Below are 115343 nucleotides of genomic sequence, written 5' to 3'. Positions count from 1 at the left end.
GAGGCCCGCCATGGGACCGGTGGTACGCGTGCAGCAGTTCGGGGAGGTCGTCCACCGAGCCGTACAGGCGGCGGATCAGCCGGCGCGTACGGGGCCGGCTGAGGTAACCGGCCCAGTCCGCGACCATCGCCTCGATGTCCGGCCGGCGCGGCGGCGCGGCGTCCACCTCCCGGTACTCCCACTCGATCGCCCGTACCAGCAGCTCGGTGAGGTTCGGGAAGCGCCGGTAGACCGTGGCGCGGGTGACTCCGGCGCGGCGGGCGATCTGCTCGATGCTGGCCCAGCCGATGCCCCGCTCGATCAGCAGGTCGAGGGCGGCCGTGAGGATCGCCTCGTCCGCCTCGCGGCTGCGGGGGCGGCCGGGGGGCCGGGAGGGGTGTGCGGAGGGGGCGTCGGTGCGCCCGTCGTCGTCGCCAAGCTTCACGGTGAAAACAATACAGTGCAGCTCTGTATTGAAACTAGGGAAAGCCCCGGCGAAACCCTTACGCAAGGCAGCGCGCGGCAGGCCCGGCAGCACCGGGCCCGCACTCCGGCGCCCGACTCACGCCCGGACCGGCAGGGACTCCACCAGCCGGGCGGCGGAGGTCCCCAGTCCGCGGGGCGGCCCGATCGGGAGCGTCCCCGAACCAGGACGCGGCCCCTCAAGCCCTGCACGCCCCTCATGCCCTGCGCACCCCGCGCTCCCCGCATGCCCCTCGGGCCCCTCCAGCCGCCCGTAGCGCTCGCGCAGGTTCGGCTCCTTGTAGCGGCCGACCTCCTCGTGCCACTTCTTGATGCCGCTCATCCAGTCCTTGAGGCCGTCCACATACCGCCCCAATTCCCTGCCGACCTCCGGTCCGTAGTCCGCGCACAGCAGCGGGATCTCCTCGGCCGCCAGATGCTCGAACTGCCGCATCCGGGAGTTGATCAGGTCGATCACGACGGCCCTGGCCTGTTCCGTGGCGCAGTCGAAGAACTGCCGGATCACCAGCACCCCGTTGTGCGTCTCGCCCTCGAATTCGATCTCCTTCTGGAACGACGTGCAGTCATTGAGGAGAGCCGCGTAATCCATGGCCGCGGCTTCGAGACTCCTGACCGTGGTGGTCGCGAAGAGCTCCGGCGGGACCGCGCAGCCCCGGCCCAGCTGCGCGAGGAGGACGGTCAGCTCCGACCCGAACGTCTTGCGCCGCATCTCGATGTAGTCCACCGGATCGGGCACCCGGTTCAGCTCCGTGTTGCTGAACTCCCACCACCAGCTGTCGATGAATTCGTCGCACGCCCGGCGGAACCGCTCCCGTTCCTCCTGGCTCATCGACGCGGTCGTACGGGCCCACAGGTCCGTCAGCGCACGGGTCGAGGCGTCCACGGGCGGCGGCGCGGGCGTCCCGTCCACCGGCATGCACCGGCGCGCCTGATCCATGTACCGCCGCAGCCCGGCCGCGTCATGGGCCGCGTTGAACACCGGGGTGCAGTCGTCGGCGTACGTGCCCCAGGCCAGCCACCTGGCGCTGGTGATCAGATCCTCGGCGGAGGCGTCCGGGTCGAGCCCCGCCGAGCACAGGGCCAGGTCGCAGGAGTCCAGCACCTCCTGGGTCCATCGGCCGTCACCGGGCACGCCGGCGGTCGGCACGGTCATCCCGGTCCGCCGCGCCCACTCGGTGAGGTCCCGGCGCGCCAGGTCCAGATGCGGGTTGAGCCGCAGCGCGTACGGCATGCGGACGCTCGGCGCGGCGGTCGGGCCGACCCGCTCGTACGTGGGGAGGCGGAAGGAGCGGGCGCGGGTGCTCGCGCCCTGAGCCGGGGCCCTGAGCACCCGCACGGCGGCAGCCCCCACGCGGGTGGCGCCGATGCCCGAGGGCCCCGGCGGCGACCAGGGCACGGCACCGAGGGTGGCGCCGTCGCCGCCGTTCATGTACCGGCTGGAGCGCAGGTGCCATTCGTGGCCGCCGCTCTGCCAGTCCGTCAGCCCTTGCGCGTACGCCAGCACGCGCGCGCGGGCGGCCGGGTCCAGGCCGTACTCCTCGAAGAGGGGCGGCAGTTCGGTGAGGACCGTGTGCTCGAACTGGTGCAGCCGGGAGGTCAGCAGGTCGTTGACCGTGTCGGCGGCCCGCTGCGGGTCGTACCCGAAGAATCGTTCCATGACGAGTACGCCGTTGCTCAACTCGCCTTCCTCCTCGACCTCGCGCTGGTACGAGAAGAGGTCGTTGCGCAGGTGCACCCCGTCCGAGAAGGCGTCCTTCAGCACCCGCAGCGGCCTGCTGCGGGCCACCGCGTCGGGCACCTCGGCGCCGTTCGCGAACTCCACGAGATCCGCCGACCAGGGCGCGCCGCCCACCTTGCGGCGCATCTCGATGTACTCGACCGGGTTGGCCACCCGGCCCGCGTCGATGTTGTGCAGCTCCCACATCGATTCCTGGAGGAGGTTGAACGTCGACTCGAAGAATCGTTCCCGCCACTCCGGGGACATGCGCGGAGCGGTCCGCTGCCACAGGTCGGCGAGGCCGGCCTCGACCGGATTGACCGGCTCCGGCAGCGGGGAGCCGTCGCGGGGCATGAACAGCGGCAGCCGGTCCAGATACGCCCTGGCGCACGCGATGTCGCCGGTCCGCTTGAACGTCTCCAGGAAGTGGTCGTCGAAGAAGAACACCCACACGTACCAGTCCGTGACGGTGTCCAGCGCCTCGGGAGCGGCGTCCGGGTGGGTGTAGGCGCACAGCAGCGGGTATCCGTGGGCGTCCAGGTCCGCCTCGTCCCACACCCCCGAGCCCTCCAGCATCCCCATGGACCGGGCCCACGGCGCGGCGTGCGCCTGGGCGCGGGGAAGGCTGGGGTTGAGGCGGGCCTGGTACGGCATGTAGAAGTCGGGAAGTTCGAAGGGCTGCACGGTGCCTGGGCCTCCAGTGAGTGGCGCGGTGGGTAGCGACCGTAGAAGCCCCCGCGGAATCGCCGCACCGCCCCGAACGGCAAACCACTCGTACGGGTGTTGTCCGATCAGGCGCTCGCGCGGAGTTCGGCCGACGAGCTACCGGCACCGACACCGGCCCGGCGCTCGCCCGACGCGCTACCGGCACCGGCACCGGCCCGGCGCTCGCCCGACCGCCCTCGGCGGCTCATTCCGGCAGCGGGCTCCGGGGCGCGCCCGCCCTCCGGAGCCCCGCACCGGCGGGCCGTCCGCCAGGGCCCGGCGCGGTCAGCCGCTCCCACCCGAGCACCCCCAGCGTCGCGGCGCTGAACACCGCGCCGACCAGGAATATCCCGCGCACCCCCACGGCGGGCAGCAGCGCTCCGCCCAGCAGCGCGCCGAGCGCCACCCCCGCGTTGTACGCGCCGGAGTTGGCCGCCAGCGCGATCTCCGTACGGCCCGGGGCCGACTGGAGCACCCGCGCCTGCGTCGCCATGAAGACCGGCCCCAGCGACGCCCCGAGCAGCGCCAGCATCGCCACCGCCGCCGCCTTCACGCCGCCCAGCGCGTACAGCCCGGACAGGCCCAGCGTCTGGGTGGCGACCGGGACGGCGAGCGTGGCCCGCGGGAAGCGGTCGAGCAGCGGGCCGGTGGCGGTGACCCCGAGGACGCCCGCCACCCCGGCGACCATCAGCAGCGTGCTCACGGACGTATCGGCGAAGCCGCTGACGTCGCCGAGGAACTTCACGATGTACGTGTAACCGGCGAAGGCGCCGGTCACCGACAGGGCGGTGGTCGCCAGAACGGCCCCGAACCGCCGGGCGTCCGGCTCGGACCCGTAGGCCGCGGCCCCCTCCTCGGGCCGTGACGTGGGCAGCAGCGCCGCGATCACCACCAGCGACACGGCGCCCAGCCCGGCCAGCACCACCAGCGGAAGCTGCCAGCCGTGCCGCTGCCCCAGCCACGTACCGGCCGGGATGCCCAGGACGAGCGCCAGCGACCCGGCGACCGACAGCAGCCCTATCACCCGCCCGCGCACCCGCCGCGGGAACAGCCCGACGGCCACCGGCCCCATCACCGCCCAGAACAGCGCCTGGGCGAGCGCGGTCACCACGCGGGCGGCGAGCAGCAGCCAGTAGGAGGAGCCCGCCGCCGAGGCGAGGCTCGCCACGACCAGCGCGCCCAGCAGGGCGGTGAGCACATGGCGGCGGGGCATGGCACGGGTGGCGTGCGTGATGGGCAGGGAGACCACGGCCACGGTCACGCCGTACCCGGTGACGAGGCAGCCCACGGCCCACAGCGACACCTTGAGGTCGTCCGAGATCAGCTGGAGCACGCCGATCGGGAGGTTCTCGGTGGTGTTGAAGGTGAACGCGGCCAGCATGAGTGCCCCGACCACGGCCGCCCGGCGCCACGCGGCGCGCCGTGAAGCCAACTGTGCCGCCGCCATCGGCCGGACCTCCGTCGCTGTGTGATCACGTCCCGTTCACATTCGCACACGCCCCGGCCCGTGTACATCAATCCTCGTGCACGGCCCGGTCCTCGTCACCGGCCCGGCCCTCTCGTGCACGGCCCGGCCCTCGTCCAGCCAATCCCCGTACATCTCAGTCCTTGTACATCCTGATCGACGACGGCGTGATGCTCGCGTAGCTCTTCTCGAACCGCGCCCCCGAGCCGAACGTCGGCACGACGGCGTCCACGAACGGCAGTACGTCCACCGACTCGATCAGCGCCGACTCGGCGCGGTTCCACGTCGGGCAGCCCTCGGCGCCCGGCATCCGCGAGGCGTCGGCGGCCAGGGCCGCGTATTTCTCGTTGCCGATGTGCGCGAAATTCGTGCCGTGCGGCGGTGTCGGGCCGGAGACGAACGGCCTGAGCTGGGGCGGGATGCCCAGGCCCAGCGGCATGACGGAGACGTCCCAGGACGCGTTGCCGGCGACGACCTGGTTGATGCCCATGTTGTCGACGCCGCGCAGCGCCACCTCGGCGCCGACGGCCCGCCACGCCTTCTGGATCAGCTCCGCCGCGGACGCGGCCGGCTGCCCGATCTGGCTCGGGTAGAGGAGGGTGAGCTTCAGCCGCTCGCCGCCCTTGGCCCGTACGCCGTCGGAGCCCTCCCGCCAGCCCGCCGCGTCCAGCAGGGACTTGGCGGCGTCCACGTCGTGGGGCGGCAGCCGCCGGGCGGCGGTGGCGGCCTTGCAGGCCCTCGGTTCGATGCTGATGAGCCCGCCCGACGGCTTGCCGGTGCCGCTGGACAGCACCTTGCCGATGACCGGCAGATCGACGGCTCGGGCGAGGGCCCGCCGTACCGTCTCGTCCCGCCCGAGGCGGCCCGGCGCCTGGTTGAACCACATCTGTCCCAGTGCGGTCGCCGAGTCGGTGTGGTACTGGCCGCGGCCGAACAGCCGCTGCTGGTCGGGGCCGACGAGGTTCGCGGCGTTCAGCTCGCCGGACAGGAGCAGGTTCGCCGCGGTCGTCTCGTTGGGGACGATCCGTACGCGCACTGTGTCCGGCAGCCCCTTCTGCCCGGCCTTCCAGGCGCCCGGACCCCAGGTGTAGTCCTTGCGGCGGGTGAGGGTGTAGTGGTCGCCCGGCACCGACTCCGTCAGGGTGAACATCCCGGTGCCGTGCCCGCCTGCGGCGAGCGACGCACGGTCGTCGAGCCCCTTGCCGCAGGCGATCGGCACCATGCCGACGTTGCGCAGCAGGAAGGCGTCGGGGACCTTGCTGACGACGGTGACCTCCCGGTTCGCGGCGTCGGCCGTCGCCGTGGCGCCGGGGTTCACATACAGGCCGGTCAGCGGCGACCGGTTCTTCGGGTCGGCCACGTACGCGATGTTCGCGGCCACGTCCCGCGCGGTCAGCGGCGAACCGTCGGCGCAGGTGACGCCCTTTCGCACCGTGAAGCGGGCCGTGGTGGCGTCCCCTTGCCACTTCTCGGCGAGGCCCGCGCGGGCGCGGCCGTCCGCGGTCATCTGGATCAGCGGGTCGTAGAGGAAGCGGTCGACCTGGATGGCGGCCGACAGGACGGTCTTCGCCGGGTCGAGCGTGCCGGGGTCGGCCGCCATCGCCATGGTGAACGTCCGGCCCTCGGCCGGGGTGTCGCCGGGCTGCGGTCGGCTGCCGGCGCCCGAGGGCCCGCCGCAGCCGGTGAGGCCCAGGGCGGCGGCGATGACGATCGCTGCCGTGGTCCGCGCGGTTCTCATCCGTATCTCCCTGGGGGTGGGGTGTGGCGGCGGAGGGCGGGCGCGGGCGGCCGGTTCCCGCCCTCCGGGCCGCGCCCCGCTCAGGCGGCGGGGCGCTCCCGCGGGCGGCGGACAGCCGTGCCCCGCGCGGCGGGCGCGCCGCTCACGGCGCGACCCTGCGGTCGGCGCGCCCCGTGTGCAGGTACAGCGCGTGGCCGTCGCCGTCGTCGCCGACGAAGGAGTGGATCTGGTGCATGCCGTGCCTGCGCTCCACGGCTATCAGGGAGTCCTCGCGCGCCGGCGCCAGCTCGGTCCGCTCCGGTCCGCCGCCGAGCTGGGCGAAGATCCCCTTCGGGGTCCGCTCGGCCCATATGCGGCCGTCGGCGTCCTGGCTGACGACGGTGTCGGCGACGCCCGAGGAGTACGTGCCGACGTACCGCGCGGCGTCGATCCGCGGCGCGTCGGGGTCCGGGGCGGGCAGCGGCGGCACCTCCACGCCGGCGAGTTCGCCGAGGACGCGCTCGACGATCTCCTGGTACACGGCGAGCGATTCGCCGCCGTTGGTCAGCACCGCCACGGCCACGTCCTGCCCCGGTACGGCGCGCAGGTACGCCGACTGGCCGAGGGTGCCGCCGTCGTGGCCGACGACGGTGGCGCCGGGCCAGTCGAAGATCTCCCAGCCGAGGCCCCACCGGTCGCCCATCAGCCCCAGGTACGGGACGTCCGTCTGGCGCTCGCGCATGGCCCGCGTGCTCTGCGCGCCGAGCACGCGCGTACCGTCCGGGCCCACGCCGTCGGCCAGGTGCATCCGGGCGAAGGCCAGCAGGTCGCGGGGGCGCATGGCGAGCATGGAGCCCGCGGCGGAGTTCGAGCGGGGGAGCGCCCACGCCGGGGCCGCCTCGAACGCGGCGTCCGGGCCCGTCGGGATGTGGCCGACCGCGGCCCGGTGCAGGATCGCCTCGTACGGGCCGGTGGCCGCGTGGGTGAGGCCGAGCGGGGCGAAGAGGTGGTCCCGCAGGCAGGCGTCGTAGGTCTTCTCGCGCAGCACCTCGACGATCCGGCCGAGCACGCAGTAGCCGGCGTTGTTGTACGAGAACCGCTCGCCCGGCGGGAACAGCTGCGGCGCGTCGCCGAGCGTGGCGACGAACTTCTCGATGCAGTCGTCGCCCACGCCGGTGTCGGTGAAGAGGTCGCCCTCGAACCCGCTGACGTGGCACATCAGCTGCCGGACGGTGATGGCGGCCGCGGCCGCGTCGTCGGCGAGCGCGAACTCGGGCAGATAGTCGCGTACGGGCGCGTCGAGGGCCAGCTTCCCCTCGTCGGCGAGCTGCATGGCGAGCGTCGTCGTCCAGACCTTGGTGATCGAGCCGATCTGGAACACGGAGTCGGGCGTGGCCTCGACCCCGGTGCGCTTGCTGAGGACTCCCGCGGCGACGTCGATGACCGCGTCGCCGACGCTCACGGCGACGGCGGCCCCCGGCACCTGGTGTTCGTCCAGCAGGGTCGCCAGGCGCCCGTTCAGCCAGGCGTGGAGAGCGTCGAGCCGCGGGTCCGCGCCCGCGCCGGACGGGGACGGCGAGAGCGATTCCGACGGTGCCTGTGACATGCGATTCCTTTGTTCTCGAAGGGGTTGGCTGTGGAGGGGATTGGTCGTGAGGGGGCGGCCGGGGCCGGGCCGGTGACCTGTCAGCGAGGCTAGGCCGCCGCTCCGCGCGGCGATTCGTCCGCGCGGACGAGGCGGGGGGCCGCGATCCATCGCCCCGCACAAGTCCGCCGTGCGCGGGGGCGTGTGGAGTGCGGGCCGACGGCGCGGCCGGGGCCCCGGCTTCGGGCGCTTCGGCTCTCGCGGCCGGGCGGCGGCTTCACGAGCCGCCGCCCGGCACGGTCCGGACGCGCCTGGTGTGCGGCCACAGGCGCAGTTGGAGCATGGCGGCGAAGCGGGCGTCGGCGTCCGCGAGGTCGAGGCCGCCGACTTCCGCCAGCCGGCGCAGCCGGTAGCGGAAGGTGTTCGGGTGCACATGAACGGCGGCGGACGCCGTGGCCACGTCGCCGAAGGCGTCGAGCCACGCCCGCAGCGTCGGGACCAGGCAGGTGTGGTGCGCGGCGTCGTACGCCATGAGCCGGGCCACCGGGCCGGACGGGGGATCGCCGCGTTCGGCGATCACGTCGGTGAGTTCGAGCAGGAGCGACTCGACGAAGACGTCCGCGATCCGGGCCACCGAGCGGGAGCCCGCGCTCGCGCGCAGCACCCGCAGCGCCCGGTCCGCCCCGGCGCGGGAGGCGGGCAGTCCGGCGCAGTCGCGGGCGTACGGGCCGACGCCCACGCGCAGTTCCTGGCGCTCGCCGACGCGTTCCAGGAAGTCGTCCGCGACCCGGACCGCCCGGATCTCGGCGTCCGCGCGGTCGGCGGGCACCGGGACGATGCCGTAGACGACGTCGCCGACGAGCGCGGCGGCCGAGCGCGGGTGGACCGCGGTCAGGTGCATCGCGAACGCGTCGGTCAGGCGCTGCCGTTCGGCGACGTAGCGGGCGTGCCGGGCGGCGGACTGGTCGCCGTCGGGGCGGCCCGCGGCCGCCAGGGCGAGGACGGCGCCCGGCTGTTCGGCCAGCCCCAGCCGGGCGACGGCCTCGGCGGCGCCCGGCCCGCCCTCCAGCGCCGTGGCCACCAGGTCGGACCGGAGCCTGCGCTCCACGTCGGCGCCCGCGCGCAGCCGCAGCAGGTGCAGGGCGACCAGCTTCGCCGCGTCGCACAGGGCCTGTTCGCGTTCGGCGCTGAGCGGTCCGTGCACGGCGGCCCAGATGGAGCCGAGGACCTCGTCCCCGGCGCGTACGGTCAGCGCTGCCCGCGGCAGGCTGAACCCGCCGCCGTCGCCCTCCGCGACGGGAGCCACGTACACGGGCCGGTCGCTGCGGTTCATGGCCTGGAAGACCCCGCGTTCCTCCAGGAGCCGGGTGTAGCGCTCCGGTACCTGGCGGCCGAGGATGGTCTCGACGCGCGAGGAGTCGGCCTCGCCCTGCCGGCCGGAGAAGGCCAGCACCCGCCAGCTGCGGTCCTCGATGGTGACGGGCGCGTCGAGGAGCGCCCCGATCGCGTTGGCCAGCGCGAACAGGTCCCCGGACGACACTCCGCCCAGGGACTCCGGGCCGGGGTCCCCGACGTCGCCCTCGGCGATGACCGAGCGCAGCATCGCGGCGATCTGCGCCCAGGAGGCGCCGCGGGCCAGGCCGAGCAGCGCGACGCCGGAGCGCCGCACCGCCGCGGCGACCTCCTCGTCGACGGCGACCGGCGCGCGGACGACGAGGCCGGCGGCGCCCTGCGCGCCGAGGGTGTCGAGGAGTTCGACGATCCGGGCGGGCTCGTGCACGGCGACGCCGAGCACGAGGGCCCTGGGCGGCGGCACGGGCTCGTCGTACGGGTCGTGGATGACGACGCCGCCGATGTCCCGCGAGCCGGAGCCGGCGCCGGGCCCCGGCCCGGAGGCGGAACCCGCCCCCGCGGCGTCGACGTCGCCGAGGACGAGGTCGAGCAGAGTGGGGCCGAGGTCCTCCAGGACGCGCCGGAGGCCGGCTCGCGGACGGGGGGTCACCGGGGTGAGCACGCTTCCTCCCTCGGGGTGCGGGACCAATCTCTTGTACGCCGTATAGGCGTCGATCCTATGCGGTGCCCGCCGCCCGCGACAGCCCCACCCCGGCCACCGGCCCGCACCGCGGCAGACCCGCCCCGGCCACCGGCCTACACCGCGATCCACTCGGTGGAGACGGTCACCTCCTCCAGCGCGTCCGCCAGCGGCTCCACGCCGATGCCGGGCCCCGTCGGCACCCGCAGATGCCCCTCGTCCAAGGCGAACGGCTCGGTGACATCGGTGCGGTAGTAGCGGTCGGAGGCCGAGGTGTCGCCCGGCACGGTGAAGCCCGGCAGCGCCGCCAGCGCCACGTTCGCCGCCCGGCCGAGCCCGGTCTCCAGCATCCCCCCGCACCACACCGGCACCCCGTGGGCCGCGCACACGTCATGGATGCGGCGGGCCTCCAGATAGCCGCCGACCCGGCCCGGCTTGATGTTGACGATGCTGGTGGCGCCGAGCGCGATCGCGTCCGCCGCCGCGCGGGCCGAGGTGATGGACTCGTCCAGGCAGATCGGCGTGCGCACCCGGCGGGCCAGCTCCGCGTGGCCCAGCAGATCGTCCTCCGGCAGCGGCTGCTCGATGAGCAGCAGGCCGAACGGGTCGAGCCCGGCCAGCAGCCGTGCGTCGGCCCGCGTGTAGGCGGTGTTGGCGTCGACCTGGAGCAGCACGTCGTCGCCGAACCGCTCCCGCACGGCCCGCACCGGCGCGATGTCCCAGCCCGGCTCGATCTTCAGCTTGATGCGTACGTAACCGGCGTCGAGGTATCCGGCGACGGCGTCCAGCAGCTCGGGCACCGAGTCCATGATGCCGACCGAGACCCCGCACGCCACCCGCTCCCGCACCGCCCCCAGTTCGCGCGAGAGCGGCACGCCGCGCTCGCGCAGCTCGGCGTCCAGCACGGCCGTCTCCAGGGCGGCCTTGGCCATCTGATGCCCCTTGAAGGGGCTGAGCGCGGGCGCGACGCCGATCGCGTCCAGCTCCCCGCGGCGCTCGGCGAGCGCGGGCACGAGGAAGCGGGTGAGCACGTCCGCGCAGCCCTCGACGTACTCCGGGGAGTACCGCGGATCGCTCATCGCCACGCACTCGCCCCAGCCCTCGGCCCCGGCCGTCACCGCGCGCAGCAGCAGCGCGTCGCGGACGGTCTGGGTCCCGAAGGACGTACGGAACGGCGCCACCAGCGGCATCCGTACGCGGCGGAGCTCGACTCCGGTCAGTTTCATGACGCTCTCTTCCTTTCGACGATGTACCCACCGGTCCGGTCGAAGCCGGTGACCCGCGCCCCGTCCGCGAGCAGCCCGCCCAGCACGTCGCGCAGGGCCGACCGCCAGGAGGCGGCGCACGCCGGGTCGGCGGCGCGCAGTCGCTCGATGTCCGCGGGCACGGCGACCAGCACGGCCGGGCCGTCGAGCGTGCCGCGTACGGGACGGCCCTCCGGGGAGACGGAGAGGCCGGTGACGGCGCCCGCCGTGCCGGGCGCGGCCGGCCGCCCCGCGCAGGCCGCCACGGTCTCCGGCGCCTCCAGGGGCCAGGTCACCAGGAGCCGGTCGGTGTCGTCGGAGCCGTTGATGCCGTCGTTCATCGGGCCGTAGAAGTCGGGCAGATACTCGGTGGCCCCGGCGGCCAGCTTGCCGAGGTTGAAATAGGCGTTGCGGCGTACGAGCGGGTCGAACGTCCAGGAGATCTCGGTGACGTCGCGCCGTAGCGCCCACGCCCGCTGATGCAGTTTCAGGGCGTACCCGACGTGGCGCCCGCGCGTCTCCTCCGCCACGCCCGCGATATGGCTGTGCAGCGCCCGGTCGGCGGGCGGCGCGAAGAACCCGACGCAGGCGCCGACGAGTTCACCGCCTTCCGGGGCGCCGTCCGAGTCGCCGTCGAAGGCCCCCGCCACATAGCTGCCCGCCTTCGACAGGGCGCGCAGCAGCTCGGCTGTGATCGGCGGGACCTTCCCGTCGGGCCGCCAGATCCGCTCGTAGAGCCGCTGTACGGAATCCAGTTCGGCCAGCGTGGACAGGGTGCGGATCGGGGTGCGGGCCGCGCGGGCCGCCGCCCGCGCCGCGGCGAGGGCCTCGTCCGTGCCGCCGCACGCGCCGGAGGTGCGGCCCGGGTCGCTCGGCAGATCAATCACAGGTGTCATCTTCTTCGTCGTGTCCGTCGCGGGAGCGCGCCAGGATGTCCCGCAGCAGCGCCGTGAGCAGGGCGGTGCGCCGGGGCAGCTCGGCCGTCTCGACGTGTTCGTGATCGGCGTGGGCGCCGCCGCCGACCGCGCCCAGACCGTCCAGGGTGGGCGTGCCGACGCCCGCGGTGAAGTTGCCGTCCGACGCGCCGCCGACGGCGACCGGGGCGAGCGGGCCGATGCCCAGCCCGTCCGCGAGCCGGGCGGCGCGGGCGAACAGCGCACGGGAGGCGGAGCCGGGCAGCGGCGGGCGGTTGGGGCCGCCCGTCACCTCGACGTCCGCGCCGTCGAGGACCGGCCGCAGCGCCCGCATCGCGCGGTCGACCCGGTCCTGCTCGGCGGCGTCGCGCACCCGGACGTCGACCGCGAACCGCCCCTGCGCGGGGACGGTGTTGGACGTGGTGCCCGCGGCCAGCAGCGTCGGCGTGACGGTGGTGCCGGCCGCGGCGTCGCCGAGCGCCGCGACGGCGAGGATCTGGTGCGCCGCCTCGACGCTCGCGTTCACACCGAGGTGCGGTTCGAGCCCGGCGTGCGCCGCCCGGCCCCGCACCGCCACCTCGTACAGTGACACGCCCTTGCGCTCCGTCTTGAGCGCCCCGCCGTCCGCCGACGCCTCCAGGACCAGCGCGGCGGCGCAGCCCCGCGCCTCCTCCTCGATGAGCGCGCGGGACGACGGCGACCCCAGCTCCTCGTCGCCGGTGATCAGCACCGTGACGCCGTCCGCGGCGCCGCCGGAAGCCGGGCCGAGCGCGGCGACGGCGTGGAAGGCCATCACCACACCGGCCTTCATGTCGAAGCAGCCGGGCCCGCGCAGCACCCCGTTCTCGATGCCGAACGGATGGGTGTCCAGCGATCCGACGGGCCATACCGTGTCGTGGTGGCCGAGGACCAGGACGCGGCGCGGGCCGTCGCCGAGCCGCCAGCGCAGATGGACGCGCCCGTCGAGGACGATGCGCTCGGGGGCGGCCCCGAGGTGTCCGGCCCCCATGTCGGCCACCAGGTCGGCGCTGCGCGCCACCGCCGCGAGGTCGGCGGACGGCGACTCGCGGCGCACCAGCGCCTCGATGTCGGCGAGGACGCGCGGCAGCGCCGCTTCGAAGCGGGCGACGGAGACGGCCGGGGGAGCGCCGCCGTACGGAGCGGGCCGGGCGTCGGCGAGGTCCGTGCGGGAGTCGTGAGCAGCCATGTCAGCCGACCTTCGGGGTGGCGCGGGCGCCGTAGTGGACGTATTGCTCGCCGGTCTCCAGCGTGTAGAAGGTGACCGGCGCCCAGGTCTTCGTGCCGGGCATCAGGAAGACGAACTTCCCGTCGTCGACCGGGACGAGCTCGGCCTCCCGCGCGGGCGACGTCTCGTACGCGGCGAGCGGACCCGTCACCGTATGACGGAGCGTCAACTTACCGTGCGAGAAGGTGATATCGGAGCGCGCACCGGCCCGCTCGTACACGCCGGCGTACCGGGCGGCGTCGACGGCGGCCGGCCGGCCGGCGGGGGCGGGCGGAGCGGGCACGGCCACGCCCGCGACATCGGCGAAGATCTCCTGGAACAGCTCCTGGTACAGGTCGCGCGCGTTGCCGCCGTTGGTCAGCAGGGTCACCGCGAGCCCCTGGTCGGGCAGGACGCGCAGGAACGCCGACTGGCCGATGGTGTTGCCGTCGTGCCCGTACAGCCGCTGCCCGTCCCAGCCGAACCGGATCCAGCCCAGCCCCCAGGAGTCGCCCAGCGTGTCCCGGTCCGGGAGATCGGTTTGATGCGCGGCCATCGCCGCGGCGCTCTCCGCGCTCAGCAGACGCTCGCCGTCCGGGCCGAGGCCGCCCGTCAGATGCAGCCGCGCGAAGGCCAGCACGTCCGCGGTCGCGGCGGTGATCAGCCCGGCGGGCCCGGCCGAGCGGGGCAGCCCCCACACCGCGGCGGGCGCGAAGTCCCCGCCGTCCTCGGCGACATGCCCGACCGCGGCCCGCAGCAGCAGCGCCTCCTCCGGGAGCGTCACCGCGCCGGTCAGGCCCAGCGGCATGAACAGCCGCTCGCGCAGCGCCCGGTCCCACGTCAGCCCCGTCAGCTTCTCGACGACCCGCCCGGCCAGGCTGAACCCCGAGTTGCAGTACGAGAACGTGGAGCCGAGCGGATGGTTCTGCGCGGCCTCCTCCAGCAGCTCGGTGTAGCGCTCCAGGCAGTCGTCGCCGCGCCCGGTGTCGGTGAACACGTCGCCGTCGATGCCGCTGGTGTGGGTGAGCAGGTGACGCATCGTCACCTGCTTGGTGACGCCCGGATCCGCGAGCCGCAGCTCCGGCAGTACGTCCATGAGCGGGGCGTCGAGGTCCAGCCTCCCCTCGTCGACGAGCTGCATGACGACCGTCGCCGTCCAGACCTTGGTGATGGACCCGATCTGGAAGACCGAGTCGTCGGTGACATCGACCCCGGTCGCGGTGGACAGGACCCCGTGGTGGGCCCGGACCGTCTCATCGGCCGCGGCGCCGTCGGCCGCCCCGAGCCGCAGAATGCCCAGCGCCGCGCCCGGCACCCGGTGCGCCGTCGCGAGCCGGGCGAGCCGCCGCTGCCAGTGCGCCGCGTCGAGGGGCGTCTTGCGCGGACGGCCCGGCTCCCCGGCGTACTGCTCCACCCAGTCCACGACGCGCTGATTGAAGTCCGCCCGGTGGGAGGGCGGGCCGTCCAGCGGGAACATGTGCGTACCGCCCGGGTACAGCACCAGCTCCGCGGGCACGCGTCGGGAGCGCAGCGCGTTGAACCACTGCTCGGCCTGGCCGACGGGGCAGCGGTCGTCCGCGCCGCCCTGCACGATCAGCGTCGGCGTCCGCACGTCCTCGACCCGGCTCATCGGCGACTGACGCGCGTAGTGCTCGCGCGCTTCCCACGGCGCCCCGCCCAGCTCGGCCCGGCCCAGCAGCCGCGCGGCGTCCGACGTACCGGCCATGCTCGTCAGATCGGTCACCACGCCGCCCCCGACCGCCGCCGCGAACCGGTCGTCGCGGCTGGTCAGATAGCAGGTCATGAACCCGCCGTAGCTGTACCCGGTGACGGCGAGCCGCCGCGGGTCGGCGACGCCCTCGGCGACGAGCTGGTCGATGGGCTCGGTGAGGTCCGCGGAGTCGGAGATCCCCCACCCGCCGAGCACGGCGGTGAAGAACTCCTCGCCGTAGCCGTCGCTGCCGCGCGGGTTGAGCGTCAGCACCGTCCAGCCGCGCTCGGCGAGCACCTGGTGGTAGAGGTGGAAGGGGTCGGCCGCGCCGTACCACCCGTTGTGCGGGCCGCCGTGCACGTCCAGCAGCAGCGGCCCCGGCCCGCTCCGGTCCGGGTCGCGCAGCAGCCAGCCGTGCACCACCGTGCCGTCCGACACGGTGAACTCCCGCTCCTCGCGCGTATACAGGGCGACGTCGGACATGCCGTGCGCCGTGCGGACGCGGGTCGCGCCGGAGGCGGGGTCGACGGTGGCGATCTCGCCGTACGAGTCCGGGGTGGCCAGCACGATCGCGACGGCGCCGCCCGCGGCGGACATGCCGGTCACATGGAGCGCGCCGCCGCCGACCACCCGGCGCGGCGCGCCGCCCTCGAAACCGGCCGCGTACAGATGAGTGGAGCCGCGGTCCCGCAGGCAGAAGAGCACCTTGTCGCCGTCGGCGGTGAGCTGGGGGAGCGCCCCCGCGTAGCCGAGGCCGCCGGGCATCACATTGCGGTCCAGGCAGCCGGTGAGGTCGGCGGGCCCGGCGCTGCCGCCGCCGTCCACCGGCACCCGCAGCAGCCGGGAGTGCCCGACATTCGCCGTCGTCGCCCCGACGACCAGCAGCGCCTCGCCGTCCGCCGTCCAGGTCACGGCCCCCGCCTGCCCGGCGTCCGAACCGGCCAGGACCGGCTCGGCGCGGCGCGGCCCCACCTCGACGACGTACGCCGCGCTGCTCATCGACAGGTCGGCGTCGGCCCCGCGGGCGGCCGTGAAGGCCAGCCGGGTGCTGTCGGGCGACCAGGCGGGCGCGCCGGCGTGCCAGTCGCCGTACGTGATCTGCCGGACCTCGCGGTCGGCGAGGCGGACCGTGTGCAGATGGGTGCGTATCGTGCGCAGCGGCCCCGCGCCGTCCGCCTTGAAGTCCAGGCGCCGCGCGACGATGGGCCGCTTGGCGCGCAGCGCGCGGTCGGCGTCGCTCTCGCCGTCGGCCGCGTCCAGGTCGGCGGGCGCGGCGAACGCGAGCGCGCTGCCGTCCGGACTCCACACCGGGGCGCCGGCGCCGAGCGGCAGCTCCGTGATCCGCTCGGCCTCGCCGCCCGCCGCGGGCAGCAGCCACACCTGCGCCGGCCCGTCGTCCCGCGCGCGCAGGAAGGCGATCCGGGTCCCGTCCGGCGACCAGGCGGGCGCGGTGTCCGCCGGGCCGCGGGTCAGCCGGCGGGGCTCGCCGCCGCCGGCCGGGACCTGCCACAGCGTGGTCGTGTCGCGGTCGGCGGCGCGGTCGGCGGCGCGCAGTACGTACGCGATCTCGGCGCCGTCCGGCGAGAGGGCCGGCTGCTCGGGCACCGCGAGGCGGTACAGGTCGTCGATGCGCAGGCGTGGTGTCACGTGCGGTACCTCCTGGGGGTGGTGGGGCGAGGGGCGGTCAGGCCGCGGGGCGGCCGAGGCGGTCGCGGAAGAGCCGGAGCACATTGCCGCCGAGCACGCGGGCGATGTCGTCGTCGGCCCAGCCGCGCCGCAGCAGCGCCTCGGTGACCAGCGGCAGCCCGGCGGGCCCTTCGAGGCCGGGCAGGTACCGGTCGGTGCGGACGCCCTCCACGAACGGCTCCGCGCAGCAGGGCGGGGTGGTGTCGGCGATCACCTCCTGCACGAAGTCCGGGCCGAGCCCGACATGGCCGACGCCGGCGACGTTCGCGAGGTGCTCGATATGGTCGACGAGCCGGTCGAGGGTGAAGTCGCTCTCGTGCAGGAACGGAGCGAAGAAGTTCACGCACACCACGCCGCCGTTCGCGGCCGTCGCCTTCACCTGGTCGTCGGTGAGGTTGCGGTGGTGGTCGCGGAGCGCACGCGCCGAGGAGTGGGTGGCGATGACCGGCCGGGTCGCCAGCTCCAGCACATGGCCGACGCCGGCGGCCCCCAGGTGGCTGATGTCGAACATCATGCCGACGCGCTCCATCTCGGCGAGCGCCGCGACGCCCGCGCGGGTGAGCCGGCTGCCAGCCGCGTCCTCGCCGCTGCCGTCGGCGAGCGCCGTGCGCCCGAAGTGCGCGAGGGACGCTATCCGCACGCCGAGCCGGTAGAGGGTCTCCAGGAGTTCGACGTCCTCGCCGATGCCCGGCGCGCTCTCCAGGGCGAGTACGAGCGCGATCCTCCCGTCCGCCAGGGCGGCGTCCACCTCGGCGCCGTCGAGGCAGAGCCGGACCGCGTCGGCGTTCTGGGCGGCGAGCCGGTGCGCGGCCTCGATCATGCGCAGGGTCCGCCGCAGCGCCCCCTCGGGCCGGTAGCCGTCGTCGATGAAGACGGGCAGCACCTGTATGTTCACGCCGCCCGCCACGAGTTGGGGCAGCCACCGCTCGCGGAAGAACGACGCCCACTGGTCCACGGGCCGGGACGTCACGGCGCAGAGCAGGTCGTTGTGGGTGTCGGCGACGACGCTGCGCCGGTGCAGGTCGGCGGCGTGATCGGGGGCCGTGGTCATGCTGGGGCTCCTTTCGGAGGGGCGGGGTCCGCCGTCGGGGGTGCGGGGTCGTCGGCGCCCGGCGGGGCGGGTTGTCGGGTGTTCGACGGGGAGGACCTACCCGCTCCGGGACGCTTGTGATCTTCGGCGTCCGGCGCGGAAGGCCCTCCCGCGAAGTGGCAGGCGGCCCGGTGCGGGCGCCGCTCGGCGTCCGGCGAAGGGTCGGCGGTGCGGCAGACGTCGCGGTCCGCCCGTACGAGCGGGCCCAGCGCGCAGCGCGGGTGGTAGCGGCAGCCGGGCGGCGGCCGGTGCGGATCGCTCGGCTCGGCGTCCACGCCCCCCGGTTCCTCCGCGCCCTCGAACAGCGGCGTGTGCCAGGACGGCGCCGCGCTCAACAGCTCGCGGGTGTAGGGGTGCCGGGGGTCGGAGAGGACCTGTTCCGTGGGCCCGGCTTCGACGATCCGTCCCAGGTACATGACGGCGACGATGTCGCTGACGTACCGCACGACGGCGAGGTCGTGCGAGATGAACAGCATCGACAGGCCCAGCCGCCGCCGTACGTCCCGGACGAGGTTGAGCACCGCGCCCTGCACCGACACGTCGAGCGCGGAGGTGATCTCGTCCGCGATCACCACGTCCGGGCGGCCGGCCAGCGCGCGGGCCAGCGCGACGCGTTGGCGCTGACCGCCGGAGAGCCGGCCGGGCAGCATGCCGGCCCGGTCCGGATCGAGGTTGACCAGTTCGAGGAGGCGCGCCACCTCGGCCTTCCGCTCCCCGGAACGCGTTCTCGCGAACCGCCTGCCGCCGCGCGGCATCGCCTCGGCGATCGACGCCCCGACGCTCATGCGCGGATCGAGCGAGGAGTACGGGTCCTGGAACACCATCTGCAGCGGACGCCGCCCCGCCAGGCGCCGTACGTCCGTGCCGTCGAGCAGCACCCGCCCCGCGCTGACCGGCGCGAGGCCGACGGCGCTGCGCGCGAGCGTCGACTTCCCGGAACCCGACTCGCCGACCAGGCCGACCACGTGCCCGGACGGCACGGTGAGGCTGACGCCGTCCACGGCGGTGAGCCCGCCGCGCCGGGTCCCGTACCGCACGCTCACCCGCTCGAAGACCAGTTCGCTCATGCGCTGCCTCCCGTGGTCTCGACGCCGTGTCCATCGTGCGGCTCGGGCTCGGGCCGGGGCCCGGCCGCGTCGCCCCGGCCGTCCACCGGGTGCCAGCAGGCCACGCGGTGCCGCCGCGCGGGCGGCCCGGTCGCGATCTCCACCGGAACCGGGTCCTCCGTCCGGCACCGCTCGTCGGCGAACGCGCAGCGCGCGGCGAACGCGCACCCCGCCCCGGTCCGGCCCGGCTCCGGCGGCCGGCCCGGAATGACCGCCAGCGGCGCGTCCCGGTCGGTGTCGAGCGCGGGGACGGCGGCGAGGAGCGCCCGCGTGTACGGGTGGCGCGCCGCGGTGCGGAGCCCGGCCGTGGGCAGGTCCTCCACGATCCGCCCGGCGTACATGACCAGCACCCGGTGGCAGCTCTGCGCGACGACGGCGATGTCATGGCTGATCAGCAACAGCGCGGCCCGCTCGCCCCGTTGCTCCCCGCCGCCGGTCCCGCCCCCCGGCACCCGGGCGAGCAGCCGCAGCACCTGCCGCTGCACGGTGACGTCCAGGGCGGTGGTCGGCTCGTCGGCGATGACCAGGCGCGGTTCGCCCATCAGCCCCATCGCGATCATCGCCCGCTGCCGCATCCCGCCGGAGAACTCGTGCGGATACTGCCGGGCCCGCCGCTCGGCCGCCGGCACCCGCACCCCGCGCAGCCGCTCCACGGCCCGCGCGAGCGCCGCGCCGCGCGAGAGCCCCTGGTGCTGCTCGGACACCTCGGCGAGCTGCCGGCCGATCCGCCGCGTCGGGTTGAAGGAGGTCATCGGGTCCTGGAACACCAGCGCCAGCGACGTGCCGAGGAGTGCGCGCACCCGCGCGTCGGACGCCCGCAGCAGCGGCGTCCCGAGGAAGTCCAGGCGGGCGGCGGTGACGACGCCCGGCGCCTCGATCAGCCGGGAGACGCCCAGCGCGGTCAGGCTCTTCCCCGACCCGGACTCCCCGACCACGCCGACGGATTCCCCGGCGCCGACGGTGAAGCTGACGCCGCGGACCGGGGCCACGGGCCCGTCGGGGCCGGGGAAGGCGACGCGCAGGTCCTCCACGGCGAGCACGGGCCCGCTGCCGCCGTCCTCCTCGGCGCGAGCCGCGGGCGCCGGGGTCCGCGCGGGCGGGGCCTTGAGCGGCGCGGGCGCCGTCGAACGTCCGCCGACCACGCCCGCCACGGTCTCCCCGAACAGATTGAAGGCGAGCCCGGCGACCACCACCGCGACGCCCGGCGCGAGCGCCGCCGTGGGGTTGACGTAGATCTGGTTGAGGCCCTCCCCGAGCAGCCGCCCCCAGTCGTAGGCCGGGGCCTGCACCCCGATGCCGAGGAACGAGAGCCCGGCGAAGGCGAGCAGCGCCATCCCCGCGCCGATGGTGGCGTTGACGACCAGCGGCTCGGCGATGTTGGGCAGCACATGCCGTACGAGCAGCCGCACGCGGCCCACCCCGGCGACCCGCGCCGCCGCCACGAAGTCCCGCCCCGCCACCGCCGCGGACAGCGTCTGGACCAGCCGGGCGAACGCGGGCGCCATGGCGAACCCGATGGCGAGGACCGCGCCCTCGGCGCCGACGCCGAAGATCATGGCGAAGAAGAGGGCGAGCAGCAGCCCGGGGAAGGCCACGGCGATGTTCACGGCCGAGGTCACGAGCCGCCCCGCCCACCGGGGCAGCACCGCGGGCGCGGTCCCCAGGACCGTGCCGGCCGCCACCCCGATCACGGTGGCCTCCACCGCGAGCCGGAGGGAGAGCCGCGTCGCGACGAGGACGCGGGCGAGGATGTCCCGCCCCAGGCCGTCCGTACCGAGCACATGCGCGCCGGTCGGCCCCTGCTGGAGGGCGTCCGTGTCGATCGCTGCCGCCCGGCCGCCCCACACCACGGGCGCGAGCAGGGTCAGCGCGATCAGCAGGGCGAGCAGGGCCGCGGAGCAGGCGCCCACGGGCGTGCGCACGACGGCCCGCGCCGTCGCGAAAGCGCCCGGCGCCGCGCCGCTGCCGTTTCGACCGTCTCTGCGCACGGCTCAGGCCCCCCGGATCGTCGAGCGCGGATCGAGCACCGCGAGCACCACGTCGACCAGCAGATTCACCGTCAGCACACCGATGCCGTAGACGAGGACGACGGCCTGCACCACGGGGTAGTCCTTCGACTGGATGGACTGCACGATCGTCGACCCGAGCCCCGGCCACGCGAAGACGTTCTCCACCAGCACCGTCCCGGCGACCAGCCCCGTCAGCACCAGGCCGCCCATGGTGAGCGTCGCGGTGAAGGCGTTCGGCAGCGCGTGCCGTGCGTAGACCCGCACCGCGGGCAGCCGCTTGGCGCGCGCCGTGCGGATGAAGTCGTGGCCGAGCACGGCCAGCATCTCGACCCGCACGATCCGCGCGAGGACGGCGGCGGGCTGGGCGGCCAGGGCCAGTACGGGCAGTACGTACGCACTCATATCGCCGCGCCCGGCCACGGGGAACCACCCCAGATGCACCGAGAACACATAGACGAGCCCGACGGCCAGCAGGAACTCGGGGACCGCCGCCAGCAGCACGCTCGTCGAGGCGAACGCCAGCTCGGCGCCCCTGCGCCGGCCGCCGCGGGTCAGGACGGCCATCGCCACGCCCACCGGGACCGCGATCACCACGGCCACGGCGAAGGCGACGAGCGCCAGTTGGGCCGTCGCCGGGAGCCGGTCGGCGATCTGCCGCGACACCGGCAGATCGCTCAGCATGGACGTGCCGAAGTCGCCCACGGACACCGACCGCAGATAGTGCCAGTACTGCGTCAGCAGCCCGTCGTCCAGGCCGAGCGCCTGCCGCCGCGCGTTCACCGCCTCCACCGGCGCCGTCATCCCGAGCGCGGAGCGCACCGGGTCGCCCGGAATCAGATGGATCATCACGAAGGCCGCGGTGACCACCACCCACAGCGACACCACGAACCGCCCGAGCCGCCGCCCCGCGAAGGACAGCCACGGACTTCCCAGCACCCCCGACAGCACACCGCCCGGCGCCGCGGGCCCGGCAACCACAGTGGACATCAGAAACGACCTCCGTCGGACTCCGTACCGGAACCCAGCGAGTGTCGCGCCCACCAGGGCGCCGCCGATTCGTCTCCGCGCACAAGAAGCGCGCGCCGCCTGGTACTACAGCACAACTGACGGCGCGTGCCGCCTATACGCCTGTACGCGGGTGGGGCGGCCGGGGCGGGCGGTGCCCAATCGGCGGGAGAAGGGCGGCACTCAGAGCGCGATCAGCCCGGCGGGCGTCGTCCTGAACCCGCAGGAATCGAAGTAGAACGACTCCAGGCCATCGTCGAAGTCGACGTGCAGCCACTCGCATCCGGCCGCCCGCGCCCCGTCCACCGCCGCCGCGACGAGGGCGGTGCCGATGCCCCGGTTGCGCCCGGCCCCCGCCACGACCGTGTCCAGGACGAACGCGTGCACGCCCCCGTCCCAGGCCACGTTGACGAACCCGACCAGGCGTCCTTCCTCCCGCGCGCAGACCCACCCCAGGCTGTGCCGCCGCAGCTGCGCGACCCAGTCGGTGGCGAGCGGCGGATGGCCGAAGCCCTCGGCGTGCAGCGCCTCTATGGACTCGTTGTCGATGTCGCCGCGCCATTCATAGGTGATCGTCATGGCGGGATCGTAGTGATGGGGAGGGCGCCGCACCCGTGAATTGACCGGGGTGCGGCCGCGGTGAAGACGGCGTTCGGACGCGTCGAGATGTTGATCTCGCGGATGCCGACGGCCGACCGGACGGCGCCGGTCGGCCGGGTGCGGCGGGCGACGGGTGGGCGGCCGAGGGTCAGCCGTCGGCCAGCGTGGCGCGCAGCGACGGCTGGAGGCGGTCCGCGTGGGCGCGGACCATGTCGTCGCAGAGCCGCCAGATCTGGTCCACGGTCAGCGTGGCGGCGGTGGCCGGGTCGGTCATGGCCGCGTGCCTGATGTGCCGCGGCTCGTTCTCGACGGCGGCGCGGACGACCAGGTCGTTCATGCTCAGGTACGTGCGGTTGAGGGCCGCCAGCTGCGGCGGCAGGGAGCCGGCGCGGGTCGGCTGCACGCCCGTGGCGTCGACCAGGCAGGGCACCTCGACCACTCCGTGGGCCGGGAGGTTGTCGATCAGGCCGCGGTTGGGGACGTTCCCGTAGATGGTGCGCGGGGTGCCGGTGACCATGCTGTGGATGACCTGCGGGGCGTACTCCATGGTGCCCTCGACGGTGAGCGCCTCCCCGGCGGCGAGCGCGTCGCGGGTGTGCTCGTACTCGGCGACGTTCTCGTCGACGATGCCGACGTACGCGCCGATCGGCAGGCGCAGCCGGTCGATCTCGCTGTCGTGGTGCAGGTACCACGGCACGTACTCCGAGGAGTGCTCGCTGGTCTCGGTCGGGTAGTAGCCGAGCCGCCGGTACATGTCGACCCGCACCCGGCGCCGCAGCTGCTCGTCCTTGGCGATGAGTTCGTCGAGGCGGGGGTAGAGGTCCTTGCCCTGGTGCTCGAAGCGCAGCACCCACGCCTGGTGGTTGACGCCCGCGGCCCGGTGGGTGATCTCCTCGAAGGGGACGTCCACGAGCTTGGCCAGGTCGTGCATGGTCCAGTACACCGAGTGGCACAGGCCGACCACCTTGGTCAGGCCGGTGGCCTCGGTGAGGTACTGGATGTTCATGGCCATGGGGTTGGTGTAGTTGAGCAGCCACGCGTCGGGGCAGAGCTCGGTGATGTCCTCGCCGAGCTGCTTGAGGAAGGGGAAGGTGCGCAGGGCGCGGAAGATGCCGCCGACGCCGAGGGTGTCGCCGATGGTCTGGCGCACCCCGTATCGGGCGGGTATGTCGAAGTCGGTACGGGTGGACTCGCCCATGCCGATCTGCACGATGTTGATGACGAAGTCGGCGCCGGCCAGGGACTCGCGGCGGTCGGCGTGGGCGGTGACGCGGGCGTCGGCGTCCAGTTCGCGCGCGATGTAGCGGGCCGCGGCCTCGGCGGTGGCCAGCCGCTCGGCGTCGATGTCGTGCAGGGCGATGTGCGCGTTCTTCAGCTCCGGGAAGGCGAAGAGGTCGGCGAGCAGCCCCTGGGTGAAGACGACGCTGCCGGCGCCGATAAAAGCGATCTTGGGCTGGGTCATGACGGGTGAGCTCCGATGGGAGAGAGGTGGGCGAGGGCTTCGTCCCAGGCGGGCTGGGCGGCGGTGCCTCCATGGGCCCTCGTGGACAGGGCTCCGCACCCGGCGGCGAACCGTAGTGCCTGGTGCGGAGGTTGGTGCATCGCGGTCCTCGCAACGGTGTGGGCGGGCGGTCAGCCCTTGAGGCCGCTGGAGGCGACCGAGCGGATGAAGGCCTTCTGTGCGAAGAGGAACGCGACGAGCACCGGGAGGATCGTCAGGACGTTGCCCGCCATGACCGCGGACCACTTGGTGTGGTGCTGCCCCTGGAAGGTGGTCAGGCCCAGTTGCAGCGTGTACTGCGTGTCGTGGTTGATGGCGATCAGCGGCCAGGTGAGGTCGTTCCACGTGGTCAGGAAGGTCAGCACCGCGACGGTGGAGAGCGCGGGCCGCGCGAGGGGCAGGATGATGGAGTAGATGACGCGCAGCCGGGAGCAGCCGTCGATCCAGGCGGCCTCCTCCAGTTCCCGGGGCAGCGACAGGAAGAACTGCCGCAGTAGGAACACCGCGAACGGCGTGACGAGCGCGGGCACGATCAGCGCGCCGAGGGTGTCGATGAGCCCGAGCTTCTTCATGACCAGGAAGGTGGGGATCATCGTGAGCTGGAACGGGATGGCCATCGTCGCCATCATCAGGACGAGCAGGAACCGTGAGCCGAAGAACCGCATCCGGGCGAACGCGTAGCCGCCGAGCACGCCGAACACCAGGTTGGAGGTGACGGCGACCGCGGAGACGATCGCCGAGTTCAGCAGCCAGCGCACGAACTTGGCGTTGCCGAGGACGTAGCCGTACCCGCCGACGTCGATCTTCGAGGGCCAGAGCGCCGGCGGGAAGCGGTTGATCTCGGCGTCGCTCATGAACGAGCTCAGCAGCAGCCAGATCAGCGGCAGCGCGAACAGCAGGCCCAGCGGCGCGAGCACCAGGTGCCAGCCGCTGAACGGGAGCCGGAAGCGGCGCCGGGCGGCCGGCAGCGCTGTCGGGCGGGAGGTGACCCGTGACGACTCGGTCGTGGTCGCGGTCATGAGGCGGCTGCTTTCGTACGACGGGGGGTGCGCTCGCGGCGGACCACGCGCATCACGACGCCCACGATGATCAGCGCCACGGCGAGGACGTAGGCGGCGGCGGCTCCGTACCCGGCGGTGAACTCCTTGAAGGCCTGCTCCCAGATGAAGTAGACGATCACGGTGGTCGATCCGAGGGGCCCGCCCTTGGTGGTCACGTAGACGAGGTCGAAGACCTGGAGGGACTGGATGGTCTGCCACAGCAGCAGGAACACGCTCACCGGCGCCAGCGAGGGCAGCGTCACATGCCGCAGGATCTGCAGCCGGCCCGCGCCGTCCAGGCGCGCGGCCTCGACCAGGGACGGCTGGACGTCCTGCAGCGCCGCCAGGTAGATGACGGTGCACAGGCCCGTACCGCTCCACAGGGTGATGGCGACCAGGACGAGCAGCGCCTGCGAGGGGTCGGTGAGGAAGCCCTGCGGGGAGATGCCCAGGTGGTTGAGGACGGAGTTGGCCGCGCCGAACTGCGGGTCGAGGATGAAGGAGAACAGCACGCCCTGCGCGGTGGCGGAGATGACGAACGGGACGAAGAACAGCGTCCGGTAGAGCCCGACGAAGCGGATGCGCCGGTTGAGGGCGAGGGCCAGGGCGAGCCCGATGGCGATGCTCAGGGGCACGTACAGCACCGTGTAGAGCAGGGTGTTCCGCACGGCCTGGTGGAAGTTCGGGTCCTGGCTGAGCGCGTGGTAGTTCTCCAGGCCCACCCAGCGGCTCGGGGTGACGAGGTCGTCGGCCTGGAAGGAGAGCAGCAGCGACCAGATGACCGGCAGGACGCTCAGACCGAGGATGACGATCACGGAGGGCGTGATGAACGCCCAGGCCGTGGCCGACTCCTTGCGGCGCCGACGGCGCAGGGCGCGCGGCTCCGACGGTTTCCGCGGCAGGGTCAGAGGCGAGGGGAGTTGGGGCATATCGGGTCCTCAGCGCGGTATGAGCAGGGCGGCGTTGGACTCCTCGGCGCAGGAGCGCACCGCGGCCGCGGGGCTCTTGCGGCCGAGCAGCACGGCGATGATGGCCTGCCCCAGGGAGCGCGAGATGCGCGGGTAGGCCGGGTGCACGGGGCGTACCCGCGCTGTGGTGACGGCGTCGGTGAACACGGACATGCCGGGCGTACGGGCGGCGTGCTCGCGCCAGGCGGGGCGGTCCTCGCTGCGGCGGCTCAGCGGCAGGCTGCCCCCCTCGATGTCCCAGCGGCTGTCCTGGGCGGGCTGGGTCAGCCAGGTGGCGAATGCGAACGCGGCCTCCGCGCGGGCGTCGCCGTTGTCGAACAGCACCCAGGTGTCGGGACCGGAGATGGTCACGGGGCGGCGGCTGAAGGTGGGCAGCGGCACGACGTGGTAGTCGAGCTTCGCCTGGACGATGTCCGGAAGGGCCCAGGGAGCGGAGAGCGACATGCCCATCCGGTGGGAGAGGAAGACCTGGTCCAGCTGCTCGCTGCCGGGCTTGGGGTCGATGTAGACGCTCTTGTCCTCCGCCAGTCTCTTGAGGACCTCCAGGGCGCGGGGGCCCGCCTTCTCGAAGCCGATGCTCTTCCCGTCCTCGGCGATGACGTCGCCGCCCAGGTCCCACACCATGGGCCACAGCCGCCACACCGTGTCCTCGTCGCCGGTGCCGGGCCAGCCGGTGCCGAACCGCCCCTTGGCCGGGCTGGTGAGGCGGCGGGCGATGTCGGTGAACTCGTCCCAGGTCCAGCCCGGCTTGGGCAGGTCGACCCCGGCGTCGGCGAACACCTTCTTGTTGCAGATCACGGCCATGGCGTCGAGGAGGGCGGGCAGCGCGCGGACCTTGCCGTTGACGGTGACGGCCTCGCGGGCCGGCGCGTGGAAGTTGCGCCACGGCATCGGGCCCTGACGCACCTTCTCGGTCAGGTCGACCACCTGCGGGCTGCGGGCCACGTTCGCGAGGTCGGAGCCGAAGATGTAGGCGATGTCGGGGTAGGAGCCGGAGGCGAGCGCGGCGGTCACCTTCTGCAGCATGGTGTCGGCCAGCACGCCGCCGCCCATGTCCACCCGGATCTTCGGGTGGGTGCGCTCGAACTCGGTGGCCAGGCCCTTCATGGCCTTGGCGGCGGTGTCGTTCTGGCCGTGCCACATCTGGATCGTGACGCGGCCGTCGGCGCCGACCCCGCTGGCGGTGTCCGCCGCGCAGCCGGCCAGGGCGCCGCCGGCCGCCGCCGCGAGGGCGCCGACGCCGCCGGCGCGCAGTACACCGCGCCGCGACGGCCGGCCGGGCGCTCGGGGGACTGCTGTCATCACTACCTCCAGGGGTTTGGCGCCCTGCGTCGGGCCGGCGCCGCCGCGGGACGGGGCGGTGCCGGCGGGGAACATAGAAGGGGACGGCAAAGGGGGAGCGGAAGGGGGAGGGGACGGTAAAGGCGGGCGGCGGAGCGGCCGGCACGCGGATTGCGCCGGGTTCCGGCCACCCGGAACCCGGCGCTCGGCTCAGCAGGTCTTGCGGACGTACTCGCTGTTGCCCTTGGGGGTGACGTCCTCATCGCGCTGGACGATGCTCAGCTGGTCGCCCCAGGCGGAGCAGGCCTTGCTCATGCCCTTGTCCGTGTACTCGATGACGAAGACCCGGGAGCCGAAGGCCTTCGTGTACTTCTCGCACTCGTTGTACCGGCCGCACTCCTCGGCGACGGCGAAGTCCGCCCCGGTCGCCTTGTGGTCGGCGGCCAGGTCCGGGGAGTTCTTCTGCCCGGCGGCCAGGCCCTTGGCGTGGGCGTGCTGGGACAGGCGCGTCATGAGGTCCTCGGCCTGGTCCTTGTTCAGGAACTTCTTGTAACGGTCGTACGTGTCGTAGTTGTCGGGCTCGACGGCCTGGAAGCCCTTGGCGGCGCAGGTGTCGATCCACCCGTTGACCTTGGCGGCGATCCGCTTGCGCTTGGCCTCGGTGCGGATGTCGAGGATGGCCTCGCCCCACTTGCCGTCGTAGACGACGTCGCCGTTGCCGTCCTTGAGCAACAGGTCGGAGTCCCAGTCGCCCTCCTTCTTCGGCTGGGTCTGGAAGGCGTTGACGTAGCAGATGTTGTACAGACCGGGCGCGGGGTCCGCCGTGTAGTCGCGGCTGACGGCCTTCACACCGGAGGGCGGGGTGTACGCGCCGCCGATCTGGTAGTCGAAGTTGACGTGCGGCGTGGGCAGCGTGATGCCGGCCTGGGCGGCCGACGCGGTGGATGGGGCGATCAGGCAGGTCGCGGCGGCGGCCGAGAAGGCGGCGGCCACCGTCATGCTCCTGCGCACAACACGATTGAGGCTCATCGTCGAGCTCCAGCTGTTGGGGGCACGGCCCCGCCTCGGAACCCTTGAGCGGGCCCTGGCGACTCAGTCCGGGCTCATGGCGTGGCCAACTACCGGCTGGGCGTACCTCTGCGCCGAGTCTCCGAGACCGGCGTTGCCAGGGAGTAAAGCGAGCGTATTCAGCCATGTCAATAGATCGGTTTTGACTGAACAATGGCCTGTCCGCTCATCAGTACGCGCATTCCGTGCACAGGCATGAGCGAACCCGCTTGTCAGGGCTATGCTCGCTGCGTGCTCCGAACAGACCGCCATGCGCGGATACTCGACCACGTAGCAGCGCAGGGCAGCGCCGACGTCACCCAGCTCGCACGGCTGCTCAACGTCTCACCGGCCACGGTGCGGCGCGATCTGCGGCACCTGAGCGAGCAGCGGCTCCTCGACCGCACGCACGGCGGCGCGCTCCCCAGCGGACTGAGCATCGAGCTGCCGCTCCAGCACCGCGCGGACCAGCGCTCCCCGCAGAAGCAGGCCATCGCGAGAGCGGCCGCCGCCCTCGTGCCGGAGGGGGCCGTCGTCGGACTCACCGGCGGCACCACCACCACCGAAGTGGCCCGCATCCTCGCCGACCGGGGGCCGGTCACGATCGTCACCAACGCCGTCAACATCGCGGCGAACCTGGTGCTCCGCCCCACCGTCACCCTCATCGTGATCGGCGGCACCGCCCGCAGCCAGAGCTACGAACTGGTCGGCCCCATCGCCGAGAAGACCCTCGCCGACCACCACACCGACATCGCCTTCCTCGGCGTCGACGGCATCAGCGCCGCCCACGGCTGCACCACCCACGACCAGCTCGAAGCCGCCACCGACCGCGCCTTCGCCGCCCACGGCAGCCGCACCGTCGTCGTCGCCGACCACTCCAAGATCGGCAGAACCACCTTCGCCAAGATCTGCCCGACGGCCGACGTGCACACCCTCATCACCGACTCCGAAGCCCCGACGGGGGAACTGACGGCCATGGGCGAGCTGGGGGTACGGGTCACGGTAGTCGGCTGAAACCGCACCCCTACCGCGCCGCCCGCCCCGTCGACGCCGAGCCCGGCGTCGAGGCCGCCCCCGCGGGGCCCTCGCTCGCGTCGGCCTCCACCTGCCGCGTCCGTTCCACCGCCCGGTGCCGCAGCCGTTCCGCGGTCCATACCGCGACCCCCGCCGCCGACAGCGCCGCGCCCAGGGCGCACACGCCGCCCCAGCCCGCCGCGCCCCATACCGCGCTGGTCAGCGCGGAGCCGACCGCGCCGCCCACGAAATAGCTGGTCATATAGGCGGAGTTGAGGCGGTTGCGGGCCTCGGGGCGGACGGCGTAGACGAGGTTCTGGTTGCTGATGTGCACGGCCTGTACGGCCAGGTCCAGGACGATCACCCCGGCGAGCAGCGCGACCAGGGGCCAGGGCCCGCCGGAGCCGGCCAGGGCCAGCAGGCCCCAGGAGCCCAGCAGCAGCAGCGCCCCGATGCCGGAGACATGCTGGACCAGGCCCCGGTCCGCCAGGCGGCCCGCCGTCGAGGCGGCCAGCGAACCGGCCGCGCCGACCAGCCCCAGCAGCCCGATCTCCGCCTCCGACCAGCCGTAGGACGGGCCGGACAGCAGGAAGACCAGCGCCGTCCACAACACGCTGAACGGCGCGAACGACAGCGCGCCCAGCGCCGCCCGCCACCGCAGCACGGGCTCGTCCGCGAACATCCGCAGCGTGGAGCCGATCAGCGCCGCGTACCCCCGCCCCGCGGGCGTGGGCAGCACCGGCAGCCGCAGCCGCAGCGCCACCGCCATCAGCAGCATCAGCACGGCGTTGACCCAGTAGACCGTGCGCCAGCCGCCGAGGTCCGCGAGCAGCCCGGACGCCGTACGGGCCAGCAGGATGCCCAGCAGCAGCCCCGTCATGACCGTGCCCACGGTCCGGCCGCGCTCGGCGGGCGGCGCCAGGGTCGCCGCGTACGGCACGACCACCTGCGCCGCGACCGAGGCCAGCCCGGTCAGCGCGGTGCCGACCAGCAGCAGCGTCCCGTCGGGCGCGCTCGCGGTCACGGTGAGGAAGACCGCCGTGGCCGCGCACAGCCCCACCGCCAGCCGCCGCCGGTCCACCAGGTCCCCCAGCGGTACGAGCAGCAGCAGCCCCAGCCCGTACCCGACCTGCGCGACGGTCACCACCAGCGCCGCGGTCGACGCGCTCAGCCCCAGGTCGCGGCCTATGACGTCCAGCAGCGGCTGGGCGAAGTAGTTGCCCGCCACGGACAGGCCGGTGGCGACGGACATCAGCAGCAGCAAGCCGCGCCCCAGCCTCCGGCTCCCCTCAGGGCCGTGCTCCGTCGCTCCCATATGTCCTCCCTGGCGCCCCGCATACGAACAGTCACCGGCCCCGCCGTGGTGGCGAGGCCGGTGCGTACGCTCCAGAGTGAGCCGTCCGCCATCGATGAGTCCAACACATCGTTGTCATCCCATCGATCGCGGAACGAGATCGATCGCTAGGATCCCGCCATGGAGCTCCAGCAGATGCGCTACGTCGTCGCGGTCGCCGAGACCGGCGGCTTCACCCGCGCCGCCGAACGCTGCCACGTCGTGCAGTCCGCGCTCAGCCACCAGATCGCCCGCCTGGAGCAGGAGCTCGGCTCCCGGCTCTTCGACCGTACGAGCCGCAGCGTGCGGCTGACGGCCGCGGGGGAGGCGTTCGTCCCCGTCGCCCGGCAGACCCTGGAGGCCGCCGAACGCGCCCGCGCCGAGGTGGAGGCGGCGTCCGGCGAGGTGCGCGGCCGGCTCGCCGTCGGCGCGATCTCCACCGTCGCGGCCGTCGACCTCGTCAAGGAGCTGGGGGAGTTCCGCGCCCAGCACCCCAAGGTGCGCGTCCGTATGCGCGTCGATATGAGCGAGGAGCTCATCGAACAGGTCCGGCAGGGCACCCTGGACGTCGCCTTCGTGGGCGTGGTGCCCAGCGAGCGCATCAAGGGCGTACGGGAAAAGGTCCTGGCGCACGGCGAGCTGGTGGCCGTGGTCCCGCCGGGCCACCCCCTCGCGGGCCAGGAGAGAGTCGGCCTGCGGCGGCTGGCGCGGGAGACCTTCGTGGACTACACGGCCGGCTCGGCCGCCCGCCGCCAGACCGAGGCGGTGTTCCTCTCCGCCGCGCTGCGGACCGACGTGGCCTTCGAGGTGACCACCGTGGAAATGCTCGCCAAACTGGTACGCGCGGGGCTGGCGGTGGGCATGGTGCCCGAGGCCATCGCCTCCGGCCTCACCGGGCTGCACATCCTGCGCGTCCAGGGCGCGCCCACCCGCACCGAGCGGCTCGTATGGAGCCGCCTCGGCCCCTCCCCGCCCGCCGCCGCGTTCCTGCGCGGCCTCGGCGCGGTCCCGGACGGGGAGTGACTCCGGGGGCGCGACGGCGCGCCGCGCCCCCGGTGAGGAGACCCGCCTCCGTCAGCCGGCCGGCCGTACGTCGGCGGCCTCCGGCTCCCGCTCCGTACGGGACTGCGCCACCACCCGCGGCTGCGCGGCCGCCGGCGCCGACTGACCGGCCAGACCGAGGCGTACGTGCAGGATGCGCGACAGGTCGTCGATGGTGCCGTTGCTGCGCAGCAGCTCCATCGGCGGGATGTCGACGCCGTACCGCTGGTGGACATTGACCAGGACCTGCGCGGCCATCAGCGAGTCCATGCCGTAGTCGTCGAGCCTGCGGTAGGGGTCCAGCTGATCGGCCTCCAGGCGCAGCACCTCGGCCAGCAGTCCGGCGAGGGTGGTGCGGAGGTACTCCAGCGCGTCGTCCGCGTTCATGGCGGCGAGCCGCGCCAGCAACTCCTCCCGGCTCAGCGCGTCCCCGGCCCCGGCGGGGGCGAGGTCCCGCAGCCGGGGGGCGGCCATCTGCGGGATCAGCGCGGGCAGCCGGCTCCAGTCGACCCGCAGGACCGGGGCGACGTCGGCCCCGGAGGTGAGCAGCGGCGCCGCCGCCGCGAACGAGTCGGCCGCGGTCGTCGGCTTGATGCCCATCTGCTCCATGCTGCCGCCCAGTGCGTTGCGGGCGACGTAGCCGGAGTCGGAGATGGGTCCCCAGCCGATGGCCAGCGCCGTCTCGCCCCGCTGCCGCCGGCGGCGGGCCAGCGCCTCCAGGTAGAGGTTGGCGCCCACGTACGGGGCCTGCTTGATGTTGCCGATGACGACGGTGCCCGAGGAGTGCAGCAGGAACAGGTCGAGCTCTGCGCCGCGTTCCGCGGCCGCCGACTCCAGGACCCGCGCGCCCGCCATCTTGGGCGCGAGCGCGGCACGGATCCGCTCCTCGCTCAGCTCGCTCAGCGACGCGTCGTCCAGGTGCATCGCCGCGTGCGCGATCCCGCGCAGCGGCCGCCCCGCCGCCTCCAGTTCGGCCAGGACGGCGCGTACGGCCTCGGGGTCGGTGACGTCCGCGGCGTGCACGCTGACCCGCGCGCCCAGTTCGGTCAGGCGCGCGGCGGTGGCCGCCGCCTCCGGGGCCAGTTCCCCGCGGCGGCTCACCAGGGCGAGGTGCCGCGCGCCGAGCTCCGCCAGCCAGCACGCGGTGGCCGCGCCGAACCCGCCCGTGCCGCCGGTGACCAGATAGCTGCCCTCGGGGTCGAGCCGCGGCGGCGCCGGACGTTCCGCGATGTGCAGGGGCTCGTCCAGCGGGTCGTAGGTGATGACGACCTTGCCCAGGTGGCGGGAGTGCTGGAGCAGCGCGAACGCCTCGGCGACGCGCGCGGCGGGGAAGGCCGTGTGCGGCACCTTCACATGCGCGCTGCCGCTGGCCAGCTCCCCCATCTCCGCGCGCATGCGGGGGAAGCAGTGGTCCGGGATCTGCGAGACGTCGGCGCCGAAGAAGGCGATGTTCCTGGTGAACGGGCGCAGCAGCAGCGGCTTGTTCTCGTAGAAGTCGCGCTTGCCCAGCTCCACGAACCGGCCGCCGGGCTTCAGGAGCTCCAGGCTGCGGGCCATGGCCTCCCCGGCGAGGGAGTTGAGGACCACGTCCACGCCCTGCCCGCCGGTGATGCCGCGGACCTGCTCGGCGAAGTCCAGGGTCCGCGAGTCCAGGACGTGTTCGACGCCCAGGCTCCGCAGGAACGTGCGCTTGAGGTCGCTGCCCGCCGTCGCGATCACCCGCGCCCCCTTGTGCGTCGCGTAGCCGACCGCGGCCAGGCCCACCCCACCCGCCGCGCCGTGGATCAGAACGGTCTCCCCGGGCTGGAGCCGCGCGAGGTCCCCCAGGGAGTACTGCACGGTGGTGACCGCGATGGGGGCCGCCGCCGCCTCGGCGAACGACACCTCATCGGCCAGGCGCCACATCTTCACCGACTGCATCACGGCGTGGCTGGCGCACGCGGAGTACGTCATGCCCACGACCCGGTCGCCGGGCGCGAAGCCGGTCACGCCGGGGCCGCAGGCCAGCACCACGCCCGCGCACTCCAGGCCGACGCCCTCCGAGTCCGCGGCGCTCTCGAAGACCTCGGCGGGCAGCAGCCCGACCGCCTTCATCACGTCGCGGTAGTTGAGGGCGCTCGCGCGCACGTCCACCAGCACCTCGCCCGGCCCCGGCGGGGCCGGTACGGGCGTCTCCTCCCACACCAGCTCGTACGAGAGGCCCGGACGGCGGACCCGCAGCGCGAACGGGGTGTCCCCGGCGGGCCGGGACGGCTCGGGGCGGGGCCGCTCGCGGGGGACGAAGCGGTCGGACGCGGTGAGCACGATCTCGTCCTCGTCGCCGGCCGCGAGCATCTCCCGCGCCAGCCGCAGGGCGTCGGCCGCCGCGTCGCCGCGCCGCAGGCTCACGCGGCGGCCCACGAGAGCGGGGTGCTCATTGGCCAGGGTGCGGGCGACGCCCCAGACCGCCGCGTCCTCGGGGTGGGTGATCTCCTCCAGCGCCGGCAGGGCCCCGCAGGGGCGGGTGACCAGCCACAGCTCGGCGCGGACGCCGTCGGGCAGCCCCTCGCCGGCGGTGGCGAGGGCGCCGAGCGCGGACGCGCGGCGCGCGGCCACGGCGACGGCATCGGGCCCGTCCCCGGTCTCGTCCCCGGGCTCGTCTCCCAGCAGAACGGTGACGACGACCGTCTCCACAGGCTTCGCGCCCGTCACCGCCTCGGTGAGCAGCGCCTCCCACTCCTCGGGCCGCCCGGGCAGCGGCACCGTGCGGACCGCTCCCGCGCCGCGCCCCTCCAGCGTCCCGCCGAGCGCCCGCGCCAGGGGCAGTTCGCTCTCCTGCTCGGCGGCGATGAGGTACGTACCGGCGCCGTCCGCCGGGGGCAGCGCCACGTCCGGCGCCTCCGCCTCGGCCGGGGCGGCGGCGAGGAAGACGGACCACCCCTCGCGCAGCGGCGGCTCGTCGCCCCCCGTCCGCGTCACCGCGTCGAAGCCGCTCTCGGCGAGCAGCCGCGGCCACTCGTCGCGGGGCAGCAGGAGGGAGCCGGGCCGCAGTTCGCGGTCGGTGTGCGCGTAGAAGCTGTCCAGGGCGCCGAACACGGGCGCCAGCACCTCCGCGTCGTGCGTCTCGAACGCCAGCAGCTGCCCGCCGGGGGCCAGCAGAGAACGCACCCGGCGCAGCGATTCCCGCAGGTCGGCGGCGGTGTGCAGGGCGTTCGAGGCCACGATCAGATCGAACTCGCCGGCGGCCAGGCCCTGTTCGGCCGGGTCTCGGTCGAGGTCGAGGGCGGCGTATTCGACGAAGTCGTACGCGGCGAAGTGGGTCTCGGCACGGGTGAGGAAGTAGGTGGAGACGTCGGTGAACGTGTAGTGGGTGCGGTCGGCGGGCAGCAGCGGCAGCAGCGCCGCCGTCGTCCCGCCCGTACCCGCGCCGATCTCCAGCACCCGCAGCGCACGGTCCGCCGGCCACGCGTCGGCCATCCGCTCCACCAGCGCCTGCGCCACCCGGTTGTGGAACCGGCACAGCGGCGAGACGTCGTAGTACTGCTCCAGCATGCGGGCCGCGGAGTCGGAGACCGTCGCCTCGGCGGCGTCCGCGCCGTCGCGGCAGGAGTCCGCCAGGGTCTGGAGCTGCCGTGCGGTGAGGGCGGCGGTGGAGGCGAAGGCCGGGTGGCGGGCGACGAACTCGGCCAGCAGCGACGACGCGGGCGCGGCCGGAGCGCACAGCCGCCACCGGTCGTCCTCCGCCCGCCAGACGCCCTGCCGCTCCAGGAACGGGCCGAGCAGATCGAACAGCCGCCCGTGCCGCGCCGGCAGGCCCCGGGCGATCAGGTCCGCGACGGCGAAGGGCTTGTCCGCGTCGTCGAGCAGCGCGGCGATCAGCTCCCCGTACCGCGCGGCCGTGTAGCGCTGCATGTCCTCCACGGCCTCGCCGTGGCCCGCGTCGCGCCACGCGGCGCGCAGCGCCCCGATCCGCCGGCCGGCCCGCTCCACGAGCTCCGCCGGGGCGGGCAGCGGTACGGGCGTACGGGGCAGCTCCTTGTGCGGGGCCGCCCGCAGCACCGTCTCCATCGCGCCGACCTGCGCGATCCGGCCGATCTGGAGCCTGCGCAGCCGGCACCCCTCCAACTCCGCGGCGACGGTGCCGTCCTCGTCGGTGAGGAGGATGTCCCAGCACACCTCGTCGTCGGTGCGGGCGCGTTCGCGTACGAGCATGAGGCCCTGCGGCGCGGGCGTCTTCCACACCCGCAGCGCGGCGACGGTCGACGGGAGGTAGGGGTGGCCCGCGGCGATCCGGTCCAGCAGGAGGGCCACCCCGGTCTGGAGCGCGCCGTCCAGGAGGGCGGGGTGCACCGTGTACGGGTCGCCGGGCGCGTCGTGCCGGTAGGCGGCCAGCGCGGTGCCCGGCCCGCACCACATCTCCTCCAGGACCCGGAACGCCGGTCCGTAGCACAGCCCGACGGAGTCGCAGGCGCCGTAGAACCGCTCCGCCGCCAGCGGCTCGGGGCATTCCCGGCGGGCTCGTTCCACGTCGAGCGGCTCGGGCCGCGGCCGGAGCCCGGCCCGTACGCGCGCACGGGCGTGGTGCCGTGCCTGCCCGGAGTTCTCGGTGGTGCTGGTGAGGCAGAACGTTCCGTCGTCGGGGTTCAGGGACGCCTGCACGCTCGTGCCGCCCGCGTCGGGCCAGGGCACCACCAGCGCGTTGCTGATGTCCATGTGCTCGACCTCGACCGCCGTGTCCAGCGCCTCCCGCCCCGCGGCCAGCGCCATCTCCAGATAGGCGGTGGCGGGCATGACGACGGAGCCGCCCACCCGGTGGCCGCTGAGCCACGGCACGAGCACCGGCTCGACCGCCCCCTGCCATACGGGCTGGGGCGCGGGCAGCCGCTCGCCGAGCAGCGGGTGCCGCAGCACGCCGTCGCCGCTGGAGCGCACCCAGGACTGCGGGGTGCCCTTCCAGTGCCGCTGCCGCTGCCACGGGTAGGCGGGCAGATCCGCCACCCGGCCGGGCGCCGGCAGCAGCCGCTCCCAGTCGAACTCCGCCCCGGCCGCCAGCAGCGCCGCGCACGCCGTGTCCAGCGCGTGCACGGCGTCCGCCTCCCGGCGCATCGTGGGCAGCACCGCGATGTGCTCGGCGGGACGGCCCGCGGCGAGGCGCCGCAGCGAACCGCGCAGCACCGGGTGCGGGCCGACCTCCAGCAGGATGTCGGCGCCGTCGTCCAGGGCGCGTTCGACCGCGGCGCCGAAGCGCACCGGACGCCGCACGTTGTGCCACCAGTACCGGGCGTCCAGCTCCGGGCCCAGGACGCGGTCCGCGGTGACGGTCGAGTACATCGGCAGGGCCGCGGCCGACGGCTCCAGACCGGCCAGCGCCTCGGTGAGGGCGTCGTGCCGCCCGTCCATGGCCCTGCTGTGGAAGGCGTAGTCCAGGCCGAGGTCGCGGAAGAACACCTCCCGCCGGGCCAGTTCCTCGCCGAGTGCGGCGAGCGCCCCGGCGTCGCCCGACACGGTCACATCCCGGTCGCCGCCGACCGCCGCGATCTCCAGCAGCTCGCCGTACGGGGCCAGCAGCGCCCGCGCCTCCTCCTCGCCCAGCCCCACGGCCGCCATCCGGCCCAGGCCCGCGGTGGGCGCCTGCGCCGCGCCGCGCTCCGCGACGACCCGCGCGGTCTGGGCGAGCGTGAGCGCCCCGGCGAGGTGCGCGGCCGCGACCTCGCCGACGCTGTGACCCACCACCATGGCCGGTTCGACGCCCCTGGCGCGGAGCGCGGCGGCGATGCCCAACTGCACGGCGCACAGCAGCGGCTGCGCGACCTCGGTGGCCGCGAGCCGCCAGTCCTCGGGGGGAGCGGCCAGGCACTCGGCGACCGACCAGCCGAGCCGGGGCGTCAGGTGCGCGTCGAACTCCTCCACCGCGGACCGGAAGTCCGCGTCCCGGGCCAGCAGATCGGCGCCCATCCCGGCCCACTGGGAGCCGTTGCCGCACAGCACGAACGCGACCCGCCCGCCGCGCACCCCCTGGGCCCGCGCGCCGACGGGGCCGCCGGGCTCCGGGCGCGGCGGCGTCCGGTCGGCCCCGGCCAGTTCGGCGAAGGCGCGGGACGCCTCGCCCGGCGTACGGGCCAGCACCAGGGCCCGGTGCTCGTGCCGGCCGCGCCGCCGGCACGTGGTGTGCGCGACGTCGTAGAACTCCTCCTCCGGCAGGTCGGCCAGATGCTCCGCGAACGCGGTCGCGGCCTCGGCCAGGGCCTTCTCGTCGCGCGCCGACACCAGCACCGGAAGCGGAGCGCCCGGCGGGACGCCGGGGTCCGCGGGGCGGGGCGCGGGAACGGGGGCGGCGGAGACGATCGCGTGCGCGTTGGCGCCGCCGAAGCCGAAGGAGTTGACCCCCACCACCGGCCGCTCGGCGGCGGCGACCGGCCGGGGCGTGGTGGTCAGCTCCAGACCGAGCCCCGGGAAGTCGATGTGCGGGCTGGGCTCGTCGGCGTGCAGGGTGGCGGGGATCGTCCCGTGCCGCAGGACCAGCAGCGCCTTGCACAGCCCCGCCATGCCGGACGCGGGCTCCAGGTGGCCGAGGTTGCTCTTGACGGAGCCGAAGGGCAGGTCCCCGGTGATGCGGCGGCTGCCCAGGGCCCGGCCGATCGCCATCGCCTCCAGCGGGTCGCCCGCCGGGGTGCCGGTGCCGTGCGCCTCGAAGTACACCAGCTCGTCGGGGTCCACGCCGGCCCGCGCGTACACCTGGCGCAGCAGGTCCTCCTGGGCCCGGTCGTTGGGGAGCGCGATGCCCAGGGTCCGGCCGTCGCTGTTGGCCCCGGTGCCCAGGATCACCCCGTGCACCCGGTCGCCGTCGGCCAGGGCCGCCTCCAGCGGCTTGAGGATCACCACGCCGCCGCCCTCGGCGCGTACGAACCCGTCGGCCCGCGCGGAGAACGGCGCCGGCACCCCGCGCACCGACAGCATCGACGCCTGGGAGAAGCCCACGTAGTGGTACGGGGAGATCAGCAGGTTCGCGCCGCCGCACACGGCGACGTGGCTGGTGCCCTCCCACAGCGTGTGGCACGCGCGGTCCAGGGCGATGAGCGACGACGAACAGGCCGTGTCCACGGCCATGCTCGGGCCGCGCAGATCGAAGGCGTACGACAGGCGGTTCGCGGCCAGCGACGAGGCGCCGCCGGACATCGTGTACGGGCTGATGGACCGCTGCGCCATCAACTGGAGCGCCCCGTAGGACGCGTCGGAGATCCCCACGTAGACGGCGGTGTCCGAACCGGCGAGCCGCCGGGGCGCGATGGCCGCGTCGTCCAGCGCCTCCGCGGCCAGCTCCAGCAGCAGCCGGTGCTGCGGGTCCATCTGCTCCGCCTCCGCGGGCGAGATCCCGAAATAGGCGGCGTCGAAGGACGCGACGTCCGCCAGGAAGCCGCCGGCGGCCGTATAGCTCTTGCCCGGCCGCGGCACGCCCGTATCCACGAAGCGCTCCGCCTCGAACCGGTCGGGCGGCGCCTCCCCGACCAGGTCGCGCCCCTCCTCGAGCGCCGACCACAGCTCGCGGAGCGAGTTGACCCCGCCGGGCAGTCGGCAGGCGGCCCCGACCACGGCGATGGGCCGGCGGGGCGCCGCGTTGCTCTGCTGCATCGATCCTCTTCTCGTCGGATTCACGTGGGTCACATCGGATTCGCGCCAGGCCGGCGTCGGACTCGCGTCGGATACACGTCGGATTCGCGTCGGACTCCGGTGGGCGGCAGACGGCCGCACGCCACTGCCAGGTCACGCACCGTAGTGGGCGATTGCTGTCAAGAACGGTTGGAGTCGCCCATCGCGGGAGAATGCCTCAGAAACGCTGAAGAGGGTGAAAAGAGGTCTCTGCGTCACCTTCACTCGTAGGGGTGGTTTCGGGAACACCCTGCCGGGCGTGCCACGCCCGGCCCACAGGCCCGGACGAGGCCCGGACACGGGACGCCGGAAGCCCGCGACCGGAGCGCGCACCGTCGCCGCGGTGATCGGATCGGCCGGTATACGCCGCCCCGGCGGCCCCGGTGGCCCCGGCGGCCCCGAGGCAAGAACTCGCAGAGGAGCGCGCTGTGTCAGTCGTCATCACAGGAGCAAGCGGATTCCTGGGCAGCCGCGTCCTGCGGCACCTGCTCGCCGGGGAGGCCGGGAAGGCGGGGGAGGCGGGGGAGACCCGCGAAACCGTGACCGTGCTGGGCCGCGGCTCCCCGGAGACCCTGCGTGAGCGCGTAGAGGCCGCCGTCGCCTGGCTCGACGGCCCGCCCATCGCGCCGGACGCGTGGCGGCGCCTGCGCTACGTGAGCGCCGACCTGACCCGGCCGGCGCTGGGACTGACGCCCGAGCAGCTCGCCGAAGTCGCCGCCGACGCCCGCGAGGTGTGGCACTGCGCCGCCCTCCTCCACCTCGCGGGCGACCAGTCGGAACTGTTCAGCACCAACGTCCGCGGCACCCGCGCCGTACTGGACCTGGCCGAACGGGCCCCGGACGCCCACCTCGTGCATGTGAGCACCGCCTTCGTCGCCGGCCGGCGGGACGCGGGCCACATCATGGAGGACGACCTCAGCGACGCCGACGGCTTCCACACCCGGTACGAGGAGACGAAGTACACCGCCGAGCGCATGATCCGCGCCTGGACCGCGGCGAAGGGCCGCCGCGCCGTCATCGCCCGCCCCAGCCTCCTCGTGGCCGACCGCCCGGCCCCCGCCGGACTGCCCGCGCAGCCCCTGGACTACGTGGCCCGCCTCGTCGACGACACCCTCCGCCCCCGCACCGGCCCGCTCCCCGAACTCCCCATGCGCGGCGGAGTCCTGCCCATGCGGCTCCAGGGCGACCCGAACGGCACCATGAACCTCCTCCAGGCCGACTACGCCGCCGAGGCGCTGATGCGCGTGGCCGCCGCCGGCCGCGCCCGTACCGGCGTCGGCGTACGCACCGTGCACATCACCCACCCCCGCGAAGTCGCCTTCCCCGCGGCCCGCGACGCCCTGCGCGACCTCTACCCCGGCCTGCGCCTCACCGTCGTCCCGACCGTACGCAACCCCTCCCGCCACGAGGCCCTCGTCATCGAACACGCCGGCCACCTCCTCGACTTCGGCGTACAGCGGCGCACGTACGACCGGACCCACCTGCGCGAGGACGTGGGCGACCTCCCCGAGCCGCCGGACGTGGACGCGGCCTACCTCAGCCGCGCCTTCGACCGCGACGGCGCGAGCCGGACGGCGGCGGTGTAGCGCCGTGAAGGGGCCGCGCGCTGCGAAGGGGCCGCGGGAGGGGACGCGAACCGCCGGGCGGGGGAAGGCTCGTCGGCCGGAGCGGCCGGAGCGGCGGGAGGAAGCGGATACGGCTCGGCGGGGTAGGGGCCGTTGGCCGGGGTGGGGGGAGGAAGCGGGTATGCCTCGTCCGAGTGCGGACCGTCGGTGGTCGGAGCGGCGCACGGGCTCGGAGCCGGGCGCCGGGGCGGTTCTGCTCTCCGACGCGGGGCTGGCGAGGTACCGGGCCGGCCACCCCCGGACCAGCCTGGCGATCGGGGCCGCTCTGGTCTGCGCCGGTCCGGTGCCCGAGGACGCCCTGCTGCGGACGGTCCTCGAACGTTCCGCGGCGTCCTTCCCCGCGCTCGGCGCCCCCGAGGCGGCGGCCGGCCGGATGCGGTACGCGGCAGTGGACGCCGCCGACGCGACGGTGGGCCGCTGGCACCGGACGCTGGACGCCGAGGCGGCCCGCCCGCTGCCGGAAGCGGGCTGGGACTGCACGGTCCTGACCGGGCTGCCGGGCGACCGGTTCGCGCTGCTGTGGCGCGGGGACCACGTCCTGCTCGACGGCGGCGGCGTCGCGACCGTACTCGCCGCGCTCTGCTCCCCCGAGGCCCCGGACGGCGCCACCGCCTTCTCCGCCGCCGCCCGTCGCGCGCCCCGGCGCGGCGGCGGCGGAGTGACGGCCGCCCGGCGGGCCGTCGCCGACCTGGTCCGCGCGGGCCGGGCGGTGGCCGGCCCGATGCTGGACCGCGGCGGCCGGGCCGACCGGCTCGCCGATGTACGGGCCGATGTACGGGCCGATGTACGGGCCGATGTACGGACCGACGCCCCGCCCCGCCTGCGCCACCTCTTCGCCCACACCCGCCTCGACGTCCTGCGCCGCATCGGCCACCGGCACGGCGCGACCGTCAACGACGTCTATCTGGCGGCACTGGCCGGGGCGCTGCGCGCGTGGGCGGGGGAGGGGACCGCCGACAGGCTGCGTGCGGTACGGGCCCTGTGCCCGGTCAACATCCGCCGCCACCGAGAAGGCGTCCTGCGCAACCGCCACATCCCCGGCCGCGTCACCCTGCCCGTGGATGTCGCCGCCCCGCGCGAGCGGTTGGCCGCGGTCACCGCGCGGACGGCGGGCCTGGCACGCGCCTTGCGCCACCCCGTGGTGCACGGCGTGTTCTGGGGGCTGCCGCGCTCGCTGGGCGCGTGGTGCATGGAACGCTACTTCCGCCCCGACCGCGCCACGCTTCTCGCCAGCAACGTCCACGGCCCCGCCCACCCGCTCCGCTTGGCGGGCGCGCCCGTACAGGAGGTGCTCCCGCTCAACTTCCTCCCGGCGGGCCACCCGCTGTCCGCGGTGCTGGTGTCCGTGAACGGCCGGGTGAGCGTGGGTTTCACGGTCGATGCCGAGGTGCGGGGGACGGCTGACCTGCCCGGCTTGTGGCTGCGAGAGCTGGAGGAGCTGGAGGAGTTGGGCGGCTGAGGGCGACTGCGGGCGACTGCGGGCGGAGGGGAATGTCAGCGGCGCTCCAGTCCGTCGAGGATCAGCTCGACGGTGAAGTCGAAGCGCTCGTGGCCGGCCCCCGAGGTGAGCTCGGCGGCATGGCGCCTGGTGTACGGGAAGGCGCCGGGCAGGTGCGCGAACCGTGTCAGCAGCTCGTCCCGGTCGACGACCCACGCGTCGCCGGAGTGGCCGAGCAGGGAACGTTCAAGCGTGTACGCGTTGACGTAGAGCATCAGGGCGTCGATGCCCCAGGCGGCGGTCCGCGGGGCGATGCCGCCGGCGAGCAGGATGGCGAGCATGCCCTCGCCGAGGCGCAGCGTGTCCTGGTTGGTGGGGACGGCGGCGAGCGCGGCGCGGGAGATGCCGGGGTGGCGTACGTACTGGTCGCGCATCCGGGCGCACACGCCGGTGATCTGCTCCCGCCAGGCGGCGGGGTCCGGCTCGGGCAGGTCGATCTCGGCGCAGAGGCGGCCGATGAGGAGTTCGTCGAGGTCTTCCTTGTTGACGACGTGCGCGTACAGCGACGCGGGCCCGGTCTCCAGGGCGGTCGCCACGCGCCGCATGGTCAGGGCCTCGTAGCCCTCGCGCGCCACGATGCCGAGGGCGGCGTCGACGATGGCGTCCACCGTGATCGGCCGCGCGCGCCGACCCCGCCCCGCCGGAGCCTCGGACTCGGGCGCGGCCTCGGACTCGGGCTCGGGGAGGGGCTGGTGGTGGCGGGCGGCGCGGCGCTGCCGGGGGGTGGATGCCATGGGCCGAGCATACCTGCTTGAACAAACAGCGTTCTTTACTTGCGAACGCCGTTCGCCCATGCTCGAATGGTGTTCGTGAACCTAGAACAATGTTCTTCCAGCGATGCCGAGACGGCGTCGCCGATACTTCCGTCGCTGCCGCAGCCGATGTCGACGCCCACGCGTTCCACGTGGCTGGTGCTCGTGGTCGTCTTCCTCGGCGAGATCATGGACCTCGTCGATTCCAGCGTCGCCAACCTCGCCGGCCCCTCGATCCGGGCCGATCTCGGCGGTGGGCCGATGACGCTCCAGTGGGTGCTGTCCGCCTACACCGCGGCCTTCGCGCTCGGCCTGATCACCTCGGGCCGGCTCGGCGACCTGATCGGCCGCCGCCGGCTGTTCCTGATCGGCATGGCGGGCTTCACCCTGACCTCGCTGGCCTGCGGGCTGGCCCCCGGCCCCGGCTTCCTGATCGCGGCCCGCGTGCTGCAGGGCCTGTTCGGGTCCGTGCTGATCCCGCAGGGCATGGCGCTGGTGAAGGTCGCCTTTCCGCCGCATCTGCTCCGCAAGGCGCTGATGCCGTTCGGCCCGATCATGGGGCTCGCCACCGTCGGCGGCCCGATCCTGGCGGGGTGGCTGCTGCACCTGGACCTGTTCGGCAGCGGATGGCGGTCGATCTTCCTGATCAACGTCCCCTTCGGCGTCGCCGCCGTCGCGCTCGGCCGGCGCGTACTGCCCCGCCGCGGCGGCGAGGACCCGGGCGCCCGCCTCGATGCGACCGGCGTGGGCCTGCTCACCGCCGCGTCCGCCCTGCTGATCGTCCCGCTCATCCAGGGGCGCGAACTGGGCTGGCCGGCCTGGACGTACGTCATGATGGCCGCCTCGGCCGCCGTACTGGCCCTGTTCATCGCCTCCGAGCGCCGCAGCAGCCACCCCGTCATCGCACCGTCCCTCTTCCGCAAGCGCGGTTTCGTGGTCGGTCTGCTGGTCGTCGCCGGGTTCTACGGCGCGCTGAGCGCGTTCATCCTCGTCATCAACCTGCTGCTGCAACTCGGCCTGGGCTGGGCGCCCTTGCGCACCGGCCTGGCCCTGATCCCCTGGGCCCTCGGCACCACCGTCGCCGTCCTGTTCGGCGGCGGAGCACTGGCGGAGAGGCTGGGGCGCACGGCTCTGCACATCGGCCTGTCGATCGCCGTCGTCGGCGTGCTCGGCCTGTGGTGGTCCACGGCCCACTGGGGTACGGACGTCACCGTCTGGAGGCTGACGCCGTCGCTGTTCCTGACCGGGTTCGGCGCGGGCCTGGTGTTCATCCCGTTGTTCGACTACATCCTCGGCGACGCCACTGCCGAGGAGGTCGGTACGGGCGCGGGCATGCTCAACGCCGTCCAGCAATTCGCCAACGCCATCGGCGTCGCCGCCCTCGGCACCGCCTTCTTCGCCCGCGTGGGACACGCCTCCGCGGGCTCGGGCTCCTACTTCGCCGCCGCCGAACTGATCTTCGCCATCTGCGCCGCCCTGTACGCCCTGACCCTGCTGCTCGTCTCACTCCTGCCCAAGCAGGCCCAGCAGTCGCAGGGGTGACCCGGTGGGTGCCCCGCCGGCGCCGTCGGCCCCTGGCTGCCGGTGCCGGGGCCGGGCCACTCGTACTACCGGCTCGTGTCGAGGAAGATCCACTGATCCTCCGGCAGATTCACGGGGGACGACGTGGGGGCCGGGCGGGTTTCCTCGTGCCAGTTCTCCGGACCGACGGCCGCTGTGGCGACTCCTCGCCAGAAGCGGGCAGCACCCGAGTTGGCCTCCTGAAAGGCGATTCCCCACGCACCGGGCCTGGTGCGCAGCAACTGGAGAGCGACATGGCGGCCGACCCCGCGCCTGCGCAGCGCCCGGACGACGAAGAACGCGGAGATCGAAGTCGCGCCCTCGTCCATACGCCGCGTCAGAACGAACCCGGCCGGCGCCGTACCGCACTGAACCACCAGGGCTTCCCGTTCCGGCTCATCGAAGAAGAGAGGCAGACGGCTAAAGCCGAACCTCCCGTCAGCGTCCGGGAGATGACCGAGAAACTCCGACATGTCGTGCCGGAACAACTCCATCAACTGCTCGATGACGGGCCGTAATTCGGCAGTCGCGGGCTGGAGCGTGATCGGCGCGGTGTCAATGTCTGAATGCATCTCGGGATTCTCACACGGGCGCGTGGGTGCGTGGACGCGTGGGCGCACGGGTCGCTGTCGCAAACCCGAGCCGGTGCAGCCGACAGGCCGGTACGGACCCGGCGCCGCTGCGTCAGCCCCTGCCGACGACGCCGGCGCCCGCACCCGCGGTCGTGGCTGAGACCGGAGTTGAGGCGCGGAACGTGCGCCGGTACGTCGACGGGGCGACCCCCGCCTCCGCCGCCAAGTGCCGCCGCAGGGAAGCGGCGGTGGCGAAGCCGACCTGGTGGGCGATGTGTTCCACGGACAGGTCGCTGGACTCCAGGAGGCGGCGGGCGTGCCGCAGCCGCTGCTGGGTCAGCCAGCGGCCGGGGCTGAGGCCGGTCTCCTCGTGGAAGCGCCGGGCGAAGGTGCGGGTGCTCATCGCCGCGTGGGCGGCCAGTTCGCCCAGGGGCAGCGACTGGTCCAGGCGCCGCAGGGCCCAGTCGCGGGTCGGCCCGGTACCGGTCTCGCTCGCGGGCGGCAACGGCCGCTCGATGTACTGCGCCTGGCCGCCGTCCCGGTAGGGCGGCACGACGCAGCATCGGGCCACCTGGCCCGCCACCTCGCTGCCGTGGTCCTGGCGCACCAGATGCAGGCAGACATCGATGCCGCTCGCCGCGCCCGCGGAGGTCAGTACGTCTCCGTGGTCGACGAAGAGCACATCGGCGTCGAGTTCGACCCGGGGGAAGAGCTCCCGGAAGTAGTCGGCGAGCGCCCAGTGCGTGGTGGCCCGGCGCCCGTCCAGGAGGCCGGCCGCGGCCAGCAGGAAGGCGCCCGTGCAGATGGACACCAGGCGCGTGCAGGGGCGGACACGGGACAGGGCGGCGAGGGCCCGCGGGTCCGGGGCGGCGGCCGCGGCGGCGGTGGACGCGGCGGTCGGCGCGGGGGCGAGCGCGTACGGCGGGATGATCACGGTGTCCGCGTCGGCCAGCGCCTCGGGGCCGTGACCGGGCGTGACGGTCAGGTCCGCGTCGGTCCGTACGGGCTGCCCGTCGACGCTCGCGGAGACCACCTCGTAGCGGCCGTCGGCGGAGCCCAGGACCCGGTGGGGGATGCCGAGTTCGAAGGGGTAGACACCGTCGAGGGCGAGGACGACGACCTTGTGCGCGGCGGGCCGCGGGGCCGGGCGCATCCGGCGCTCCAGCTCGGCGGCGCGTTCGGCCGCCCGTTCGGAGAGGGCATGCGGCAAGGAGGGCGCGGCGTGGGCGCCGGGAGCGCGGCGGGAGCCAGGAAGCATGGCAGGAATGTATCGGAGGATGACCTTTTGGCCATCGCGGCGGAGCGGACCGTACGGCGAGGATCACGGCATGCCTTCGACGCGCACCCCCGAGAACCGCATCCCCGAGAACCGCATCCCCCCGAACCTGGACGGGGCCACGGGCGACGCTCCCGTCATGCTCGCCCTGCACCAGACGGCCCTCGGCGGCCCCGAGGTCCTGCGGCTGACCGAACTCCCGCGGCCCGCGCCCGGTCCCGGGGAGATCCTCGTCGCCGTGCACGCGGCCGGACTCAACCCCACGGACTTCAAGCACCGCGCCGCGAGCATCTTCCTGCCGCCCCCGCCGCTCACCCTCGGCTGGGACGTCTCCGGCGCCGTGGTGGAGACCGGTTTCGGCGTCACCCTCTTCCGCCCCGGTGACGAGGTGTTCGGTATGCTGCCGTACCCGTACGGAGCCGGCTCCCACGCCGAGTACGTGACCGGGCCCGCCCGCGCCTTCGCCGCCAAGCCCGCCGGCGTCGACCACGTCCAGGCGGCCGCCCTGCCGCTGGCCGCGCTCACCGCCTGGCAGTCCCTCGTCGAGACCGCGGACCTCCGGGCCGGGCAGCGGGTACTGATCCACGCCGCGGCCGGCGGCGTCGGCCACCTCGCCGTGCAGATCGCCAAGGAGCGTGGCGCGCACGTCACCGGAACGGCGAGCGCCCCCAAGCGCGACTTCCTGCGCGAACTCGGCGCGGACGTCTGCGTCGACCACCGCTCCGAGGACTTCGCCGGCGCCGAGGAGCGCTACGACGTCGTCCTCGACGCACTCGGCGGGCGGACCGCCACCCGATCCGTGGGCGTACTGCGCCCCGGCGGCGTTCTCGTCTCTCTGCTGCCAGGTGACAAGGACACCCGGGCCGCGGCGGAGAAGGCGGGGGTCCGCGCCGTCAACCTGCTGGTCGAACACGACCGGGCCGGGATGTGCGCCATCGCCGAACTCGTCGAGCGCGGCAGGCTCCGCGCCCACGTGTCCGGCACGTTCCCATTGGCCGACGGAGCCCGTGCCCATGCGCTGGGGGAGACAGGGCGCACCACGGGGAAGCTGGTCATCACGGTGCGCTGAGGTGAGATGCGACGCACGGGCGCGGTCCCCGGCCGCGAGGGGTGGCGGCCGGGGACCGCGGCGTCCTAGAAGGCCGTCAGGGTGAGCGTGACCGCTGTCGGCGCCGTGTCCTGGATGTACGAGGCGAAGCCCGCAACGTCGTCGAAGGCGAAGCCGTACGCGTGGCCGTCGGTGGTGGCCTCGTGCATGGCCTTGGCGTAGTGGTTGGTCGTACGCGCCCGGTAGAACGCGGCCGGGTCGGTGGTGGGCTGGGCAGGTGTGTCGTGCAGCGTGGTGCGGTTGAAGCCCGCGCCGAGGACGGCGGCGACCGGCCCGGTGCGCCCGTCGTTGGGGGCGGCCAGGGCGCCGTCGCAGAAGAGCACGTCACGGGTGCTGGGCTTGGCGAAGGAGACGGAGGCGGGGCCGTTGAAGGCGAACTGCCCGCCGCTCACCCGGCCGGTGAACGTGCCCGCGTCGGTGGTGACCTTGAGGTCCTTGGACCCGTACGCGTTCCACACCTCGTCGATGTACGGGGCGAAGTAGTCCTTGGCGAACAGGCCGGAGTCCAGGCCGTGGCCGGGGGCGATGACGCGCAGGTCGCGGTCGACGATGAGCGGCGCGAACGCCTCGACGCCGGCGAGATCGGAGAAGATCTTCGCGCGGGCGCCGTCCTTGAGGGTGCCGGTCGTCTGGTCCTTGGCTCCGGTGAGGTGGATGGCGAGCGGGACGCTGAACATGTCCACCATGGTGGTGTTGCAGAACATGCCGTCCGCGGTGAACGTGAACTCGGCGCAGTCGTGCAGGACCTTGTAGTTCGGGTCGCCGGACACCCATCCGGCCGGGTACTGGAGCGCGGCCTTGCCCGCGCCGTCCGTAACGACCTTGAGCTTGAGCTTGTCGCCGAGCGCGACGTAGATCCGCCCGGACATCTGAGGCAACGTCAGCTTGGTGTCCCCGCTGCCGCTGAGCGGGATGGCGTAGTCGGTGTAGCCGTCGGCCCCGTTGTCCGACAGCTGTACGGGCGCGATCTTGCCGTCCGGGGTGACGTGGACCTGGCGGTCGCCCTGATTGCCGACTATGTAGACCCATATCGACGAATTGCCGAACTTTCCGGTCTTGTTGACGATCGAGAGAGGCAGCGAACCGGCAGCCTGCTGCTGGGCGCCGATGGCGCGTGGGCTTGCGAGAGTAAGGCCGGTCCCGGCCGCGGCGACGGTGGCCGCTACCCCTCCAAGCAACTTCCTGCGGCTCAGGTGCATGCTCATGAAGTGGCGCTCCTCGGCGAAGTGGGGGGCTCGGCCCCTGACCGACGAGCCAGAGTCCGAGAGCCCGAGAAACAGGTCACCACAGAAGTTAGCGCGAGGAATCCGTGTTGCGGGAGGTGTTGCCAGGGCGATCTTGCTTCCGACTTCTGCCCGTTTCGGGGCGGAGGCGGCAGCCGAAAGCGGCGGCCGTTCGCCCGGCCGGTGATTGTCAGTGCCCGCTGGCAGGATCACCGGCATGACGACACTGCTTCTCGCCGACATCGAACGAGCCATTCGCAGCAGCGGGAGCGCCGAGACCTGCACGCCCGAATTCCGGTCGCGCTGGACGCCGGACAACCCCGCTCGGGACCAGTGCGGTGTGACCGCCATGGTCCTCAACGACCTGCTGGGCGGCGAACTGCTCCGGGGAGAGGTGCACGTCGACGGCGAGCGGGTGGACTTCCATTGGTGGAACCGCCTCGGCATGGGCGTCGAGATCGACCTCACCCGCGAGCAGTTCGCACCGGAGGAAACCGTCACCGCCGGCAACGTCATACCCCGCCCACCCGAGTCCGACTGGTCCAGGCTCCGCGAGGAGTACGAGCTCCTCCGCGACCGCGTCATGGAGAAGCTCGCCTCCTGACACCGGGGCCTCGGCCGACGCACCGGCTACGCGGCGATGCCGTCCAGGAAGGTGCGTACGTGCCGTAGCCACGCCATGCGGTCGGGTGTGCTCAGGATGTGGGCGGCGTCGGGGAGGGTGATGAGGGTGGCGTCGGGGATGGCGGCGGCCAGGTGGTGGGAGTTTTGGGGGAGTACGAGGCGGTCGCCGGTCGGGGCCGCTACCAGGGTGGGGGCGGTCAGGGTCGCAAGGTCGGCGCGGACGTCGACTCGGGAGACCAGGTCGAAGTGGTCCACCGTGCCGGGCGGCATGTCGGCGAGGGTCCGGGCCACCTGCGCGTCGAGGTCGGACGGGGCGGTGTTCGCCAGGTCCGTAGGGGACATGCACGACAGCGTGGCGAACCGGGCCACCTCGTCCCAGCGGCCCGCTCCGGCCAGAGTCTTGATGAGCTGGGCCGCCAGAGCCAGGACCGGGTCCGCGACGGCGAAACCGGCGGTGAGGACGAGCGCGGTGACGCGTTCGGGATGCCGGGCAGCGACGCGTACGGCCACGGCGCTGCCCAGCGACTCGCCGAGCACGGCGAACGACTCCTGCCCCGCCGCGACGGCGGAGGCGACCAACTGGTCGGCCAGTTCGTCCAGATCCAAGGGGGCTGCGGCCACCGGCGTGCCGCCCGCCCCCGGATAGTGCGGGCCGACAAGGGTGTGGTCGCGGGAGAGATCGTCCAGTACGAGGCCGAAGTTGCCGTGGATTCCGCCGCCCGCGCCGTGCGCCAGCAGCAGGGCGGGGCCGCTGCCCCGTACGACGACGTCGAGGTCAGGGGCGGGAAGTGTGCGCTCAGCGCGCTCGGTGTGCTCAGTGCGCTCAACGGTGGTGGTGCCGACTCGGTTCATGCCGACGAAGCTAAACTCCGACACCAATGTCAGAGTCAAGTCGGGAGCCGGGAGGCAATCCGCATGCGGATGAAGGAGATGGTCCGGCGCACGGGGGTCCACGAGCGGCTGCTGCGCTACTACGAGCAGCAAGGGCTGCTGGAACCGGACCGGCTGCCGAGCGGCTACCGCGTCTACGGCGAACCGGACGTGGAGACCGTGCGCCGCATCCGCTCCCTGCTCGCCGCCGGGCTCCCGACCGCCCTCATCGCCCGGATCCTGCCCTGCGTCCGCACGGACGACGACCGCCTCGTCCCCACCTGCCCGGACCTCGTCGCCCAGCTGAAGCACGAAAGCGAGCGGATCACCCGCAGCATCGACGAACTGCGGGCCTCCCGCACGATCCTCGACACCGTCATCGCCGCCGGCCCCTCAGCAGAGGACTGAGCCGCGGCCGTCCCGCCATCCGCCGCCCGTAACGCATATACCGAGGTCCCCGGCCCAAGGGTGTCGGCGCCGGGTTCCCCCGTCCGCCGGGGCCGCCGCTATAGGATCCGGTTCAGCCCCTCCCCGCCCGGCCCCGCGCACCGCCCGGCGAGCGTGGTGGGGCCGTGGACGGGGTACCGCTTCCATCGCCGGGTCCACGGGCCGTACGCCAGGTCCGAGGACGAAGACCGCACGCCAGGTTCACAGACCATGACCGCCAGGTCCGCAGACCACACTGGTCGGGCCCCGAACACCCACAGAACTACGCCATGGCCAAGAACAGCACCTCCTCGACCACCGCCCCCGACTCCGCGTGGCTCGCGTGCGGGCGCCACCTGGGGCCCGAACCCGAGCAGGACGCCCGGCGCAACCTGATCGCCCTCAAGGCGGCCGGGGTGCTCGACGACTTCCTGGACCTCGAACCCGCCGAGGCGGCCCGCTCCACCGTCCTGCACCCGCGGGACGAGGCCGCCGACCCCGGGCCCGCCGCCCGCCGCCTCTTCGAGGCCCGCTGGCGCGTGGCCGACGACGTGACCGTACGCGCGCAACTGACCACGTACGACCCCGAGGCCCGCCGCAAGAAGAGCGAAGGCGTCACCTGGGTGCTCGCCGCCGAGGCGGAACGGGCGTGGGAGCCGCACTGGCCCTCGCCCGCCACCATGTTCTGGCCCGACAGCGACCGCGTCGCCTGGGACTACGACACCGTCCCGGACGTACGCCTGCGCACCGCCAACCACCTGCCGAAGGACGACGACGAACTGCGCCGCCGGCTGCGCGACTGCACCCGGCACAGCTGGTACGTCCACGTCGTCGTGCACGAGGCGATGACACCGGACGCCAGGGGGCAGCAGCCGGTCTCCGCCTTCCTGCCGCCGAGCCTGCGGCACCGGGTGGTCGAGCACCGGGGCACGCCGGAGCAGGCGCAGATCGCCGACTTCGCGATGAAGCGCGAACTAAGCGTGCGCATGCCGCGCGGCGGCGCCGTCGTCCTCCCCTCGGAACCACGGCACCCGGAGTACGACCCGGAGCGCTTCACGGTGCGCAACGTCTTCCTCGACGGCACGGAACCGACCGAACTCCTCGACAGGATCAAGGAGTTCGCCGCCCTGACACGGCCTCTGCCCGTCGACGCCGAACGGGCCCTGACCCGGCTGCGCCACGGCTGGCACCTGCTCACCCCGGAAGAGGAACTGGTCCACGCCCAGGGCCTGGTCGCCAAGTACGCCGAGGCGCTCGACGCCATGACGAACTCCCGCGACCTGTACCGGGAAGCGGCCGAGGAGGCACAGGCCGCGCTGGCCGACGCCACCGGCGGCGACGGCACGCCCCGGCCGTCCGTCCTGGGACCGGGCGCCTCGGACGGCTCGCCGCTGAACGCCCTCACGAAAGCGTTCGGACGCCTCCGCAACCCGAAGAAATAGCCCCGCGGTCCGTACGGGCGCGAGGCGACGTCTCCGACGCCTCGTCCGCCGCCTCAGCCGCTGCCCGCCCACGGGTGCGCGACGGCGACCGACGTCCGCTGGAGGATCCGGCGGGCGTGGGGACCGGCGTGCCGTAGCAGCGCGCATCCCCGCGCGAGGTCGAACACCTCGGGGGCCGCGCCGATGCTGAGCGCGGCCAGTGGCTGCCCGCGCGGGCCGAACAGGGGGGCGGCCGCGGCGGACAGGCCCAGCGGGGCGGCGCGTTCGTCGAGGGCGATGCCGCGGTTGCGTATCCGGGTCAGCTCGGCGCCGAGGCTCGACTGCGCGGCGAGCGGTTCGGCGCCGCCCTTCCGGCCGGGGCCCGGTGCGTACCGCGCCGGGGGATAGGCCAGCAGCGCCTTTCCGGCGGCGCTGTCGAGCAGCGGCACCGGCTTTTCGAGCCGCCCGATGACGGGGCTGTACTGCTCGCTGTAGATCAGCTCGATGAAGCGCACGGTATTCCCGTTCTGTACGCCGAGGCCGACTACGTACCGGGTTTTCTCGTACAAGGGGAGCAGCAGCGGCTTGAGCGCGTACCGGAGGTATCTGGTGTGCTGCTCCTCCCTGGGCACGGCCAGTTCCCGCACCGCCGCTCCCAGCCGGTAGCACTCCCCGCTCCGGCTCACCATGTCCAGGTCCTGCAGATCCGCCAGCAGCCGGTGGGCTGTGGTCTTGGCCAGCCCGGTGAGGTGTACGACCTGGGTGAGGGTGGCGGATTCGCCGCACGCCCGGACGGCCTTCAGGATGCTCAGCAACCGGCCGGCCAGCCGCCCGCCATGGGCCGTCACAGGCGCTGAAAGGGGCGGCAGTTCGTTTTCGCACATGCTTTTGTACACCAGTGGAAACCTCCTTTCCCTGCTTTTCACGGCCCTGTGCCACACCGCGCGTACCCGCCCGGCAGACCGTGTTCTGAAGGGGCTTCCTCTCCATCAAGCACCACCCATCTCACGGGCGGAAGGCGCGCGAGGGCGGTGGAGCGTGAACGCGTTGAACGCTCGTGAGCTTGTGAACGCGGTGTCGCGCGGACCGCCGACCGTGCGCCGCGCGCCCTCAGCGGCGCCGCCCGGTGTTGAGACGGGCGGCCTGGCGGGTCAGGTGGTCGCGTTCGGCGAGGTTGGGGGCCTTGGCGGCGGCTTCCGCGTAGAGGCGCGCCGCCGTCGTCGGGTCGCCGTCGCGTTCGTGGAGGTACGCGGCCACGGCGGTGTACCGCGGGAGGGAGCTGTCCAGCGCGGCGAGGGCCGTCAGACCGGCGCGCGGGCCGTCGGCCTCGCCCACCGCGACGGCCCGGTTGAGCCGGACCAGGGGGCTGTCGGTGAGGCGCGCCAGCTCGTCGTACCACTCGACGATCTGCACCCAGTCGGTCTCCCCGGCGGTGGGCGCGTCGGCGTGGAGCGCCGCGATGGCGGCCTGGGCCTGGTATTCGCCGAGCCGGTCGCGGGCGAGGGCCGCTTGCAGGACCGCGATGCCCTCGGCGATCGAGGCGGTGTCCCAGCGGCCGCGGTCCTGCTCGGCGAGCGGCACCAGGCCGCCGTCCGGGGCGGTCCGGGCCGCACGGCGGGCGTGGTGCAGCAGCATCAGGGCGAGCAGCCCCGCCGCTTCGGGGTGGTCGACGGCGGCCGCGAGCTGCCGGGTGAGCCGGATGGCCTCGGCGGCGAGGTCGACGTCGCCGGAGTAGCCCTCGTTGAAGACCAGGTAGAGGACGCGCAGCACGGTGGCGACATCGCCGGGCCGGTCGAACCGCACGCGCGAGACGGTGCGCTTGGCCCGGCTGATCCGCTGGGCCATCGTCGCCTCGGGCACCAGGTACGCCTGGGCGATCTGGCGGGTGGTGAGCCCGCCGACGGCGCGCAGGGTGAGCGCGACGGCGGACGACGGGGTCAGCGACGGGTGGGCGCAGAGGAAGTACAGCTGGAGCGTGTCGTCCGCGGAGGCCGCGGGTCCGGGCGGCGGCTCCTCGTCGGCCGCGTCCTCGCGCCGGCGGCGGGCGGTGTCCGCCCGCGCCGCGTCGAGGAACCGCCGCCAGGCCACGGTGACCAGCCAGCCCTTCGCGTCCCGCGGGGGGTCGGCCGGCCATACGCGCACCGCCTCGACGAGCGCTTCCTGAACGGCGTCCTCGGCCGCCGCGAAGTCGGCTCCGCGGCGGACGAGGACGCCGAGCACGCCCGGCGTGAGGCTCCGGATCAGAGCCTCGTCCATGGATGAGGTCATGCCGTTCGGTCACTCCATGAGGTCATGCCGTCAGGTCGTCCCGTGCGGCTGTCCCGCGCGCTCACCCCGCGCGCTCATTCCATGCGGTCATTTCCGTGCGCTCATGTCCGTGCGGTCATTCCGTGACGGTGGGCTGCACGCCGTAGAACGGGCGCAGCTCCAGCCACTCGTGGATCGGCTTTCCGCCCGCCCCGGGAGCGGCCGACAGCTCCCCGGCCAGCTCGACGGCGCGCTGATAGCTGTCGACGTCGATCACCATCCAGCCGGCGATGAGGTCCTTCGTCTCGGCGAACGGCCCGTCCGTCACGGGCGGCCGGCCCTCGCCGTCGTACCGTACGAACGTCCCCTCGGGGGCGAGCGCCTGGCTGTCGACGTATTCGCCGGTCTTCTCCAGCCGGGCCGCGAAGTCGTTCATGTACTGCATATGGGCCGAGATCTCCTCCGGCGTCCACTGGTCCATGGGTACGTCGTTCACCGAGCTCGGGGCGCCGCGGTAGTGCTTGAGCAGCAAGTACTTGGCCATCGTGGGTCTCCTCGACTCTGCCGCGACCCGCTTCGCGGTCGCGTTCTCTGGTGCCTTCACTGCGGGGACGGAGCCGGTCACCTGTTCTCGACATCCGCGGCCGAACTTTTTTCGACGGAAGGAGTCCGATGAGGAGAGACTGCCATGCGGCGTGCTCAGCCGGCCGTGATGAAGGCGGCGCCGGGGAACGTCACCGTGATGCCGTACGGCTGGAGGAGGCCGCCGGGACGGGATGGGGAGGGACGGGATGAGCCGGGCCGGGCCGGGATGAGTCGGGGCTGGGCTGGGCTGGACTGGACTGGACGGAACGGCTAGGCCGCTGTGATCTCGACCGGCAGTTCCTTGAGGCCGTTGACGAAGTTGGAGCGGACGCGGCGGGGCTCGGCGGTGAGGCGGATGTCGGCGAGGCGGGGGAGCAGTTCCTCGAACATGATGCGCAGTTCCAGGCGGGCCAGCGAGGCGCCCAGGCAGAAGTGCGGGCCGCCCTTGCCGAAGGTGAGGTGGTCGTTGGGGGAGCGGGTGACGTCGAAGCGGTGGGGGGCGTCGAAGACCGCCTCGTCGCGATTGCCCGAGGCGTACCAGAGGACGACCTTCTCGCCCTCGGCGATCCGCCTGCCGCCCAGCTCGGTGTCGCGGGTCGCGGTGCGCCGGAAGTGGTAGACGGGGGAGGACCAGCGCAGGAACTCCTCCACCGCGCCCGGCATCAGGGACGGGTCCCGGCGCAGCAGTTCCCGCTGCTCCGGGTGGTCGATCAGGGCGAGCGTGGCGAGCGAGATGGCGTGCCGGGTCGTCTCGTTGCCCGCGACGACCAGCAGCAGGAAGTAGTTGTCGAAGTCCCGCGCGGACAGCGGCACCCCGTCGGACGGCGGCTCGTCGACCAGCCGGCTCACCAGGTCGTCGCCGCCGGCGCCCCGGCGGCGGGCCGCCAGCTCCCGCCCGTACGCGAAGACCTCCAGCGCCGCCGGGCTGCGGAACGGCAGGTCGCGGTAGCGCTCGCTCTCCTCCGTGCCGAGCAGGACGTCCGCGTAGTCGGGGTCGGTGTTGCCGATGATGCGGTTGCCCCAGTCGATGAGCCGCCGGGTGTCGTGCTCGGGGACGTCGAGCATGCGGGCGAGGACGTTGATGGGGAAGTCGGCCGCGATCTCCCGTACGAAGTCGAAGCGGCTTCCCTTGGCGAGCGCCGCGTCGAGGGTCCGCGCGGTCAGCCCGCGCAGGAACACCTCGTACGCGGCGACGGCGCGCGGCGTGAACTGCCGCTGGAGCAGCCGCCGCATGGCCCGGTGGCGCGGGCCGTCGGTCTCCAGGAGGGAGCGGCGCGCGGCGCGGTGCTCCTCGTCGACCTCTTCGAGGTTGGTGAAGAGCGTGGAGGTGAACGTCTCCGGGTCGCTGCCGGCGCGCACGATGTCGGCGTGCCGGGTGACGGCCCAGAAGCCGTTGCCGTCCGCGGGCTCCGGCTGCCAGTGGACGGGGTCCTCGCGGCGCAGCGTGTCGAACATCCGCCAGGGCAGCTCGCCGTCGGTGAAGTTGTCGGGGTCGGCGAGGTCGACGGCGTCGAGGGGGAGCGGTTCGGGCGCGGTGGACGTGACGGTCATGGGAGCTGTCCTTCGGTGCGGGCGGGCTGGGCGCGCTGCTGTGCCGTCACAGGAGGAAGGCGTACTCCTTGAACTCCCAGTCCGTGACGTACTGCTGGAACCGGCCGATCTCGTTGCGCTTGTACGCGAGGAACGAGCGGGTGAAGTCGGCGCCCAGCACCTCGGTCAGGTCCGCGTCGCCCTCCAGCGCGTCCAGCGCCGCGCCGAGCGTGCCGGGCAGCCGGGCCGCGGTCCCCTCCCGGTAGCCGTAGCCGCGCAGCGGCTCGGGCGGCTCCTTCTTCTCCCGCAGGCCGAGCCCCACGGCGGCGAGTACGCCCGCGACGGCGAGATAGGGGTTGGCGGTGGCGTCGCCGAGGCGCAGTTCCAGGCGGGTGCCGGCGCCGCGCTCGGGCGGTATGCGCACCATCGCGCTGCGGTTGTCCAGCCCCCAGTCGACCAGCCAGGGGGCGAGGGTGTCGGGGCCGAAGCGCTTGTAGGAGTTGACGGTCGGGTTGAGCAGCGCGGTGAGCGCGGGCGCGTGGGCCAGGACGCCGGCGATGGCGTGCCGCGCGGTGGCGGACAGCCCGTGCGCGTCGGCGCTGTCATCGGCCCGGCCTTCGAAGACGTTGCGGCCGTCCGCGTCCACCATCGACAGGTGCAGATGGAAGCCGGAACCGCCCTCCTCGTTGAAGGGCCTGGCCATGAAGGTCGCCAGCCGCCCCTCCGTGCGCGCGATCTCCTTGACCGCCGATTTGAAGCGGAAGGCGCGGTCGGCGGCGTCCAGGGCCGGCGAGTGGTCGAGGTTGATCTCGAACTGGCCGCTGCCGAACTCGCGGTTCCCGGCCGTCGCGCCGATCTCCAGCTCCTTCAAGTGGCGCAGGGTGCGCAGCAGATGGCCGTCGGGGTCGCCGCGCAGCCCCGCGCTGTAGACGTTGCCGGGGGCCTGCCCGTACGGCGACCAGCCGGTGGCCGAGCGCTCGTCCCGCTCGCACAGGTAGTACTCCAGCTCGGGGCCGATCACCGCGTGCGGCTCCGCGCCGCACCGCTCCAGCACGCCGCGCAGCAGGTCGCGGGGGGATTCGACAGCCGCTCCGCCGGTCGCCGGGTCGAGGGCGTCGCCCAGGCACCAGGCGACGCCGGGCTCCCAGGGCAGTGGGTGCAGGGTGTCGAGGTCGGGCCGGACCGAGATGTCCGGCATCCCTGCCGACAGGCCCCCCGGCATGGGGACGACGTCGCTCTGGGGGCTGGTGTGATAGACGGCGCGGCAGAACGTCAGGCCGCTGCGCACGGCGGCCGGCAGGTGGTCGACGAGGACGTCGCGGGCGCGGTCGGCGCCCAGCAGATCGGGGTAGACGACGCGCACCACGTCGATGTTCTGGGCGCGCAGCGCCGTGACGGCCCGGCGGGCCCGGTCGTCGTGTGCGGGGCTCTCTTCGCTCACCCTGTCCAGCCTTCCTGCGGGGCGTGTTGGCGGGTTCACTCGGGAAATCGGTGGGATCGGTGGGGGTGGTGGGGGCGTCGCGATGGATCGTTTGGGGTCGAACAATATGAAGGGCGTGGGTGCCGCGCAAGGGGGTGCGGCGAATCGGCGGCGATGGCAGCCCGCCCGTGACAAGCCGCAGCCGAGGTCATAACGTACGGACCCAAACGATACGTCCGGCGAGGAACTCCAGGAGTCCGCTGTGCCCACCGTGCCGACCGTCCGAGGATTCTTTCCGCCCAAGACCGCCACGGGGCGGGCGTCGCTGATCCCGGCCCCGCCCTGGTACTACTCGGGCGACCTGCTCACCATCGAATACCGCACCGACCCCGCGCGGGTCCGCGAACTCCTGCCCGCGCCGCTCGAACCGGCGGCCGAGGACCCCGGCGCTGTCGCGCTGATCTGGGCCGACTGGCAGTCCTGCGGCGCCGGTAAGGAAGAACTGCTCGACCCGGTGCGCGGCCAGTACAAGGAGTGCTTCGCGGTCGTACGCTGCGGCTACCGCGGCCGCACCTACTCGCGCTGCGTCCACATCTGGGTCGACAAGGACTTCGCCCTCGCCCGCGGAATCCACCAGGGCTACCCGAAGAAACTCGGCTCCATCCACCTGACCAGGCCCCATCCGTACGGGCCCGCGCCCCGCATCGAGGCCGGGGCCGTCTTCGGCGCGACGCTCGCGGCGGGCGACCGGCGGCTGGCGCAGGCCGTCGCCACGCTGCGCGAGCCGTCGGAGACGGGCGGCTTCGTGAACGGCCACCCGATGGCCCACCACCGCTGGATGCCCTCGATCGACGGGACGGGGCTCGCCCTCGACGAACTCGTCGAGAGCGGCGCCGCCTCCTTCGAGGGCGGCCAGGCGTGGGCGGCCGACGCCGACCTGGAACTCTTCGAGTCGCCCTCCGAGGAGCTGGCCGCCCTCACCGTCGAGGAACCGATCGGGGCCTACTACCGCCAGGTCGGGGTGTGCTGGAACGGGGGGACGCTGCTGGAGCGGGGCGGGGGCGAGTAGCGCCCCGCCCGGCCGCCGGGGCCATCGCGGGCCCGTACGTCCGTGTCCGTACGTCCGTGTCCGTACGTCCGTGTCCCCGGCGGTCACCGCGGCGCGAGCGTGAAGTCGAACGGCACGCGCCCCGCGTCCACCATGGTCAGGCCGCCGTCCACGGCCAGCGTCGCCCCGTTGACGTACGACGAGCGCGGCCCGAGGAGCCACAGCACGGCGTCCGCGATCTCCTCGGCCGCCGCCGCGCGCCGCTGCGGCACCAGCGCCGTGGCCCGCGCGTACGCCGCGTCCAAGGGGGTCCCGTCGCCGGCGAACTCCCGCATCTCCTCGTCGGCCATCTCCGTGCGCGTCCACCCTGGACAGACCGTGTTGGCGCGCACCCCTTGGGGGCCGAACTCCGCGGCGATGACGCTCGTCAGCATGGCGGCGCCCGCCTTCGACGCGGCGTACGCGCCCGCGCCCGTGGCGGCGCGCAGCCCGGCGACCGAGCCCACCGTGACGAACGCGCCGCGCGCGGCGACGAGATGCGGGAGGGCCGCGCGGGCCAGCAGGAAGACGGCGGTGAGGTTGGTGCGCAGCGTGGCGTCCCAGTCCTCGTCGCCGAGTTCGAGCAGCCCGCCGGGGCGGATGGTCCCGGCGTTGGCGACCACGCCGTCCAGCCGGCCGTGGTCGCGCACCACGTCCGCGACCAGCCGGTCGACCTCGCTCCGTACGGTCACGTCGGCGACGTACGGCGTCGCGCCGCACGCGTCCGCGACCTCGCGCAGCGCGTCGGCGCGCCGGGCGCACACCGCGACGCGGGCCCCGTCCGCCGTGCCGCGCGCGGCGACGGCCGCGCCGATCCCGCTGCTGGCCCCGGCCACGAGCAGGACGGGCGGCCGGGCCTCGGTGTGCTGGTCCATAGGGGGCAACTCCCTTTCGCGAGATGGTGGTTCAGGGGCGGTCCGGCGAATGCGCCGGGGCGGGGCGAAGGAGGCGGATCCGGACAGAGAGGGGAGAACGGGACCGCGGGAGCGGCGCGGGTTATCGTTTGAGTCCGTAAGGGTCGCGAACGGCAACGGTCGTACAGGAGCGGACGCAACCCGGCGGTGATGTGCCAGGGGCCCGGCAGGGTTCGCGGGAGGCGGCGAGAGATGCGGGAGAACACGACGTGACGGTGGACCGTTCGATCCGGGAGACCGAGAAGGCCGTACAGGCCAAGCTGGGCGACACGCCGATCCGGCACGAGCAGATGGTCGCGGTGGCGAACATCTACCGCGCCGCCGCGGCGGTGCGCCAGCACTTCGAGAACTCCGTGCTGCGCGGGGCCGAACTGACCTGGACCTCGTTCGTCGTGCTGTGGGTCGTATGGATCTGGGGCGAGATGGAGACCCGCCACGTGGCGGAGGAGGCGGGCATCTCCAAGGGCACCCTGACAGGCGTCTCCCGCACCCTCCAGAACCGCGGCCTGCTCGAACGCGGCGACCACCCCACCGACGGCCGCCTGGTGCTGCTGCGGCTGACGGACAAGGGTGAGGAGCTGATGGCCGAGGTCTTCCCCGCCTTCAACGCGGAGGAGGTCTTCGTCGCCGAGCGGCTGACCGACAAGGAGTGCGGGACGCTGGCCGACCTGCTGCGGAAGATCGTCACGCAGACGGAGGAGCACGGGGAGGAGCGGCGCCTCGCCCTCCTCGACGGAGCCGACCCGCGCCCGCGGCGCAGCGGCCGGCGCCCCTCGCGGAGCTGAGCGATTCGTCGGTTCCGCGCGCGACCCGCCGATGGCGCCCGGCCCGCAGCTTGAGCTCGACCCGCCGTCTGGGCCCAACGCGCCGCCTGAGCCCGACTCGCGGCCTGGGTCCGGCCCGCGGCCTAGGTCCGGCCCGCCGCCTGAGCCCGGCCCGCCGTCCGGGCCCGGCCCGCTGCCCGAGCTCGACCCGCCGCCTGATCCTGACCCACGGTCCGGGCCCCGCCCGCCCGTCAGGGCAGCCTCCCGGCGGCGGCGCTGGACGGCAGGCGGTCGCCGCACGCGTCGATGAGGGCGTCGAACAGGCCCTGCTGGGCGGGGTCCGTGAGGGCCGTGTCCTCGGGGTGCCACTGGACCGCCGCGAACCAGGCGCGGCGGCCCGGCAGTTCGAGGGCCTCGACGGTGCCGTCCTCGGCGCGGCCGGTGACCGAGAGGCCCTCGCCCAGCCGGTCCGCGCACTGGTGGTGGTAGCACGACACCTCCACTTCCCGGCCGCTTCCCGCGCCCGCCGCCGGGTCCATCGCGGCGGCGACCGCCGAGCCCGCCGCGAGCGCGACGCGGTGAACGCGGTGCCGGTGGTCGGCCCGTTCGCCGCCCATGTCCTGGCGAAGCGTTCCGCCCAGCGCGACGTTGACGACCTGGAGCCCGCGGCATATGGCCAGCAGCGGCAGCCCGCTCGACAGGGCGTGGCGCGCGACGGCGACGTCGAACGCGTCCTGCTCCGCGTCGACGTCGTAGACCCGGTCGTGCACCTCGGCGCCGCTGTCGTACAGGTGCGGCGCCACATCGCCGCCGCCCGGCAGCAGCACGCCGTCGCAGCGGGCCAGCCGCCCGGCCGCCTCCCGCGGCGGGCCCGGATGCATCATGAACGGCTCGCCGCCCGCGCGCAGCACGGCCGCCGACAGCGCCCGCGCGGTCACCACGGCTTCGTAGCGCAGCGCCGACGCCGTGGCGGAGAAGCGCTGGGGGAGCGCGATGAGAGGGCGGAGGGGGCTGCCGCGGTGCGCGGCGCCGTCGTGCGCGGCGGTCACCACTGGATCCACGTGGTCTTGAGCTCGGTGTACTTCTCCAGCGCGTGCACGGACTTGTCCCGCCCGTTGCCCGACTGCTTGTAGCCGCCGAAGGGCACCGAAAGGTCGCCCTCCTCATAGCAGTTGACCCAGACCGTGCCCGCGCGCAGGGCGCGCGAGAGGCGGTGGGCGGTGCCCAGGTCCGCGGTCCACACCCCCGCGGCGAGGCCGTACTCGGTGTCGTTGGCCAGCGCCACCGCCTCGTCCTCCGTGTCGAAGGCGAGCACGGACAGCACCGGGCCGAAGATCTCCTCCCGCGCGAGGCGCATGCCGGGCGTCACCCGGTCGAAGACCGTCGGCGCCAGATAGCTGCCGCCCGGTACGCGCTCCAGGCGGACGCCGCCGGTGCGCAGCCTGCCGCCCGCCTCCCGCCCGGCCCGTACGTGCCCGAGCACCGCCTCGGCCCGCGCCTCGCCCGCCACCGCGCCCATCTCCGTCGCCGGGTCCAGCGGGTCCCCGACGCGCAGCGCGCGGGCGCGCTCGACCACCGTGTCCACGACCTGTTCCGCGATCGAGGAGTGCACCAGCAGCCGGGAGGGGGCCGTGCACATCTCGCCTTGGTTGAAGAAGATCCCCCAGGCCGCCGTGGCGGCGGCGGCCCGCAGGTCGGGCGCGTCGGGCAGCACGATGTTCGGCGATTTTCCGCCCAGTTCGAGCCAGACGCGTTTGAGGTTGGAGTCGGCGGCGTAGCGCAGGAAATGGCGCCCCACGGCCGTCGATCCGGTGAAGGCGAGGACGTCCACGTCCGGGTGCAGGCCGAGCGCGCGCCCCGCCGTGGGGCCGTCGCCCGCGACGACGTTGAGCACCCCCGGCGGCAGCCCCGACTCGTCGGCGAGCCGGCCGAGGAGCAGCGCGGACAGCGGCGTCAGCTCGGACGGCTTGAGTACGGCCGTGCAGCCGGCGGCGAGGGCGGGGGCGAGCTTCCAGGCGGCGAGTGAGAGCGGGAAGTTCCAGGGGACGACCGCGCCGACGACGCCGGAGGGCTCGCGGGTGACGAGCGCGAGTGCGCCGGGGTCCGTGTGCGGGGACTCGTCGCGCAGCTTGTCCGCGAGCTGCCCGTACCAGCGGAACGTGGCGATGACGGCGCGCAGTTCGATCCCGTACGCCTCGGTGACCGGCTTGCCGTTCTCCAGGCTGACGGCCAGGGCGAGTTCCGTCCGGTGCTCTTCGAGCAGGTCGGCGAGGCGGAGCAGGGCGCGGCCGCGGTCGGCCGGGGCCAGCCGGGGCCAGGGGCCGGTGTCGAAGGCGCGGCGGGCGGCGTCCACCGCGCGGCCGACCTCCCGCTCCCCGGCGTCCGCGACGACCGCCAGTTCGCCGCCGTCGCGCGGGGAGACGACGCGGAAGGACGCGCCCGAGCCGTCCTCGTCCTTGCCCGCGAGGCGGTGGCGGGTGGGCGGCGTCCACCGCTCCGCCCGCCGCAGCCACGCGTCGTGGTCGCTGGCGTGCCCGCCCTCGCGCTCCTCGTCGCCCTTCTCTTCACGTCGCTGGTCGCTGTCCGGCATAGGCGATCTCTCCCGTCGCTCCCGTGTCCGCTGCGTCCTGTGCGCCGGGCGCGTGCGCCCCCGGCATGATGTTTGGGGCCAAATGATAGTCGCGAGCCGCCGCCGGGGAAGAGGGTTGACCGCCCCGAACGGGTCGCTTATTTTGTTTGGGCTCAAACGATTTGGTCCCCAAGGAAAATCGGAGGCTGCGATGGCTCCCCCCGCGCCCGCACCAGGGCCCCCGGCGCGTCAGGCGGCCCCGGCGCCGTCGGAGCACCGGGACCGCCCGGCCACCGCCACGGTGGCCGGGGTCACCGTCGACACCCGCCACTGGATCGGCGGTGAACGCCTCGGCTCCGCCGCCGCGTTCACCGACCGCTCGCCCATCGACGGCACGCCGCTCGCCGAGATCGCCCGAGGCGGCGCCGACGAGGCGCGGGCCGCCGTCGCCGCCGCCCGCGCCGCCTTCCCCGCCTGGGCCGCGACGCCGCCGAGCGAACGCGCCCGGCTGCTGCACGCCATCGCCGACGGCGTCGAAGCGCGCCTGGAGGACCTCGCCGCCGTCGAGACGGCCGACAACGGCGCCCTGCTCCGCTCCCACCGGCGCGGCGTCATGCCCCGCGCCGCGCACAACCTCCGGTTCTTCGCCGACCGCCTGCTCGCCCTCGGCCACGACGACTTCGCCACCCGCGGCCACACCAACCACGTGACCTGGGACCCGGCCGGGCCCGCCGCGCTCATCACACCGTGGAACGCGCCGCTGATGCTGGCCACCTGGAAGATCGGCCCCGCGCTGGCCGCCGGCGACCCGGTCGTCCTCAAGCCCGCCGAGTGGACCCCGCTCACCGCCTCGCTCTTCGCCGACATCACCGCCGAGGCCGGGCTGCCGCCAGGGGTCTTCAACGTCCTCCAGGGGTACGGGGACGAGGCCGGCGCGCCCCTCGTGGCCGACGCGGGCGTGCGCCGCGTCAGCTTCACCGGCTCCGTGCCCACGGCGCGGCGGATCGCCCGCGCGGCGGCCGAGCACCTGGTGCCCACCAGCTTCGAACTCGGCGGCAAGTCCCCGCTGCTCGTCTTCGCCGACGCCGACCTCGACCTCGCCGCCGACCTCGCCGTCGAGCAGTACGACAACGCGGGCCAGGTCTGCCTGGCCGCGACCCGGCTGCTCGTCGAGGAGTCCGTGCGCGACGCCTTCCTCGAACGCTTCCTGGACCGGGCCCGCGCCCTCGTCCAGGGCGACCCGCGCGAGGAGTCCACCGGCATCGGCCCCACCATCCACCCCCGCCACCTGGAGCGGGTCGACGGGTTCGTACAGCGGGCGCTGGCGGCCGGCGCCACCGCGCTCCTCGGCGGCGGACCGCACACCGAACTGTCCGAGCGGACCGGCGGCGCGTACTACCGGCCGACGCTGCTGACCGATGTCGCGCAGGACTCGGAGATCGTGCAGGAGGAGGTCTTCGGCCCCGTGCTCACCCTCCAGAGCTTCGCGGACGAGGACGAGGCGGTGGCCCTGGCCAACGACACCCGCTTCGGGCTGGCAGCCACCCTCGCCACCGGCGACCGCGAGCGCGCGGCCCGCGTCACGGCCCGCCTCGTCGCCGGTACGGTCTGGACCAACTGCTTCTTCGTACGCGACCTCGCCGCGCCCTTCGGCGGCGCCCGCGAGTCCGGCATGGGCCGTGAGGGCGGCGACTGGAGCTTCGACTTCTACTGCGACATCAAGAACACCGTCACCGCGCCGAAGGGGTGGCAGCGCCATGGGTGAGATCGTCGGGGCCGGCCTCCTCGCCCACGTCCCCACCATCGTCCTGCCCGAAGCGGGCCGCCGGGAGCTCAACGGCGGCCGCGAGGTCAGCCTCGTGCCGGGGCTGCGCAGGCTGCGCCGGGACGTCTTCGAGGAGCTCGACTACGACACCGTCGTCGTCCTGGACTCGCACTGGGCGACCACCGTCGAGTTCGTCGTCGCCGCGCAGTCCCGCAGGGCCGGGCTGTTCACCTCCGAGGAGCTGCCGCGCGGCATGTGCCGCATGCCCTACGACTTCCCCGGCGACCCCGAACTCGCCCGGTCCGCCGCCGGGTTCGCGGGGCGGCACGGCACCTGGATCACCCCGATCGACGACCCGTGCCTGCCGATCCACTACGCCACCGTCAACCTGTGGACGTATCTGGGCCGGGGCCTGCCCGACAAGCGGTGGATGTCGATCGGCGTGTGCCAGACCGGGGACGCCGAGGACCACCTCCGGCTCGGCCGCGCGCTCGCCGACGGGATCGCCGCGCTGCCCGGCCGCAGAGTGCTGCTGATCGCCTCCGGGGCGCTCTCCCACACCTTCTGGCCGCTGCGCGAACTCCGCGACCACGAGGCGAGCGACCCCGTGCACCTGCGCACCCCCGAGGCGCGCGCCGCCGACGAGGAGCGCATCGACTGGCTGCTGCGCGGCGACCACGCGCGCGTGCTGCGCACCATGCCCCAGTTCGCCGCCCACAAGCCCGAGGCGGGCTTCGGCCACTACCTGATGATGGCCGGCGCCCTGGGCGAGGAGCGGCTGACCGCGCCCGGCCGCGCCTACAGCGCGTACGAGAACTCGATCGGCACGGGCCAGGTCCACCTGTGGTTCGACCGCCCGGCGGCGGGCTGGGCCGCGTAACCGGCCCGGCAGGCCGCCCGTCTTTCCGGGGGCGCTCCGCGGGGCGCCCCCTTGAGCTGTCCGCAACTCCGAGGAGGACCAACCGAGATGAGCGACACACGGGAGTACCGCCGCATCCTGCTCGACGGCGCCGCCGTCCACGTGCGGCGGGAGGGCGACGAACTCGTGGCGGGCGACGGCCGCCGCGTGCGGGCCGCCGACGCGCACCACCTGCCGCCCGCGGAGCCGTCGAAGGTGATCGCGGTGCACCTCAACCACCGCAGCAGGGTGGCGGAGTTCCAGACCTCGCTGCCGCCCGCCCCCACGTACTTCCACAAGCCCGTCTCCGCCCTCAACGCGCACGGCGGCGCGGTGGTGCGCCCCGAGGGCTGCCGGTACCTCAACTACGAGGGCGAGATCGCGCTGGTCATCGGCCGCGTGTGCCGCAACGTCGCGCCGCGCGACGCGGGGGAGTACATCGCCGGGTACACCGTCGCGAACGACTACGGCCTGCACGACTTCCGCGACACGGACGCCGGTTCCATGCTGCGGGTCAAGGGCTCCGACACGCTCTGCCCGCTCGGCCCCGGACTGGTCACGGGGTGGGACTTCCACGGCAAGTACCTGCGTACGTACGTCAACGGGAAGCTGGTGCAGGACGGCTCGACCGACGAGATGACCTGGGACATGCACTACCTGGTCGCCGACATCGCCCGGACCATCACCCTCGTGCCCGGCGACGTCCTCCTCACGGGCACCCCGGCGAACTCGCGCCCCGTGGAGCCGGGCGACGTCGTGGAGGTCGAGGCGGAGGGGCTGGGGCGGCTGACCAACCGCATCGTGCCGGGGCCCGTGCCCGTACGGGACGACTGCGGGGCGCAGCCGACGGCCTCGGAGGAGGTCCTCTCCACGGCGTTCGGCGGCGACTGGGAATACCGCGGCATCCGCCCGCCCCGCCGATCCTGAGACACCACGGGTACGCCCCCGCCGACCGCTTCGAGTGGTCGGCGGGGGCGTACCCGTGGTTCAGGCCCGCGCCGGTCCGGGCGGGGCCGCCGCGGCCGGACCGGGCGCGGCCGGCGCCTTCACGGCGGACGTGGCGGCGAACAGCTCGGAGACCCGCTTCCCCTCCGCCGCGCTCTGCGGGAAGAGATACGCGCAGCCGACGTAGATCGCCAGGTTCAGGGCCATGCCCACGACCCCCGAGGTGAGGCCGTCCAGCCACGGGATGGAGGTGGGGTAGGCCGCCGAGAGCCCGGCCGCGGTGCAGAAGCCGGCCACGGTCCCGGCGACCGCGCCGATCCGGTTGCCGCGCTTCCAGAAGAGGCCCAGGAACTGCGGCACGGCGAGCTGCACCACCCCCTGGTACGCCATGATCGACAGCGTGATGAGGTTGCTGAGCCCGATGTTGGCGACCAGCGCGGAGGCCACCGTGTAGACGGCGATGGAGATCTTCGCCGCCAGCAGCCGCCCCTTGTCGTTCATCGGCCGGTACACCGCCACCAGGTCGTTGGAGATCAGCGTTCCCACGGACTGGAGCACCCCGTCGGCCATGCCGATCTGCGCGGCCAGGACGCACAGGGCGATCGCGATGATGATCCACGGCCCGCCGATGTGCTGGGCCAGTGTGAACAGGGCGCGGTCGGGGTTGTCGGAGACGCCGGGCAGCGTCCCGGACAGCAGGGCGGCGGTCAGCAGCAGCCCGGCGAAGACCAGCGAGGCGGGCATGACGAAGACCGCGGACCGCTTGACGCTCCGCACCCCGTCCGCGGTGAAGAGCCGCACGAACATCCCCGACAGGCACCAGCCGCCCACCGCGCCGGTGAAGGTCAGCGCGAAGAGGTAGAGCCCGCCCGTGCCGCCGCCGTCCATGGGCAGTGACAGCCGCTCGACGGGCAGCGCCGCGAACCCGTGCCCGTTCACGACCAGATAGACGATGAGCCCCACCAGCAGGGCCGAGCCGAAGACGTACGCGATCATGCCCTGGTAGAAGTCCGTGACGACCACGCCGCGCATGCCCATGCGCACCGTCCAGAACTGGCGCGCCACGAGGACCAGCACGCCCGCGAGCACCGACTGCGAGTAGCTGAGGTGCCCGAAGGAGATGTAGTAGAAGATCAGCCCCATCGCCTGCATCCCGAGCACGGTCATCGGGAAGTTGACGAGCACCTGGATGAGCGCGGGCACGGTGCGCGAGGCCGTTCCGCCGTAGCGCAGCCCGAACAGGTCGGACTGGGTGCGCAGCCCGTTCGTCTCGCCCCACATCCACACCCGCCGGGACATCAGATACATCAGCAGATAGGCGAACAGCCCGTAGACCAGCAGATGGAAGCCGATCACGCCGCTGCGCGCCGCGAGCCCGGAGTCGGCGATGAAGACCGAGCCGGGGAACCAGGTGTTGAGGACCGACATGGTCTGGTAGCCGCTGCCGAAGCTGCGCCCGCCCACGGCGTAGTCGGTGAAGTCGGCGTCGCGCCGGCGGTGCATGTACAGCGTGAGGAGCACTCCGGCGAAGAAGAGCACCACCATGCTGTAGCCGAGGAACACATTCACTGGGGGCGAACCCCTCTCAGGTCCGAGGAGGTGTCGGTCGTCGGCGCCGTCTTTCGACGTCGCCGTGTCGTCGTCGTGATCGGCGCGGTGGCCGTCGGCGCCGCGGTCAGTCGATCTCGCCGCGGGCCGCCTCGACGCAGTACAGGGCGATGACGCCGGCCGATACGTGCGCGCCGATGGCGATGAAGTACCAGAAGGACAGCGGGATTCCGCCCTGGAGCGCGGGGTCGCCCGCGGCCCAGTACACGGGCGGCGCCAGCGCCACCAGGCCGTCGAGCGCGAACCAGGAGCCGAAGAGCGCCCACTTGCGCCGCGGGGAGAGGGCGACGGCCCAGCGGGCGAACCGCCGCGCGAGCGGGCCGCGCTGGAAGGGCCGCGGCGGCCCCGCACCGGGCGTCGTGCCGTCGGGCGTCGGGTCAGCGGGCATCATGGACGATCTCTCCGTCGAAGACGGTCATCGCCACCGGCATCGCCGCGATCTCGTGCGGGTCCGCGTGCGCGAGATCGCCGTCCACCACGCAGATGTCGGCCGCCTTGCCCGCCTCCAGCGTCCCCTTCCAGTCCTCCGCGAAGTCCTGCCACGCGGCGTTCGAGGTGTACGCGCGGATCGCGGTCTCCAGATCGACGCACTGCTCGGGGCCGCTGCGCCGGCCGCTGGCCTTCGACTCCCGCAGCATCATCGACGCCACGCCCCGGCGCCAGTCGGGGTAGGTGATGGGCGCGTCCGAGCTGGCGGTGACCGGGATGCCGGCCTCGGAGGCGCTGCGTACGGGCCACTGGTACGCGGAGCGCTCGGGCCCCACGATCCCGTCCATCAGGTCGGCGATGGCGTCCTTGACGCCGGGGTTCATATTGATGCCCCAGCCGTGCCGGGAGAGCGTGGCGAGGGAGCGCGGCGAGGCGAAGTCGCCGTGGATGACGTAGTGGCGCGCGTCGGGGCGGGGGACGCCGGTCTGCGCCGCCTCGAAGGCGTCGACGACCGCGTCGATGCCGTGGTCCCCGGTGATGTGCACGCCGAGCTGGTGGCCCGCCGTGTGCGCGTACCGCACGATGGCGTCCAGTTCCTCGACGCGCTGCGTGTGGGTGTGGCCGTGCAGGCAGAGGCTGCCGTACCCGCCGCCCACGTACTCCTCGTGCATCCACGCGGTGCGGCTCGGCGGGATGCCGTCGGCGAACAGCTTGACGCCGAGGACGCGCAGCCGCCGCGGATCGGCCTCCGCGCACAGCCCCTCCAGCCGGGCCATCCGCTCGGGCAGGCGCCGGGCCGCGCCGCCCATCTCCAGGGGGAGCAGCAGCACGCTGACGCGCGCCCGGAGTTCGCCGGCCGCCTCCAGGCGCGCGTACATCTGGAGCGTCTCCGTGTCGGCGACGCCGAGGAAGAGCGAGGTGCCGCCGGGGCCGAGGCCCGGCTCGGTGAAGCTGGTGATGCCCTCGGAGTGGCAGACGGCGACGGCGGAGCGGATGGCGGCCTCGCGGGCGGCGTCGTCCATCAGCGGGACCGCGGAGTTCACCAGGTCCAGCGCGCCCTCGCGCAGGAGGCCCGTGGGGGCGCCGTCGGCGTCGGTCTCGATGATGCCGCCGGGCGGCGGCTCGGTGGCGCCGGTGATGTTCGCGGCCTCCAGGGCACGGGAGTTGAGCCAGGCGGTGTGCCCGGAGAACTCGTACAGGAGCACCGGGTGGTCCCGTGACACCTCGTCCAGGTCCTGGCGGCGCGGGGTGCGGCCCGGCTCCGCGAGGCACTCCTTCAGATAGCCGACGTCCCAGCCGTTGCCGAATATCCAGTCGCCGGGCGGGAGTTGTCCTGCCTTGCGGCGTACGGCCTCGCGGATGTCGGCGATCGAGGACACGGTGGGCGATGCCACGTCGAGGGCGAGCGGCGGCCGGGTGGCGCCGAAGGCGGCGGCGTGCAGATGCGAGTCGTTGATGCCGGGGAGTGCGGTGCGCCCTTCGAGGTCGATGACCTCGGTGCCGGGCCCGACGAGCGCGCGGATCTCGCTGTCGTCGCCGGTCGCCGCGATCAGGCCGTCGCGCACGGCGACGGCCTGCGTGGCGCGGAAGGCGGCGTCGACGGTCAGGACCGTGCCGTTGACCAGCACGAGGTCGGCAGGCTGGGGCATGGATGACCTCCCTCCAGTTCGTTTGGACCCAAACATATGCCTGGTGGCTGTCCCCGGCGCAAGGGTCCTGCGCGAATTCCCGGCCGCCTCCGGAACGGGCCGCGTGCCCCGCGCCCGTACGCGCCGCGCCCCGCCCGTACGTACGGCTACCGCGTCACCCGGCGAGCCGCTCCACCCGCCGCATCACGTCGCGGCAGAAGTCCCCGACGCCGTCCGGATCGTCCGTGAACTGCGACGGCTTGATGCAGAACGTCGTGAAGCCCTGCTCCATCTGCTCCGGCACGGCCTCCAGCGCCCGGTCGAGATCGGCCACCGACGTGTCGTCGGGGAAGACGGCGCGCGTGCCGCCGATCATCTCCAGCTCCGACATGTCGCGCCCGGCCTCCGCCATCGCCGCGCGCAGCTTCTCCAGCTCGCCCGGCGCGGGGCGGCCCAGCGGGTTGAAGCCGTGCCCGTACGCCACGAGCCGGCGCAGTACCGCGGCGTGCAGCGTCTGGCCGCCGAACCACAGCTCGGGGCCGCCCGCCCGGTACGGCTTCGGCTCCAAGTAGGCGTCGCGGAAGCGGTAGTGCTCGCCCTCGAAGGCGGCGGGGCCGGGCTCCCAGAGCAGCTTCCAGGCGGCGAGGTGCTCGTCGAGCAGCCTGCCGCGCCGGGCGAAGGGGACCTGGAGCGCGGCGTACTCGTCCTCGCTCCAGCTCACCGTCGGGAGCACCACCAGCCGCCCCTTGCTCAGCAGGTCGAGCGTGGCCAGCTCCTTGGCCAGCAGCAGCGGGTGGCGCAGCGGCGCCAGCACGGCCGCGGCGGCGAGTCGGATCCGCTCGGTGACGGCGGCCATGGCGGCGAGCAGGACGACGGAGCTGGGCCACGGGGTGTCCGGGGTCTGGTTGCCCGGCAGGGCGTACTCGCGCGGGTTGGGCATCGGCCCCTCGGCGCACGCGTCCGGACCGAGCACGATGTGCTCGCTGAGCATGACCGAGTCGAACCCGGCGTCCTCCGCCTCGCGGGCCCAGCGCACCAGGGCGTCCGTGTCGCAGCGGCCGCCGGTCATGGTCCAGTTCTCGGTCAGTACGAGCGTCATACGGGGGTGGGGCTTGGTCATCCGGGCTCCCGGCTGCGGTCGAGGCTCATTGTTTGGCCTCAAACGGTAGGCCGGTCCGGCACCGTCCTCAAGAGCCGCGGCGGAACCCGGTCCCGGAGGGTGGGCCGGTGCGGGCGCGGCGCCCGCGTGGAGGGGGGCTTCCCGCGGGGCGGTGTGGCCGGGCGCGCGGAGTCATCGGAGGTCTTGCTCGCCCAAGTCGTCCAGGGTGACGGGGCGGTGCATGGTGTCGGCGGCGCCGAAGCCCATCAACGACCTCAGGAGCGGGGTGTTCTGGGTACGCGTGACGCTGAACCCGTGGCGCTCGTACAGCGCCTTGGCGCGCGGGTTGAGGTCGATGACGTCGAGCCGGATCCGGGAGCAGGAGTTCTCGGCGGCCACGGCGGCGATCTCGCGCAGCAGCAGGCTCCCGATCCCCGCCCCGCGGCGCTCCGCCGCCACACAGATCCCGTCCATCACGAGCTCCCCCTCGGCGGGCCTGCGGGTGAGCAGGGCGAGGAGGGCGAGCCGGGGGACGCCTCGCAGCGGGCCGTACGCGGACAGCACGTCACGGGCCGAGCCGCCCATCAGGGCGCGGCCCGCGAGGTGGTAGCCGGCGACGCCCACCACGCGGCCCGCGCCGTCGAGCGCCGTGACGCCCCGGTCGCGGTGCAGATGGGCGGCGAGGAACGCCCGGCCCTTGGCGGGCGGCCCGAGCGCGCCGCCGAGCTTGCGGCCGAACGCCTCCCAGTACAGGGCGGCCACCTGGCGCTCGGCCCCTTCGGGGATTCCCCGGTGCGGCCGGGGGGTGCCGTTGTCGCTCATGCCGCTCTCCCTCTCCGTGCGGGCCGCCGCATCGCAACCCTCCGACGATCATAGTACGCTCGTATAAGAAACGATCGTTTGTGGATCGATAGTTTATAGGAGTCATCATGAGTGCCCGACCGTACGCGGACAGTCATGCGCCGCCGTCCCCCGAGGCGGCGGGAGGGGCGGCGTCAGGGGCAGGGGCAGGGGAGCGGGAGCGGAGCGGCGGGGCCCGGCTGGCGCAGGTGGACGCGCTGCGCGGCTTCGCGCTGTTCGGCATCCTCATGGTCAACATCACCTATATGGCCTCCGCCTACCACGGCACCGGCCTGGAGGACCCGGGCCTCGGCGGCCCGCTGAGCGAGGCCGCCCGCTGGGTGGTGGCGGTGCTCTTCGAGGCGAAGTTCTTCCTGCTGTTCTCGTTCCTGTTCGGCTACAGCTTCACGCTGCAGATCGACTCGGCCGGGCGGCGCGGCGACCGCTTCACACCGCGCTTCCTGCGCCGCCTGACCGGGCTGTTCGTGATCGGCGCCGTGCACGCCGTCGTCCTCTTCCCCGGCGACATCCTCACCCTGTACGCCGTGCTCGGCCTGATCCTGCTCGCGCTGCGCCGCCTCCGGCCCCGCACCGCCGTACGCGTCGCGGTGGCACTCCTCGTGATCACTGCCGTCGGATACGGGCTCCTCGCGCTCGCCGCCTGGCAGTCGGGTGCGGACGGCGTGATCCCGCCCTCCACGGCGACCGCCGCCGCCCAGGCGACCGACGCGCTGCGCGGCGGACCGGCCGCGGTCATCGGCGCCCACCTCGACCAGCTGCCGGACATGGCCTTCCTGCTGATCTTCTTCCAGGCCCCGTCCGCGCTCGCCGCCTTCCTGCTGGGACTGGCGGCCGGACGCCGCCGGGCCCTCGCGGACACCGGCGCGCACCAGCGGTTCCTGCGGCGGCTCCAGTGGACCGGCTTCACGGCCGGCCTGCTGGGCGGCGTCGTGTACGCGGCCGTGAACCTGAACCACCCCGCCTACCAGGCGGGCGCCATGGGCCTCGACGTGCTCACCGCACCGCTGCTCGCCGCCGCCTACGCGGCGACGGTGCTCCGGCTCGCAGGCGGCCGTCGCGGCCGGGCGGTGATCGCGGCGCTCGCCCCGGCGGGCCGGATGTCGCTCACCAACTATCTCGGACAGTCTCTGGTCGGCGCCCTGCTGTTCACGGGCTTCGGGGCCGCCCTGATCGGCCGCGTCCCGCCCGCCGGGGTCGCGGGAATCGCCCTGGCCCTGTTCGCGGCGCAGGCGGCGGCCAGCCGGTGGTGGCTGCGGCGCCACGCCTACGGGCCGCTGGAGTGGCTGCTGCGCGCCTGGGCCACGCTGTCGGCGCCCCCGTGGCGCCCGCGCCCGTAGCCCGCGTCCGTACACCTTCCACCCTCCACCCTCCACCTTCCCGACCCGATCCATGAGGAAAGGCGCATCGACATGTCCACAAGGAAGTTCAAGACCGTGGTCCGGCAGAAGACCTCGAACCGCATCGTGGTGGCCGTGGGGTTCCCCGCCCTCGGCGCGCTGGCCGGCTGGCTGCTGAAGCTCCTGGCCAACTGGTCGGCCTCCTGGTCATGGGTTCCGTGGGAGGGCCCGGTCAAGATCATCAACGGGGCGCCCGAACCGGCGGCGACGCTGGTGAGCCTGGCGATCGGGGCGGTGGCCGGCGGCGTCATCGTGTTCCTGGCCGAGTACGGCTATGTGACCGTCACCATCGAGAACGACCAGATCAGGACGGCCCGCGGCGACTCCCGCCAGACCGTTCCCCGGACCGCGGTCGGCGCGGTGTTCGCCGACGGCAAGCGGCTGGTGGTGCTCGGCAGACGCGGCGAGGAACTGGCCGTGGAGAGCAAGAACGAGGGCGCGGACCTGCCGACGATCGCGCAGCTCGCGGAGGGCTTCCAGGCCCACGGCTATCCATGGATGCCCGGCGGAGACCCCTACCGGGACGAGTACAAGCGCTGGGTCGAGGACATGCCGAACCTGCCGCCCGGCGCGAACGCGCTGTTCAAGGCGCGGGCCGCTGCCCTGGAGAAGGAGGACGAGAAGAACATCGCGGAGCTGCGGAAGGAACTGGCCAAGCTCGGCCTGGTCGTACGCGACACGGACGACCGGCAGTGGTGGCGCCGCGTCCAGCAGCGGGCGGGAGCCGAATGGGCCGCCGAGGTGTAGCGGGGGCGAACGGCCTTTGCCCGTAGGTCGATTCAGTGCGCGTGGCCCAGCGGCTGGCGGCTGTCCTCCCGCAGCAGACCGGCCGCCTGGCGGGCGGCGGCCACACACGTGGCGATCTTCCCGCCGAACAGCGCGACGGTCCGCTCGTCGAGCCGGCGCACCAGCGTCGGCCGGTCGTCGGTGGTCTCCACATGGGGCAGGACGGCCCGCACCGTGAAGTACGAGCCCAGGTGCACCGCTTCGGCGAAGCCGGTCACGAACCGGCGGGCGAAGCGCTGGAAGTCGGGGAAGCGGGTCACCTGCGGGCGGCGGACCAGCCCGGCGTTCACGTACCGCATGAGCGGTCCCGGTATGAGCGGGTACGGGCCGACCGTCGTCGCGTGGATGGCGTGGTCGACGTTGCCCAGCAGGAAGTCACGGGCCCCGGCGACCTGGTCCAGGCACATGAACGGGCCGTCCATGACGACCAGGCTGTGGCCGAGGTACATGGGCGGCAGCGCCACCAGCGGCTTCTCGCAGACCTCGAACTGGTACTCCGGCATGGCGGAAACGGGCCCGGGGTGCAGGGAGTTGATCGAGGAGTAGGTGGCCAGCACCACGTGGTCGAAGTCCCGCAGCGCCCGCCGGTCCGCGCGGGTCCGCAGCCGCACGTCGACGCCCGCCGCGGTCAGTCGCGCCGCGCACAGGCGGCGCAGCTCGTCGATGTCGATATGGGCCTCGGCGATGCGCACCGACAGTTCGACCGACGACCTCCGCAGGAACGGCGGGTACTCCTCGCGGTACGGCAGTCCGACGCCGTCGCAGAAGGCGAGGTAGCGCTCCGCGGACACCAGGCTGTTCTTCCTGGCGATGGCGACATAGTGCGCGGAGCCGCTGTGGAGGGCCGCGCCGTACTCGGCCTCGAAGGCGCCGAACGCCTGGAGCACCGCGGCGACGGTGTCCATCCCCCGCGGATAGTGGTAACCGCGGTGCAGCCGCCGCTGGTTGGCCCGGCTCGCCGACGACAGCAGCGCGGGGGACTGCTCGAAGAGCACCACGGAATATCCGGCGCGGGCCAGCTCCACCGCGGTGGTCGAACCGAATATCCCGCCGCCGACCACTGCGACGCGCTCTGCCTGCACCATGCTCCTCCGAATCGTTCGTGAAGCGGGCTGTGCGGCGGCAAGGGTATTTCTGCCCGGTGGCTTTTCCCCGGAAACGGTCCCCGCCGTCTTTCCGGGGGCGTCGGCGCGAGAGGGCCGGGGCAGTACAACGGCGGCCGACTCCGCAGGAGTAGACTACAAACCGCTAGGTGGCGCAAGGCTCCCGCAGGGCATCGGAATCAATTCCGGAGAGCGCCGGCGGAAGTATCGAGGAAGGTGTCCGCATGGACCGGCCGGTGCAGATCGTCGAGTACGACCCGTGCTGGCCGGTGGTTTTCGGACGGCTGGCCGCCGTTATTCGTGAGGGGCTGGGTCCGCTGCTCCTGCGTATCGAGCATGTGGGCAGCACGGCGGTTCCCGGTCTGCCGGCCAAACCCATTGTGGACATGGACGCGGTCATCCCGGCCGGCGCCGACCCGGCCGATGCCATCGCGGCCTTGCGGTCCCTGGGATACACGCACGAGGGGGACTTGGGCATTCCCGGCCGGGAGGCTTTCGCCGCCCCCGAGGGGACGCCGGAGCACCATCTGTACGTATGCGCGGCCGACAGTCCTGAGCTTGCCCGGCACGTGGCCTTCCGGGACTTCCTGCGCGCGCATCCGGGCAGCGCTCGGCGCTATGGCGAGCTCAAACGGGAACTGGCGTCCCGGCACCGCGGCGACCGGTCCGCGTACACCGACGGGAAGTCCGCGTTCGTCTCAAGTACGCTGGTACAGGCGTACGACGAGGCCCGCCGGACGTCCGGCGGGAGCTGACGGCCACCGCACCGGACCCGGCCGCTCCGATGGCCGAAAGTCGCTTGTGCTGATCCACTCGCGGTGCCTTAATTGAGTGCGGCAACGCCAATGTATGACTCAATGACTGATACATACGTTCGATCGACGAACGTCGGTGTCGATTGAGGAACGCCAGTAAGGAACACCAGGGACAAACCTCCACCGAGGGGAGTTGCAGGTGGCGCTGGTCGGCGTCAGTTGTCTCGCGCACGACGCGGGATTGGCCGTCCTCAGGGACGGTCACATCGTCTTCGCCTCGCACAGTGAAAGATACAGCCGAAAGAAGAACGACCCCCTTCTCAACGGCGCCCTGATCGACGATGCGCTGCGGTACGCCGACGACATCGAGGGCATTGTCTACTACGAACACCCTTTACTGAAACGGCTGCGCCAGCTCTCGGCACGGAACTGGTCCGGGGCGCTGACAGTAAGCCCCAAACGCTATTTGCAGCAATTCTCCGCACTGCGCGGAAAGCCCGTGCACTTCGTCTCCCACCACATGTCGCACGCCGCGGGCGCGTATTTCACCTCCCCGTTCGCCGACGCCGCCGTCGTCGTGGTCGACGCCATCGGCGAATGGGACACGCTGACCGTCTGGCACGCCCGCGGCCGCAGGCTGCGGAAAGTGCATTCCGTCCGCTACCCGCACAGCCTCGGACTCTTCTACTCGGCCCTCACCCAGCGCGCCGGACTCAAGCCCAATGAAGAGGAGTACATCCTCATGGGCATGGCCGGCTACGGAACGCCCCGGCACCGCGAGCTCCTCGAAACCGAGCTGCTCGACGCCCGTAAACCGCCGGAATTCGCATTGCGACGCAGCCTGCACCGGGGACTCGGACCGCGCTGGCACCCGGAACTCACCCGCGCCCCCGACCTCGCGAGCAGCGCCCAGGCCGTACTGGAGTCCTTCCTCACCGGCCTGTTCCGCTGGGTCGCGCGGACCGTGCCGTCCCGCAACCTCGTCTACACCGGCGGCGTCGCCCTGAACTGCCTCTTCAACGGGCGGCTCGCGGGCATGGGGCTGTTCGACGACATCTGGATCCCGCCCAACCCCGGGGACGCCGGCTCGGCCGTCGGGGCGCTCGCCGCCCACACCCGCGACCACCTCCCATGGGAAGGGCCCTACCTCGGGCACGACATCCGGCGCGAGACCGACCCGGACCGCATCGTCGACGCCCTGCTCGGCGGCACGGTCGCCGGACTGGCCAACGGGCGCGCGGAGTACGGCCCAAGAGCCCTCGGCAACCGCAGCCTGCTCGCGGACCCGAGGGACCCGGCCGCCAAGGACCGGGTCAACGCGGTCAAGAAGCGGCAGCGCTACCGGCCGTTCGCCCCCGTCGTCCTCGCCGAATACGCCGACAAACTCTTCGAGATGCCCGTGGCCGAGGCCCCGTACATGCAGTACGTGGTCGCGTGCCGGGAGCCCGGCACCTACCCGGCGGTGTGCCACGTGGACGGGACCAGCCGCGTCCAGACCCTGCGCCGCGACCAGAACCCCCTGCTCCACGAAGTGATCTCACGGTTCCACCGGCGCACCGGCTGCCCGATGCTGCTCAACACGAGCCTCAACATCCGGGGCCAGCCCCTGGTCAACACCTGGCAGGACGCCCAGGACTTCGCCAGGAAGTACCAGGTACCAGTTTTCTGACGGCGCGGACCGACGCGCACGGACCGCCGCACGCGGGCCGGAGCGCGCGGTCCGCAGTGCGCGGGAGGGCGGTGGGACGGTGTACGTCTACGCCAATGGCTGCTCCATGACCTACGGATCGGAACTCGCCGACCATCCGGTCACGCGGGTGTGCCAGGACCACGAGTACCGCTGGCGCTACAGCTGGCCGGGGCGGCTGCACGCCTCGCTCGAAGCAGACGGCAGCTACAACGACGCGATGCCCAGCGGCTCCAACGACCGCGTCCTGCGGACGACCATCGACTTCGTCGCACGCTGGCTGCGGGACGGCCTGCCGCCCCGGGCGCTGCTCGTCGTCGTGGGATGGACGCACCCCGCCCGCCGCGAATTCCACGTCGCGGGCGACTACCGGCAGATCGTCCCCCACCACGCGTACGACATCAGGCCGCTGGACCGGCTCGTGGCCGCCTACCGCAAGACGGCGGACAGCCCCGACGAGGCCGAGCAGCGCTACGCCGCCCAAGTCGCCTCGCTCCACGCCTTCCTGGAGCAGTACGGCATCGCGCACGCCTTCTTCAACGGCATCACCGCGCCCCGGCCGCCCCGGCACCTGCACGGCACGTGCGTACAGGACACCCTCATGGGCGCGCCCTTCGTCCCCCACGACCCGGCCGAACCGACCATGGCCGACTTCCTGCGCCGGCGGCCGGACGCCCTCCACGTCCAGCACCCCAACGAGACCGGCCACCGGCTCTGGGCGGCATCGCTGGCCGCCCACATCGACTCCGCCGCGTTCGCCGGCACCGCCTTCGAGAGCGTCGACGACGACCGGCTCGCCGCCGCCGGGCTGCCCGTGCTGGGCGGCGCCCGGGCCCTCAGACGTCACGACCGGAAGGGCGCAGAGCGCATCGGCAGATTCGTACGGTCGCGACGCACCCGCTCCCGCGCCCGCCGCACCGACCGCACCGATCCCTACATCTACCCCTGAGCGACCGGGCAGGACATCTGCCCCCGAGCGACCGGGCAGCCCCGCGACCGGAGGAGCGATCTTTGACGCCACCCGACACGCCTCCCAGCGGCCGGGTCCCCTTCAACGACCTGCGGCGGACGGCCCCCATGGACACGCTCCGCGCCGCCGTCGACGAGGCCGTCACCGAAGGGGACTTCATCCACGGCCGCGCCGTCGGCGACTTCGAACGGCGCTTCGCCGCCCGTAACGCCGCCGCCCACTGCGTCGCCACGTCCTCGGGCACCAGCGCCCTCCAGTGCGCCCTGGCCGCCGTCGGCTGCGGCCCCGGCGACGAGGCCGTGACCGTCTCCGCCACCTTCGTCGCCACCGCCGCCGCGATCGCGCACACCGGCGCCGCCCCGGTGTTCGCGGACATCGACCCCGCCACCCGCACCGCCCGGCCGGACCAGGTGCGGGCCGCGATCACGGCCCGGACGCGCGCCATCGTCCCCGTCCACCTCTACGGCCACCCGGCCGATCCCCGCGAACTGGCCGCGATCGGCGCCGAGCACGGCATCCCGGTCGTCGCCGACGCCTCCCACGCGCACGGGGCCACCTGGGAGGGCCGGCCGGCCGCGGCGTACGCGGACGTGAGCTGCTTCAGCTTCTACCCGTCCAAGAACCTCGGCGCCTTCGGCGACGCGGGGGCCCTCGTCACCGACCACGCCGACATCGCCCGGCGCGCGCGGGCGCTGCGCGACCACGGCCGGGAGGACGGCGAGACCGTCGCCATCGGCCACAACTGGCGGATGGACACCCTCCAGGCCGCCGTGCTCGGGGCCAAGCTGCCGTACCTGGACCAGTGGACCGAGGCGCGGCGGCGGGCCGCCGCCCGCTACCGGCAGCTCCTCGAAGACACCGGACTCGCGCTCCCCGCCGTAGCCGCGGAGGCCGGCCACGCCTACCACCTGTACGTCGTCCGCCACCCCCGACGCGACGCGCTGCTCGCGGAGTTGGCGCGGCGCGGCATCGACGCGCGCGTCCACTACCCGCACCCGGTGCACCGGCTGCGGCCCTTCCACGGCTTCCGGACCGCGCCGAAGGGGCTGCCGGAGACCGAGACGCTGGCCCGCCAGTGCCTGTCCCTGCCCCTGTTCCCCGGCATCACCGACGAGGAGACCGACACGGTGGCACGGGCCGTACGAGCGGCCCTGCGCACCGTGGGCGAACGCGCCGCCGGCCCGGCGGACGGCGCCGCGCCGGACCGTAGCCACCACCACCGACCGCCCGAGACAGCAAGGAACTGACGGCCATGCCCGCTCTGCGCGTCCTCGTGATCTGGCCACCCCAGGTCCTCAGCTATTTCAACGCCGGCCATCACAACCTGATCTACAGCGTGGCCGACTACCTGCGCCGACAGCCCGAAGTCGACCGGGTGGACACCCTCGACGCCTCCGTCGAGTCCCCGACCTGGAAGGAGGTCGGCGACCGCCTGCACCAGGGCGGCTACGACGTGGTGGCCGTCACCAACGACCTGGACGGCGTGGACGGGCTGAGCCGCCTCCTCACCTACACCCGGCAACTGGCCCCGCAGGCACGGACGGTGACGTTCGGGCGGCTCAGCGGCATGCTCCCGGAGATGTTCACCCGCTTCGACCTGGACGCCATCGTCGGCTCCGGCGACTACGAGCCGGGCGTGGCCGCGTTCGTCCGCGCCGTGGGCGAAGGACCGCGCACCGCCGGCGCCCTGCCCGGAGTCTGGCTGCGCACCGACGGCGAATGGCGCGCGCCCACCGCGCCCGGCGGCGTGCTCCTGGCCCAGGACTGGGTGATGCCCGACATCACCGAGATCCCGTACCACGCCTACGACTGGCTGTACCGGGACGACCAGAACAAATTCTGCGGCATCCCCGGCCGCCGGGAACTGGTCGTACCGGCGGCCCGCGGCTGCCCCGTCGGTTGCGACTACTGCGAGGTCCCCGCCGTCTTCGGCAAACCCGAGCGGCGCGCCTCGGTGGAGCAGGTGGTGCGGTACATCGAGGAGTCCTTCGCCGCGCTCCCCTTCGAGTACGTCGCCTTCTACGCGCCGACGTTCACCCTCAACCGGGCCTGGACGACGCGGCTGTGCGAGGAACTGATCGAGCGCGGCGCCCGCTACCCGTGGAAGTGCGCGACCACCGTGCACCACCTCGACGAGGAACTGGTCGCCCTCATGGGCCGTAGCGGCTGCGTACGCATCAGCGTGGGCGTGGAGACCCTCGCGGAGTCCGGGCACGCCGCCCTGCCCCGGCTCAAACGCAAGAGCGAGGCCGCCGTCGAGGCGCTCGCCGCCTGGTGCGCGAAGGCCGGCATCGAGCTGAACTGCTTCGTCATCGTCGGCCTGCCGGGCACCACCGTCGCCGACGCGGAGGCGGCCATCGCCCGCGTGCGGGGCGTCGGCGGGCGCGTACGGCCCACCATGTACAGCGCGCACGAACAACTGCACCCGGGGATGTCCGTGGACGCACTCTCGCTGCACAACCGGCAGATCCTGCCCGACGACGCGTTCCCCGAACCGGCCGAACGGCAGCGGGCCTATGACATCGTCTTCGGCCGCGAACAGCGCCCGACGCGCGTCGGCGAGCAGGTGGAGGAGCGGCGCGCCGCCGCCGCGACGGGCCCGCGGTCATGACGGCGCGGACACCGCAGCGCTCGCTGCGCGACTGGTTCCCGACCGCGCCCGCCGCATGGGCCCTCGGCCCGCGCAGCCGCAACCACGTCGCCGGCCAGCTCAACCTCAAGAGCTGCGAGCTGCTGCACCCCGCGGTGGCGCGCTGGCACGCCGACCAGCTCGGCCGGCTCGCCCCCGCCGCCGTCGTCGAGTACCCCCTGACCGGCCCGGCCCGCGACGCCGTCGCCGCCCACTTCGGCCAGGACCCCGCGCGCGTCCTGCTCACCCCCGGCTCCGACCACGCCATCAGCCTGGTCTGCGAGGCGCTGGCCGCCCCCGCCGGACGCCTGGTCGTCGCCCGGCCGCACTTCGACAGCTGGTCCCGGTGCGCCGCCCGCCTCGGCTTCCGCCTCGACGGCGTCGACATGCCGCACCGGGCGCCGATGGACACCGCCGCGCTGACGGAACGGCTGCTGTCCGGGCCGCCCGCGGTACTGGTCCTCACCCAGCCCGACAGCATCACCGGCCAGCTCTGCACCCGCGAACAGCTCCTCCGCGCGGTGTTGGCGGCCCACCGGCACGGCAGCGTCGTGGTCGTCGACACCTGCTACCTGGCCTACGCCGACGACGGGGAAGCCACCGTCCAGGGGCTGGAGGAGTGGGACAACGTCCTGCGGATCAACAGCTTCTCCAAGAGCCACGGCCTCGCCGGCGCCCGCGTCGGCGCGGTCCTGGCACAGCCCTCGGTCGTCGACTACCTGTCCCGCTGGGCGCCCGACTCCATGCTCTCCCACGTCAGCCTGGCACTGCTGGAACGCGCCCTGGCCGAGCCCGAGGTCTTCCGTACGGCCCGCGCCGAGGTGCGGGCCGCGCGGGCGGAACTGACCCGCGACGTCGAACGGCTGCTGCCGCTCTGGTCGGCCCGGCCCACCCAGGCGAACTTCGCGGCCTTCGACGCGGAGCCCGACGACGCCGCGCGCGTGCACAAGGCGCTGCTCGCCGACGGCATCCGGACCCGGCTGCTCACCGGCGAGCCCGGATTCTCCGGCGGGCTGCGCGTCGCCACCCCCAGCCTCGCCGCCGTCCGCCGGGTCACCGGCGTCCTGGCGGCCCTTGCGGCCACGACGAGGAGCTGAGATGACCCTGCTCGACCTCACGGCCATCGGCTCCGCGCCGCTGACCGCGGACCCCTACCCGTACGCCGTGCTGCACGACACCTTCGCCGGCGGCCATCAGGACGCCCTGGTCGAGGAGTTCCCCGCCGAGGGCTTCCACTACGACGTACGGGACGCGGCCGAGCCGGGCCGCAAGCGCTACCGCACGTACAACTACCAGCTCGTCACGTTCGGGACGCCGGACCGGGAGAACATCGGGAAGCTCTCCCCGCGCTGGCGGCTGCTCCTCGGCGACCTGACGAGCACCGCCTACCGCACCGCCGTCAGCACCGCCACGGGCATCGACCTGGCCGGGACCGTACTGGACATCCGGCTGGTCCGCTACGCCGAGCGCTGCTGGATCGAGCCCCACGTCGACCGCCCCGACAAGGTCGTGACCCACCTCTTCTACCTCAACGAGGAGTGGCATCCGCGGTGGTCCGGCGCGCTGCGGGTGCTGCGCTCCGCCGACATCGACGACTGGAGCCGAGAGGTGTTCCCGCACGCCGGGACCTCCGTGCTGATGGTCCGCACGGACCGCGCCTGGCACGCGGTGCCGCCGGTCACCGGCACCGGCGCGCACGACAGGAAGACGCTCCTGGTGCACTTCGCCCGGCCCGCCGGCGCGGCGGCGGGCACAGGGCAGTACTGACATGCCCAACATCGTGATCGTGGGCATCTGCGGCGCGGGCAAGTCGACGCTGGCCCGAGCGCTCGCGCACCGCCTCGGCCTGCGCCACATCGAAGTCGACGCGCTGCGGCACGGCCCGCGCTGGGCCGTACGGCCGTCCTTCGCGCACGACGTCGCGGCGCTCACCGCGACGGACGGCTGGGTCGCCGACTCCACCGCCTACCCGGAGGTGCTGCCGGGGCTGTGGGCGCGGGCCGACACCGCCGTCTGGCTGGAGCTCGGCCGGGGCGTGGTGCTGGGCCGGGTGCTGCGCCGCACCGCGCGGCGGCTGCTGACGCGGGAGACGCTGTGGGCGGGCAACCGCGAGACCTGGCCCGGCGTGCTCAGCCGCCGCCACCCGGCGGCGAAGGTGCTGTTCGACTTCCGCGCCCGCCGGGAAGCGGAACGGCGGATGCTCGCCGGATTCGACGGCGCCGTGGTGCGGCTGCGCACACCGGCCGACGTCGCGGCGTACGCGGCCGGGGCGCACAAGGGCGGGGCGCACGAGGGCGGGGCGGCGCACGGCGGCCGGGACGACGGCAGGGGGAGCGATGTTCTTGGTGGCCGCTGACGCGTCGGCCGGCGAACGGGGGCTGCCGGGCCTGCGGGTGGTGACGGACGACCGGGTGACGGTCCTCGGCCGGGACGGGCACGACCTCCTCCTCTTCGACGGAGTGCTCTACCCGGACAGCGGCATGACCCCCGAGCGGCTCCTGCGGATGCTGCGGAACACCGCGGGCGCGGCGACGGCCGCCGACTGGGCGCCGGTGAAGGGCCGGTACACCGGCGCGTACCTGCGGGCGGGCGCGGGCGGGACGCGGCTGCTGGCCTTCAACGACCACCTGGGCGTCGCCGACCTGTACTCCTGGGCCGACGGCCCGGACCGCGCGGTGCGCGGCTTCGCCGTCGGCAACGACTTCCCCGCGCTGCTCGCCCGCGTCCCCGCCCGCGCCAGACGCCTCGACGAACGGGCGGCGGACGCCTTCCGCGTCCTCGGCGCCACGGTGAACGGCCGGACCTTCGCCGAAGGGGTGCGGCGGCAGCCGCCCGGCGCGCTGCTGTCCTTCGACCGCGGCACGGTCCGCAGGGCGCGCAGCTGGCGGTACCGCTTCGAACCGGCCGCACGGGACATGGACGAGGCCCTGGACACCTGCTGGCGGCTCATCGAGCGGGCCGGTCGGCGGATCGCGGCGTGCGCGCCGCCGGGCGGGCCCGCGCTGCTGGGCGTCAGCGGCGGCCACGACTCGCGGGTGACCGGCGCCGCCTGCGTCGCCGCCGGTATGGAGCTGACCGGCTACTTCTTCGGCGAACGGCACAGCGCCGCGGGCCGGGCGGCGGACCGCGTCGCCCAAGCCCTCGGCGTGCCCCTCGACTTCGCCGGCCACCACCGCGAACTGCCCCGCTACTTCGCCGAATCGCTGCGCCGCCGGCCGATGTCCGACCTGGAGTGGTGCAAATACCTGCCCGGACGGGACGCCCTCGTCGCGAAGTCCCGCGTGCTGCTCTCCGGCAGGCTCGGCGACCACCTCTTCAGCGACAAGGGGCACCAGAGGGAGGACGGCCCGCACGGCGACCGCGCCATCGCCGCCGAACTCTTCCGCGAACTCGCCAAGGAGGAGGCGGGCGAGGCCGCCGCCGAGCGGATCACCGCGGACATCGCCGAGGAACTGGCGGGCCTCGGCGGCTCCGGCGTCCAGCGCCGACGCGGCTTCAACTTCCAGAGCATGAGCATGTCCGTGAAGCAGGGCGGCCTGTTCCACGCCTTCGGGAAGATCCCGCACTACTCGGTGTTCGAGGACATCGACGTCTTCGAGTCCGCGCTCGACCTGCCCAACGCCTGGCGCGTCGGCAACCGCTTCTACGACACCCTCCTGGAACGCGAGCGGCCGCGGCTCGCCCGCAGCAGCATCGACGCCCCGACGACCAACGAGCACAAGCCCATCGAGCGCTGGCTGCGCGGCAACGCGGAGTTCGCCGAACAGGCGGGGCGGCTCCTCGACCCCGCCGAGGACATGGCGGTGCCCGGCCGTGAACGGACCTTCGGCCAGGCGCTCGACGCGATGCTCGCGGGCCGGGCGACGCGCAACGACATCCACCAGTACTTCCGGCGGGCCACCGTCAAGGCGTATGAGCGCACGTACGGATAGCCGCCGCCGGGCGCGTACGCGGAGGCCGGACCGTCGCGGGCACCGGCACCGGCACCGGCACCGGCACCGCGCCGCCCCCCCGCCGGACCTGCCCGCGCCCGCACCGCCCCGTCCCCGCCGCCCCGCACCACCTCGTTCCCGCCGCCCCGCACCGCCCCGTTCCCGCCGCCCCGCACCGCCCCGTTCCCGCCGCCCCGCCCATCGGAGGCATGACCGTGCCCAGCAGCCCACCGCCCCGCACCGCGACGGGTTCCCGCGTCGTCCCCGGCGCGCCCAACGCCCGCGACCTCGCGGGCCTGCGCGCCGATTCCGGCCTGCGGGTCCGGCCCGGCCTGATGTACCGCGGGGCCGGGGCCGCCGTCGGCCCGCTGGCCGGCCGCGCCGGGCTGCGCGCCGTCCTGGACCTGCGGGACGGCCGCGAGAGAGCGGGCGGCGAGCCGCCCCCGGACGTGACCGTGCTGTCCCGGCCGCTGGTCGCGGACCGGTCGGCGATCAAGGGCGGCGGCCCGCCCCAGCCCTCCCACTACCTCGCCTACTACCGGCAACTGGCCCGGCCCGCCGCGCCCATCGCCGCCGAACTGGTCGGCCTGCTCGCCGGACCGGCGGCCCGCCTGCCGCTCCTGGTCTGCTGCTCCGCCGGCAAGGACCGCACCTCCGTGGTGTGCGCGCTCGCCCTGCGCGCGGTGGGCGTACGCACCGCCGACCTGGCCCGCGACCACGCCCTGACCGGCCGGCTGTTCCGCCGGGACCCGGACGCGGCGCGGCTGCTGCCGTGGGCGCGCGGCCTGGCCCCGTACGAACTGGCCGCCCGCACCGCCACCCCCGGCCACGTCCTGCGGGAGCTGCTCTCCGGCCTGGAGCGCGAACACGGCTCGGTCCGGCGGTTCCTCACGGACCACGGGCTGCGGCCGGAGACCGTGCGCCGGGCCCGCCACGTCCTCCTCGGCGACCCCCGCACCGCGGTCGACGGCCGTGGCCTTTTCCACCGCCCCCGATCCGACAGCGACAGGAGCTGACGTGACCCCACCCCGCGCCGGGCGCGGCTATCTCACCCATGCCTTCAACCACGACGGCGCCGACTATCTGCGCATGGCCTACTGCCTCGCCCTGTCGCTCCGCCTGACGCAGTCCGCCGTCACTGGGCTGACCGTCATCGTGCCGGACTCCCAGCCCGTGCCGGACCGCTACCGGCGGGCCTTCGACCACGTCATCGCCATCCCGGACGTCCGCCCGGACTTCGTCGACAGGTCCTGGCGGGTGGACAACTACGTGCGGATGTACGACCTGAACCCGTACGAGGAAGCCGTCACGGTCGACGCCGACACCCTCTTCTTCGACGACGTGTCCCCCTGGTGGGAGGTGATGGCGGCGGCGGACCTCGTCGGCGGGACCGCGGTCACCTACCGGGGGGAGACCATCGCCCACAACCCCCTGCGCAAGGAGCTGTACCGGATCGGCCTGCCCGATCTGCACAACGGATTCTGCTACTTCCGGCGCGGACCGGTCGCCGAGCGGCTGTTCGCCACCATGTCCGGCTATCTCCAGGACTGGGCCGGCGTCTGCGACCGGCACTTCGGCGACCCCCGGGTGCCCTTCTCCTCCGACTCCGCCTTCCTGCTGGCCATCCGGGACAACGGCCTCGAACACCTCGCCGCCGGCCCCCGCCCCGGCACCCCGCACTTCGTGCACATGAAGGCGTGCGTCCAGGGCTGGCCCGGAGTCCCGGAATCGGCGCGCGAGTGGCGCCCGTACGTCCGCCACGACTTCGACGACCGGCTGCGGCTGCGGATCGACGGGGTCCGCATCGGCGCGCCGTTCCACTACCACGTACGGGACTTCATCACCGACGACCTGCTGCTGGCGTACGAGAACGCGGTGGAGGCCCGGCATGGCGCCCTCCGGAACTGACGCGCGGGAACGGTTCCCGCGCCCGCCCATCGGCACACACCCCCAAGGAGGTCGGTCCGTGACGCCCCGAGCCAGGTCCTTCGACGAGTTCGCCGAGGAGTACGAGCGCCTGCACAACCTGACCGGGGACCCGGTCGGCGCGTGGCTGGCCGAGCGCCTTCCCGTGCGCGGGGGCCGCGCCTTGGACCTGGGGTGCGGGACGGGGCGCCACGCGGTGCTCCTCGCGGAGCGCTTCGCGGAGGTCGACGCGGTGGACGTGTCGCCCGCCATGGTGCGGATAGCCGCCGCCACCCGGCCGCGCGAGAACATACGCTACCGCGTCGGCGGCCACACCGAGCTGTCCGCCGACGGGGGAGACGGAGGATACGACTTGGTCCTGAGCGTCTCGACGCTCCACCACCTCGACGGCCTCCCGGAGGCGCTCGCCCGCGTCAAGCGCCTCGTCGCCCCCGGCGGCCTGGCGGTGCTCCACGACGGCGTCTGCGAGGGCCGCCCGCCCTCGCGCCGCCGGCTGTACGCACGCGAGGTGCGCCGCCTGTGCGCGGCGGCGGCGCGCGGCCCGCGCTCGGCGGCCCGGTCCTGGGAGGTCTTCCGGCTGCGGACCGGCGCGTGGCTGGAGCACCGCGTCGGTGACCGCTTCCTCTCCCGCGCGGAGTTCGAGCACATCCATGGGGCGGTCTTCGACGCCGCCCGGTTCGAGGAGGCCCCCAATGGTTACGCGATGCTCTGGCGCCGTCCCCTCGCCACGGCCGGACCGGCCGGCTCCGCCGAGCGGACGGCGGTGAACCGATGACGCTGCTGAAGAAGTTCCCCGCCGACTTCCTGGTCTCGGAGAGCCTGGTGCTGCCCACCACCGCACCCGGCCCCGGCCCCGAAGGCACCCCCTACCACTACGTACGGCTGCGCAAGCGCGGCTATACCACCTTCGAGGCGATCGACGCGCTCTCCGCCTTCTGCGGCCGGGACGCACGCGAGATCGGCTACGCGGGCCTCAAGGACGAGGACGCGATCACCGACCAACTGGTGTCCCTGTCCGGCGTGCTGGCCCCCGAGCGCATCGAGCAGTTCAACACCGCGCACGGCGCGGGCGAACATCAGCAGGGCCACCCGCCCTTCCTGATGCTGCGTCACCACGGCTACGGGCCGCTGGCGCTCGGGGTGGGGGAGCTGGACGGCAACAGCTTCCACATCGTGGTGCGCCATCTCGACCAGGCGCAGGCCGAGCGGCTCGAAGCCATCCGCGGCCGACGCAGCCTGTACTTCGTCAACTACTACGACACCCAGCGCTTCGGCGTGCCCACCGGCCCCAAGCGCACCCACCTCACCGGGCAGGCGCTGCTCGACGGCGACCACGGCCGGGCGCTGAAACTGGTCGCCGAGTCCGGCTCGCCCGAAGCGGACGCCGCGGCGCGGCACACCGGGCCCGCCGCGGACTTCTTCGCCGGGCTGGACCAGCGCCGGGTCGCCTTCTTCCTCTCCGCCCACGCCTCCCACGTCTGGAACCGCCAGGTGGGCGATCTGGTACGGGCCCGCTGCGGCGAGGCCGCGGTCGAGGAGGAGCGCGACGGCATCCCGTACCTCTTCCCCACCACCGCGGACGGGGTCCTGGCCGTGCTGCGGGACGGCCTCGGCCTGCGCTACGACAGCTGGCGCTGGCGGGACGGCCGGATGACGTCGTCCGCCTCGGCCCGGCCCGCCGCCGTCCAGACGCAGATCCGCGTCGGGCAGGTCACCGAGGACGAGAGCGCGCCGGGGGCGTGGAAGTGCGTCCTCAAGTTCTTCCTCGGCTCCGGCTGCTACGGCACCACCGCCGTCAGCCAGTTCTTCCACCAGCTCCAGGCGGCCGCGCGATGAGCGCCGCGCCCCCGTCCGTCCTGCGGGTGCGGGGCGGACGCACGCTGAGCGGCGACGTCCGGGTGCCGGGCTTCAAGCACGCCTTCGTCACCGTCCTGGCCGGCGCGCTCACCGGCCGCTCCACCGTGACCATCGACAACTGCCCCGCCATCGAGGAGACCAGGGTGCTGCTCGCCCTGGCCCGCGACCTCGGGGCCGGGGTGCGCCACGACGGAAGCACGGTGCGGATCGACCCCGCGGGCCTGACCGGACGGACGCTGGACGCCCGGCTGGTCGACCGCATCCACGGCGCCGTCTACCTGCTCCCCGCCCTCCTGGCCCGCTCCGGCCGGGTGCACCTGCCGGCCGCCGGGGGCTGCCGGATCGGCGACGAGGGCTCCGGCGCCCGGCCGGTGCGCCAGTACGCCGAAGTGCTCCAGCGGTTCGGCGCCGAGGTCACCGTCGGCGCCGACGGCTCCCTGACCGTACGCGCCGACCGGCTGACCGCCTGCGAACTGGACCTGCGCGACTGGACGAGCGACCGGGAACTGCGCAGCGGCCCGCTGTACTCGGGCGCCACCAAGATGGCGATCCTCACCGCCGCCTCGGCGCACGGCACCACCCGGCTGCGGCACCCCTACCCGAAACCCGACGTCACCGAGCTGGTCCGGCTGCTCGACGCCACCGGCCGCGCCACGCGCCACACGCCCGAGGGCGATGTGCTGATCGAGGGCCGCCCGGACGGCGGGCACGGCCGGCCCGTGCGGCACGTCCTGGTCAGCGACCTGATCACGGTGGTCACCTGGGCCACGGCAGCCGCCCTGACCAAGAGCACCGTCCGGCTGACCGGCCTCACCCCGGACCGCCTCGCGGCGGGCCTGGCACCGGAGATCGCCCTCGCCCGCGCCATGGGCCTCGACTGGCGGCCCACCGCCGACACCCTGGAGCTGACCGGCGAGCCGCCGACCGCGCCGGTCGACGTCACGGTCGCCTCGCACGGCATCTACAGCGACAGCCAGCCCTTCTTCATGCTCCTGGCCACCATGGCGCCGGGCGTCTCGCACCTGCGGGAGACCGTGTGGCGCCGCCGCTTCACCCACGTCCCCGAACTCCGACGGCTCGGCGCGGACATCGAGGTGAGCGACGCCCGCGCCCGCGTGACCGGCGGCTGCCCGCCCAGCCGCCCGGACCAGTCCGTCACCGGCGGCGACCTCCGCGCGGCCGCCGCCCTGCTGCTGGCCGCCCTCGCGATCCCCGGCGAGGTCCGCGTCGGCGGGGCCGCCCATCTCGTCCGCGGCTACGAGGACCTGGTCACCGACCTCGTACGGCTGGGGGCGGACGTACGGGCCGAGCCGTGACCCCGGCCGCCCGCCGGAGCGGAGGCGGGCCGTCCGCTCGTGCCGGGCGGGTTGGTACCGTCATGGCGCGCAGCGCACGGGCCGTCAGGGGCCCGCCGACCGGGGTGAGGAGAGACATGACGGGGGCCGATGCCCACTCGCGGGCGAAAGCCGTCCTCGCCCGGGCGGCCGCCGCCTGCGACCCGGAGATCCGCGGCTGGATCGACGCCCTCGGGCCGCTGCCCGGCAAGGTGACCGCGTATCAGCTGGGCTGGTCCGAGGAGCAGGCGTCGCGCGGGCTCCACGGCGGCAAGTCCATACGGGCCGCCCTCGCCCTGCTGGCCGCGCGTGCGGTGGGCGGCGCGGCGGCGGACGCCGTCCCGGCCGCCGCGACGGTGGAGATGGTGCACAATCTGTCGCTGCTCTACGACGACGTGCTGGACGGCGACGCCGTGCGCCGCCATCGCGCGGCGGCCTGGCAGGTGTTCGGCCCGGCGTCCGCGACGCGGGCGGCCGACGCCCTGCTGATGCTGTCGTTCGAGACCCTCGCCGCCCCGGACGGCGACGCCCGCATCGCGCAGGAAGCGTCCTCGGCGCTGCTCGACACGCTGATCCGACTGGCCGTCGGCGAGGGCCTGGACGTGCTGTTCGAGCGGCGCGCCCACGTCGAGGTCGACGAGTGCCTGGAGATGATCTCGGGGAAGACCGCCTCCCTGTTCGCCTGCGCGTGCCGGCTCGGAGCCCTGTACGGCCGGGCGGATGCGGCGGACACCGAGCGGTTCGCCGCGTTCGGGCACGACCTCGGGATGGCCTTCCAGCTGGTCGACGACCTGCTGGGGATCTGGGGCGACAGCGGTGTGACGGGCAAACCAGTCTTCGCGGACCTGCGCGCCCGCAAGATGTCGACGCCGGTCGTGGCGGCCCTCGCCTCCGGCACCGCGGCCGCGCGGGAACTGGCCCGCCGCTACGCCCGCCCTCCCGGCCCGGACCCGGACCGCGAGGGCGCGCTGCTGGCGGAGCTGGTGGAGGAGGCCGGCGGCCGGAGCTGGGCGCGTCGGCTCGCCGCCGAACACGCCGAGGCCGCCGACGGATGGCTGCGGGAGCTGGGGGAGCGGCCGACGGCCGACACCGAGGCCCTGGCGGACCTGCGCGCCGTGTCCGGCCTCATCGTGACCCGCTCGCACTGACCGGCCGCCGGTCGGCCCAGGGCGCCGGCACGTCGAGGATGTGGGCGCGGCCCTGACGGTACAGCTGGGCGTCGACCTCCTTGAGCCGCCGCAGTTGCGGAGGCTCGTACGGCGCGTGCACCTCGGCCGGCTCCGCCGGGTCGCCGGCCGCCTCCAGCAGGGCGTTGACCGCGAGCCGGCCGCCCTGGTCGGCGCCTTCCATGGTGGCCAGGTTGACCGGGCAGCGCACATAGTCCCCGGCCATGAACAGGTTCGCGGCGGCGGTGGCGGCGTGCGGCCGCCGGTGCCAGGACCCCTTGGTGTTGATCAGCAGCGGCTCGTCGTTGCGCGCCGGACCGGGCCCGTCCAGGCCGGTGACGGCCGGATCCAGCTGCCAGGAGTGCAGCAGCGACCGGTCCAGCACGGTCGTGCGCCCGTCGTCGAGGGAATCGCCGAGCTGCGCCCAGACCTCCTCGGCCACCTCGGCGCGGGTGCACTCGCGGGCCGGCTTGCCGTAGAGGATTCCCGGCGTGTCCCAGTCCGAGATGTCCACCGACAGACAGTCCGCCACGGTCCCGTCGCCGTAGGTCGCGCGGAAGTCGGCGTCCCAGAACTGGGCCTGGCTCACCGACGTCAGCGCCCAGGGGGCGTCCAGGTAGAGGACGTGGCCGCGGACCACCGGGGTGGGCTCGGTGAGGTAGAACTGCAAGCCGACCATCCAGTCCGTGTCCAGCGACGCCACGTCGGCGAGCATCGGGTCGGCCTCGGCGAGGCCGCCCTCCAGCAGCGCCCCCACCCGGTGCACGGGCAGCGCGCAGACGTACCAGTCGGCCTCCAGGTCGCGCCGGCCCCGCGGACCGCGCAGCACCGCCTTCCGCACGCGCCCGCCGCGGACGTCGAGGTTCTCGGCCCGCCAGCCCAGTTCGAGGCGGACGCCGAGGGAGGCCAGGTACGCGGTCCACGGATCGATCCACGCCGTGCTGGTCGGCGCGTTCAGCACCCGGTCCGCCGCCGCCAACTCGCCCTGCCCCAGGAAGCCGTACGACATCGCCTCCAGGAACCCGCCCACCGTGTGAGCGCTCCCCACCTCGGCGCGGGCCGCGACGACGGTACGGGTCGCCCCGACCACGCACTTCTTGCGGTACTCCTCCGAAGCCCCGTCGGCGCCCGTGAACTCCCACCAGGACGTGTTCTCCCACTGCCCCAGGCGGCGTTCGGGGCTGCTGGTCATGTAGACCATCATGCGATTGGCGAAGTACAGCAGCTCCTCGCTCAGCCCGGCGCCCCCGCCGGGCTCGATGCCCATGCCGCGCAGGATCTGCTGCGGGGTGCGCGGCCCCGACGCCGACGACACATCGGTGACCACCTCGTTCACCCGCCCGGAGCGCGCCGACAGCAGCCGCGGCGCCTCCCGCAGATTGCCGAGAACCCCCTCGCTCCGCCCCGCGAACGGTATGCGGCGCAAGGTGTCCGGCAGACTGCGGTAGAACCCCGGGAAGAACCGGAACCCGTGCTCCGCCGGCAGGTCGAGCCGCCCCCGCGTCCCGGTGCCGGGCACCGACGTGCTGCGCGCCTTCCCGCCCCACCCCGCGGGCTCGACGACCGTGACCTCGTACCCCCGCTCGGCCAGCTCCATGGCCGCGGTCAGCCCCGCGACGCCCCCGCCGAGCACCGCGACCGTACCGCCGGCGCGCCTGCCTGTGCCCACGAACTCTTCTCCCGCCGAACGGCTGCCGGACCAGGCCCTCGGCAAGGGCCCGAGGACGCGTGGCCACCCTTCGGATGATCATCTCAAACGCCCGTGACCGGCCTGGGACGGGAGGTGACGACGCGTCACAGACGCGACGTGAGCGGTGGCGCGGGTGCGGTCGGCGCGCACCGGGGCGGCGCTGCGGCGCGTACGGGCACAGCGGCCGCGTACCGCTACAGGCTGACGCCGCCGGAGACGTCGACCTTGGTGCCGGTGATCCAGCGGGCGTCGTCGGAGGCCAGGAACGCGACCGCGTCGGCGATGTCCGCGGCCCGGCCGACCCGGCCGAGCGCGGTCCGGCTCACGGTGCTCTCCCAGTGCGCCGGATCGGCCAGCGCGTCGGCCGTCATGTCGGTGTGGGTGAAGCCGACCCCGACCGCGTTCACGGTGATACCGCGGGGGCCGAGGTACTTGGCCAAGGTGCGGCTGAACACATCGAGCGCGCCCTTGGTCAGCGGATAGCCGATGCTGCCTCCCGATGAGGCCACCCGCGTCGAAACGGACGAGATATTGATGATCCGGCCGCCTTCGCGCATGCGCGGCAGCAGCGCCTGAGTGAGAAAGAACGGCGCTTTGACGTTGACAGCGATCATCCGGTCGAATTCCTCGGGGGTGAGAACCTCGATCGGCCGCCCCATGAAATTCAGCCCAGCATTGTGCACGAGAATGTCGAGCGCCCATTCCTCCGCCGATTCCCGCCGTGCCCCCGGCGCTGTGCCCAGCCCCGCGTCGAGCCCCGCCACGAGCTTCTCCACGTCCCCGTCGACGCCCAGTTCGGCCCCCACGGCGAACGCCCGGCCGCCGCCCGCCACGATGCCCGCCACGGTCTCCTCGGCCGCCGCCTCGTTGGATCCGTAGTGCACCGCCACCAAGGCGCCGTCCCGCCCGAGGCGTTCGGCGATACCCCGCCCGATTCCCCGGCTGCCGCCGGTGACGAGAGCGGTTTTCCCGCTGAGAATTCCCATACGTTCACCGTAGTCAGGCGATGGGAGATCAGAAAGAACCGATAAGACAACCCTGCGTTGCTCCGGACGACAAACCGCCGGTGATTCCGGCCGTCACCCTCGCGCTCGTCGGGCAGGTGCTCGCCTGCTGCTCATCACCTCCGCGCTGCCGAGGCCGGCGCCCGACGTCGCCGCGGCGCTGCTGCTGTCACAGCCCGTCATGGCCTTCGGCCTCGGCGCCCTGATCGGCGAACCTCCCACGGCGACCCCGGCGGCCGGCTGCGCCCTGGTGATCGCGACGGTCTGGTGCAACAGCCGCCGCCCCGCCGAGGCGTCCCCCGGCCGCCGAGCCGGCGGGACCGCGGGCGCCTGACGCCGCCCGAAGCCGCTGGTGATCATGAGTGTCCCGCCATGGATAGAATTCGCACGAATTATCTACCGCACAGAGGAGACGTGTGTCCGCGGAACCCCAGACCCAGGCGAGAGTCGAGCTCTCGTACGAGGCGACGATCGAGGACTTCCGCGAGGGCCTGGCAGCCCGCGGGCGCGCCTCGGCCGCCGCTCGCCGGACCCGGCTGCTGCTGATCGCCTGTGCCGTGCTGATGCTCGCCGGCGCGATACGGACCTGGGTGGCCGAGAAGAGCGTGGACCTGCCCCTGGTGGTGACGCCCGCGGTGGTGCTGTTCGCGCTGCTGGGCGGGCCCCGGTTGCAGGCCCGCCGGTTCCACCAGCTCGCCGCCGCGAACGGCGCATGCCGCACGGTGGTCGACGAGACCGGCGTCGCCGTCGCCAATGAGCGGCAGACCAGCGCGCAGAACTGGCAGGCCATGCCCCGCTACACCGAGACGCCGCGGCTGTTCGTCCTCTTCAGCGCCGACAAGCACGCCTCCTGCCTGTCGATCCTGCCCAAGCGCGGAGCACGGGACGAGGCCGACGTCGACCGGCTGCGCGCCCTGTTCGACCGGCACATGACCCGCGTCTGAGGCGCGTCCGCAGCCGGTACGCCCTCACTGCGGCAGCAACTCGCCCCCGCGTTCGGCGACTTCGCGGCGCAGGGCGTCCCGCACGGCTCGTACGGCGGGATGGGTGACCGCCTCCCGGCGTACGGCCAGGGTGATCGGCAGCCGGATGTCCACCTCGTGGGGCAGCAGCCGCAGCAGCCCCGAACGGCGGGTGAGGAAGGCCGGCAGCACGCCGATGCCGGCCCCCAGGCGGGCGGCTTCGAGCTGGGCGAAGACGTTCGTGGAGGAGAACGCGGGCGTGACGCCCGGCAGATGGCGCTCGATGTCGAGATCGCCGACCTGGAGCATCGACTCGATGTAGAAGATCAGCGTGTGGTCCCGCAGCTCGGCGGCCGAGCCGGGGGAGCCGCACCGGTCCAGGTACTCGGCGCTCGCGTACAGCCCCAGCGCGTAGTCGGTGAGGTGCTCGGTGACCAGGCGGTTGCCCGCGGGCCTGCCGATGGCCAGGGCGAGGTCGAAGCCGGACGGGTGCAGGGTCAACTGCCGGGTCGCCGTGATGAGTTCGACCTGGAGGTCGGGGTGGCGCCGGCGGACCCGCGCCAGGGCGGGGGTGGCGATCACGGTGCCGAAGGCGTCCGGGGCGCTGACGCGCACGGTGCCGTGCAGCGACGGCGAGTCCTGGCCGGACACCGCCTCGGCGACGCGGGCGAGCGCGTCCTCGATCGCGCGGGCGTTCTCCGCGACGGCTTTCCCGGCGTCGGTGAGCGCCCATCCCTCGGCGCCCCGCTCCATCAGCCGCAGCCCGAGGCTCTTCTCCAGCGCGGCGATCCGGCGGGAGACCGTGGTGTGGTCCACGCCGAGCGCGTCGGCCGCGGCCACCAGCCGCCCGGTGCGGGTGACCGCCAGCAGATAGCGCAGGTCGTCCGCGCGGATCCGGCGGGGATCGACCGTGCCGCGCCCGCCCCGCCGCGGCGGCGCCGGGCTCGTGTCGGCCGTACGGGTGCGGGGACGGGTAGGGGGCACCCGGCCAGCGTATCTGCGGAACCGCACATCCCGTCTGCGTTTTTGGTGCTTGTACGCACATCGCCCGGGGAGTCAGAGTCGAACGGCCAAGAGCGCCCCGCCCCTCCTACCGAGAGGTTCACCATGACCGCGAACCTGTCCCTGCCCCGGATCCTGCGCATCGGCCGCGGCGCCGCCGACGAACTGGGCGAGGTCGTCAAGGGGCTGGGGCTCAGCCGCCCGCTCATCGTGACCGACGCGTTCCTGGCCGGCACGGGCGTCGCCGCACAGCTGACGGAGACGCTGATGAGGGCGGGGCTGCACCCGCTGGTGTTCTCCGGCACCGTGCCCGACCCGACGACCGACTCCCTGGCGCCGGGCGTACAGGCGCTGCGCGAGCACCGGGCGGACTCCGTGATCGGGTTCGGCGGCGGCAGCCCGATGGACACCGCCAAGGCCCTCGCCCTGCTCGGCGTGCGCGGCGGCCACATGCGCGAATACAAGGCCCCGCGCGTCAACCTCGGCCCGGCGCTGCCCGTCATCGCGGTCCCCACCACCGCCGGCAGCGGCTCCGAGGCCACGCAGTTCACCATCGTCACGGACAGCGCCTCGGACGAGAAGATGCTCTGCGCCGGCCCGGCGTTCCTGCCGCTCGCCGCCGTGGTCGACGTCGAACTCACCATGTCGATGCCGCCCCGGCTCACCGCCGACACCGGCATCGACGCCCTCACCCACGCCGTCGAGGCGTACGTCAGCCGCAAGGCCAACCCGTTCGCCGACAGCCTCGCCCTCACCGCGATCGGCACCATCGGCCGCCATCTGCGCCGCGCCTACGCCGACGGCGGCGACGCCGAGGCCCGCGAGGCGATGATGCTCGCCGCCACCCAGGCCGGCATCGCCTTCTCCAACTCCAGCGTGGCGCTCGTCCACGGCATGAGCCGCCCGATCGGCGCGCACTTCCACGTCGCCCACGGCCTGTCGAATGCCATGCTCTTCCCCGCCGTGACCGCCTTCTCCGTGGACGCCGCGCCCGGCCGGTACGCCGACTGCGCCCGCGCGCTCGGGGCCGCGACCGACGGGGACGGCGACGCGACGGCCGCGGACCGGCTCGTACAGGCGCTGCGCGACCTCTGCGCGGACCTTGAGGTGCCCACCCCCGCGGCCCACGGCATCGACAAGGACGAGTGGTTCCGTCTGACGCCGCTCATGGCCGAGCAGGCGCTCGCGTCCGGCTCCCCGGCCAACAACCCGAAGGAGCCCACAGCCGAGGAGATCCAGCGTCTCTACGCGGAGATCTACGCCTGAGCCGCCCCGAACGGGACGGCTCACACGTAAGACTCACACGTAAGGCTCACACGTAAGGGCGGAAGGAGTCAGCGCGGCAGCCACTCCGGCCGCGAGCTGCCCAGCCGAGGCGTCGTCCCCGACCAGCGGGGCGGCGTCTCGGACATCCGGATGACGGGGCCGAGGCTCTTCAGGTCGCCGTACGCGGTGGCGTCGTCGGCCACCGCGTACCGCTCGAACTCCGCGGGCTCCAGCTTGCCCGGCGCGTTCTCGAAACCGCTGGTCAGACCCTGCTGCTGGAGGAACATCGCGGACCGGCAGAGGGAGACGCCCACGTGGTACGTACCGCCTTCGCGGGCCCGGCGGGCGAGGGCGAGCATGGCGCCGTAGCTCCCCAGGAAACCGGTGAGGAAGTCGCAGAGGAACACCGGCGTGAGCTGCGGCCGGCCGGCGCCCGTCGCGGCCCCCTGGACGTCGCAGACCCCGGTCACGGCCTGCGCCACCTGATCCCAGCCGGCCCGGTCCCCGAACGGGCCGCCCGAACCGAAGCAGTTGACGCTGACGTGCACCATGCCCGGCCGCAGGGCCGCGAGGTCGGCCGGGCCGAAGCCGTGCGCCTCCAGCCGGTGCGGACGGTACCCCTCGATGAACACGTCCGACTCCGCGGCGAGTCCGCGCAGCCGCGCCGCCTCGTCGGGGCGGGTGAAGTCCAGGTAGGCGCTGCGCTTGCCATGGCTGGTGTCGCGGACGAACGGCTCCACCTGGGGGAGGTGCGGCGCGGTGACCATCAGCACGTCGGCCCCGTGCTCGGCCATGCTCAGGGCGGCGGTGGGACCGGCGAGGATGCGGGTGAGGTCGAGTACCCGGACGCCGGCGAGCGGCGCGTCGCCGGCGGGCAGCGGCTCGGGGTCGCTGTCGCCGATCTTGGTGATCTCCACGACCGGGCGCGCGGCGAGATAGGCGCCCTGCGGGTGGTCCAGCCACTCCCGCGCGGTGCGGACGGTGCCGCCGCACGCGCCGGCCGCGGCGATCGCCTCGTCCAGATCGTCCGCCTTCCACTTGCGGACCGCGGCCTCCACCGACTCGGGGGCGGCCTCGCAGCCCAGCACGTCCAGCACGCGCCGTTCGAGGTGCGGAAGGTTGAAGTGCGGCACGAACCAGCGGTCGTCGGCGGTCCGCCAGGGCTGGGTGAGCGACGCCATGTGCTCGACGTCGGGCGAGACCGGGATCGGCTCGTACGCGCCCGAAGCGTCGCGCACGAGCGTCATGTCCTCGCCGCCGAGGGCCGTCGCGGCGGCGGCCCGCACGTCGACCTCGATCCGCTGCCGCCGTCCGGTCCGCATCTCCCACAGGTCGGCCGCGGCCACGGCACGGGCCGCGAGGGCGTCGGCGAGGGTGCGGCCGATGCGGAACGGCGACACGAACAGCGGATCGGAACCGGTCGTCGTCACCTCGCCGGGCGCCGGCCGTTCGCCTCCCCGGATCGCCATGAGTTCGTCGAAGGCGCGCGGCCCTTCCTGTTGTGTGGTCATGAGGGTCTCCTTTGTACGGTCCCCGCCTCGTCCGTCACGCGCGGTGCGCCGTGGCCGGGGCGGCGGGGGGCTGGTGCCGGGGCGCCGTGCTCGTGCGGCGCGGTCAGTGCGCGCGGACGTCGACGACGACGCGGCCCGTTCCGCGGCCGGCGAGGATGTCGGCGGCAACCTCCTGAACGTCCGTCAGGGGGATCGTCCGGGTGACGCTGTCGAGCAGGGCCGGGTCGAGGTGGGCGGCGAGGAGCCGCCAGGCGGCTTCGCGGCGCTCGTAGGGGGTGCGGACGGAGTCGATGCCGAGCAGGGACACGCCGCGGAGGATGAACGGCAGGACGTTGCCGGGGAATTCGGCGCTCGCGGCGAGACCGCAGGTGGTGGCGGTTCCGGAGTGCCGCAGTCCGGCGAGCGCGCCCGCCAGGACGGGGCCGCCGACCGCGTCGACCACGCCCGCCCAGCGCTGCTTGGCCAGCGGCCTGCCCTTCGGGTCGAGTTCCGCCCGGTCCACGATATGGGCGGCGCCGAGCGCGGTGAGCTGATCGCGCAGCGGCTCCGGGCGGCCGGTCGCGGCGATCACCTCGTAGCCGGCGTGGGCCAGCAGCGCGACGGCGATCGACCCGACGCCGCCGCCCGCCCCGGTGACCAGGACCGGCCCGTGCCCGGGGGCCAGCCCGGCGCGTTCGAGCGCGAGCAGGCTGAGCGCGGCGGTGAACCCGGCGGTGCCGACCGCCGCGGCCTGCGCCGGGGTGAAGGGGGCGGGTACGGGCACGAGGTCGTCGCCGTCGACGGCCGCCAGCGTGGCGAGCCCGCCGTGCCGGTCCTCGCCGAGGCCGGCGCCGTTCAGCGTCACGAGGTCGCCCGCGCGCCAGCGGGGGTGCCGGGACGTCAGGACTTCGCCGGTGACGTCGATGCCGGGCACCAGGGGGTGGCGGCGGACCACGCCGGGGCGGCCCTGGAGTGCGAGGGCGTCCTTGTAGTTGACGCTCGAATAGTGCACGCGCAGGGTCGTGTCGCGGTCCTCCAGCGTGCCCTCGTCGAGCTCTTCGAGCGCGGCGCGGTGCCCGTCCGGGAGTTCGCGGGTGATCCAGCCGGTGAATGCCCTCATGGGGACGGCCCTTCTGTCGCGGGTGCGGCGGGCGGGGGCGGGGCGGACTCATCCGTCCTCATGGGTCGGCGCCCCGCCGACCGCCGATGGCACCCCCGACGCTAGGGACCGGCCGGGCCGGGGTGAAATGCCTGCCGCGACGCATCCATGCGCGCCGGACATCGCGGCTGGTGACCCGCCGGGCGCGTCACTCCGCGGCGCTGCGCAGCGCCGCGTCCAGGAAACGGCGGATCAGCGTCCGCTGCGTGTCGGGCAGATGGACGAGGCGCACCGGGCTCGGCGGCGCGTCGGTGAGCGGGATGAACCGCAGGGCCGGATGCGGAGCGCGGCGCTCCGCGACCTCCGGGACGATGCCGATGCCCCGGTTGGCGGCCACCGTCTCCAGCCACTCGTCGTAGTTCGCCGTCTCGATGACCCGCGCCGGACGCCGGCCGTCGGGCCACGACCAGGGGCCGGTGGTCCCGCTGACGGTGTTGACGACCAGGGCCCAGTACGGGACGTCCGCCCACGCCAGATGCGTGAAGCGGGCCAGGTCGCTGTGGTGCGAGCAGACGGCGACGCGCGGCTCGTCGTACAGCCGCACCGCCCGCATCCCCGCGGGCACCTCGCTGTCGCCCCGGACGAGGGCGATGTCCACGGTCCGCCGGCGCACCGCCTGCACCGGGTCGTCGGTGCGGGTCAGGCTGACCGACGCCCCGGTGTCCTCCTCGAAGCGGCTGAACGTCCGCTGCGCCCACGGGTCGGGCAGCAGCCAGCTGAAGCCCAGCCGGAGGGCGCCGCTGTGCTGGACGGCGGCCAGGGCGTCGTCCAGGGCGGCGAGGACCCGCTCGGCATGCTCCAGGAACCGCGCGCCCGTCTCGGTCAGCTCCACATGCCGGGACGACCGGTCCAGGAGCAGGACGTTCAGCCGGTTCTCCAACTGCGCGATGGTGCGGCTGAGCGCCGGCTGGGTGATCAGGAGCTCTTCGGCGGCCCGCGAGAAGGACCGGTGGCGGGCGACGGAGCCGAAGGCCCGCAGGTGGCGCAGTTCGATGTCCATGCTCGTCACGGCCTTCACCGGCGTCCATGCGCGTCATGCATAGCAGCAGCCTAACGGGCATTTCTCAGGCGCGTACGGGCTGCCTAGCGTCGAAGACGGACCCGAACGCCAGCAGGAGAACACCGCTGGGAAAGAGGAAGGTGACCGCAGCCGTGCACGCGTCAACCCCGCCCCCGCCACGTACGACATCGCCCTGGGCCATCGTCGCCCAGGGAGCGGCGGCGCTCGCCGCGGGCATGGGCGTCGGCAGGTTCGTCTACACGCCCATCCTGCCGCTGATGCGCGATCAGGCCGGGCTCTCCGCCGGGCTCGGGGCGAACCTGGCCACGGCCAACTTCATCGGCTACCTCCTCGGCGCCCTCGTCGGCATCGCCGCCCCCGCCGTCGTACGGTCGGCGGCGGCCCTGCGCGGATCGCTCGTCGTGCTCGTCGGCACGCTGGCGCTGATGCCGGCCACACACGACGGCGCGGCGTGGTTCGTCCTGCGGCTCGTGGCCGGCGCGGCCAGCGCGCTGACCTTCGTGATCGCCGTCAGCGCCATGCTCACCGGCCTACGGGCGCACGCCCACCACCTCGTCGGCTGGGCCTTCGGCGGGGTCGGCGCCGGCATCGCCCTGTCCGGCCTGCTGGTCGTCGCCGTCGAGGCGGCCGCCACCTGGCAGGCGGCCTGGCTCACCTGCGCCGCCCTCGCCGCGGTGCTCGCCGCGCTCGCCTGGCCGCTGGCCCCGCACCGGCACGCGGCCGAACACTCCGGTACGGCCCAGCCGGCCGACCGGCCCCGCACCCACCGCTGGTTCGTCGCCCTGCTCGCCAGCTACACCTTCGAGGGCATCGGCTACATCATCGCCGGCACCTTCCTCGTCGCCGCCATCCAGGAGGGCGTGCCGGGGCGGCTCGGCGGCGGCGCGTGGATCGTCGTCGGCCTCGCCGCCCTGCCCTCCTGCGCCGTGTGGACCCGGCTGGCCCGCCGCTGGTCCCGGCCCGCCCTCCTGCTCGCCGCGCTGATCATCCAGGCCGTCGGCATCGCGCTGCCGGCCGTCGTCGGCGGCCCCGTGCCCGCGCTCGTCTCCGCGGTGCTGTTCGGCGCCACCTTCATGGGCGTCAGCACCATCGCCCTGTCGATCGGCACGCACCTGCGGGTGCCGCGCGCCGTGGCCCTGCTGACGGCCGGCTACAGCGCGGGCCAGATCCTCGGCCCGCTGCTCGCCGCGCCGCTGCTGAGCCACGGCTACCACCGGGCCCTGCTGCTGGGCAGCGTCATGGTCGCCCTGGCCGGGGCCGCCGCGGCCGCCGTCTGCGTCCGCTTCCCGCACCACCTCGCCCCAGCGGCTCCGGCCGCCTGAATCGCCCCAGCGGCTCCGGCCGCTTGACTCACCTCAGCGGCTCCGGTCGCTTGACTCGCCCCAGCGGCCCCGGCGCCTGAATCACCACCATGGCCCGGCCGCTTGAATCGCCTCCGCGGCTCCGGCCGCCTGACTCACCCCCGCGGCTCCGGCCGCTGGACTCGCCCCAGCGGCCTCGGCCGCCCGGCCAACCCCCGCGGCCCCGGCCGCCCGACCCGCACTTCGAGGAGCGCTCATGAGCACACTGCTGACCGGTCTCGGCATCGACCGCCCGATCCTCGCCGCGCCGATGGCCGGCGGGCCGAGCACCCCCGCCCTGGTCGCCGAGACCGCCCGCGCGGGCGGACTCGGCTTCCTCGCCGGAGGCTACAAAAGCGCGCAGGCGCTGGCCGGGCAGATCCACGCCGTGGAGGCCGAGGGCGTCCCGTTCGGCGTCAACCTCTTCGTACGCAACGCCGTGCCCATCTCTCCCGAGGAGTACGGGCGTTACGCGCGCGTACTGCGGGAAGAGGCCGACCGCTACGGGCTGGAGCTGCCCGCTGCCGAACCGCGGGACGACGACGACCACTGGTCCGAGAAGATCGAACTGCTGCGGGCCCACCCCGTCCCCTGGGTGTCCTTCACCTTCGGCATCCCCGGCGCCGACGTCATCGCGAGCCTGCGCCGGGCCGGGACCACCGTGCTCCAGTGCGTCACCACGGCCGACGAGGCGCTTGAGGCCGCCGACGCCGGGGCCGACGCGCTGATCGTGCAGGCCCCGGCCGCGGGCGGCCACTCGGCGACGCTGTCCCCCGACCGGCCGCTCGCCCCCGTCGCCCTGCCCGACCTGGTCACCGCCGTACGCGCCGCCACCGCCCTGCCGGTCGTCGCCACCGGCGGCATCGCGACGCCCGAGGACGCGGCGGACGCGCTGCGGTCCGGCGCGGACGCCGCCATGGTCGGTACCGCGCTGCTGCGTACCGACGAGAGCGGGGCCTCCGCGCCCCACAAGGCGGCGCTGGCGGATCCCGCGTTCGACTCCACCGTCCTCACCCGCGCCTTCACGGGCCGGCCGGCCCGCGCCCTGCGCAACCACTTCACCGACCGGTACTCCGACCGGGCCCCGGCCGGCTACCCCGCCCTGCACCACCTCACCAGCGGGCTCCGCAAGGCCGCCACCGCGGCCGGCGACACGCGCCTGATCCACTTGTGGGCCGGAACGGGCTACCGACAGGCCAGGATCGAACCCGTATCCCGCACCATCGAGCGGCTCTCCGGCCGACTCTGACCAGTCGGCTGAGACCAGTCGGCTGAGACCAGTCGGCTGTGAGCAGCCGGCTACGACACGGCCGACTCCGCCACCGTTCTCCTTCGAAGGGCTCCCCGTGCTGATCCGACGACACGTCCACGTCCGCGGCCTCGTACAAGGCGTGTACTACCGCGACACCTGCCGCCGCCTGGCCGACGAGACAGGCGTGAGCGGATGGGTGCGCAACCTCCACAACGGCGACGTCGAAGCCGTCTTCGAAGGCGCGCCGGGCGACGTCCAGCGCCTGGTGGGCTGGGCGTCCGTGGGGCCGGGCGCCGCCGAGGTGGCGGAGTGCAGGGCGGTCGCCGAGGACCCCGAAGGGGACCAGGACTTCCGCGTCCTCGACGACGCCCCGGCCGCGTAGCGCGCCCGGCCGGCCTCAGGACGTGTAGCGCCGCTCCAGCTCCTCGTACTCGTCGCGGCGGACCAGCCGCTGGCGTTCCGCCCAAGGGGCGAGCCGGTCCATGACCGGCGCGAGGGAACCCGCGTCGCGCAGGCCCGCCAGCACGGTCTGGGTGCCGAGAATGGCCCCCTGCATCGCGGCGTTGGCGTACAGGAGGACGGAGTAGCCCATGGCCGCCAGCTCCTCGCGGGGCAGCAGCGGCGTCTTGCCGCCCTCGACCATATTGGCCAGCTTGGGCACGTCCGGGACGGCCCGGCCCGCGGCGAGCAGTTCGTCGCGCGAGCGCAGGCCCTCGACGAACAGCACGTCCGCGCCCGCCTCGGCGTACAGCGCGGCACGGTCGAGGGCCTCGTCGAGCCCGTGCCCGGCGCGCGCGTCGGTGCGGGCGATGACGAGCGTGTCGGCGCTGCGCCGGGAGTCGACGGCGGCGCGGACCTTCTGGACCATCTCCCGGGCCGGGACGACCTCCTGGCCGTCGAAGTGGCCGCAGCGTTTGGGGGCCGCCTGGTCCTCCAGCTGGACGGCCGAGGCCCCGGCCTTCTCCAGTACGCGCACCGTGCGCGAGACGGCGACCGCGTTGCCGAACCCGGTGTCGGCGTCCACGGCGACCGGGATGTCCACCGCGTCGCTGACGGCCGCCACGTGCGCCGCCATCTCGGGCAGCGACACCAGGGCGAGGTCCGGCAGGCCGAGATAGGTGTTGGTGACCCCGGCCCCGGTGACGTAGACGGCGCCGAAGCCGAGGTCCTCGGCGATACGGGCGGTCAGCGCGTTGGCCACGCCGGGGAGGAGCAGTCCGCCCTCGGCGGCGATCAGCTCCCTCAGGGAGGGGCGGACGGGGGCGTTCATCGGCCGGTCACCGCCGGTCCGGCGGCCGTGCGGCGAGGGGCGCCGTTCATGAGTGCACCTTTCTGGCTGTCTGCGGGATGTGCTGCGGCGTGCGGCCGGGCGGCGGGACGCCGTCGGCCGCCGGACGGGCCGGCTCTCATGTGGTGCGCGGGGGCGCGCCGAGTTCGGCGCCGCCGCCGAGGAGCCCGCCGCCCACGTCCTCGGCCATGACCGCCAGGATGTGGCGCAGGCTGTTGTTGATGTGGACCGCGGTGGCCTCGGCGGCCTGGGACTCGTTGCCCTCCTCGATCGCGGCGCAGATCGACAGGTGTTCGGTGACGGTCTGCAGCATGCGGGCCGGCCGGCGGCGCGCGATCTGCCGCAGCCGCTGCAGGTGCCCGCGCAGCCCGGCGAGGCTGGTGACGAGATACGGGTTGTCGGCCACCTCGTCGACGGCCTTGTCGAGCCTGCCGATCAGCTCGTAGTAGTGGGCGTAGTCGCCGTCGGCGGGGCCGCCGGCCTCCAGCTCGGCGCGCTGCGTCTCGAAGTCGGCGCGCAGCGCGGCGAACCGGGCGCGGTCGGGCCGCCGGGCGCACAGCCGGGCCGCGTACGGCTCCAGCGCCTCGCGCATCTGGAAGAGGTGCACCACGTCCCGCAGCGCGATCTCGCTGACCTGCGCGCCCCGGCCGGGGGTTATCCGGATCAGGCCCTCGTGGGCGAGCCGCTGGATGGCCTGGCGCAGCGGCGTCCGGGACACGGCGAGGCGTTCGGCGAGCTGGACCTCGCTGAGGTGCGCACCCGGCGGGATCTGCCAGTGCACGATCTCCGATCGCAGCAGTTCGTAGGCCCGTTCGCTCTGTGACACCACGAAGTCCCCTCTGAAGCCCGGAAGCGGTGGCCGGATCTGTTGACATTGACTCGACGCTGACTGTACACCCTTGGGACGCAGGCAAAAAACAGCCTGTATACAGAGGAGGTGCACCGGTGATCGACGCGGCACCATCGACGTTGCCGAGGTCGGACCAGCGCGGCCGGACCGGGATGGCCCGGGCCGCCGGCGCGGCTACCATCGGCAACGCGCTGGAGTGGTTCGACTACGCGACCTACTCCGCCTTCGCCGCCGTCTTCAGCCGGCAGATATTCGGCGGAGAGGGCCACTCGGCACTGCTCAACTCCTTCGTGGTCTTCGGCGTCGGCTTCTTCGCACGCCCGGTGGGCGGAGCGCTCATCGGCGCCTACGCCGACCGGCGCGGCCGGCGGGCGGCGCTCACCCTCAGCATCGTGCTGATGGCGGCCGGCTCGCTGCTGATCGGCGTCGTACCGACGTACGCGGCGGCGGGCCTCTGGGCGCCGGTGCTGCTGACCTTCGCCCGGCTGACGCAGGGCCTGTCCGTCGGAGGCGACTACGGAGCCTCACCGATCTTCCTCAGCGAGATCGCCGCCCCTGGCCGCCGCGGCCTCTTCAGCAGCCTGCACTACATCAGCCTGACCTGCGGACTGCTGGCGGCCTCCACACTGGGCTGGCTCCTCAGCGCCACCCTGAGCACGGCGGCGCTGGACTCCTGGGGCTGGCGCGTGCCCTTCCTCATCGGGGCCGCCGCCGCGCTGTGGGGCCTGTACCTGCGGCGCTCGGTACAGGAGACGGAGGTCTTCCGCGCCGAGCAGCGGCGCGCGGCCGAGCGGCGGCGCACCGCCGACACCACCGCCGACGCCACCGCCATCACCACCGGCGGCAGTGGTACGGGCGAGATCACCCGGACGCTGTGGACCGTCCTGCGGGTCATCGGCATGACGGCGCTCGGCTCGATCACCTTCTGGACGCTGACCTCCTACCTGCCGAGCCACGCCCAGGAAACCGACCTCCACGCCGACTCCGTCTTCGCCGCCAGCTCCTGCGCCCTGCTCGTCTTCCTCGTGATGCAGCCGCTCGCCGGCTGGCTGTCCGACCGCGTCGGCCGCAAACCGCTTCTCATCGGCTACAGCCTCGGCTTCGCCGTGCTCGCCTATCCGCTGATGTCCGGCATCCACATCGGCTCGGCCCGCACGCTGTTCTGGGTCATGCTGCTCGGACTCACCGTCTTCGCCGGCTACAGCGCCATCTCCGCCGCGTTCCTCGCCGAACAGTTCCCCACCAAGGTCCGCTCCACCGGGGTCGGCATCGCGCACAATGTGTCCTCCGCGCTGTTCGGCGGCACCGCGCCCTATCTGCTGGCCCGCCTCGACGACGCCGGGCACACCGGGTGGTTCGCCGGGTACGTCGCCGTCGCGGCCCTCGTGGCCTGCGCGCTGTTCGCCCGCATCCCCGAAACGAGCGGAAAGCCTCTCCAGTCATGAACCCGACGCCGCGGCACGAGCCGACCGCGTACGAGCCGACCGCGTACGAGCGGGACACGTCCGGGCACGTCACGTACGGGCAGGTCACGGGGGTGGACACGCACGCCCACGTGCTCCGTACCGACTTGCCGCTCACCCCCGACCGTCACTCGGCCCCCGCCCGTGACGCCACCGTCGAGGAGTATCTGTCCCTGCTGGACTCCGCCGGCCTCTCGCACGGCGTACTGACCGCCCCGAGCTTCTACGGCACGGACAACACCCTGCTGCTCCAGGCCCTGGCCGCGGCCCCGGACCGGCTGCGCGGCACGGTCTCGCTGCCTGCCGAGGCCGACCCCGCCGAACTGCACCGCCTCCGGGAGCGCGGGGTGGTCGGCGTGCGCTTCAACTGGTCCAGATGGTCCAGAGGCGACCGGCTGCCCGACCCGAACGCCCCGGAATACCAGCGGCTGTTCGCCGCCGCACGGGACGCCGACCTGCACGTGGAAGTGCTGATCGAGGACGCGTACCTGCCCGGGTTCGCGGCGGCGGTGGCACGCACCGGCGCCGAGCTGGTGATCGACCATTTCGGACTCGCCGAGGACGCCGGCCCCGGTACGGACGCGATGGTCCGTTTCCTGGAGGAGCAACGGGCCTGGGTCAAACTGTCCGCGCCCTACCGGCCGCCGGCCCGCGACCTGCGCGCACTCACGGAGCGCCTTCTGCGGACCGCCCCCGACCGGCTTCTGTGGGGCAGCGACTGGCCCTGGGTCCAGCACGAACACGACGTCACCGGCTACGGGGCCTGCCTGACCGCCCTCACCGCCCTCACCGCCCTCGTCCCCGACCCCGCTCACCGCGAAGCCGTCCTCACGGCCAACCCCGGCCGCCTGCTGGGACTGCGCTGACCTGCTGTGCCGACCCTTGGAACCCCGTGAGCGGGCAGGCCGCCGCGTGCATGGCACTTCTCGTAGGCTGAATTCCACGCGCGAGGGAGAGGAGGCCGAGATGGCCGGGACGAGCACGGCGGGGACGGAGGAGGCCGATCCGACGGTCGCTGATCCGACGGCCGCTGATTCGACCGTCGCCGACGTGATGGCCGAGCTGGCCGGGCTGGAGGACCCCAGGACACGCAAGGTCAACGAGAAGCACGGCGACGACCACGGCGTGAACCTCGGCAAACTGCGCGCGCTCGCGAAGCGGCTCAAGACGCGGCACGACCTCGCGTGCGCCCTCTGGGAGACGGGCGACACCGCGGCGAGGCTGCTGGCGACCCTGATCTGCCGCCCGAAGGCGTTCGGGCGCGACGAACTGGACGCCATGGTGCGCGAGGCGCGCACCCCCAAGGCGCACGACTGGTTCGTGAACTACGTGGTCAAGAAGAACCCGCACGCCGAGGAGGCGCGCCTGTCCTGGACCGCCGACCCGGACCCGGCGGTAGCCGCCGCCGGCTGGGCGCTGACCGCCGAACGCGTGGTGAAGCGCCCCGACGACCTCGACCTCCCCGGCCTGCTCGACGTCATCGAGGCGGAGATGAAGGACGCCCCGGACCGCCTCCAGTGGCAGATGAACTGCTGCCTGGCCCAGATCGGCATCGAGAACCCCGAGCACCGCGCCCGCGCCATCGGCATCGGCGAGCGCTTGCAGGTGCTCAAGGACTACCCGACCTCCCCGGGCTGCACGTCCCCGTTCGCCCCTGTCTGGATCACCGAGCTCGTACGCCGAAGGCAACAGAAGTAAGCAGCCCAGGGGGAGACCCGCTGGTCAGCCGGTCAGGAGAGCACAGCCGGGGTGTCCCGCGGTGTGACGCTGGCGTGGCTCTCCTGGAAGCTCTGCTCCGACACGAGGGTCAGCCGGGCCGTGGACCGGAACTCCGGCAAGGTGGCGGAGCCGCAGGAGACCATCGTGGTCCTGAGCTTGGCGACGGTCTGAGCGAGCCCTTCGCCGAGGTCGCCCGCGTAGGGTACGTAGCCGTCCACGCCCTCCTCGAAGACCAGCCCCTGCCCTCCCTGGCCGTACCGCTGCCAGTTGCGGGCCCGGTTCGAGCCCTCGCCCCAGTACTCCTTCACGAAGCCGTCGCGGGTGGGCAACTTCGCGCCGGCCGCCTGGTCGAAGCGGGCGAAGTAGCGCCCCATCATGACGAAGTCGGCGCCCATCGCCAGGGCGAGGGCCACGTGGTAGTCGTGCACCAGCCCGCCGTCGGAGCAGACCGGCACGTACTCGCCCGTACGTTCGCGAAAGGCGTCCCTGGCGGCCGCGACGTCCAGCACGGCGCTGGCCTGACCGCGGCCGATGCCCTTCTGGTCCCGCGTGATGCAGATGGAGCCGCCGCCCACCCCGACCTTGACGAAGTCCGCCCCCGCCTCGGCGAGGAAGGTGAACGCCTCGCCGTCCACCACGTTGCCGCCGCCGACCGGGATCTCCGGATAGTGCTTCTTCACCCAGGACAGCGCCTGCGCCTGCCAGTCGCTGTACCCGTCCGACGAGTCGAAGCACAACGCGTCCACGCCCGCCTCCAGCAGCGCCGGAACGCGCTCCTGATAGTCGTGCGTATTGACGCCCGCGCCCACCCGCAGACGCTTGGCCGCGTCCACGGTCTGGTGCGGGAAGCGCTTGTTGTCCGCGTAGTCGGAACGGAACACCAGATGCTGTAGATGCCCCGCGGCGTCCAGCACCGGGAGGCAGTCCAGCCGCTCGTCCCACAGCCGCGCGTTGGCGTCGGACAGCGTGATGTCGGCCCCGGCGCGCACCAGGTCGGCGACAGCTGTCATCCGCCCGCTGACCGGCCCGCTCACATCGTGGCGCTGCGGATGGAAGTCCCGCGAGGTCACGAGCCCGAGCAGCCGCCCGGCGGCGGTCCCGTCGTGGGTGACGGCGGCCGTGCTGTGACCGGTGCGGCGCATCACGTCGACCAGGAATCCCAGGCTGTCGTCGGGGCGGACGTTGGTGTCGCTGGTGACGAACCCGGCCTTGAAGTTCTTCACCTGGCGGACCGCCGCGGCCTGGTCCCGGACCGCCTGGTTGTGGTGCACGAAGCCGAGACCGCCGCTGCGCGCGAGGGCGATCGCGAGCTCGGGCGTGCCGACGGCCTGCATGATCGCGGACGTGAACGGCGACTGCAGCTCGATCGCCGACGCCTCGCCCGCCACGTACCGGACCAGGGGCGTACGCAAGTCCACCGTCGCAGCCGAGCAGTTGGTCCGCGTCCGGTTCGGCAAGAGCAGGAATTCGTTGAACGTCCGCGAGACCTCGGCGATGATCTGTGCCACTCGTTCCTCCTGACCCGTCGGCCGGGCCCGACTGGCCCCGCCGTGAGGATCGCCCCCGCGGAACCAGGGCCGGGCGGGGGCAGAGATCAGCACAGCAGCCGTGGAGATACGCAGATGCCACTGACCGCGGCAGAGCCCTGACCGGCCCGTGGAGCGGACGGGGTGCGGTCGTGACGTGGGACCTTATCGATTGATCAAGCCCCCGCACGAATCGCGCCACCGCCGGGCGGGCCCGCACAGCACACCCTTGTACGAACCGAAGCACCGGTCGACCCAACCGACTGGCCTTTCTGCGGCAGTTGACAGATGACGGCGTCGTCCGCGTTGTGGCCGACGCCGATACCGACGTTGACGCCGACCTGGAAGGAGGAGCTCAGTGGAAAGCAGCTCGATCGCCCTGGTCGCCGGGCTCGCGGTGCTCAGCGCCGGCCGGATCATCGTATGGGCCGTCGCGAACGTACTATGCGAGCGCGCTCGCCGCGCCACACTGGTCGCTCTACTGGACGCAGCCCGCCACAATGCAGCGGAGCTGCGTTTCCACCAGAGTTCCAGCTCCAGCGAACTGCGCGTAAGAAATCATGACCGGCAGGACGAAGACCTTGGGTCTACGGGTGTGTCGCGGCGGTGCGGGTGATGATGTCGGCGGATTTCGACGAATTATTCGTGACGCGGTTCGCCGCGGTGGTACGAGCCTTGGCGGTGCTGGGCGCCGACCGGGCCACGGCCGAGGACTTGGCACAGGAAGCCTTCTTGGTCGCCCTGTGCGACTGGGGGAAGGTCGGCCGTCTGGACAGCCCCGAGGCATGGGTGGCGAAAACCGCGGTCAACAAGTGGCGCCAGACCTGCAGAACGGCCGCCCGGCGGCAGGACGTGACCCGAAGGGCGGGACCGTTCGCCGCGGGGCCGTTCAATGGCGCGTACGAACGGAAGCCGGCCGAAGAGGTGGAGAGGCGGTCCGACGTGATGAACGGACTGCTCGGCCTGCCCGAGCGGCAGCGGGAGGTACTGGTGCTGCACTACTTCCTCGACCAGACAGTCGCGGAGGTGGCGCAGCTGCTGGGAATCGCTCCGGGCACAGTCAAGTCCACGCTGCATGACGCTCGCAGTGCGTTGGGGAAATTCCTGGAAGCGAGTTACGCGGACGATTTCCGGAAAGGGGGCAGTATCGATGACTGAGGAATTCGACGACGTCAAGCGGCTGTTGCGCGAAGCGACTTCGGACATCGATTACTCGTCCCGGGAATTGGCGGACCGCTTGGCGGTCCTCAAGCGGAGTGCTGCGGTTCGTACCGCTTTCCGGGCTCGGGACGCATCCGTTCTCCCGAAGCCGGACTTCCCTCCGCCGGGGGGCGTCCTGCCCTACCGGGCCCAGGGCGCTCTCGCCGCCATCATCGAGGGCGTACGCGCGGACGTCGCCGAACGGCAGGCGCGGGTCAGCATCGAGGAGTACAAGGAACACGCGGCAAGGGCTCCCGAGCCCATGGACGGGGCTTCCGCCCTGCGCGGAACCGGCGTCAAGGTGATCTGCGAGATCAAGCGCTCCAGCGCCGAAAAGTGCGCGCTCGCCGCGATCAGCGACCCCGCCGGGCTCGCCGCCGACTACGAGGCGGGCGGCGCGGCCGTCATCAGCGTGCTGACGGAGCAGCGCCGCTGCGGCGGCACGCTCGCCGACCTGGAGGCCGTACGGGCGCGCGTCGGCATTCCGGTGTTGCGCAGGGACTTCATCGTCACCTCGTATCAGCTGTGGGAGGCGAGGGCGTACGGTGCCGACCTTGTGCTGCTGATCGCCGCGGCGCTGGACCAGCCTGCCCTCGTCTCGCTCGTGGAGCGCGCCGAGTCCATCGGGCTCACACCGCTCGTCGAGGTGCGCGACGAGGAGGAGGCCGGGCGCGCGGTGGACGCCGGGGCGAGGGTCGTCGGGGTCAACTCCCGCAACCTGAAGACCCTCGAAGTCGACCGCTCGGCCTTCCGCCGACTCGCGCACGCGCTCCCCGCCCACATCGTCAAGGTCGCGGAATCCGGCGTGCGCGGGCCGCGCGACCTGATCGCGTACGCCGACGCCGGCGCCGACGCCGTACTGGCCGGCGACTCCCCCCTCTTGAGCCGCGCCCCACGCTTCGCCACCTCCGTCCTCGTCGCCGCCGGCGCCCAACACGCGGCCCGGCACAGCAACTGATGAGGCGGACACCCCCCCAACGAGCGTGGCCCGGAGACCGTGTCCGGGCCACGCTCGTTACCAGCGGTGGCTGTTTTCGGCCGGCAACCGGTGCACGCTTCGACGTCAGATGGGCAGCGAGTAAACCGTGCAGGATGCGCAGCCCTTGTGCTGGGAACGCATGACTCCCAGGAGCCGGACCTCCACATCGCGCGAGGCATGCCGCCACGACGACCACCCACCGGCCCACTGGACCCGAACCCAGGCGTCGCCTTCGCAGTGGCCACCTCCCACCTTGACGGTGCGCGCGTAGTTGTTGGCCTGCCACGCCTTGTACGTGGTGCCGCACTTGCGCTTGCACGTCCTGCTGTCCATCTGAATGCTTCGGTCCGCGGGCGCACAGCGTCCGGAGGCCGTGTTCGGTCTCGCTGCCCACAAGCTTTTCCCTGCCGGACTCCCCACACGGCCTGATGGGGCCCCGCCTTGATCGGCCAAAACCGGGACAAGCCCCGTAACGCCGTACCGGGTTACGGGCTTCAGCCATGGCCCGCCACGGGACGCCCGTAACCACCGGCGCCGCAACACGGAGAACGCCCGCCGGGTTTGTCGCCGCACGCGGTGACCTCCGCCTGTTTCGAGTGAAACGTCGAGGATCCACCCTCCGGGCTTGCTGAGCTGAGGGCGACTCGCGCCGCGAGGAAGGTTGGGCGAATGCTAGGAGCGGTACGTGGGATCAATATCAGGAATCATTTCATCGATGCTGTACCAGTTTTACTGCCTTAAATCGGTGGCAGTAATATCTCTATCGAATTCCGTGGCCCTGAAGGTTGCGTGTGAGTATGGATATTTCCTCGATGAGTCGTGCGATGTCGATAGCTTCTTATGAAGCGCTTTGCGCGAGAAGTAAGAGAAGTCAGTTATCCATGGAATTCCGCTCATCGAGGATCATGAAATTACTTCGGTATTCGAGTCCAATAACCCTTGGCGCGCCCGTTTTTTGCGGTAGCGTCCGGGACACGCGCGGCTGAGGTGGTCGCCTTGGAGACGGTAAGGAGCACAGTGACACCGCGGCCGGGAGGCGAGACAGACAAGTTCGGCAACCGCTACGAGGGAGCGTGGGCGATCAGGCATGCCCTGTACGTGTTACTAGGCAAGGGGAAGTCGATCACCGTGGAGCCGGGCGCTTCCTCGGGGGATGGCGTCGAGTTCGTCTACCGCCGTGCTGGCGGAACCGAGGTGCACCAGGTCAAGCGGCAGAACCGGAACGCGAACAGTTGGAACGTCGCCTCCCTTCGCGAGAAGGAGGTCTGGAGGAACTTACGCTCCCACGTCGACGCGGGCCGTGCCTTTCATTTTGTTTCCCTGGTCCCTGCCCGTGCGCTCGACGAACTCGCCGACCGGGCCCGCCGCTCCGACGACTTTGCCACATTCGAAGCCGAGTGGCTCACCAGCGAGCTGCGAGGTCCATTCGACGCCCTCGCCGCAGCCGATGTATACGGCTCGGCCGCGACGGCTTGGCGCATGCTGCGGGGGCTCTGGGTGGAGTGGCACGATGAGCGGGACATCGCGAACATCAACGCGGTTCTGGCTGAGCAGGTCCTCGCCGGGGCTCCAGGCCACCTCGCGGTTCTTGGAATCGGCGATCTCCTGATGAACACGCTGGGGAGCACGCTCGACGCCCCGGCCATCATCGCTCGGTTGGGACGGTACGGCCTGCGGCGGGTCAGCCGGGTGGACAGTGACCAGGTGATCGACGCGGTGAGCCAGGCGACACGCCGATGGGCGGCGAGTGTCGATCGTGCGCTGCTCCGACCCGCGATTCCCCGGGACGAGGCCGTTCAGTTGGTGGAGCAGGTCATGGGAGGCGCCAAGCGGCTGATACTTCTGACCGGTGCTGCCGGCAGCGGCAAGAGCGCGGTGCTGCACCAGGCATTCACTGCCCTAAACGAGCGAGGTACTCCGGTGCTCGCCTTCCGTCTCGACCGGCTGGGCTCGCTCAAGTCGACCCACGAACTGGGCTGTGACATCGGCCTGTCCCTGTCCCCGGTGAGCGCTCTCGGAGCCATGGCGGACGGGCGGCCTTGTGCACTGATCGTGGATCAGCTCGACGCCATCAGTCTGGCGTCGGGCCGTATCCCGGATACCTTCGACGCGGTGGCCGATTTGATCAGCGAGGCAGCGGCCCACCCGGCCATGCGCGTCGT

Annotated in this window: 93 protein-coding genes and 1 pseudogene (2 of these 94 running past the window's edge); 43 read left to right on the top strand and 51 right to left on the bottom strand. The window is 73.4% G+C overall.

Annotated features, from left to right (window positions below; translation table 11 throughout):
* The 21 genes and pseudogenes from AB0I49_RS08105 to AB0I49_RS08005 form a co-directional block, all read right to left on the bottom strand.
* Positions 1-424, bottom strand: the 5' portion of a protein-coding gene (locus AB0I49_RS08105; RefSeq protein ID WP_363225984.1) for a TetR/AcrR family transcriptional regulator. Its footprint begins 245 nt before the window's first position; 424 of the gene's 669 nt are visible here — the first part of the coding sequence; the start codon lies at positions 422-424; the stop codon falls past the left edge of the window.
* A 117-nt stretch (positions 425-541) separates the two neighbouring features.
* Positions 542-2863, bottom strand: coding sequence for a germacradienol/geosmin synthase (locus tag AB0I49_RS08100; protein WP_363225983.1), 2322 nt, complete (start codon positions 2861-2863; stop codon positions 542-544).
* 226 nt (positions 2864-3089) lie between these two features.
* The gene (locus tag AB0I49_RS08095; protein WP_363225982.1) at positions 3090-4331 is read right to left on the bottom strand and encodes an MFS transporter; all 1242 of its coding nucleotides are present in this window, start codon (positions 4329-4331) and stop codon (positions 3090-3092) included.
* A 154-nt stretch (positions 4332-4485) separates the two neighbouring features.
* Positions 4486-6087, bottom strand: a complete 1602-nt coding sequence (locus AB0I49_RS08090) for an ABC transporter substrate-binding protein (RefSeq protein ID WP_363225981.1) — start codon at positions 6085-6087, stop codon at positions 4486-4488.
* A gap of 142 nt (positions 6088-6229) precedes the next feature.
* A complete protein-coding gene (locus AB0I49_RS08085) occupies positions 6230-7672 on the bottom strand; it encodes a serine hydrolase domain-containing protein (protein ID WP_363225980.1) in 1443 nt (480 codons plus the stop codon).
* A gap of 256 nt (positions 7673-7928) precedes the next feature.
* The gene (locus AB0I49_RS08080) at positions 7929-9665 is read right to left on the bottom strand and encodes a helix-turn-helix domain-containing protein (RefSeq protein ID WP_363225979.1); all 1737 of its coding nucleotides are present in this window, start codon (positions 9663-9665) and stop codon (positions 7929-7931) included.
* A gap of 134 nt (positions 9666-9799) precedes the next feature.
* A complete protein-coding gene (menC, locus tag AB0I49_RS08075; RefSeq protein ID WP_363225978.1) occupies positions 9800-10909 on the bottom strand; it encodes an o-succinylbenzoate synthase in 1110 nt (369 codons plus the stop codon).
* Positions 10906-11814: a GNAT family N-acetyltransferase gene (locus tag AB0I49_RS08070; protein WP_363225977.1), complete on the bottom strand. Its 909-nt coding sequence runs from the start codon at positions 11812-11814 to the stop codon at positions 10906-10908. Before AB0I49_RS08070 ends, menC begins: the two co-directional genes overlap by 4 nt.
* Positions 11807-13048 carry a M20 family metallopeptidase gene (locus tag AB0I49_RS08065; RefSeq protein WP_363225976.1) on the bottom strand — a complete coding sequence of 414 codons (1242 nt, stop codon included), beginning with the start codon at positions 13046-13048 and terminating at the stop codon, positions 11807-11809. Before AB0I49_RS08065 ends, AB0I49_RS08070 begins: the two co-directional genes overlap by 8 nt.
* Before the next feature lies 1 nt (position 13049).
* Positions 13050-16424 (bottom strand): serine hydrolase, encoded by a 3375-nt coding sequence (locus tag AB0I49_RS08060; RefSeq protein ID WP_363225975.1) that lies wholly within the window; start codon positions 16422-16424, stop codon positions 13050-13052.
* Between the two features lie 37 nt (positions 16425-16461).
* The gene (locus AB0I49_RS08055) at positions 16462-17514 is read right to left on the bottom strand and encodes a dipeptidase (RefSeq protein ID WP_363225974.1); all 1053 of its coding nucleotides are present in this window, start codon (positions 17512-17514) and stop codon (positions 16462-16464) included.
* Positions 17511-18620, bottom strand: coding sequence for an ABC transporter ATP-binding protein (locus AB0I49_RS08050; protein WP_363225973.1), 1110 nt, complete (start codon positions 18618-18620; stop codon positions 17511-17513). Before AB0I49_RS08050 ends, AB0I49_RS08055 begins: the two co-directional genes overlap by 4 nt.
* On the bottom strand, positions 18617-20647 hold the full coding sequence (locus AB0I49_RS08045) for a dipeptide/oligopeptide/nickel ABC transporter permease/ATP-binding protein (protein ID WP_363225972.1): 2031 nt from the start codon (positions 20645-20647) through the stop codon (positions 18617-18619). The genes AB0I49_RS08050 and AB0I49_RS08045 overlap by 4 nt, the downstream gene beginning before the upstream one ends.
* A gap of 3 nt (positions 20648-20650) precedes the next feature.
* The gene (locus AB0I49_RS08040) at positions 20651-21655 is read right to left on the bottom strand and encodes an ABC transporter permease (RefSeq protein ID WP_363225971.1); all 1005 of its coding nucleotides are present in this window, start codon (positions 21653-21655) and stop codon (positions 20651-20653) included.
* A gap of 201 nt (positions 21656-21856) precedes the next feature.
* The gene (locus AB0I49_RS08035; RefSeq protein ID WP_363225970.1) at positions 21857-22252 is read right to left on the bottom strand and encodes a GNAT family N-acetyltransferase; all 396 of its coding nucleotides are present in this window, start codon (positions 22250-22252) and stop codon (positions 21857-21859) included.
* 169 nt (positions 22253-22421) lie between these two features.
* The gene (locus AB0I49_RS08030) at positions 22422-23735 is read right to left on the bottom strand and encodes an alpha-glucosidase/alpha-galactosidase (protein WP_363225969.1); all 1314 of its coding nucleotides are present in this window, start codon (positions 23733-23735) and stop codon (positions 22422-22424) included.
* Positions 23732-23854, bottom strand: a pseudogene (locus AB0I49_RS08025) (carbohydrate kinase family protein); the annotation flags it as partial. The gene AB0I49_RS08030 and the pseudogene AB0I49_RS08025, both read right to left, overlap by 4 nt.
* A 51-nt stretch (positions 23855-23905) precedes the next feature.
* Positions 23906-24793 (bottom strand): carbohydrate ABC transporter permease, encoded by an 888-nt coding sequence (locus tag AB0I49_RS08020; protein WP_363225968.1) that lies wholly within the window; start codon positions 24791-24793, stop codon positions 23906-23908.
* Entirely contained in the window at positions 24790-25743 is a 954-nt protein-coding gene (locus AB0I49_RS08015) for a sugar ABC transporter permease (RefSeq protein ID WP_363225967.1), read from the bottom strand. The genes AB0I49_RS08020 and AB0I49_RS08015 overlap by 4 nt, the downstream gene beginning before the upstream one ends.
* A gap of 9 nt (positions 25744-25752) precedes the next feature.
* Positions 25753-27084 carry an extracellular solute-binding protein gene (locus tag AB0I49_RS08010; RefSeq protein ID WP_363225966.1) on the bottom strand — a complete coding sequence of 444 codons (1332 nt, stop codon included), beginning with the start codon at positions 27082-27084 and terminating at the stop codon, positions 25753-25755.
* A 189-nt stretch (positions 27085-27273) separates the two neighbouring features.
* Positions 27274-28092: an endo alpha-1,4 polygalactosaminidase gene (locus AB0I49_RS08005; protein WP_363225965.1), complete on the bottom strand. Its 819-nt coding sequence runs from the start codon at positions 28090-28092 to the stop codon at positions 27274-27276.
* A gap of 270 nt (positions 28093-28362) precedes the next feature.
* On the opposite strand from AB0I49_RS08005, the gene AB0I49_RS08000 reads away from it, so the two are divergent.
* Complete coding sequence (locus AB0I49_RS08000; RefSeq protein WP_363225964.1) at positions 28363-29124, top strand: DeoR/GlpR family DNA-binding transcription regulator; 762 nt, start codon at positions 28363-28365, stop codon at positions 29122-29124.
* A 10-nt stretch (positions 29125-29134) separates the two neighbouring features.
* Here the strand turns inward: AB0I49_RS08000 and AB0I49_RS07995 are convergent, their stop codons facing one another.
* The gene (locus tag AB0I49_RS07995) at positions 29135-30439 is read right to left on the bottom strand and encodes an MFS transporter (RefSeq protein ID WP_363225963.1); all 1305 of its coding nucleotides are present in this window, start codon (positions 30437-30439) and stop codon (positions 29135-29137) included.
* Between the two features lie 159 nt (positions 30440-30598).
* Here AB0I49_RS07995 and AB0I49_RS07990 point away from each other — a divergent pair, with 159 nt between their 5' ends.
* Positions 30599-31480, top strand: coding sequence for a LysR substrate-binding domain-containing protein (locus AB0I49_RS07990; protein ID WP_363225962.1), 882 nt, complete (start codon positions 30599-30601; stop codon positions 31478-31480).
* Between the two features lie 51 nt (positions 31481-31531).
* Here AB0I49_RS07990 and AB0I49_RS07985 read toward each other — a convergent pair whose 3' ends face one another.
* On the bottom strand, positions 31532-39106 hold the full coding sequence (locus AB0I49_RS07985) for an SDR family NAD(P)-dependent oxidoreductase (RefSeq protein ID WP_363225961.1): 7575 nt from the start codon (positions 39104-39106) through the stop codon (positions 31532-31534).
* Between the two features lie 446 nt (positions 39107-39552).
* Between AB0I49_RS07985 and AB0I49_RS07980 the strand changes: the two genes are divergently transcribed.
* The gene (locus tag AB0I49_RS07980; RefSeq protein ID WP_363225960.1) at positions 39553-40710 is read left to right on the top strand and encodes an SDR family oxidoreductase; all 1158 of its coding nucleotides are present in this window, start codon (positions 39553-39555) and stop codon (positions 40708-40710) included.
* Positions 40711-40870: 160 nt separating this feature from the next.
* Complete coding sequence (locus AB0I49_RS07975; protein WP_363225959.1) at positions 40871-42208, top strand: WS/DGAT domain-containing protein; 1338 nt, start codon at positions 40871-40873, stop codon at positions 42206-42208.
* A 35-nt stretch (positions 42209-42243) separates the two neighbouring features.
* Here the strand turns inward: AB0I49_RS07975 and AB0I49_RS07970 are convergent, their stop codons facing one another.
* Positions 42244-42981, bottom strand: coding sequence for a TetR/AcrR family transcriptional regulator (locus AB0I49_RS07970; RefSeq protein ID WP_363225958.1), 738 nt, complete (start codon positions 42979-42981; stop codon positions 42244-42246).
* Positions 42982-43056: 75 nt separating this feature from the next.
* Here AB0I49_RS07970 and AB0I49_RS07965 point away from each other — a divergent pair, with 75 nt between their 5' ends.
* Positions 43057-44541 carry an MFS transporter gene (locus AB0I49_RS07965; RefSeq protein WP_363225957.1) on the top strand — a complete coding sequence of 495 codons (1485 nt, stop codon included), beginning with the start codon at positions 43057-43059 and terminating at the stop codon, positions 44539-44541.
* A gap of 65 nt (positions 44542-44606) precedes the next feature.
* Here the strand turns inward: AB0I49_RS07965 and AB0I49_RS07960 are convergent, their stop codons facing one another.
* Both AB0I49_RS07960 and AB0I49_RS07955 read right to left on the bottom strand, forming a co-directional pair.
* The gene (locus AB0I49_RS07960; RefSeq protein ID WP_363225956.1) at positions 44607-45131 is read right to left on the bottom strand and encodes a GNAT family N-acetyltransferase; all 525 of its coding nucleotides are present in this window, start codon (positions 45129-45131) and stop codon (positions 44607-44609) included.
* Between the two features lie 112 nt (positions 45132-45243).
* A complete protein-coding gene (locus tag AB0I49_RS07955; protein WP_363226073.1) occupies positions 45244-46284 on the bottom strand; it encodes a helix-turn-helix domain-containing protein in 1041 nt (346 codons plus the stop codon).
* A gap of 262 nt (positions 46285-46546) precedes the next feature.
* Between AB0I49_RS07955 and AB0I49_RS07950 the strand changes: the two genes are divergently transcribed.
* Complete coding sequence (locus AB0I49_RS07950; protein WP_363226072.1) at positions 46547-47476, top strand: NADP-dependent oxidoreductase; 930 nt, start codon at positions 46547-46549, stop codon at positions 47474-47476.
* 65 nt (positions 47477-47541) lie between these two features.
* Here AB0I49_RS07950 and AB0I49_RS07945 read toward each other — a convergent pair whose 3' ends face one another.
* Positions 47542-48720 (bottom strand): glycoside hydrolase family 64 protein, encoded by a 1179-nt coding sequence (locus AB0I49_RS07945; RefSeq protein WP_363225955.1) that lies wholly within the window; start codon positions 48718-48720, stop codon positions 47542-47544.
* Between the two features lie 235 nt (positions 48721-48955).
* Between AB0I49_RS07945 and AB0I49_RS07940 the strand changes: the two genes are divergently transcribed.
* Positions 48956-49342 (top strand): hypothetical protein, encoded by a 387-nt coding sequence (locus tag AB0I49_RS07940; protein WP_363225954.1) that lies wholly within the window; start codon positions 48956-48958, stop codon positions 49340-49342.
* A 26-nt stretch (positions 49343-49368) separates the two neighbouring features.
* Here the strand turns inward: AB0I49_RS07940 and AB0I49_RS07935 are convergent, their stop codons facing one another.
* Positions 49369-50214 (bottom strand): alpha/beta fold hydrolase, encoded by an 846-nt coding sequence (locus tag AB0I49_RS07935; protein ID WP_363225953.1) that lies wholly within the window; start codon positions 50212-50214, stop codon positions 49369-49371.
* 63 nt (positions 50215-50277) lie between these two features.
* Here AB0I49_RS07935 and AB0I49_RS07930 point away from each other — a divergent pair, with 63 nt between their 5' ends.
* Together AB0I49_RS07930 and AB0I49_RS07925 are read left to right on the top strand one after the other, a co-directional pair.
* Entirely contained in the window at positions 50278-50640 is a 363-nt protein-coding gene (locus tag AB0I49_RS07930) for a MerR family transcriptional regulator (protein WP_363225952.1), read from the top strand.
* A 308-nt stretch (positions 50641-50948) separates the two neighbouring features.
* Positions 50949-52100, top strand: coding sequence for a hypothetical protein (locus AB0I49_RS07925; protein ID WP_363225951.1), 1152 nt, complete (start codon positions 50949-50951; stop codon positions 52098-52100).
* Positions 52101-52153: 53 nt separating this feature from the next.
* Here the strand turns inward: AB0I49_RS07925 and AB0I49_RS07920 are convergent, their stop codons facing one another.
* From AB0I49_RS07920 to AB0I49_RS07900, 5 genes are all read right to left on the bottom strand, one after another.
* Positions 52154-52975 carry an IclR family transcriptional regulator C-terminal domain-containing protein gene (locus AB0I49_RS07920; protein ID WP_363225950.1) on the bottom strand — a complete coding sequence of 274 codons (822 nt, stop codon included), beginning with the start codon at positions 52973-52975 and terminating at the stop codon, positions 52154-52156.
* 214 nt (positions 52976-53189) lie between these two features.
* Entirely contained in the window at positions 53190-54335 is a 1146-nt protein-coding gene (locus AB0I49_RS07915) for a sigma-70 family RNA polymerase sigma factor (protein ID WP_363226071.1), read from the bottom strand.
* A 127-nt stretch (positions 54336-54462) separates the two neighbouring features.
* Positions 54463-54870: a YciI family protein gene (locus AB0I49_RS07910; protein ID WP_363225949.1), complete on the bottom strand. Its 408-nt coding sequence runs from the start codon at positions 54868-54870 to the stop codon at positions 54463-54465.
* Between the two features lie 311 nt (positions 54871-55181).
* The gene (locus AB0I49_RS07905; RefSeq protein WP_363225948.1) at positions 55182-56462 is read right to left on the bottom strand and encodes a cytochrome P450; all 1281 of its coding nucleotides are present in this window, start codon (positions 56460-56462) and stop codon (positions 55182-55184) included.
* 46 nt (positions 56463-56508) lie between these two features.
* Positions 56509-57882 (bottom strand): glutamine synthetase family protein, encoded by a 1374-nt coding sequence (locus AB0I49_RS07900; protein WP_363225947.1) that lies wholly within the window; start codon positions 57880-57882, stop codon positions 56509-56511.
* Between the two features lie 250 nt (positions 57883-58132).
* Between AB0I49_RS07900 and AB0I49_RS07895 the strand changes: the two genes are divergently transcribed.
* On the top strand, positions 58133-58930 hold the full coding sequence (locus tag AB0I49_RS07895; RefSeq protein ID WP_363226070.1) for an acetoacetate decarboxylase family protein: 798 nt from the start codon (positions 58133-58135) through the stop codon (positions 58928-58930).
* Between the two features lie 83 nt (positions 58931-59013).
* On the opposite strand, the gene AB0I49_RS07890 is transcribed toward AB0I49_RS07895, so the two are convergent.
* Entirely contained in the window at positions 59014-59823 is an 810-nt protein-coding gene (locus tag AB0I49_RS07890; protein WP_363225946.1) for an SDR family oxidoreductase, read from the bottom strand.
* 248 nt (positions 59824-60071) lie between these two features.
* On the opposite strand from AB0I49_RS07890, the gene AB0I49_RS07885 reads away from it, so the two are divergent.
* Positions 60072-60647 (top strand): MarR family transcriptional regulator, encoded by a 576-nt coding sequence (locus AB0I49_RS07885; RefSeq protein WP_363225945.1) that lies wholly within the window; start codon positions 60072-60074, stop codon positions 60645-60647.
* A 230-nt stretch (positions 60648-60877) separates the two neighbouring features.
* Here the strand turns inward: AB0I49_RS07885 and AB0I49_RS07880 are convergent, their stop codons facing one another.
* Both AB0I49_RS07880 and AB0I49_RS07875 read right to left on the bottom strand, forming a co-directional pair.
* Positions 60878-61675, bottom strand: coding sequence for a type 1 glutamine amidotransferase (locus tag AB0I49_RS07880; protein WP_363225944.1), 798 nt, complete (start codon positions 61673-61675; stop codon positions 60878-60880).
* Positions 61672-63216, bottom strand: coding sequence for an aldehyde dehydrogenase (locus AB0I49_RS07875; RefSeq protein WP_363225942.1), 1545 nt, complete (start codon positions 63214-63216; stop codon positions 61672-61674). Before AB0I49_RS07875 ends, AB0I49_RS07880 begins: the two co-directional genes overlap by 4 nt.
* Positions 63217-63406: 190 nt before the next feature.
* Between AB0I49_RS07875 and AB0I49_RS07870 the strand changes: the two genes are divergently transcribed.
* The 3 genes from AB0I49_RS07870 to AB0I49_RS07860 all read left to right on the top strand — a co-directional run bounded on the left by AB0I49_RS07870 (position 63407) and on the right by AB0I49_RS07860 (position 66785).
* Positions 63407-64960, top strand: a complete 1554-nt coding sequence (locus AB0I49_RS07870) for an aldehyde dehydrogenase family protein (RefSeq protein ID WP_363225941.1) — start codon at positions 63407-63409, stop codon at positions 64958-64960.
* Entirely contained in the window at positions 64953-65840 is an 888-nt protein-coding gene (locus tag AB0I49_RS07865) for a 3,4-dihydroxyphenylacetate 2,3-dioxygenase (protein WP_363225940.1), read from the top strand. The genes AB0I49_RS07870 and AB0I49_RS07865 overlap by 8 nt, the downstream gene beginning before the upstream one ends.
* A gap of 87 nt (positions 65841-65927) precedes the next feature.
* Entirely contained in the window at positions 65928-66785 is an 858-nt protein-coding gene (locus AB0I49_RS07860) for a fumarylacetoacetate hydrolase family protein (RefSeq protein WP_363225939.1), read from the top strand.
* Positions 66786-66845: 60 nt separating this feature from the next.
* On the opposite strand, the gene AB0I49_RS07855 is transcribed toward AB0I49_RS07860, so the two are convergent.
* The 5 genes from AB0I49_RS07855 to AB0I49_RS07835 all read right to left on the bottom strand — a co-directional run bounded on the left by AB0I49_RS07855 (position 66846) and on the right by AB0I49_RS07835 (position 72389).
* The gene (locus AB0I49_RS07855) at positions 66846-68372 is read right to left on the bottom strand and encodes a sodium:solute symporter family protein (protein WP_363225938.1); all 1527 of its coding nucleotides are present in this window, start codon (positions 68370-68372) and stop codon (positions 66846-66848) included.
* Between the two features lie 106 nt (positions 68373-68478).
* Positions 68479-68802: a hypothetical protein gene (locus tag AB0I49_RS07850; RefSeq protein WP_363225937.1), complete on the bottom strand. Its 324-nt coding sequence runs from the start codon at positions 68800-68802 to the stop codon at positions 68479-68481.
* Positions 68789-70489, bottom strand: coding sequence for an amidohydrolase (locus AB0I49_RS07845; RefSeq protein ID WP_363225936.1), 1701 nt, complete (start codon positions 70487-70489; stop codon positions 68789-68791). The genes AB0I49_RS07850 and AB0I49_RS07845 overlap by 14 nt, the downstream gene beginning before the upstream one ends.
* A 154-nt stretch (positions 70490-70643) precedes the next feature.
* Complete coding sequence (locus tag AB0I49_RS07840) at positions 70644-71588, bottom strand: TIGR03619 family F420-dependent LLM class oxidoreductase (protein WP_363225935.1); 945 nt, start codon at positions 71586-71588, stop codon at positions 70644-70646.
* 171 nt (positions 71589-71759) lie between these two features.
* Positions 71760-72389 (bottom strand): GNAT family N-acetyltransferase, encoded by a 630-nt coding sequence (locus AB0I49_RS07835; protein WP_363225934.1) that lies wholly within the window; start codon positions 72387-72389, stop codon positions 71760-71762.
* Between the two features lie 107 nt (positions 72390-72496).
* Here AB0I49_RS07835 and AB0I49_RS07830 point away from each other — a divergent pair, with 107 nt between their 5' ends.
* Positions 72497-73765, top strand: a complete 1269-nt coding sequence (locus AB0I49_RS07830; protein ID WP_363225933.1) for a DUF418 domain-containing protein — start codon at positions 72497-72499, stop codon at positions 73763-73765.
* A 72-nt stretch (positions 73766-73837) separates the two neighbouring features.
* On the top strand, positions 73838-74572 hold the full coding sequence (locus AB0I49_RS07825; protein WP_363225932.1) for a hypothetical protein: 735 nt from the start codon (positions 73838-73840) through the stop codon (positions 74570-74572).
* A gap of 32 nt (positions 74573-74604) precedes the next feature.
* Here AB0I49_RS07825 and AB0I49_RS07820 read toward each other — a convergent pair whose 3' ends face one another.
* Complete coding sequence (locus tag AB0I49_RS07820; protein ID WP_363226069.1) at positions 74605-75819, bottom strand: FAD-dependent oxidoreductase; 1215 nt, start codon at positions 75817-75819, stop codon at positions 74605-74607.
* Positions 75820-75863: 44 nt separating this feature from the next.
* Here AB0I49_RS07820 and AB0I49_RS07815 point away from each other — a divergent pair, with 44 nt between their 5' ends.
* From AB0I49_RS07815 to AB0I49_RS07745, 15 genes are all read left to right on the top strand, one after another.
* On the top strand, positions 75864-76469 hold the full coding sequence (locus AB0I49_RS07815) for a GrpB family protein (RefSeq protein WP_363225931.1): 606 nt from the start codon (positions 75864-75866) through the stop codon (positions 76467-76469).
* Positions 76470-76668: 199 nt separating this feature from the next.
* The gene (locus tag AB0I49_RS07810; protein WP_363225930.1) at positions 76669-78138 is read left to right on the top strand and encodes a carbamoyltransferase C-terminal domain-containing protein; all 1470 of its coding nucleotides are present in this window, start codon (positions 76669-76671) and stop codon (positions 78136-78138) included.
* Positions 78139-78244: 106 nt separating this feature from the next.
* Positions 78245-79105, top strand: a complete 861-nt coding sequence (locus AB0I49_RS07805; RefSeq protein ID WP_363225929.1) for a DUF6071 family protein — start codon at positions 78245-78247, stop codon at positions 79103-79105.
* A gap of 62 nt (positions 79106-79167) precedes the next feature.
* Positions 79168-80373, top strand: coding sequence for a DegT/DnrJ/EryC1/StrS family aminotransferase (locus AB0I49_RS07800; protein WP_363225928.1), 1206 nt, complete (start codon positions 79168-79170; stop codon positions 80371-80373).
* Between the two features lie 5 nt (positions 80374-80378).
* Positions 80379-81737 (top strand): radical SAM protein, encoded by a 1359-nt coding sequence (locus tag AB0I49_RS07795; protein WP_363225927.1) that lies wholly within the window; start codon positions 80379-80381, stop codon positions 81735-81737.
* Entirely contained in the window at positions 81734-82852 is a 1119-nt protein-coding gene (locus AB0I49_RS07790; protein WP_363225926.1) for an aminotransferase class I/II-fold pyridoxal phosphate-dependent enzyme, read from the top strand. The genes AB0I49_RS07795 and AB0I49_RS07790 overlap by 4 nt, the downstream gene beginning before the upstream one ends.
* 1 nt (position 82853) lies before the next feature.
* The gene (locus tag AB0I49_RS07785; RefSeq protein WP_363225925.1) at positions 82854-83522 is read left to right on the top strand and encodes a 2OG-Fe(II) oxygenase; all 669 of its coding nucleotides are present in this window, start codon (positions 82854-82856) and stop codon (positions 83520-83522) included.
* A gap of 1 nt (position 83523) precedes the next feature.
* Positions 83524-84111, top strand: a complete 588-nt coding sequence (locus AB0I49_RS07780) for an adenylate kinase (protein WP_363225924.1) — start codon at positions 83524-83526, stop codon at positions 84109-84111.
* Positions 84098-85687 carry a hypothetical protein gene (locus tag AB0I49_RS07775; protein WP_363225923.1) on the top strand — a complete coding sequence of 530 codons (1590 nt, stop codon included), beginning with the start codon at positions 84098-84100 and terminating at the stop codon, positions 85685-85687. The genes AB0I49_RS07780 and AB0I49_RS07775 overlap by 14 nt, the downstream gene beginning before the upstream one ends.
* Before the next feature lie 209 nt (positions 85688-85896).
* Positions 85897-86703 carry a tyrosine-protein phosphatase gene (locus AB0I49_RS07770; protein ID WP_363225922.1) on the top strand — a complete coding sequence of 269 codons (807 nt, stop codon included), beginning with the start codon at positions 85897-85899 and terminating at the stop codon, positions 86701-86703.
* Between the two features lies 1 nt (position 86704).
* Entirely contained in the window at positions 86705-87595 is an 891-nt protein-coding gene (locus tag AB0I49_RS07765; RefSeq protein WP_363225920.1) for a hypothetical protein, read from the top strand.
* 58 nt (positions 87596-87653) lie between these two features.
* Complete coding sequence (locus AB0I49_RS07760; RefSeq protein WP_363225919.1) at positions 87654-88388, top strand: methyltransferase domain-containing protein; 735 nt, start codon at positions 87654-87656, stop codon at positions 88386-88388.
* Positions 88385-89449: a tRNA pseudouridine(13) synthase TruD gene (truD, locus tag AB0I49_RS07755; RefSeq protein ID WP_363225918.1), complete on the top strand. Its 1065-nt coding sequence runs from the start codon at positions 88385-88387 to the stop codon at positions 89447-89449. The genes AB0I49_RS07760 and truD overlap by 4 nt, the downstream gene beginning before the upstream one ends.
* Positions 89446-90786, top strand: coding sequence for a hypothetical protein (locus tag AB0I49_RS07750; RefSeq protein ID WP_363225917.1), 1341 nt, complete (start codon positions 89446-89448; stop codon positions 90784-90786). The genes truD and AB0I49_RS07750 overlap by 4 nt, the downstream gene beginning before the upstream one ends.
* A gap of 116 nt (positions 90787-90902) precedes the next feature.
* Positions 90903-91952: a polyprenyl synthetase family protein gene (locus AB0I49_RS07745; RefSeq protein WP_363225916.1), complete on the top strand. Its 1050-nt coding sequence runs from the start codon at positions 90903-90905 to the stop codon at positions 91950-91952.
* Here the strand turns inward: AB0I49_RS07745 and AB0I49_RS07740 are convergent.
* Positions 91930-93639, bottom strand: coding sequence for an FAD-dependent oxidoreductase (locus AB0I49_RS07740; RefSeq protein ID WP_363225915.1), 1710 nt, complete (start codon positions 93637-93639; stop codon positions 91930-91932). The genes AB0I49_RS07745 and AB0I49_RS07740 overlap by 23 nt on opposite strands.
* Before the next feature lie 215 nt (positions 93640-93854).
* Positions 93855-94646 carry an SDR family oxidoreductase gene (locus AB0I49_RS07735; protein WP_363225913.1) on the bottom strand — a complete coding sequence of 264 codons (792 nt, stop codon included), beginning with the start codon at positions 94644-94646 and terminating at the stop codon, positions 93855-93857.
* 199 nt (positions 94647-94845) lie between these two features.
* Between AB0I49_RS07735 and AB0I49_RS07730 the strand changes: the two genes are divergently transcribed.
* Positions 94846-94998 (top strand): hypothetical protein, encoded by a 153-nt coding sequence (locus AB0I49_RS07730; protein WP_363225912.1) that lies wholly within the window; start codon positions 94846-94848, stop codon positions 94996-94998.
* An 82-nt stretch (positions 94999-95080) separates the two neighbouring features.
* The gene (locus tag AB0I49_RS07725; RefSeq protein ID WP_363225911.1) at positions 95081-95608 is read left to right on the top strand and encodes a YcxB family protein; all 528 of its coding nucleotides are present in this window, start codon (positions 95081-95083) and stop codon (positions 95606-95608) included.
* Positions 95609-95632: 24 nt separating this feature from the next.
* Here AB0I49_RS07725 and AB0I49_RS07720 read toward each other — a convergent pair whose 3' ends face one another.
* Complete coding sequence (locus tag AB0I49_RS07720; RefSeq protein WP_363225910.1) at positions 95633-96610, bottom strand: LysR family transcriptional regulator; 978 nt, start codon at positions 96608-96610, stop codon at positions 95633-95635.
* Positions 96611-96733: 123 nt separating this feature from the next.
* Between AB0I49_RS07720 and AB0I49_RS07715 the strand changes: the two genes are divergently transcribed.
* On the top strand, positions 96734-97894 hold the full coding sequence (locus tag AB0I49_RS07715) for an iron-containing alcohol dehydrogenase (RefSeq protein ID WP_363225909.1): 1161 nt from the start codon (positions 96734-96736) through the stop codon (positions 97892-97894).
* Positions 97895-97962: 68 nt separating this feature from the next.
* On the opposite strand, the gene AB0I49_RS07710 is transcribed toward AB0I49_RS07715, so the two are convergent.
* The 3 genes from AB0I49_RS07710 to AB0I49_RS07700 form a co-directional block, all read right to left on the bottom strand.
* Entirely contained in the window at positions 97963-99405 is a 1443-nt protein-coding gene (locus AB0I49_RS07710; RefSeq protein WP_363225908.1) for a CoA transferase, read from the bottom strand.
* Positions 99406-99508: 103 nt separating this feature from the next.
* Complete coding sequence (locus AB0I49_RS07705) at positions 99509-100504, bottom strand: MDR family oxidoreductase (RefSeq protein ID WP_363225907.1); 996 nt, start codon at positions 100502-100504, stop codon at positions 99509-99511.
* A 187-nt stretch (positions 100505-100691) separates the two neighbouring features.
* A complete protein-coding gene (locus AB0I49_RS07700) occupies positions 100692-101543 on the bottom strand; it encodes a LysR family transcriptional regulator (protein WP_363226068.1) in 852 nt (283 codons plus the stop codon).
* A gap of 152 nt (positions 101544-101695) precedes the next feature.
* On the opposite strand from AB0I49_RS07700, the gene AB0I49_RS07695 reads away from it, so the two are divergent.
* The 3 genes from AB0I49_RS07695 (at position 101696) to AB0I49_RS07685 (ending at position 104538) form a co-directional block, all read left to right on the top strand.
* Positions 101696-102886, top strand: coding sequence for a YbfB/YjiJ family MFS transporter (locus AB0I49_RS07695; protein WP_363225906.1), 1191 nt, complete (start codon positions 101696-101698; stop codon positions 102884-102886).
* A gap of 235 nt (positions 102887-103121) precedes the next feature.
* Entirely contained in the window at positions 103122-104153 is a 1032-nt protein-coding gene (locus AB0I49_RS07690; protein ID WP_363225905.1) for a nitronate monooxygenase, read from the top strand.
* A 100-nt stretch (positions 104154-104253) separates the two neighbouring features.
* Positions 104254-104538, top strand: a complete 285-nt coding sequence (locus AB0I49_RS07685) for an acylphosphatase (RefSeq protein ID WP_363226067.1) — start codon at positions 104254-104256, stop codon at positions 104536-104538.
* A 15-nt stretch (positions 104539-104553) separates the two neighbouring features.
* Here the strand turns inward: AB0I49_RS07685 and AB0I49_RS07680 are convergent, their stop codons facing one another.
* Both AB0I49_RS07680 and AB0I49_RS07675 read right to left on the bottom strand, forming a co-directional pair.
* The gene (locus AB0I49_RS07680) at positions 104554-105426 is read right to left on the bottom strand and encodes an oxaloacetate decarboxylase (protein WP_363225904.1); all 873 of its coding nucleotides are present in this window, start codon (positions 105424-105426) and stop codon (positions 104554-104556) included.
* A gap of 136 nt (positions 105427-105562) precedes the next feature.
* The gene (locus AB0I49_RS07675) at positions 105563-106273 is read right to left on the bottom strand and encodes a GntR family transcriptional regulator (protein ID WP_363225903.1); all 711 of its coding nucleotides are present in this window, start codon (positions 106271-106273) and stop codon (positions 105563-105565) included.
* Positions 106274-106389: 116 nt separating this feature from the next.
* Between AB0I49_RS07675 and AB0I49_RS07670 the strand changes: the two genes are divergently transcribed.
* The 3 genes from AB0I49_RS07670 (at position 106390) to AB0I49_RS07660 (ending at position 109455) form a co-directional block, all read left to right on the top strand.
* Positions 106390-107739 carry an MFS transporter gene (locus tag AB0I49_RS07670; RefSeq protein WP_363225902.1) on the top strand — a complete coding sequence of 450 codons (1350 nt, stop codon included), beginning with the start codon at positions 106390-106392 and terminating at the stop codon, positions 107737-107739.
* The gene (locus AB0I49_RS07665; RefSeq protein WP_363225901.1) at positions 107736-108623 is read left to right on the top strand and encodes an amidohydrolase family protein; all 888 of its coding nucleotides are present in this window, start codon (positions 107736-107738) and stop codon (positions 108621-108623) included. The genes AB0I49_RS07670 and AB0I49_RS07665 overlap by 4 nt, the downstream gene beginning before the upstream one ends.
* Before the next feature lie 187 nt (positions 108624-108810).
* A complete protein-coding gene (locus AB0I49_RS07660; RefSeq protein ID WP_363226066.1) occupies positions 108811-109455 on the top strand; it encodes a DNA alkylation repair protein in 645 nt (214 codons plus the stop codon).
* 32 nt (positions 109456-109487) lie between these two features.
* Here AB0I49_RS07660 and AB0I49_RS07655 read toward each other — a convergent pair whose 3' ends face one another.
* Entirely contained in the window at positions 109488-110984 is a 1497-nt protein-coding gene (locus AB0I49_RS07655) for an IMP dehydrogenase (RefSeq protein WP_363225900.1), read from the bottom strand.
* A 633-nt stretch (positions 110985-111617) separates the two neighbouring features.
* On the opposite strand from AB0I49_RS07655, the gene AB0I49_RS07650 reads away from it, so the two are divergent.
* From AB0I49_RS07650 to AB0I49_RS07640, 3 genes are all read left to right on the top strand, one after another.
* A complete protein-coding gene (locus tag AB0I49_RS07650) occupies positions 111618-112160 on the top strand; it encodes a SigE family RNA polymerase sigma factor (RefSeq protein WP_363226065.1) in 543 nt (180 codons plus the stop codon).
* Positions 112161-112371: 211 nt separating this feature from the next.
* Complete coding sequence (gene trpC, locus AB0I49_RS07645) at positions 112372-113160, top strand: indole-3-glycerol phosphate synthase TrpC (protein WP_363226063.1); 789 nt, start codon at positions 112372-112374, stop codon at positions 113158-113160.
* Positions 113161-114198: 1038 nt separating this feature from the next.
* Positions 114199-115343, top strand: the beginning of a protein-coding gene (locus AB0I49_RS07640; RefSeq protein ID WP_363225899.1) for an ATP-binding protein. Its footprint extends 3298 nt past the window's final position; only the first 1145 of its 4443 coding nucleotides appear in the window; its start codon is at positions 114199-114201; the stop codon falls past the right edge of the window.

Origin of the sequence: Streptomyces sp. NPDC050617, from assembly GCF_040654795.1 — a bacterium.
Classification (GTDB): domain Bacteria; phylum Actinomycetota; class Actinomycetes; order Streptomycetales; family Streptomycetaceae; genus Streptomyces.
The sequence above is the reverse complement of the archived record's forward strand: the minus strand, read 5'-3'. Positions and strand labels throughout refer to the sequence as shown.

Coding starts and splice junctions, on each gene's coding strand:
- AB0I49_RS08095 (WP_363225982.1), bottom strand. CDS start 4,331: ATGGCGGCGGCACAGTTGGCTTCACGGCGCGCCGCGTGGCGCCGGGCG.
- AB0I49_RS08090 (WP_363225981.1), bottom strand. CDS start 6,087: ATGAGAACCGCGCGGACCACGGCAGCGATCGTCATCGCCGCCGCCCTG.
- AB0I49_RS08085 (WP_363225980.1), bottom strand. CDS start 7,672: ATGTCACAGGCACCGTCGGAATCGCTCTCGCCGTCCCCGTCCGGCGCG.
- menC (WP_363225978.1), bottom strand. CDS start 10,909: ATGAAACTGACCGGAGTCGAGCTCCGCCGCGTACGGATGCCGCTGGTG.
- AB0I49_RS08065 (WP_363225976.1), bottom strand. CDS start 13,048: ATGGCTGCTCACGACTCCCGCACGGACCTCGCCGACGCCCGGCCCGCT.
- AB0I49_RS08055 (WP_363225974.1), bottom strand. CDS start 17,514: ATGACCACGGCCCCCGATCACGCCGCCGACCTGCACCGGCGCAGCGTC.
- AB0I49_RS08050 (WP_363225973.1), bottom strand. CDS start 18,620: ATGAGCGAACTGGTCTTCGAGCGGGTGAGCGTGCGGTACGGGACCCGG.
- AB0I49_RS08040 (WP_363225971.1), bottom strand. CDS start 21,655: ATGTCCACTGTGGTTGCCGGGCCCGCGGCGCCGGGCGGTGTGCTGTCG.
- AB0I49_RS08035 (WP_363225970.1), bottom strand. CDS start 22,252: ATGACGATCACCTATGAATGGCGCGGCGACATCGACAACGAGTCCATA.
- AB0I49_RS08030 (WP_363225969.1), bottom strand. CDS start 23,735: ATGACCCAGCCCAAGATCGCTTTTATCGGCGCCGGCAGCGTCGTCTTC.
- AB0I49_RS08020 (WP_363225968.1), bottom strand. CDS start 24,793: ATGACCGCGACCACGACCGAGTCGTCACGGGTCACCTCCCGCCCGACA.
- AB0I49_RS08015 (WP_363225967.1), bottom strand. CDS start 25,743: ATGCCCCAACTCCCCTCGCCTCTGACCCTGCCGCGGAAACCGTCGGAG.
- AB0I49_RS08010 (WP_363225966.1), bottom strand. CDS start 27,084: ATGACAGCAGTCCCCCGAGCGCCCGGCCGGCCGTCGCGGCGCGGTGTA.
- AB0I49_RS08005 (WP_363225965.1), bottom strand. CDS start 28,092: ATGAGCCTCAATCGTGTTGTGCGCAGGAGCATGACGGTGGCCGCCGCC.
- AB0I49_RS07995 (WP_363225963.1), bottom strand. CDS start 30,439: ATGGGAGCGACGGAGCACGGCCCTGAGGGGAGCCGGAGGCTGGGGCGC.
- AB0I49_RS07990 (WP_363225962.1), top strand. CDS start 30,599: ATGGAGCTCCAGCAGATGCGCTACGTCGTCGCGGTCGCCGAGACCGGC.
- AB0I49_RS07985 (WP_363225961.1), bottom strand. CDS start 39,106: ATGCAGCAGAGCAACGCGGCGCCCCGCCGGCCCATCGCCGTGGTCGGG.
- AB0I49_RS07975 (WP_363225959.1), top strand. CDS start 40,871: ATGCCTCGTCCGAGTGCGGACCGTCGGTGGTCGGAGCGGCGCACGGGC.
- AB0I49_RS07970 (WP_363225958.1), bottom strand. CDS start 42,981: ATGGCATCCACCCCCCGGCAGCGCCGCGCCGCCCGCCACCACCAGCCC.
- AB0I49_RS07960 (WP_363225956.1), bottom strand. CDS start 45,131: ATGCATTCAGACATTGACACCGCGCCGATCACGCTCCAGCCCGCGACT.
- AB0I49_RS07955 (WP_363226073.1), bottom strand. CDS start 46,284: ATGCGCCCGGCCCCGCGGCCCGCCGCGCACAAGGTCGTCGTCCTCGCC.
- AB0I49_RS07950 (WP_363226072.1), top strand. CDS start 46,547: ATGCTCGCCCTGCACCAGACGGCCCTCGGCGGCCCCGAGGTCCTGCGG.
- AB0I49_RS07945 (WP_363225955.1), bottom strand. CDS start 48,720: ATGAGCATGCACCTGAGCCGCAGGAAGTTGCTTGGAGGGGTAGCGGCC.
- AB0I49_RS07940 (WP_363225954.1), top strand. CDS start 48,956: ATGACGACACTGCTTCTCGCCGACATCGAACGAGCCATTCGCAGCAGC.
- AB0I49_RS07935 (WP_363225953.1), bottom strand. CDS start 50,214: ATGAACCGAGTCGGCACCACCACCGTTGAGCGCACTGAGCACACCGAG.
- AB0I49_RS07930 (WP_363225952.1), top strand. CDS start 50,278: ATGCGGATGAAGGAGATGGTCCGGCGCACGGGGGTCCACGAGCGGCTG.
- AB0I49_RS07925 (WP_363225951.1), top strand. CDS start 50,949: ATGGCCAAGAACAGCACCTCCTCGACCACCGCCCCCGACTCCGCGTGG.
- AB0I49_RS07915 (WP_363226071.1), bottom strand. CDS start 54,335: ATGGACGAGGCTCTGATCCGGAGCCTCACGCCGGGCGTGCTCGGCGTC.
- AB0I49_RS07910 (WP_363225949.1), bottom strand. CDS start 54,870: ATGGCCAAGTACTTGCTGCTCAAGCACTACCGCGGCGCCCCGAGCTCG.
- AB0I49_RS07905 (WP_363225948.1), bottom strand. CDS start 56,462: ATGACCGTCACGTCCACCGCGCCCGAACCGCTCCCCCTCGACGCCGTC.
- AB0I49_RS07890 (WP_363225946.1), bottom strand. CDS start 59,823: ATGGACCAGCACACCGAGGCCCGGCCGCCCGTCCTGCTCGTGGCCGGG.
- AB0I49_RS07875 (WP_363225942.1), bottom strand. CDS start 63,216: ATGCCGGACAGCGACCAGCGACGTGAAGAGAAGGGCGACGAGGAGCGC.
- AB0I49_RS07870 (WP_363225941.1), top strand. CDS start 63,407: ATGGCTCCCCCCGCGCCCGCACCAGGGCCCCCGGCGCGTCAGGCGGCC.
- AB0I49_RS07865 (WP_363225940.1), top strand. CDS start 64,953: ATGGGTGAGATCGTCGGGGCCGGCCTCCTCGCCCACGTCCCCACCATC.
- AB0I49_RS07860 (WP_363225939.1), top strand. CDS start 65,928: ATGAGCGACACACGGGAGTACCGCCGCATCCTGCTCGACGGCGCCGCC.
- AB0I49_RS07850 (WP_363225937.1), bottom strand. CDS start 68,802: ATGATGCCCGCTGACCCGACGCCCGACGGCACGACGCCCGGTGCGGGG.
- AB0I49_RS07845 (WP_363225936.1), bottom strand. CDS start 70,489: ATGCCCCAGCCTGCCGACCTCGTGCTGGTCAACGGCACGGTCCTGACC.
- AB0I49_RS07840 (WP_363225935.1), bottom strand. CDS start 71,588: ATGACCAAGCCCCACCCCCGTATGACGCTCGTACTGACCGAGAACTGG.
- AB0I49_RS07835 (WP_363225934.1), bottom strand. CDS start 72,389: ATGAGCGACAACGGCACCCCCCGGCCGCACCGGGGAATCCCCGAAGGG.
- AB0I49_RS07830 (WP_363225933.1), top strand. CDS start 72,497: ATGAGTGCCCGACCGTACGCGGACAGTCATGCGCCGCCGTCCCCCGAG.
- AB0I49_RS07825 (WP_363225932.1), top strand. CDS start 73,838: ATGTCCACAAGGAAGTTCAAGACCGTGGTCCGGCAGAAGACCTCGAAC.
- AB0I49_RS07805 (WP_363225929.1), top strand. CDS start 78,245: ATGACCTACGGATCGGAACTCGCCGACCATCCGGTCACGCGGGTGTGC.
- AB0I49_RS07795 (WP_363225927.1), top strand. CDS start 80,379: ATGCCCGCTCTGCGCGTCCTCGTGATCTGGCCACCCCAGGTCCTCAGC.
- AB0I49_RS07790 (WP_363225926.1), top strand. CDS start 81,734: ATGACGGCGCGGACACCGCAGCGCTCGCTGCGCGACTGGTTCCCGACC.
- AB0I49_RS07785 (WP_363225925.1), top strand. CDS start 82,854: ATGACCCTGCTCGACCTCACGGCCATCGGCTCCGCGCCGCTGACCGCG.
- AB0I49_RS07780 (WP_363225924.1), top strand. CDS start 83,524: ATGCCCAACATCGTGATCGTGGGCATCTGCGGCGCGGGCAAGTCGACG.
- AB0I49_RS07770 (WP_363225922.1), top strand. CDS start 85,897: ATGACCGTGCCCAGCAGCCCACCGCCCCGCACCGCGACGGGTTCCCGC.
- truD (WP_363225918.1), top strand. CDS start 88,385: ATGACGCTGCTGAAGAAGTTCCCCGCCGACTTCCTGGTCTCGGAGAGC.
- AB0I49_RS07750 (WP_363225917.1), top strand. CDS start 89,446: ATGAGCGCCGCGCCCCCGTCCGTCCTGCGGGTGCGGGGCGGACGCACG.
- AB0I49_RS07745 (WP_363225916.1), top strand. CDS start 90,903: ATGACGGGGGCCGATGCCCACTCGCGGGCGAAAGCCGTCCTCGCCCGG.
- AB0I49_RS07735 (WP_363225913.1), bottom strand. CDS start 94,646: ATGGGAATTCTCAGCGGGAAAACCGCTCTCGTCACCGGCGGCAGCCGG.
- AB0I49_RS07730 (WP_363225912.1), top strand. CDS start 94,846: ATGGCCTTCGGCCTCGGCGCCCTGATCGGCGAACCTCCCACGGCGACC.
- AB0I49_RS07715 (WP_363225909.1), top strand. CDS start 96,734: ATGACCGCGAACCTGTCCCTGCCCCGGATCCTGCGCATCGGCCGCGGC.
- AB0I49_RS07710 (WP_363225908.1), bottom strand. CDS start 99,405: ATGACCACACAACAGGAAGGGCCGCGCGCCTTCGACGAACTCATGGCG.
- AB0I49_RS07705 (WP_363225907.1), bottom strand. CDS start 100,504: ATGAGGGCATTCACCGGCTGGATCACCCGCGAACTCCCGGACGGGCAC.
- AB0I49_RS07700 (WP_363226068.1), bottom strand. CDS start 101,543: ATGGACATCGAACTGCGCCACCTGCGGGCCTTCGGCTCCGTCGCCCGC.
- AB0I49_RS07690 (WP_363225905.1), top strand. CDS start 103,122: ATGAGCACACTGCTGACCGGTCTCGGCATCGACCGCCCGATCCTCGCC.
- AB0I49_RS07680 (WP_363225904.1), bottom strand. CDS start 105,426: ATGAACGCCCCCGTCCGCCCCTCCCTGAGGGAGCTGATCGCCGCCGAG.
- AB0I49_RS07665 (WP_363225901.1), top strand. CDS start 107,736: ATGAACCCGACGCCGCGGCACGAGCCGACCGCGTACGAGCCGACCGCG.
- AB0I49_RS07660 (WP_363226066.1), top strand. CDS start 108,811: ATGGCCGAGCTGGCCGGGCTGGAGGACCCCAGGACACGCAAGGTCAAC.
- AB0I49_RS07650 (WP_363226065.1), top strand. CDS start 111,618: ATGATGTCGGCGGATTTCGACGAATTATTCGTGACGCGGTTCGCCGCG.